The organism is Streptomyces caniscabiei (genome assembly GCF_014930365.1).
Taxonomy (GTDB): domain Bacteria; phylum Actinomycetota; class Actinomycetes; order Streptomycetales; family Streptomycetaceae; genus Streptomyces; species Streptomyces caniscabiei.
The window spans coordinates 114,193-229,535 of the sequence record NZ_JABXWI010000015.1; the positions used below are offsets into that span (position 1 = coordinate 114,193).

Consider the following 115,343-nt stretch of genomic DNA (forward strand, 5'->3'; position numbering starts at 1 on the left):
GTACGGCCAGCCGCAGCAGGCCGGCCCGTACGCGCAGCCCGGCCCGTACAACCCGGCGTCGCAGGCCGGTTACGGCTACCCGCAGTCGCAGTACGCGGGCGCGCCCACACCCCCTCCGGTCGGCGGCGGTGGCGGCGGGTCGAAGAACCCGTTCAAGGGCAGGCCCGCGATGGTCGTCGGCGCCGCCGTGGCCGCGCTGCTGGTGGTCGGCGGTGCCGTGTTCGCCGTGACGACCCTCGGGGACGACGGCGAGAAGAAGCCCATCGCCAAGGAGAGCACCGGCCCGTCCGAGGACGACAAGCCGTCCGACGCGCCCTCCGCGCCCGTCAACCCGGGTGACGGCAGCGGCGACGGCGGAGAGGACCTCGACATCTCCGACCTCAACGCCGACCGCAAGGACGGCGAGGCGAAGGTCCTCTGGTACAAGAGCGCGCCCGACGCCCCCGGTTCCGGTGCGTCCGCCCCCGGCCTGTGGGTCACGGACAAGGTCGCCGTGAAGCCGGCGTACAAGCAGCTGTTCGCGTACAACGTGGAGGGCGGCGACCCGGCGTGGGACCCGATCGAGTTCCCCGGCAAGATCTGCGCGGTCACCCCGGAGGCGACCGCCGACGACCGGGCCGTGATCGCGTACCAGAAGAGCACCTCGAAGAACGCCGAGTGCGACCAGCTCCAGCAGATCGACCTGAACACCGGCGACAAGGGCTGGTCGGCCGAGCTGGAGAAGGGCGACCTGTTCGACAGCGCCCACAGCGTCTCCCTGGCCGTCGCCGGTGACACGCTGATGGTGGGCCGCTCGCAGTCCGGGACGGCGTACGACATCAACAGCGGCAAGAAGCTGTTCGACAAGAAGACCTACGGCCAGTCCTGCTACCCGTCCGGGTTCGCGGGCGGTGCGCGGCTGGTCGTCGTCTCCTCCTGCGCGGTGACCACCGACAAGGAGCACGACGAGGTCCAGGAGCTGGACGCGAAGACCGGCAAGGCCAAGTGGACGCGGAAGATCCCCAAGGGCTGGAAGGTCGAGAACGCGTACTCCGTGGACCCGCTCGTCCTCTACCTCACCAACGAGGAAGAGAACACCTGGAACATCTCCACCTTCAAGGCCGACGGATCGACCCGTTCGCAGGTCGACTCCGACGCGTCGTTCGCGCCCGAGTGCGACGGCGGGATCCTCACCGGGAATCTCGCCGGCTGCACAGGCGTCGCGAGCGACGCGAACACGCTCTACCTGCCGACCGAGGACAAGGACGGCACGAACCAGATCGTGGCGCTGAACCTCGCCACCGGCAAGGAGAAGTGGCGCGTCAAGTCGCCCTCCGCCGACGCGACGACGGAGCCGGTGCGGACCGAGGGCGGCAAGCTGATCGCGTACGTGGAGCCGTCGTCCGACGCGGGCGGCCGGATCGTGTCGTTCCCGACCACGGGCGGCAGCCCCGCGGCCACCGAGCTGCTGCGGATGCCGGCGAGCGCCGCGGAGATCGAGAGCTCCTTCTACTCGAGGGCCATCGACTACGTGGACGGACGCTTCTACATCTCCTCGACCCTGCTGAACGGTGCCGACGACGCGAAGGAGAAGCTGATGCTGGCCTACGGCAAGTGACAGCCCCGCTCGTCCTCCACCCGACCACCGACATCCGCTCCGAGGTATCCACGTCATGACGCAGCCGCCGCCCCCGCCGAACCAGCCGCCGGGCCCGCCCCCGAACCAGCCGCCCACGCCGTCGCTGTCCAAGGACCAGCCCCCGGCGCAGGGCCAGCCGCCCGCCCAGCCCCCGGCCCAGCCGCCCGCCCCCGGGCAGCAGCCCCCGCAGAGCCCGCCGCCGCAGGGTGGTTTCGGCGCGCCCACGCCCCCGCCGGCCGGCGGCTTCGGTGCCCCGACGCCCCCGCCGCAGGGCCCGCCCGCGCAGGCCCCGGGCTACGGCTACCCGCAGACGCCCCCGCCGGCGCAGCCCGGCTACGGCTACCCGGGCCAGCCCGGCCATCCCGGTCAGCCGGGTGCCTACGGCCACCCGCAGCCCGGCCCGTACGGCCAGCCGCAGCAGCCCGGCCCCTACGGGCAGCAGCCGTACGGCTACCAGCCGCAGACCATGCCGATGCAGCCGCAGGTGGGCCACCCGGGCGGTCCCGGCGGTCCCGGAGGCAAGAAGAAGGTGAACACCGCGGCGATCATCATCACCGCGGCGGTCGCGGCCATCGCGCTGATCGTCGGCGGCGGCGTCTACATCGCCACCTCCAGCGGCGACGACGACAACGGCAAGAAGGACACCGCCAGTTCGGAGGGCACCTCCGGCGGCAAGGACGACACCAAGGGCGACGACGACGGCGGCTCCTCCTCGACCGGCGGTTCGTCGTCCGGTGGCGTGGAGATCCCGACCACGGCGCAGGAGAAGGCCCCGGCCAGCCCCAGCGCGAAGATCCTCTTCCAGGTGCCCGCGCACGAGGTCAAGGAAAAGCTCCAGATCGACAGCGTCAAGGGCTCCTGGCTGACGAAGACCACGTACGCCAAGTCCGCGCTCAACAAGATCGTCGGCTACGAGCCGGACAGCGGGAAGACCAAGTGGACGCTGGATCTGGCCGGCCAGACCTGCGCGGGCTCCCGTGAGATCACCACCGAGGGCATCGCCGTCGTGGTGACCGAGTCGGCCAAGCGCAAGAACAACGACGACCGCCAGCCCTGCACCGAGGTCACCGCGTTCAACGTCGAGACCGGCAAGGAGGTGTGGACCAAGAGCGCCGACCTCAGCGGCAGCAAGGTGCCGTTCGGCGAGGTCACCATCTCCGGTACGACGGTCGCCGCGGCCGGCGGCTACTCCGGCGGCGCCGCGTTCGACGTCAACTCCGGCAAGGTGCTGTGGTCGCCGAAGGCCGGCGCGTGCACCGACGAGGGCTACGCGGGCGGCGCCCAGCTGATCGCGGTCCGCAAGTGCGGCGACTACGGCAGCGAGACCTTCGAGATCCAGCTGCTCGACCCCAAGTCGGGCAGCGTGAAGTGGACGTACAAGGTCCCCTCCGGCATCCAGCGCGCCAAGGTCATCTCCACCAACCCGGTCGTCTTCGGTGTGGTGACGGGCAGCGACGTCCCGCTGACCGGCACGACCGACATCTTCTCCCTCGACGAGAAGGGCAAGCTGCGCGCCAAGATCTCCATCCCGGACGACAAGTACGACTACGAGTGCCCCGTCCGCGGTGTCTGGGCCTGCCGGGGCATCTACGTCGGCAACGACAAGGTGTACATGCCGACCAAGAGCCACGACGGCACCGGCTCCTACAGCTCCACCAACGAGGTCGTCTCCTTCTCGCTGGCCACGGGGAAGTCCACCGGTGACCGCGCGGACGCGGGCGACGACCACGAGCTGTTCCCGATCCGGATGGATGGGCCGAACATCATCGCCTACAAGGACGGCCCGTACGACAAGGGCGCCCAGATCGTCTCCATCGACGGCAAGACGCTGAAGCAGACCAAGCTGCTTGAGACCCCGGCCTCCGAGTCGGTGCTCCGCGCGATCAGCGCCATGACGCCGACGATGAGCGAGATGCTCTACACCGACGGACGCTGGTTCATCGGCTCGGAACTCGTCAGCAAGCCGTACTCGGACGACGAGAAGGAGTACACGGCGCTCGGCTTCGGGGCGAAGTAACCCCACGCGCCCCCTCGGCCTCGTTCCACGGCCCCGCCCCAGCTCAGGGGCGGGGCTGTGGACGTATCCCTCATCACGCTCGAATCGGAGGGAATTTCGGTAATCCGGGGCACTTCTCTCCCGTAGGGGGAGCGCAACGTCGAACAAGCGTGTAGCTTCCGGGGGCATGAAGAGCGGGCGTCGACGGGTGAGTCGACGGGAAGTCGGGGGGCTTCTGTCCGCGAGGTCCGGTGGGCAGCCATAGTGGGCAACCATCTGGGGGACTGTGGGGGACTGGGGGGTGGGGTGGCTCGATGGGAGTGCGGCTCATGGTGGTCGACGACCACCGACTGCTGGCCGAGGCGTTGGCCTCGGCCTTGAAGCTGCGGGGACACCGGGTGCTGGCGGCGGCGGCGCCCGCCGCGGGCGCGGCGGAGCTGGTGATCTCCAGGGCACCGGAGGTGTGCCTGATCGGCACGGCGGCACCGGCCGAGCCGGGGATCTTCGACCCGGTGGTGAAGATCAAGCGCGAACGCCCGCAGGTGGCGGTACTGGTCCTCGGACCGGTGCCCAACCCGCGCGGCATCGCGGCGGCGTTCGCAGCCGGGGCGTCCGGCTACGTCCGCCACGACGAACGCATCGAAGGCGTCGAACGCGCCATCATGAAGGCCCGGGCGGGTGAGGCGGCGGTGGCGCCGCAACTCCTCCAGAGCGCCTTCGGTGAACTCCTCAACCCGGCGGCCCAGCCGGACGACGAGGGCCAGCGCCTGCTCCAGATGCTGACCCCGCGCGAGGTCGAGGTCCTGGTCCGCGTCGCGGACGGCGAGGACACCCGCCTCATCGCGGCGGGCATGGGCATCGCCCCGTCGACGGCCCGAACCCACGTCCAACGGGTCCTGATGAAGCTGGGCGTCGGCTCCCGCCTGGAGGCGGCGGCGCTCGCGGCCCGCACGGGCTTGCTGGACCGGGCGGGGCCGGTGCGGCCGGGTCCGCCGGGGGCTGACGTGTAGGGCCGCTGCGCGGCCGGGTGGCTATGCCCGAGGCCGCGCGCACAGGGCGTGGTCGACCAGGTCCGTGAGGGCCCCGATCTGCCGTACGGCGGTCCGCTCGTCGCCCGGCCGGCTGTGCACGGCGACGGTGACGGAGGTACGGCCGTCCCGTGTCGTCCCCGGCCACGCCAGAAACCCGAAGCCGCTGCCGCTGTGGCCCCAGTAGCCACCGCCGCAGCTGAGCGGCGTCCAGCCGATGCCCAGCCCGTAACGGGAGCCCGGCACCTCACCGGGGGTGTCGGGCACGGCGACGGTACGCAGCATCTCGGCGAGCTGGGCGGGGGCGAGGAGGCTGCCGCCGAGCAGCGCGGAGAAGAAGCGGTTGGTGTCGGCGGCGGTGCTGATCATCGACCCGTCGGCGTCCCCGTCGAAGGGGAGATAGGCGAGGGTGGTGTCGGTCATGGGGGCGTCGTCACCCGGCTCGAACTGCTGGTAGTTACGGGCGTGGGGCCGGGGCAGACGGGGATCGTCGCCCGGCGCGAACGTCCGCGTGAGCCGCAACGGCCGCAGAATCCGCTCCCGCACCTCGTGATCCCACCCCCTCCCCGTCACCGCCTCGATCACCATCCCGGCGAGGATGTAATTGGTGTTGGAGTACTCCCAGCGGGCGCCCGGCTCGAAGACGGGCGGGTGCGTCATGGCGAACGCGACGCGCTGCGCGGAGGTGTACGTGGTGGACCGGTGCTTCAGATACCCGGCGGCGCTCAGCTCCGGGACGACGTCGCCGATATAGTCCGGCAGCCCACTGGTGTGCTGGAGGAGCTGCCGCACGCTGATCCGCCTTCCGTCGTTCCCGCTCCCCTCCACCACCCCCGGCAGCCACCGCTCCACCCGGTCCTCCAGCGACAGCCGCCCCTCACCGACGAGTTGGAGGAGGACGGTGGCGACGTAGGCCTTGGTGGTGCTGCCGATCCGGATGTTCTCACCGTGCGGCACCGGCACACCGGTCCGGAGATCGCCGACCCCACTACGCACGGCCCGCGCCCCGAGAGGCTCGTCGACCCGCACGGAGACACCGGTGACTCCGGTGTCCCGCAGGGCGTCGGCGTCCCGCTGGAGGGAGTCGGCTTCGGCTTGGGCGCGGGCCGGTGAGAGGGGAGCGAGGAGTGCGAGAGCGAGGGCGACGACGGTGGTCGAGGCGGTGCGACGGCTGTGGGGGGTACGCATGGAGCCACCGTAGAAATCCCCGCCCCCACCAGCCATGCGGCACGCCCCCGTATGCCGCCGGGGGCTTTCCTCAGCTCGTCGTACGAACCCCGCGGGCCTTTATGTGGTGCACGAGCCCGGCGAGGGGGGTGGGGGTGGTGCGGAGGTGGGTGGCGGGGGTGGTGGATTCCCGGAGGCGTATGCCGGCGGCTGCGCAGAGTTCGATGCAGGTATCGCCTTCGCCGCCACCGGAGTACGTGGACTTCTGCCAGCGCGGGGTGTACTCCATCAGGCGCCTCACAACTCCTTCGCCAGGCTCCGCACAACAGCCGCATGGTCAGCCGTGCTGCCACGTCCCCTTGCATTCGCCTTGGTGGGGCCGAGCTGCTCGTAGGAGCTTCAATACCCACGGGTCGTTACGTCGGTGATCTTCACAGACACCTTCGTGCTCGCCGAGGCAGTGCTGATCGAAGTCGGCCTGTAGCTGAGACTCGTCTGATCCGATAGCTCCGCCGTCTCGATGACCGGCCCGGACTCGTCACCGCGGATCTCGTAGGTGATCTCGTACACCGCGTCCGGGTCGAGATCCTCGATACCGGTGTAGGTCAGCTTCGGCTCGACCGTCACGTTGCAGCCCGCCGACCCGAAGCAGTGCCGTGTGGTGGTGCGCAGCTTGATCATGAAGCTGTCGGCGTCGACCTCCGCGTACGTCGGCTCAGGGTCCGGCTTCTGAACCGCCGTGGCCACTGAGTCGTCCTCCGCCGGGGCGCTCGACGCCGCGGTGGTGACGGCCGACGGGCCGGCAGTGTCGCGGGTCTGCACGACGACGACGCCGGTGGTGATGATCGTGGCGATGATGGCGGCTGCCGCCCCGATGATGATCGCGTTGGTGCGGTTCTTCTTGGGCTGCGGTGTCGGGGGCGGGAGCGGCGGCGGGAAGCCGGGCGCGGGTGGTGGCGTGCTGTTGCTCATGGTCCCCCCAGGACGTGCGCGGTTAGTCACATCATCATGCGATGAGCTCCGCTGTGTGGCGTATTGGCCGTGTTGTGACACTCGGGTGTGATGCCTGGCAGCTGGCTGCCGCAAGGGGCGGGCGCTGATGCCTGCCCCTCAGCGCAGAGCCTCGATGGCTCTCAGGATCAGAGCTCGTGCTTCGGCTCCGCCAACTCCACCGCTACCAGCGAGGCGTCGTAAGCCTGATGGGCTCCTGGCAGGCGGAAACGGTTCGTCGGTGGTGCACTGATAGCAGGAGTCGTTTCGGAGGCGGCCATGTCCGGTGCAAATCGCTGGGGGGCTTCTGGAAGACAGAACCGGCCATCCTTTGGGGCTGGCACTTCTAGGGGCGGCTCGCGGAACAAAGGGCCGTGGTGGTTATGGCTGATCGTCGGTCTCATGGTGCTGATCACCATCGTGACCGCGACAGGGCAGTCTGAAGACAGCCCGAGTCCCGCGCCGACTGTCACGGTCACCGAGACGGAAACCTCAGAACCCGTACCGGGTGTAGTGACCGAAACGGTGACCGAGGAACCCGTAGACGAGCCGCTGGACAGCGAGGAAGGCACGGCTACGCAACCAGAGGCGGTGCAGCCGTCGGAGGACGTCTACTACGAGAACTGCGACGCGGCACGCGCCGCTGGGGCTGCACCTGTGTACGCCGGGGAGCCGGGGTACGGGCCCCACCTCGACCGTGACGGCGACGGAGTGGCGTGCGAGCCGTAGCGTCCAGGCACGGAAATTGACCGAAGGATCTTGTTGTTCACGGGCGACGCGGGGTGAACCTGCCGGAGGTTGTCGCGCGGACGAGTTGTGCGATGGGCGCAGGGCTGCTGGCGAGGACGGTGGCTGGCGTCTCGGATTCGCGGAGCTGGAGAGCGGGAGCGTCGGCGGCTGCCGCGAGTTCGATGCACGCGTTGCCCTAGGCGCCACCGGAGTAGGTCGACTTCTGCCAGCGCCGGGCTCCGCCTGGCGGTGGGGTCAGCCTGCCGCCGGTTATGGCGTGGAGGAGGTGGGCGAGGGGAGCGCGGGTAGTGGCTATGACGGTGGTGGGGGTGTCGGATTCGCGGAGGTGTATGTCGTCGGGGGTGGCGGAGAGTTCGACGCAGTCGTTGCCATCGCCGAAGCCTGAGAACGACGACTTCTGCCAGTTGTCGTGGGTCGTCATGGGCTGCCTCACAGTTCCTTCATCAACCTGTGGATGAAGTCACGCGAACGCTCGGGTTCCAGTGCTACGGCTTCTACTTTACGGAAAAGCGTTCGAAGCGCGCCGAGTTGGGCTTCGGCGTCGATGAATGCGGTGCCGTGGGGGGTGTCACGCAAGGCCGTGTCCAGCTTGGGAACCGGTCCGCCCGCGTAGGTCATGCCGCTCGTTGCCCCGGCGAAACCGTCGAGGTCGAAAGGGATGACGCGAACGGTGATGTGATCCGCTTCGGAGTGCTCCAGGACGCTGGTGAGCTGAGTGCGTGCGGCAGCCCGGTCTCCGACCCTGATGCGCAGCGCCGACTCGTGGATCACCGCCGTGTACGGAACGGGGTCGGGCCCTTCGATGGCGACCTTGCGGTCCATCCGGTGCCGTACGCGCAACTCAAGTTCTGCGTAGGGCAGTTCCGGAACCCGGTACGAGAAGATCGCGCGCGAGTACTCCTCGGTCTGGAGAAGGCCGGGGATGTGGAGGAACTCGACGTTGTGCCGGTAGGTGGCGTGGTGCTCCAACTCGGCGAGGTCCAGGAACGCTGTGGCCAGTAGCCCCCGGTATTTTTCCCACCAGCCCTGTGTCCTCTCGGTCGCCAACGCCACCAGCGCGTCGATCAACTCGTGGTTCGTGCAGGCGTAGTGGGCTGCCAGACGGCGTAGGCGATCCTCGCTCACGCCCGCGATGCCGGACTCGATCTGGCTGATCTGGGCGGAGCTGGTTCCCAGCAGCGCGGCTGCCTGGGTGGCCTTCAAGCCTGCCGCGTCACGCATTCTGCGCAACTCGGTACCCAGTCGCACTTGTCGTGCGGTGGGGTTTCGCCTCGTCGCCATGTCCAGCTCCGTGGTTCAACTTGTCGTTCTGGGCGCCCCGTTCGGGGGCAAGGCTACGCGAACGGCTTGCTTGGTCATAAATTTTAGGCATACCGTCAGTCACGCACCGCACACGCTGCGATGTCGCCGGGATCCCGGAAGCGCACCTCTCCGTCATGCCGTGATGGCTGAGGCAATGCCACCGCCCGCCCCGAACCCCCCATCCCTGGAGCTGGCCGATGCCCGAGAACGCGCCTGTACCCGACCCCTGGGAGTACGTCCTCCACATCCCCCACGACCCCCGAGCCGTGACCGTCTCCCGCCGTACCCTCCGCCTGATCCTGACCGCCCACGGCCTGGCCGCCCTCCTCGACCCCGCCGAACTCCTCGCCACGGAACTGATCGCGAACGCCGTACTGCACACCAAGGGCCCGGCGGCCCTGCGCGTCCGCTGGTCGAACGGCACGCTCTGGATCGGAGCCTGGGACGCCGACCCCGAACCCCCGGAACCCCCAGACCACTTGGCGAAGCCCGACACGGAGACCGGCCGGGGCCTCGCCCTCGTCCGCGCCTGCACGGACATCTGGGGCTGGCAGCCGTCCTCCCGCTTCGGTCATCGCGGCAAATACGTGTGGTGCGAACTGCTGACCGCGTAGCTCGTTGAGCATCCCGACAGAAAGGAGATCCGATGGTCAGCTCGCCGCACGAGGCGCTGCACCGTATCTTCCAGAAGGACCCCTCGCTGCTCACCCGCACCCTGCAACGTGTGTTGCACGTGCCCTTCCCCGAGCCGCGCGAGTTCGCCGCCATGAACGTCGACCTCACGGAGATCGAACCGGTCGAGCGGCGCGTGGACACGCTGTTACGGGCGGAGACCGACGAGGGGACGTATCTCCTGGTCGTCGAGTCCCAAGGAAAGAAGGACGAGGCCAAGCGCCGCAGCTGGCCGTACTACCTCAGCTACCTGTACGCGAAGTACCACTGCGACCCGGTGCTGATCGTGATCACTCAGAGCCGTGCCACGGCCCGCTGGGCGGCGCAGCCCATCCATCTCGGAGTGCGTGGACGTCCCTCTCTGACGGTACGGCCGCTCGTGCTGGGCCCGGACAACGTACCGGTCATCGCGGACGAGCGGGCGGCCGAGCGGGACGTATCTCTCGCGGTGCTCTCGGCGATGACGCATGGCAAGGGACCCAAGGCCGCCGCCATACTGGAATCCCTGGTGGCCGCCCTGCATACCATCGACACGGAGAGCGCCGCGGTCTTCGTGCAGTTCGTCGACTCGTGCCTGAAGGACCCCGAGGCACGGCAGATCTGGAGGGACCTCATGACGGATACGCAGTACTTCTGGCGACACCCGCTCGCCGAGCAGACGCGTGAGGAAGGCAGGGAGGAAGGCCGCCTCCAGGCTCAGATCGAGATGATCTTCAAGACCCTCGAATGGCGCGGCATCCCGGTGCCGGACCAGGTCCGCGAACGAGTCACCGACTGTCCTGACCGGGCCCAGCTCATGATCTGGGCGGAACGAGCCCTTCGGGTGGTCGCCGCCGAGGATCTGTTCCGCTGATCGGGTAGTGCGTACCGGGGCCGAGCGCCTGTGTGGGGCAGCGGCCCCTGGTACCCGCCCCGCACGGTCGGACAGCGGCAAGGCTGAACGGACTGATGATGCCGGTCAACTACTTCTTCAAGAACCCGGTCGCGGTGAAGCTGCGAGAGGAAGGGCGGGTGGAGGAACGGATCGCGGAGCGGATCGCGAGCGTCCTGCGCACCCTGGACCGCCGGCACATCGACGTACCCGACGAGGTCCGCCGACGGGTACGCGCCTGCACCGACCCTGACATCCTCCAGATCTGGGTGGACCGGGCCTACGACGTCACCGACGCGGCCGAGCTGTTCGAGGACTGACCAGGGCGTCCCACCAAGAGCGCGGTGGGACGTCAGACCCGTTCCAAGGGGCGGTGCGGCCCGTTCGGGAGTTCCGCCTTGATCGGGTCGCCCGGCCGCACCGCGCCGCTCTCCCTCACGATGCTCATGATTCCGGCCTTGAGCACGAGCTTCCCGGCCGTGTCGCGGCCGACCACCCGCTTCAGCAACCCGGCCTGGAAGTTGTCGATCTGCAAGCAGGGATTGCGCAGGCCGGTCACCTCCAGGACCGCCTCGTCCCCGATGCGCAGCAGCGTGCCCACCGAGAGCCCGAGCAGATCGATGCCGGTGGTGGTGATGTTCTCGCCGAGATCCCCGGGTGTCACCGTGAACCCCTCCGCATCGACCTCGGCGAAGAGTTCTTCATGGATCAAGTGGACCTGGCGCAGGTTCGGTTGTGTGGGATCCTGCGCCACCCGTGAACGGTGCTTGACCGTCACACCGGCATGCACATCACCCTCCACCCCGAGCCCCGCGAGCAGCGTGATGCTGTCCCGGTTCGGCTTGGTGAACGAGTACTCGCCGTTGCTGCTGACCGCCGTCACTGTTCCGTACACCCTCGGATCCCCCTCCTCGGTGACCGTCACCAGCCACGACCCTAGCCGCGGTCGGGCAGGGCGCGAGGGCCGGAGTGCCCCCGGCCCTCGCGCCCGGCGTCATCCGGAGTCCCGCTCATCCTCCAACCGCTCCCCCTCCGAGGTGGGGACCGCGAGATTCTCCACTGCGCAGCTCACTTCAGTTGGCATCTGGTGATCTTTGTTTGATTGTGATGGTGACGAACGTCGGAACTTGTGCTTTGATGTGTTTGGTTCTGTTTGATGGGTGGGATGGGGAGTCCGGCGTGAAGAAGACCTCGACCCGGCTGGCCGACGGTCGTGAGCTGATCTACTACGACCTGCGCGACGACACCGTGCGCGACGCGGTGGACAGGCGGCCCCTGGAGCGCACCGTCACCACTTCGGAGGTACGCCGGGACCCGCTGCTCGGCGACTCCGTGGCGATCGCCTCGCACCGGCAGGGCCGCATCTACCACCCCCCGGCGAACGAATGCCCGCTCTGCCCCTCCGAGGGCGACCGGCTCAGCGAGATCCCGGACTCGTCGTACGACGCCGTGGTGTTCGAGAACCGTTTCCCGTCGCTGGCCGGTGACTCGGGCCGCTGCGAGGTCGTCTGCTTCACCTCGGACCACAACGCCTCGTTCGCCGACCTGACCGACGAACAGGCCCGCCTCGTCCTGGACGCGTGGACCGACCGCACGGCGGAGCTGTCGAACCTCCCCTCCGTCGAGCAGGTGTTCTGCTTCGAGAACCGCGGCGCCGAGATAGGCGTGACGCTGGGCCACCCCCACGGGCAGATCTACGGGTACCCCTTCACCACGCCCCGCACCGCGCTGATGCTGCGCTCCCTCGCGGCCCACAAGGACGCCACCGGCGGCGAGAACCTCTTCGACGCCGTCCTGCAGAGCGAGCTCGCGGGCGAGCGGATGGTCCTGGAGACCGAGCACTGGGCCGCCTTCGTGCCCTACGCGGCGCACTGGCCGTACGAGGTGCACCTCTACCCGAAGCGCCGGGTCCCCGACCTGCTCGCGCTCGACGAGGACGCCCGCACAGAATTCCCCCAGGTCTATCTGGAACTCTTGAGGCGCTTCGACCGGATCTTCGGTGAGGGCGAGCCCCCGACGCCGTACATCGCGGCCTGGCACCAGGCCCCGTTCGGCACGCTGGAGGAGTTCGAGGGTGTCCAGCGCGAGGACTTCGGGCTGCATCTGGAGCTTTTCACCATTCGCCGCACCACCGGCAAGCTGAAGTTTCTCGCGGGTTCCGAATCCGGCATGAACGTGTTCATCAACGACGTGCCGCCGGAGCGCGCGGCCGAGCGACTGCGAGAGGTAGCGAGTTCATGAGCGGTAAGTACCTGGTCACCGGTGGCGCGGGGTATGTCGGCAGCGTGGTCGCCCAGCACCTGCTGGAGGCGGGCCACGAGGTCGTCGTCCTCGACAACCTCTCGACCGGCTTCCGCGAGGGCGTCCCGGCCGGCGCCACCTTCATCGAGGGCGACATCCGCGACGCCGGCAAGTGGCTCGACGACTCCTTCGACGCCGTCCTGCACTTCGCCGCGTTCTCGCAGGTCGGCGAGTCCGTCGTGAAGCCCGAGAAGTACTGGGACAACAACGTCGGCGGCACCATGGCGCTGCTCGCCGCGATGCGCGAGGCGAACGTCCGCAAGCTGGTGTTCTCCTCCACGGCCGCCACCTACGGCGAGCCGGAGACCACCCCCATCGTGGAGTCCGCGCCGACGAGGCCGACCAGCCCGTACGGCGCCTCCAAGCTGGCCGTCGACCACATGATCACCGGCGAGGCCGCCGCCCACGGTCTGGGCGCCGTCTCGCTGCGCTACTTCAACGTGGCCGGGGCGTACGGCTCCTGCGGTGAGCGCCACGACCCCGAGTCGCACCTCATCCCGCTGGTGCTCCAGGTCGCGCAGGGCAGGCGGGACGCGATCTCCGTCTTCGGTGAGGACTACCCGACCCCCGACGGCACCTGCGTCCGCGACTACATCCACGTCGCCGACCTCGCCGACGCCCACCTGCTGGCGCTGGACGCCGCGCAGCCGGGCGAGCACCTCATCTGCAACCTGGGCAACGGCAACGGCTTCTCGGTGCGCGAGGTGATCGAGACCGTCCGCCGGGTCACCGGCCACCCGATCCCCGAGGTCGTCGCCCCGCGCCGGGCCGGAGACCCCGCCACCCTGGTCGCCTCCGCCGCCACGGCCCGCGAGCGGCTCGGCTGGAACCCGTCGCGCGCGGACCTCGCGGAGATCGTGGCGGACGCGTGGCGCTTCACCCAGGAGCGGGCGCAGTAGGACGCAGCGGCGCGCGCGGTAGCGCGTCGTAGGGCGCGGAAGGTCCCAGGGGCGCGGGTTCGCGCCCGTTCGCGCCCAGTAGTGTGCCGGCTCGGCCAGTTCGTCGGCCGAGCCGGTTCGTCGGTCGAGTACGGAAAGGTCAGGGCAGGGGATGAGCGAGGCTGTCGTCGTCGCCGAGCGGTTCGAGGAGCTCTACGGGGCGGCGCCGGAGGGAGTGTGGGCCGCGCCGGGCCGGGTGAACCTCATCGGCGAGCACACCGACTACAACGACGGCTTCGTCATGCCCTTCGCCCTCCCGCACACCACCGTCGCGGCGGTCTCCCGCCGCACGGACGGCGTTCTGCGCCTGCACTCCGACGACGTCGAGGGCGGTGTGGTCGAGCTGTCGCTCGACGCGCTGACCCCGGAGGCCGACCGCGCCTGGACGGCGTACCCGTCGGGCGTCCTCTGGGCCCTGCGCGAGGCGGGCCACACGGCGGTGACCGGCGCGGACGTCCATCTGACCTCCGCGGTCCCGACGGGCGCCGGCCTCTCCTCCTCGGCGGCCCTGGAAGTGGTCGTGGCCCTCGCCCTCAACGACCTCTACGACCTGGGCCTCAAGGGCTGGCAGCTGGCCCGCCTGTGCCAGCGCGCGGAGAACGTCTACGTCGGCGCCCCGACCGGGATCATGGACCAGACGGCCTCCGCGTGCTGCGAGACCGGCCACGCCCTGTTCCTCGACACCCGGGACCTGTCCCAGCGGCAGATCCCCTTCGACCTGGCCGCCGAGGGCATGCAGCTGCTGGTCGTCGACACCCAGGTCAAGCACTCCCACAGCGAGGGCGAGTACGGCAAGCGCCGGGCCGGCTGCGAGAAGGGCGCGGCCCTGCTCGGCGTCGACGCCCTGCGCGACGTCGCCTACGACGAGCTGGACGCGGCCCTCGGCCGCCTCGGCGACGACGAGGAGGTGTGTCGTCTGGTCCGCCACGTGGTCACCGAGGACCAGCGCGTCGAGCGGGTGGTCTCCCTCCTGGAGTCGGGCGAGACCCGCGCGATCGGTCCCGTCCTGGTCGAGGGCCACGCCTCGCTCCGCGACGACTTCCGTATCTCCTGCCCCGAGCTGGACCTCGTCGTCGACACCGCCCTCGCCGCCGGGGCCCTCGGCGCCCGGATGACCGGCGGCGGCTTCGGCGGCTCCGCGATCGTCCTCGTCGACGCGACCGACGCGGACGCGGTCACCAAGGCGGTGGAGGAGGCCTTCGCCGACGCCGCCTTCACGGCCCCGCGCGTCTTCGTCGCGGTCCCGTCGGCCGGAGCGCGACGGGTCGTCTGAGCTCAGCCGAGCCGTTTGGTCAGGGTGTACTCGGTGATCCCCGGCGGATAGTCGGGGATCACGCACACCACCTCGTAGCCCAGGCGCTTGTAGAACTCCGGCGCCTGGAAGTCCCAGGTCTCCAGACGACAGGAGCGGGCGCCGCGTTCGTCGGCCGCCAACCGCTCGGCCCGGGAGAGGATGCGCGAGCCGAGGCCCTGCCCCCGATGGCGCTCGTCGACCCAGAGACAGGTGACGTGGAGCCAGGTCGCCCAGGTGTGCCCGACGAGACCGCCCGCTAGATCACCGGCCTGGTCCATGATCCATACGTGCAGCGGGACTTCGCGATCGCCAGGCGTGCCCCGCAGCTCACGCAGGACCGGCGAAGTGGCCGTATTGGTGGCGCGCAGCCGGGAAAGCAGCAATTGGCGCCGTTCCCTGTCGACTTCTGTCTCCATACGAAACATGCGGCACACGATAAACGCGCTGGACAACCAGTTCTGCAAATGAGCTTCCGCTCCTGGCCCCCGGCCTTACTCTGATGAACAGCGCCGGTGGGGGCCGGTGCTGATCAGGGGGCGAGACAGTCGGGTACGACGCCCGGAGTGGGGGTAGCGGTTCAGCACGGCGGCGGCCGTGCGGCTGCGACGCCCCGTCCCAGGTGTAAACCGGGGCACGCTCCGGGCGTCGTGCTCGCGCCGGTCGTCCCCCGACCAGTGGGGGTTTCAGTGGTTCGCATCCGAGTCCTGGTCGTCGACGACCACCGCATCTTCGCCGAGTCGCTCGCGGCGGCACTGGCCGCCGAGCCCGATGTCGACGTGTCCGCGGCCGGCAGCGGCCCCGCCGCGCTGCGCTGTCTGGACCGCGCGGCGGCGGAGGGCCGTAAGTTCGACGTGCTTCTGGTCGACGCCGACCTGGGGGGTCATGCCCAGGTCCCCGGCGCGCGGCCGACCGCCGTACCCGTGCCGGACGGCAGCGAGGACGGGCTCGTGGACGGGATATCGCTCGTCGCGGGTGTGCGTTCGGGACAGCCGAGCGTACGGATCGTCGTCCTCGCCGAGAAGGACGATCCGCGCAGGGCCGCGCTGGCCCTCCAGGCGGGCGCGTCCGGCTGGGTCGCCAAGGACTGCTCGCTCTCCCGGCTGCTCACCGTCATCCGGGGCGTCCTGCGCGAGGAGACGCATCTGCCGCCCGCGCTGCTCACCGGCGTCCTGCGCGAGCTGACAGCCGCCCGCAAGCACCGCACGGAGAGTGAGCGGCTCGTCGAGTCCCTCACCCCGCGTGAGCGCGAAGTGCTCCGGTGCATGGTCGCGGGGCTGGGGCGCAAGGCCGTCGCCGAGCGCCTGTTCCTCTCTCCGCACACCGTCCGCACGCATATGCAGAACGTCCTCGGAAAGCTGGGTGTCCACTCCACCCTCGCCGCCGTGGCCCTCGCCCGCCGGGCGGGTGTGGGGCCCGTCGACCTGGGCCGGCCCCTAGCCGGGGATGTTGTCGAACGGGGCGGTCAACTGGCGTAGCAGGCCCGCCAGTTCGCCCCGCTGGGCGCGGGACAGCTCGGCCAGGATCGCGCGTTCCTGGTCGAGGAGTCCGGCGAGCGCCTGGTCCGCCCGGTCCCGGCCCTCGTCCGTGAGCCGGACGAGCACGCCCCGGCGGTCACTGGGGTCGGGCAACCGCTCGACCAGCCCCTTCTTCGTGAGCCGGTCGATCCGGTTGGTCATCGTGCCCGAGGTCACCAGCGTCTGCGTCAGCAGCTGACCGGGCGAGAGCTGGTAGGGGTTGCCGGCCCGGCGCAGCGCCGTCAGCACGTCGAACTCCCACGGCTCCAACTGGTGCTCGGCGAACGCAAGCCGGCGCGCGCGATCCAGGTGCCGGGCCAGTCTGCTCACCCGGCTGAGTACTTCCAGCGGCTCCACGTCGAGGTCGGGGCGCTCCCGGCGCCACGCTGCGACCAGCCGATCGACCTCGTCCTCCATGGCGATCAGTGTAGTGGTTGTGTCGATGTGAAGTCTCTTGAGATCGAGATGATTAGGACCAAGTCTCTTGACATCGAGATATCGCCGTCCGAGAGTGGGAGTGCCCTGCGACGACGAGGAGGACGTCCCCCATGACTCCCACCGGCCCCACCGGACACACCTGGGACCCCCAGCAGTACCTGCGGCACGCCGGCCACCGCGCCCGTGCCTTCGTGGACCTGCTCGCCCACGTCCCCGACCCGCCCGCCGCGCACACCCGCGTCGCCGACCTCGGCTGCGGCCCCGGCAACGTCACCCGCCTCCTCGCCGACCGTTGGCCCACCGCGCGCGTCACCGGGTACGACAACTCGCCCGAGATGCTCGACCGGGCCCGGACCGACCACGAGGGGCCCACCCCGGGCGGCGGCCGCATCGACTTCGCCGCGGCGGACGTCCGTACGTGGGCGCCCCCGGAGCCGTACGACCTGATCGTCAGCAACGCCACGTTCCAGTGGGTGCCGGGACATGTCGACCGCTTCGCCGCCTGGGTCGACGCCCTGGCACCCGGCGGCACCTTCGCCTTCCAGGTCCCCGGGAACTTCGACTCGCCCAGCCACCGCCTGATGCGCGAACTGGCGCACTCCGCCCGCTGGAAGGACCGCCTCGGCGACACCCTCCGCCACGACGACGCGGTCCACACGCCCGTCGGCTACCACGCGGCCCTCGCCGACCTGGGCTGCGAGGTCGACGCGTGGGAGACGACGTACGTCCACCTCCTCCAGGGCGAGGACCCGGTGCTCGACTGGGTCAAGGGAACGGGGCTGCGTCCGGTCCTCGGCGAACTGGGGCCGGACGCCGCCCCCTTCGTCGCCGAGTACCGCGCCGCCCTCCGCGAGGCGTATCCGCCCACCGCGCACGGCACGCCGTTCCCGTTCCGCCGCATCTTCGTCGTCGCGCACAAGCCGGAGACCGCCCGGTGATCACCGCCGTCGACCACGTCCTGCTCGCCGCCCCGCCCGGGACGGAGGACCGGCTGCGGGCGTACTACGTCGGTGTCCTCGGCATGGCGGAGATCCAGAAGCCTCCCGCACTCACCGTCCGGGGAGGCTGCTGGTTCGCGGCGGGGGCGGTGCTGCTGCACCTGGGGACGGAGGCGGATTTCCGGCCGCCGAGGAAGGCCCACCCCGGCCTGCGCGTGCGGGACATCGACGCGTTCGCCGCCCGGCTGGCCGGGCGCGGGGCCCTTGTGACGTGGGACGACGACCTGCCGGGACATCGGCGGTTCTACTCCGAGGATCCGGTGGGGAACCGGTTGGAGTTCCTGGAGCCGGTCTGAGGGCCCCCGGGGCGTACTGCTGACGCGTCGGCGGCGGGGGCGGGCGGTCTCCATGGCCTGATGTTGTGCAGAATATTGACTGCGGATAGATAGACGCCTACCTTCACGGTGTTCCTCCCTCGTCCCCCCTCAGCTCCAGGGAGAGCCGTATGGCACCGTCGTCCCCCCTCCCCAATCTCGCCGAGCAGGCCGAACAGGCCCGGAGGACCAGGCAGTTGCGTCGTGTGGCGCTGTCCGGGCTGCTCGGTACCGCCGTCGAGTTCTACGACTTCCTCGTCTACGGCACGGTCGCCGCACTGGTGTTCGGCGAGTTGTTCTTCCCCGGCGCGGATCCGGCGGTCGGCACGATCGCCGCGTTCGGTACGTTCGCCGCCGGGTACCTCGCCCGCCCGCTGGGCGGAATCGTGTTCGGGCACTTCGGCGACCGGCTGGGCCGCAAGTCGATGCTGCTGCTGACCATGGGACTGATGGGCGGCGCCAGCTTCCTCATCGGCCTGCTGCCCACCTACGACACCATCGGCGTGTGGGCGCCCGTACTGCTGATCACCCTGCGGGTGGTGCAGGGCATCGCCATCGGCGGTGAGTGGGGCGGCGCCACACTGATGGTCGTCGAACACGCCGGCGAGCGGCGGCGCGGCCTGTGGTCCAGCTTCACGCAGATGGGAGCGCCGCTGGGCTCCCTGCTCTCCTCCCTGGTCGTCACGATGGTCGTGGCGATGCCGCGTGAGCAGTTCGCGGCGTGGGGATGGCGGGTGCCGTTCCTGCTGAGCGTGGTGCTGCTGGGCGTGGGCCTGTTCGTGCGGCTGAAGGTCGTGGAGAGCCCCCTGTTCACCCGCGTCAGCAAGGACCGCGCGCAGGCCCGGCTGCCGCTGCTGGAGGTGGTGCGCAGGCCGCGCGCGCTGGTGCTGGCGGCGTGCGTGGGCATCGGCGCGTTCACCGCGCAGTCGCTGCTGACCAGCTATCTGATCGCGTACGCCACGGGGATCGGGTACCCCCGGCCGCAGGTGCTGACCGCGCTGACGGTCTCCGCGGCGGTGGCGCTGGTGGTGCTGCCGTGCGCGTCGGCGCTCTCCGACCGCGTCGGGCGCCGCCCGGTGGTCCTGGCCGGTGCCGTCGCCTCCGCCGTCCTGGCCTTCCCCGTGCTGGCGCTGGTGGACTCCCGCTCGCCGGGGCTGCTGATCCTCGCGGTCGTGCTGGGCCACGGCATCGCCCAGTCGGTGATGTACGGGCCGCTGGGGGCGCTGCTGACCGAGATGTTCGGCACGCGGGTCCGCTACACCGGGGCCTCGCTGGGCTACCAGCTCGCCACGCTGATCGGGGCCGGGTTCTCCCCGATGATCGCGGGGAGCCTGGTCGCCGCGAACGGGGGGTCCGGTACGCCGGTCTCGCTGCTGATCTGCGCGGGCGCGGTGATCACTGCCGTGACCGTGTGGTTCGTACGGGAGACCCATCAGGATTCGCTGGGCGAGGCGCTTGTCCCCGAGGGGGCCGAGGGGGCCGCGAAGGAAGAGGTGGCGTCCTAGGGCCCTCCGGTGGGGGCCCGCCGGGTGGGGGGTGGGGGCTGCGGGGTGGTGTCCCGGCCGCGGGTCGGTGGGGCTTCTCGCGCAGTTCCCCGCGCCCCTGACGGGGCGCGGCCCCGCCCGTACTCTTGCGCTGTGGAGGACGAGATCCTGGGTGTCGAGGTGGTCGGCGTGCCGCAGTCGCGGCCGCAGTCGCTGGTGCTCTCCTTCTTCGGGAATCACGTGCTGGACCGGGGCGAGCGCGGCCTCGGGGTGTACTCGGGGAGCATCATCGACGTGCTCGGGCGGGTCGGCACGGGCGAGCAGGCCGTGCGGTCGACGCTCACGCGCATGGTCAACCGGGGGCTGCTGCGCCGCCAGCGCGAGGGCCGGCGCATGTTCTTCGGCCTCACCCCGCACGCGGAGGACATCCTGCGCGACGGCGGCCAGCGCATCTGGCGCGACGGCGCCGTGAACGAGGACTGGGACGGCACTTGGACCCTCCTCGGCTTCTCCCTCCCCGAGTCCTGGCAGCGCCAGCGGCACGACCTGCGTTCCCGGCTCACCTGGTCCGGTTTCGGCGCCCTCTACAGCGGGCTGTGGATCGCCCCGGGGCGGGTGGACGTCCGGGAGATCGTCTCGGAGCTCGGGCTGGACGCGCACGTGAAGGTGTTCCACGCCCGGGCCGACGCGTTCACCGACGTCGGCCTGATGATCCGCGAGAGCTGGGACCTGGAGACCCTCGCCGCGCGCTACGTCGCCTTCGACAAGCGGTGGACCACCGCCGAGGTCGCCGAGGCCGACCCGATCGCCACCCGGCTGCGTCTGGTCGCCGAGTGGCTGCGCATCATCCGTACCGACCCGCGCCTGCCCGTGCAGCACCTGCCGGCCGACTGGCCCGCGCGGCAGGCCCAGGACACGTTCCGGCGTTTCGCCGAGCAGACGGCGGGACCGGCCGGACGGATGGCCGCGGACGTACTGGAAACGATCCCGCTGCGGCCCGCCGCAGACGAAATTCCGTAGCTGAAACGGATTTTTGTATTCCGCACCCACCCGCCACTCCCCGGTCCTTCCGGGCCTTCGGCGGTGCTTCTGATGCAGGTGTGGCCGATATTGTTCTTTGTCTTTCCTTTGTTAAGGATATATTCTCGGTTCACTTTTTGATGTCTCCCGCCGGCAGTTCGGGGAAGCGGGAGTTCGTGCTGTGACCAGGGGGGATCTGGGCCAGTGAGCACTTGCTGAGCCACTCGGCGCGCTTGACGGGGTTTGTGACGCGCGCCACATAGGCTTTTTGTCGTCCGGTCGGGATTTCTGCCTGCGTATCTCCGCGCGGATTCCCCAGTCGGCCGATTTCCGCTGCGCCGAATCATTCATTTCTTGAGTGTCGACCACATATCGCGTATATAGCCGCGCCCGCGCGCACCCCATGCCTGACCGCCAAGGGGTGCGGGTGCGATGCCGCCCGCCCGCGGGCGGGTCACCAGGGGGAAAAACATATGAAGATCGCTTTCCTGATCAACAACGCCTTCGGTATCGGAGGCACCATCCGATCGACCGCCAACCTGTCCGCCGCGTTCGCCGACCGGCACGACGTGGAGGTCGTCAGCGTCCACCGCTCCCGCGACGAACCGGCGCTCCCGTTCGACCCGCGCGTGCGTCTGACCTCGCTGATCGACCTGCGCGAGGACAGTCCCGGATTCGAGGGCGACCACCCGCTGACCCAGCGGCCCGGCACGATGTTCCCGTACACCGGGGCCACCGGGAACCTGCCCTACACCGGGCTCCAGGACGAACGCATCGGCGGCTTCCTCGCCGACACCGAGGCCGACGTCGTCATCGCCACCCGCCCCGACCTCAACGGCTACCTCGCCCGCGACGGCCGGCGCCGCTATCTGCGGGTCGGTCAGGAGCACCTCAGCCTCGACCAGTACCGGGAACCGCTGCGGAGCAACCAGAACCGGGCGATCGGCGGACTCGACGCCTACGTCACCGTCTCCGAGGCCGACGCCGCCCAGTACCGCGCCGCCCTGCCCGGCGTCACCACCACCATCGTCTGCGTGCCCAACGGGGTCCAGGCCCCCGCCGTCGAACGCTCCACCCTCGACTCCCGGGTCATCGTCGCCGCCGGCCGGCTCATCCCCATCAAGCGGTACGACCGACTGGTGAACGCCTTCGCCAAGGTCGCCGCCGACCACCCCGGCTGGACCCTGCGCATCTACGGGCGCGGCCCGCAGAAGGAGAACCTGCGCCAGCAGATCGACCGGCTCGGGCTGCACGACCGGGTGTTCCTCATGGGGGCGGTCTCCCCGATCGAGACCGAATGGGCCAAGGGCGCCGTCGCCGCGGTCTCCTCCGACATGGAGTCCTTCGGCATGACCATCGTCGAGGCCATGCACTGCGGCGTCCCGGTCGTCGCCACGGACTGCCCGCACGGCCCCGGCGAGATCATCACCCACGGCGAGGACGGCATCCTCGTCCCGCTCGACGGCGACGTCGACGCCTACGCCGACGCGCTGAACCGTGTCGTCGGCGACGATGCCCTGCGCGCCCGGCTCGGCAAACAAGCCCTCACCAAGGCCGAGACCTACGCCCCCGCCGTCATCGCGCAGCGCTACGAGAGCCTCTTCGAGGAGCTGACCAGGTCCCGGCGCCGGGGCTGGGACGGCGCCGCCCGCCTGAAGCGGCTCGCCGCGCGTGTCGTCCGGCCCCGCCCCACAAAGATCGCCACCCCCGCCGCCGAGGCCGACGGGAGCGCTCCCACGGCGACCGCGCACGCCCGCGCCACCGGCGACGGCGGCCTCACCGTCCTCCTCGACCCGGCCGAGCTGCCCTCCGGGGACCTCGACTTCGTCGCCCGGCTGCGCCGCGATCCCGGCAAGCGGCAGGTCAGGGTGCCGGTGCTGCCGAGCGGCGGCGCGTCGGGCGGCGTGCTGCGGGCGACCCTGAGCCCCGGCGAACACACCCTCGCCGAGGGCCGCTGGGACTGCTACGTCGCGCCGCGCGGCACGAACAAGCGGGTGCGGTTGCGCGCACGGCTGGTGGAGCAGGCCGCGCTGGTCGGACGGGCGCCGCGGGAGGACGAACGGGGCGTCGGGGCGTGGATCCCGTACCCGACCGTCGACGGGTTCCTCGCCCTGCGTACGTGGCTGCGGCCCGCGCACGCGGAGATCGACGCCGTCGAGGTGGGGGAGGGGGCGGTGACCGTGACCGGCACGGTCCTCGGGGGCGCCGGGTCCGTCGTCACCGGGGCCGTCGAGGGTGCCGTGGTGCGGGTGGTGTCCCGGGCCGACAGCGCGTACGACTTCACCGTGGCCGCGTGGGCCGTGGGGGAGCGGGGGTTCCGGTTCACCGTGCCGTACGGCGAGCTCATGGCTCGGCGGAGTGTCGAGCACGATCTGTGGGATCTGCGGCTGGGGGAGGTGCCGGTGGGCCGGATCGGGGGTGACGTGGTGGAGCGGCGGAAGACCGATCTGGTGCCTGGGCAGGAGTTCGAGCACGGGGAGCGGGGGTGGACGCGGGTGCGGCCGTATTTCACCGTGAACAACGAGCTGGCGCTCAGCGCGAAGGATGTGGGCGAGGGCGCCCAGTAGCTCGGGGGTGCCTGTTTCGTGGGCGGGTGCGGGTGAGTGGGGGTTGCTCGCGCAGTTCCCCGCGCCCCTGAAAGACGAAAAGCACGGGGCGCAGCCCCTGCTTTTCAGGGGCGCGGGGAACTGCGCGAGAAGCTCCACCGGGCCGCACCCGGCGACGACGGGCACCCCCCACGCACCCCCCGGCTCAAAACTTCCGGTGGCCGATCAGGCGCGGCTTCTGGTTGAGCCCGTCCAGACCGTGCCACGCCAGGTTCACCAGATGCGCCGCCACCTCCGCCTTCTTCGGCCGGCGCACATCCAGCCACCACTGACCGGTCAGGGCGACCATGCCCACCAGCGCCTGCGCGTACAGCGGCGCGAGCTTCGGGTCGAAGCCGCGGCTCTTGAACTCGCGGCCGAGAATGTCCTCCACCTGCGTGGCGATGTCGGAGATGAGGGACGCGAAGGAACCCGTCGACTGCGGGATCGGGGAGTCGCGGACCAGGATGCGGAAGCCGTCCGTGTACTCCTCGATGAAGTCCAGGAGCGCGAACGCGGCCTGTTCGAGCAGTTCGCGCGGGTGCCCGGCCGTCAGCGAGCTGGTCACCATGTCCAGCAGCCGGCTCATCTCGCGGTCCACGACCACCGCGTACAGCCCCTCCTTGCCGCCGAAGTGCTCGTACACCACCGGCTTGGACACTCCGGCCTTCGCCGCGATCTCCTCCACCGACGTGGCCTCGAAGCCCTTCGCGGCGAAGAGGGCCCGCCCGACCTCCAGCAACTGCGCACGCCGCTCGGCGCCCGTCATCCGGGTGCGGCGAACACGCCGCGGCTTGTCATTGCTCGGGGTGCTGCTGGAGTCGGTCGCCACGGCGTCAATCATGCCGCCTCGGCGGGCGCCTTCCGGTGCCCGGAGCCGTCCTCACCCGTCTTGCGCCTGGAATCGATACGCGAGCGTGACGGCCAGCGGACGTCGTACGCCCAGCCGAACACCTCGAACCACCGGATCAGCCGAGCGGAGGAGTCCAGCTGGCCGCGCTCCACTCCGTGCCGGGCCGAGGTGGGGTCGGCGTGGTGGAGGTTGTGCCACGACTCGCCGCAGGAGAGGACCGCCAGCCACCACACGTTGCCCGAGCGGTCGCGGGACTTGAAGGGGCGCTTGCCGACGGCGTGGCAGATCGAGTTGATCGACCAGGTCACGTGGTGCAGCAGGGCCACCCGGACGAGGGAGCCCCAGAAGAACGCGGTGAACGCGCCCCACCAGGACATCGTCACCAGACCGCCGATCAGCGGCGGAAGGGCGAGGGAGAGCATCGTCCAGTAGATGAACTGGCGGGAGATCGCGCGGAGCGCCGGGTCCTTGACCAGGTCCGGGGCGTACTTCTCCTGCGAGGTCTGCTCCTCGTCGAACATCCAGCCGATGTGGGCCCACCACAGGCCCTTCATCAGCGCGGGGACCGACTCGCCGTAGCGCCACGGCGAGTGGGGGTCGCCCTCGGCGTCGGAGAACTTGTGGTGTTTGCGGTGGTCGGCCACCCAGCGCACCAGCGGACCCTCGACCGCCATCGAACCGGCGATCGCCAGGGCGATCTTCAGCGGCCGCTTGGCCTTGAACGAACCGTGCGTGAAGTGCCGGTGGAAACCGATCGTGATGCCGTGACAGCCCAGGTAGTAGAAGAACACCAGCAGGCCGAGATCCAGCCAGCTCACGCCCCAGCCCCAGGCCAGCGGCACCGCCGCGAGGACCGCGAGGAACGGGACGGTGATGAAGAGGAGCAGGGTGATCTGCTCGATCGAACGCTTCTGCTCGCCGCCCAGCGTGGCCGACGGGGCGGAGGAGTCGGTCGCTGCGGAGTCGGGATGGCCGGTCGCATTCGGTGCGTCTTCGATCACATCGGACCTTGAGCTCATGGGGCGTCCCCTGGGGGGTCGAGGGTGGAGAGAGGGGGGGGGAGGTGCCTACGGCGACAGCGTGCGGGGGTTACCTGTCGGCACTCCCTACGGTTCCGTAACCTACGGCATCGTAAGTATGGCAGCGCGGTGCCGGGCGGCAAGGGTCCCCCTGTTCAGCGCGTCCAGGTGTAGCGGGCGGGCACGGTGGACAGGTGGCACTCAGTGCCGCAAAAGTGGCACCTGTCGCGGGGGGCGCCCAGGTGGACGCCTATCCTGGACTCGTTCGGACAGCGCGGTCCGCTCTGAATCCTGCCCGGCCGCCGGGCCACACACCGCGGCCCAGACCGCCGGGCCCCCACCCGGGTTCCCCTCAGCCGAGCTTCAACACTGCAAGGAGCCGCACCTGTGAGCAGTGCCGACGACCAGACCACCACGGTCAGCAGCGAGCTGCGCGCCGACATCCGGCGCCTGGGTGACCTACTGGGCGAGACCCTCGTACGACAGGAGGGCCCCGAACTCCTGGAGCTGGTCGAGCGTGTCCGCAGCCTGACCCGCGAGGACGGTGAAGCCGCCGCCGACCTGCTGCGCGGCACCGAGCTGGAGACCGCGGCCAAGCTGGTCCGCGCCTTCTCCACCTACTTCCACCTGGCCAACGTCACCGAACAGGTGCACCGCGGCCGCGAGCTGAGGGCACGCCGTGCCGCCGAGGGCGGACTCCTCGCCCGTACGGCCGATCGCCTGAAGGACGCCGACCCCGAACACCTGCGCGAGACGGTCGCGAACCTCAACGTCCGCCCCGTCTTCACCGCCCACCCCACCGAGGCCGCGCGCCGCTCGGTCCTCAACAAGCTCCGGCGCATTGCCGCCCTGCTGGAGACCCCGGTCATCGAGTCCGACCGCCGCCGTTACGACATCCGGCTGGCCGAGAACATCGACCTGGTGTGGCAGACGGACGAACTCCGCGTCGTCCGCCCCGAGCCCGCGGACGAGGCCCGCAACGCCATCTACTACCTCGACGAGCTGCACGCGAACGCCGTCGGCGACGTCCTGGAGGACCTCACCGCCGAGCTGGAGCGCGTCGGCGTGACGATCCCCGACGCCACCCGCCCCCTCACCTTCGGCACCTGGATCGGCGGCGACCGCGACGGCAACCCCAACGTCACCCCCCAGGTGACCTGGGACGTCCTCATCCTCCAGCACGAGCACGGCATCAACGACGCCCTCGAACTCATCGACGAACTGCGCGGCTTCCTCTCCAACTCCATCCGCTACACGGGTGCCACGGAGGAACTGCTCACCTCGCTCCAGGCCGACCTCGAAGCACTGCCCGAGATCAGCCCCCGCTACAAGCGCCTCAACGCCGAGGAGCCCTACCGGCTCAAGGCCACCTGCATCCGGCAGAAGCTGGAGAACACCAAGCAGCGCCTCGCCAAGGGCACCCCCCACGAGGACGGCCGCGACTACCTCGGCACCGCCGAACTGCTCCACGACCTCACCCTCATCCAGACCTCCCTGCGCGAGCACCGCGGCGGCCTCTTCGCCGACGGCCGGATGAACCGCACCATCCGCACCCTCTCCGCCTTCGGCCTCCAGCTCGCCACCATGGACGTCCGCGAACACGCCGACGCCCACCACCACGCCCTCGGCCAGCTCTTCGACCGCCTCGGCGAGGAGTCCTGGCGGTACGAGGACATGCCCCGCGAGTACCGCCACAAGCTGCTCGCCCGCGAACTGCGCTCCCGGCGTCCGCTCGCCCCGACGCCGGCGCCGCTCGACGCCGACGGCGCCAAGACCCTCGGCGTGTTCGAGACCGTCAAGAAGGCGCTCGCCGTCTTCGGCCCCGAGGTCATCGAGTCGTACATCATCTCGATGTGCCAGGGCGCCGACGACGTCTTCGCCGCCACCGTCCTCGCCCGCGAGGCCGGCCTCATCGACCTCCACGCCGGCTGGGCCAAGATCGGCATCGTCCCGCTGCTGGAGACGACCGACGAACTCAAGGCCGCCGACACGATCCTGGAGGAGATGCTCGCCGACCCCTCCTACCGGCGGCTCGTCGCCCTGCGCGGCGACGTCCAGGAGGTCATGCTCGGCTACTCCGACTCCTCCAAGTTCGGCGGCATCACCACCTCGCAGTGGGAGATCCACCGGGCGCAGCGCCGTCTGCGCGACGTCGCCCACCGCTACGGCGTGCGCCTGCGCCTCTTCCACGGCCGCGGCGGCACCGTCGGCCGCGGCGGCGGTCCCTCGCACGACGCGATCCTCGCGCAGCCCTGGGGCACCCTGGAGGGCGAGATCAAGGTGACCGAGCAGGGCGAGGTCATCTCCGACAAGTACCTCGTCCCCTCCCTGGCCAGGGAGAACCTGGAACTGACGGTCGCCGCCACGCTCCAGGCCTCCGCCCTGCACACAGCGCCGCGCCAGTCCGAGGATGCCCTGGCCCGCTGGGACGCGGCCATGGACCTGGTCAGCGAGGCCGCCCACGCCGCCTACCGCAAGCTCGTCGAAGACCCCGACCTGCCGACGTACTTCCTCGCCTCCACACCGGTCGACCAGCTCGCCGACCTGCACCTCGGCTCGCGGCCCTCCCGCCGCCCCGGCTCGGGCGTCTCGCTCGACGGCCTGCGCGCCATCCCCTGGGTCTTCGGCTGGACCCAGTCACGGCAGATCGTGCCCGGCTGGTACGGCGTGGGCTCCGGCCTGAAGGCGCTGCGCGAAGCGGGCCTGGACACCGTGCTCGACGAGATGCACGAGCAGTGGCACTTCTTCCGCAACTTCCTCTCCAACGTCGAGATGACGCTGGCCAAGACGGACCTGCGGATCGCCCAGCACTACGTCGACACCCTCGTCCCCGACGAGCTCAAGCACGTCTTCGACACGATCCGCGCCGAACACGAGCTGACCGTCCGCGAGGTGCTCCGCGTCACCGGCGAGGGCCGGCTGCTCGACGCCAACCCCGTCCTGCAGCAGACCTTCTCCATCCGCGACGCCTATCTCGACCCGATCTCCTACCTCCAGGTCGCGCTGCTGAAGCGCCAGCGGGACGCTGCCGCTGCGGGGGAGGAGGCGGACCCGTTGCTGGCGCGGGCGTTGCTGCTCACGGTCAACGGGGTCGCGGCGGGTCTGCGCAACACGGGCTGACTTCGTGGGGTTCGATGGCGGCTGACGGCCCGGTGGGGGCTGGTCGCGCAGTTCCCCGCGCCCCTGAAAAACAGGGGCTGCGCCCCGTGCTTTTCAGGCCCGCAGGGCCTGGGCCTTCAGGGGCGCGGGGAACTGCGCGAGAAGCCCCACCGGCCGTCAGCCGAAAACCGGCTCACAGCGCCACCCACGCCGCCGTGATCAACGCGAACCCCAACCCGCCCAGCACCCACGCCGACCGCACCATCCGCAACCCCCCGGCCACGACCACCGCGGCGAGCAGCAGCGCGCCGCCCAACGGCACCCACGCGTGCAGCAGGCCCGCAGGGCCCGTCCGTACGACATCGCCGCTGCCCGGCTTCACCACCACGGTGTACGTCTCACCGGTCTCCACGGCCACCGACCGCTCGATGTCGACCCGGTCCCGGGCCCGCGACCCCGTCGACACCGGCTCGTAGGGACCCCAGCAGGTCTCGCCCTGACACCGGGACACCGTCATCGTGCCCTGCTCGCGCCCCTTGCTCAGCATCACGTGCTGGGCGCAGCTCCAGGACCCCCACACCCCGGCGATCAGGATCACCACCGCGATCGCACCCATCGCCGCCAGCCGCCCGTACCGCAGCGCGGCCGACGCGCCGGCGCCGCTCGGGCGCGCACGGCGCCGCGAACGGTGAGCGGGGGCTTTGCTGTCAGGCATGGCCGGGATCATTGGCCATGGCACTGCGGTCGGTCAACTCCCCCTGGCCGGCGCACGACAGCGGACCAAACGGAACATTCACGGGGAAAAGCTCAGGAGTTGTACGTCCCCTGTGCCCGCTCCAACCCCTCGATCACCAGACACTCCACCGCGTCCGCCGCCCGGTCCACGAAGTAGTCCAACTCCTTGCGCTCCGTGGAGGAAAAGTCCTTCAACACGAAGTCCGCGACCTGCATCCGGCCCGGCGGACGACCGATCCCGAACCGCACCCGGTGGTAGTCCGACCCCATCGCCTTGGTCATCGACTTCAATCCGTTGTGACCGTTGTCACCACCGCCGAGCTTCAGCCGCAACGTGCCGTAGTCGATGTCCAACTCGTCATGGATCGCCACGATGTTCGCCACCGGCACCTTGTAGAAGTCCCGCAGCGCGGTCACCGGCCCGCCCGACAGATTCATGTACGACATCGGCTTGGCCAGGATCACCCGACGGTTCCCCGGCCCCGGCGGCCCGATCCGCCCCTCGACGACCTGTGCCTGCGCCTTCCCGGCCCGCTTGAACCTCCCCCCGATCCGCTCGGCCAGCAGATCGGCCACCATGAACCCCACGTTGTGCCGGTTCGCCGCGTACTCGGGCCCGGGATTGCCGAGCCCGGCGATCAGCCAGGGGGCGCTCGGATCGGTCGTCACGTGCATGTCTCCTTGATACGCGGGCGGATGCTCGGATACGCGCCAGCCGCCGCCCCCCCGGGAGGGAAGCAGCGGCTGACGAACCGATGACGGAGCCGGGGCTCAGGCCTCCGCGGCCTCGTCGCCCTCGGCGGACTCCTCCGACGGCTCCTCCGCCTGAGCGGCCAGGACCTGGAGGACGACGGTGTCCTCCTCGACAGCCAGCTTGGTGCCCTTCGGCAACGGGATGTCCTTGGCGAGGATGGAGTCGCCGGCCGCCAGACCCTCGATGGAGACGGTGACGGACTCGGGGATGTGGGTGGCCTCGGCCTCGACCGGAAGCGCGTTCAGGACGTGCTCCAGCAGGAAGGCACCCGGGGCCAGGTCACCCTCGGTGTGGACGAAGATCTCGACGTTGACCTGCTCGCCGCGCTTGACGAGCTGAAGGTCGACGTGCTCCAGGAAGCCCTTGATCGGGTCGCGCTGCACGGACTTCGGGATCGCCAGCTCGTTGGACTTGCCGTCGATGTCCAGGGAGATCAGGACGTTCGGCGTACGCAGCGCGAGCAGCAGCTCGTGGCCCGGAAGCGTCAGGTGCAGCGGGTCGGAACCGTGACCGTAGAGAACACCGGGAACCTTGGAGTCACGGCGGATACGGCGGGCGGCACCCTTACCGAACTCGTTACGGGTCGACGCGGCGAGCTTCACCTCGGACATGATCACTCCTCGTAGAGAACTGGGGAAACGTGGTCACCCGGCCAAACCATCGGCCTGCTACGAAGAGCGCGTCGATAACGGACCGCCGTACCCACAGGTACGGCCTCCCTCGCCGAGCAACTGTGACAGCTTACGCAGCGGGAAGGCCGTACAAGAAATCGATCTAGACCAGGACTCCTACTGCTCGTCGAACAGGCTCGTCACCGAACCGTCCTCGAACACCTCACGCACCGCGCTCGCGATCGTCGGCGCGATCGACAGCACCGTGATCTTGTCCAGCTCCAGCTCGCTCGGCGTCGGCAGCGAGTTGGTGAACACGAACTCACTCACCTTCGAGTTCTTCAGCCGATCGGCGGCCGGGCCCGAGAGCACACCGTGCGTCGCCGTCACGATGACGTCCTCCGCACCGTGCGCGAACAGCGCGTCCGCGGCCGCACAGATGGTGCCACCGGTGTCGATCATGTCGTCCACCAGGACACACACCCGGCCCTCGACCTCACCCACGACCTCGTGGACGGTCACCTGGTTCGCCACGTCCTTGTCACGCCGCTTGTGCACGATGGCCAGCGGCGCACCCAGACGGTCGCACCAACGGTCCGCCACCCGCACGCGACCCGCGTCCGGCGAGACCACCGTCAGCTTGTTCCGGTCGACCTTCGCGCCCACGTAGTCCGCCAGCAGCGGCAGCGCGAACAGATGGTCGACGGGCCCGTCGAAGAAGCCCTGGATCTGGTCCGTGTGCAGATCCACGGCCAGGATCCGGTCCGCACCCGCCGTCTTCATCAGGTCCGCGATCAGACGCGCCGAGATCGGTTCACGACCACGGTGCTTCTTGTCCTGCCGCGCGTAACCGTAGAACGGCACGATGACGGTGATCGAGCGGGCCGACGCACGCTTCAGCGCGTCGATCATGATCAACTGCTCCATGACCCACTTGTTGATCGGAGCCGTGTGGCTCTGGATCAGGAAGCAGTCCGCACCTCGCGCCGACTCCTGGTAGCGGACATAGATCTCGCCGTTGGCGAAGTCGAAGGCCTTCGTCGGGACGACCCCGACACCCAGCTGCTGGGCGATCTCCTCGGCAAGCTCGGGGTGGGCGCGGCCGGAGAAGAACATCATCTTCTTCTCGCCGGTCGTCTTGATCCCGGTCACAGCACTGTCTCCTCAGAGGTTTCTCAGCCGGGCACGGAAAAGCCGCTCAGCTGGGGTGCGGGTGTGCACTTATCACGGTACGACGTCCTTGGCGCACCTGTTTCCGGTCAGCTTTCGCTCTCGCCCTCCCGGGACGCCGCCTCGGCAGCCTTCGCCGACGCGCTCCCCGGCCGCTTACGGGCCACCCAACCCTCGATATTCCTTTGCTGGCCACGGGCGACGGCCAGCGAACCGGGCGGCACATCCTTCGTGATCACGGACCCGGCGGCGGTGTACGCGCCGTCCCCGACCGTGACAGGCGCCACAAACATGTTGTCCGAGCCCGTCTTGCAGTGCGAGCCGACGGTCGTGTGGTGCTTGTTCTCACCGTCGTAGTTCACGAACACGCTCGCCGCACCGATGTTCGAGTACTCGCCGATCGTCGCGTCACCGACGTAGGAGAGGTGGGGCACCTTCGTCCCCTCGCCGATGGTCGCGTTCTTCGTCTCGACGTACGTACCGATCTTGGACTTCAGACCGAGGCGGGTGCCGGGACGCAGGTACGCGTACGGCCCCACGGTCGCCTGCGGCCCCACCTCGGCGCCGTCCGCCACGGTGTTGTCGACACGCGCGCCGGCCCCGACCGTGGTGTCCTTCAGCCGGCTGTTCGGGCCGACCTCCGCGCCCTCGGCGAGGTGCGTGGCCCCGAGGAGCTGGGTGCCCGGGTGGACGACGGCGTCCTGCTCGAACGTCACGGTGACGTCGACCCAGGTGGTGGCGGGGTCGATCACGGTCACCCCGGCGAGCATGGCCTCGGTGAGCAGCCGGTCGTTCAGGATGCGGCGGGCCTCGGAGAGCTGCACACGGTTGTTGATCCCGGCGATCTCCCGGTGGTCGCCCGCGACGGAGGCGCCGACCCGGTGGCCCGCCTCCCGCAGGATCCCGAGCACGTCCGTCAGGTACTCCTCGCCCTGGCTGTTGTCGGTCCGCACCTTCCCGAGGGCGTCCGCGAGCAGCTGGCCGTCGAACGCGAACACCCCGGAGTTGATCTCGCGGATCGCGCGCTGCGACTCGGTGGCGTCCTTGTGCTCCACGATGGCCGTCACGGCACCGGAGGCGCCGTCCCGCACGATGCGGCCGTAGCCGGTGGCGTCCGGGACCTCGGCGGTCAGCACGGTCACGGCGTTGCCGTCGGCGGAGTGGGTGGCGGCGAGGGCGCGGAGGGTGGCGCCGGTGAGCAGCGGGGTGTCGCCGCAGACGACGACCACGGTCCCGTCGACGACGCCGCCCAGCTCCTCCAGGCCCATCCGTACGGCGTGCCCCGTGCCGTTCTGCTCCGCCTGGACCGCCGTGCGGACGCCGGGGTCGACCTCGGCGAGGTGCGCGGTGACCTTCTCGCGGGCGTGCCCCACGACGACGACCAGGTTCTCGGGCTCCAACTCGCCCGCGGCGGCGAGGACGTGGCCCACCAGGGAGCGGCCACAGATGCTGTGCAGAACCTTGGGTGTGGCCGACTTCATACGGGTGCCCTCACCCGCTGCGAGTACGACGACGGCTGCCGGGCGGGTTGCGCTCACGGGGATGCCCTTCGGCTGTGGATGTGTGGGGTGTGGACATCCGCAGGATACCGGGGCGTCGCGAGGGGGAAATGTGAGCGGGTCCTGACCGGTCTCACTAGGTCAGGACCCGAACTGAGCTTGGCTCCCCCGCCAGGACTCGAACCCGGACATATGGCACCAAAAGCCACAGTGCTGCCAATTACACCACAGGGGATCAATCTCGCCTAAACCGGACATTCAGTCGGCTCGCCGAGTGGCTCTACACACTATGCCGTACCAAGACCCTTCGATGCGACGGTACGACTCTGCGCTCCGGCGAACCTCGGTCCCCGAGCGACCCCGTGCCGTCCGGGCGGAATGAGGGGTTCCGGGGTTGAACGGTGGGTGATTCGGCTGTTCGAGGGATACCGGGTGGTTTCGCTTCTGTTCGAATGTGCCGTGTGGTGTCGGGCGGTACGGGAAACTCGCCGGAAAAGCGGGGGCGCTCGAACGTAGGCTTGGGCGTATGACCACGACGGGGGAAGACCACACCGCGGCCGGGACGGGGGACGGGGCCGGACCGTGGTGGTGGGAGCGGTGGCGCGGTGCCGCCCTCGACGGCGGACTGGCGCTGGTGTCGGCCGTCGAGTGTTCGATCGAGGGCGTCGAGTTCGCCCGGAACGCCGCGCTGCCGGACGCCGTGGGGGTCGTCTTCGGGGCGCTCGCCGGGTCCGTGCTGCTGGTGCGGCGGATGTGGCCCGTCGCCGTCGTGCTGGTCTTCATCGCCGTCGCGCCCGCCCAGATGGGGTATCTCATGGGGCTCGTCGGGCTCTACACGCTCGCGGCGTCGGAGGCGCCGAGACGGATCATCGGGGCGCTGTCGGGGATGGCGTTCGCCGGTGTGTTCATCGTGTGGTTCGTGGAGGCGACCCGGAGCAATCTCCAGGGGGACGGGGCGGTCGGCGGCGGGGACGTGTTCGCCGTGTTCCTCGCGTCCACGATGGCGATCGGGCTGACCGCGCCACCGGTGCTGCTGGGGCTGTACGTCGGGGCGCGGCGGCGGTTGATGGAGAGTCTGCGGGAGCGGGCGGATTCGCTGGAGCGGGAGCTGCAACTGCTCGCGGAGCGGGCGGAGGAGCGGGCCGAGTGGGCTCGGGGGGAGGAGCGGACCCGGATCGCGCGGGAGATGCACGACGTGGTCGCGCACCGGGTGTCGTTGATGGTCGTGCACGCGGCCGCTCTTCAGGCCGTGGCCCGGAAGGATCCGGAGAAGGCCGTGCGGAACGCGGCGCTGGTGGGGGACATGGGGCGCCAGGCGTTGACCGAGTTGCGCGAGATGCTCGGGGTGTTGCGGTCGGGGGAGGGGTTCTCGTCGATGGCGTCGGCGCGGCCGGGGTCGGTGTCCGCGCCCGCGCCGGTGCCGTTGGCTGCGGTGGGGGCGGCGGCCGCGGCCGCGGCTTCGCGGGCCGAGGACGAGGCGGCGGAGGGGCCTTGTCTGGCCGAGCTTGAGGTGTTGGTGGGGCAGTCGGCGGCCGCGGGGATGATCGTCGAGCTGTCGGTGGAGGGGGAGGTGCGGGTGTACGCGGCCGAGGTGGAGCAGACGGCGTACCGGGTGGTGCAGGAGGCGTTGACCAACGTCCACAAGCATGCGGCGGGGGCGAAGACGCGGGTGCGGCTCGCGCATCGGGAGGCGGAGATCGCGATGCAGGTGGAGAACGGCCCTCCGCCGGAGCCGGGTGCGGCGGCGGCCGCGCGGTTGCCGAGCGGGGGGAACGGCTTGCTCGGGATGAAGGAGCGCGTGGCCGAGCTGGGCGGCGTCTTCGTGTCCGGCCCCACGGACGCCGGGGGTTTCCGGGTGTCGGCGGTGCTTCCGGCCACGCCGTAAGGGGCGTAGCCCCTTCAGGGGCGCGGGGAACCGCGCGACCAGCCCCGTACGACGGACGACCGTCCCCTCCGTGCGGCCCTACGGCGGAACGGCTCAGGACGCGACGCGGATGGCGGCCGACGGCCGACGGTCGAAACCCCCGCGGCCGAACCCCCACCCCGGCCGACCTTCACCGGCCGAACCCGACGGAGTGACCCGCTCAGCCCGCCGTCAGGCGCACCGGCGCCGAACCCGCGAGCAGCGTCGTGAGGGCGCTGTCGATGGTGGGGCCCAGGTACCAGTCCCCGGTGTGGTCGAGGGCGTACGTACGGCCCTCGGTGTCGATGGCGATGAGGGCCCGGGTGGCGATCTCGTGGCCGAGGGGGCAGACCTCGGTGTCGAGGGCGCGGCCGAGGTCGCCGAGGGTGCGGGCCATGTGGAGGCCGTGCAGCGGGTCGAGGTGCAGGTCGGCGGGGGCGAGCCGGCGGCCGGGGCCCTGGGCGGTGAGGCGCAGGCCCCCGAACTCGGCCCAGGCCTCGACGGCGGCCGGGAAGACCGCGTGGCGGTGTCCGGCGGGGGAGGTGTGCTCGCGCAGGGCGTCGGCCCAGATCTCGGCCTGCTTTATGTCCCAGCGGCCCGGCTGCCATCCGGCGGCGCGCAGGGCGGCGTCGACGGGAACGGAGAAGCGCGTGGTGGAGGTGCGGTCTGTGTGCATCTGCCCTTTGTTCGTCGGTGGTTCGTAGGTGGTTCTGTTCGTGGGGGCGTGGGCGGTTCGTGCGGCGTTTCGTGTCTTCTGACGCGTACTCGCGGTGCCCGGGTTCCTAGTTCTCCTGGGTCGGGTCCACGACGCGTACGCCGAAGTGGGCGCTGAGGGCGGCGCAGGAGCGGCAGGGCGTGGCGAACGCGCCGTGCAGGGGGTCGCCGTCCTCGCGGATGTGGCGGGTGGTGAGCTTGGCCTGCTTGAGGGCCTTGCGGGCCTCGCCGTTGGACATGGGTCTGCGGGCGGCGCGCCTGCTGCGGGCCGCGTCGGCGCCGGTGATGTGGCGGGAGATGAGGATGGCCTCGGCGCAGCGTCCGGTGAAGCGGTCGCGCCGGTCGGTGGCGAGGGAGTCGAGGAACTCCTGGACCAGCGGGTGCAGGGGCGGTGCCTGGTCGCCGCGGGCGGCGGTGCCGGTGAGGGTCTCGCCGCGTACGGAGAGGGCGGCGGCCACGGTCGGCAGGATGCCGTCGCGGCGGTGGAGGAGGGCGGGTGCGTGCGGCTGTTCCGCGGTGCTCCAGCCGATGCGAGGGTCGCCCGAAGGTCCCGCCTGCGTCGCGCTCATGGTCGTGTTCCCCTCCTGTTGCATCCCCCGCCAGGGGACACAGAGTGCCAAACGGCGTGGCCGGTGCGGAAGCTGGGGCGGCACGACACGCCCGTTCTTCGGCGTTGCGTGAGGGTGGTGTGACGGCTGGTCACGGAAGCGGAGGCCCGATGACCGGTGTCGCCGTACCGCATAGGCTGTCGACAACCGCGATCCGTTCGGTCTTGCGATCGAGGGCGGACAGAACAGGCCGTACCAGGGCTTTTTCTGCTGTCGGAGAGCAGTCGACACAGCAACAACGCAGCCAGAACAGGTCTCACAGAACGCCGCAGGGGGCTACCGCCATGACGACAGGTCGGCTCGGGCAGCAAGCCGCGCCGCCGAACGCGGCCTACGCCGGGCAGGTCGTGCAGTTTCCGGACCCGGTCCGGGCGGCGCGTCACCCGAGGGGTGTCCGTGTTGACGCGCACGGCTATCCGGACTTCTCGCCCTACGCGCGTGCCGCGGCGGAGATCGCCGATCCCCCGGAGGGGTTCGGGGTGGACGAGCTGCGGTTGACGGACTACGTGTCCGCGAACGCGGCGCTGGCGGCGTCCGGGCACGAGCTGTGGGACACGATCCCGCCGGTGGCGACGCCGCACGGCTGGACGTGGCACCACGCGCCGGGCGGCCGGCGGCTGGAGCTGGTGCCGGTCGAGGTGAAGGCGCTGCTGCGGCACCACGGTGGTATCGCGACGGCACGCGTGGACCAGCACAAGCGTGGCACGCGGCCGTTGCAGGAGACCCGGCCGGCGCACTTCGGGCTGCCGAAGTCGTCGGCGGTGGCGGTGACCGAGACGCAGGTGCAGGGGGTCGAGGAGGACCTCGGGTACCGGTTGCCGGGCGCGTACCGGTCGTTCCTGAAGGCGGCGGGCGGGTGCGCCCCCGTGGGGGCGGCGCTGGACGCGGAGCTGGGGCTGCTGGTCGACCAGCCGTTCTTCACGGTGCGCGACGAGGCCGCGGTGAACGACCTGGTGTACGTCAACAAGTGTCTGCGGGACCATCTCACCAAGGACTATCTCGCGGTGGCGTTCGCGCAGGGCGGGATCCTCGCGGTGAAGGTGAAGGGCGACCGGATCGGGTCGGTCTGGTTCTGCGCGTACGACGACGCCCGTGACGTCGATCCGTCGTGGCCGCCGGCCGAGCGGGTGGAGCGGTTGCTGCTCCCCGCCGGTGAGGACTTCGACGCGTTCCTGTCCCGGCTGGCGGGCAATCCGCCGGAACTGGAGACGGTGGCCAACCTGATGGTGGACGGTGGCTTCGCGCGTGCCGTGCCGGTCGCGGCGTCCTCGGCGTCCTCGGTGGGGGAGTGAGTTTTCGATGGTGACGTTCGCTCAGGCGCAGGAGCGCGCCGAGGAGTGGATCAACGGCGATCTGCCGGGCTATCAGCACCGTGAGGTGCGGGTGCGGGAGTTCGAGCTCGGGTTCGTGGTGTGGGCGGAGGACCGGGCGGACGGTCCGCGTTCCGACGGTGGCGCGCAGCGGCTGGTGATCGCCCGGGACAGCGGGGAGGCCACGTTGTGGCCGTCGCTGCCGGTGGGTGAGGTGATCCGTCGGTTCGAGGAGGAGTACGGCCGTACGGAGCCGGCTCCGGCCGCCGCGCCGGCGCCTCCGGCCCGGGTGGACCTGAACCAGACGTCGTTCCTGCTGACTCCGCCGGAGTGGTTGCAGGACGCGGCCGACCGGATGGGCATTCCGGACCACCGCACGGGTGCGGGGGCCGGCTCCGGTGCCGGTGCCGGTGCCGGTGCGTCCGACGGTGCCGGGTCCCGTCCGGCCGCTGCCGCTGCCGCTGCCGCTGCCGCTGCCGGTGGCGGTGGCGGTACGGGTGGTTCCGGTTCCCTGGGTGTCAACGGGGCCTCCGGGGGCGGCGGTTCGCTGCCCGAGACGATGGCGGGGCCGGTCGGGCAGTCGCCCTCGGCCGGCCGAGGGGTGCCCGACGCCCCGGCCGACGCCACGCCGTGGCCGGCCGCCGCCGCGGACGACGAGGTGCGGGACGCGGTGCCGCCGCCGCGGGACGCCGAACCGCACGACGCGGTGCCCGCCGGGGCGACCCCGTGGGCCGGGACGGACACCAACGCCGAGGCCGGGGACGATCGTTCGGTGCCGCTGCCGGACACGGTGTTCGCGCAGCAGCTGTCCGAGGTGAGCGACACCGACGACGCCCCGTCGCCCAGCGCGCTGCCGGAGGCCAAGACGGCGCTGATCTCCGGCGGCAGCCAGCTCCCGCGTACGGCCGTGGCGCCCGCACTGGGCGCTCCCGGCCCCGACTCGGGCGCACCGGGCGGCCCCGCGCAACCGCCGCAGCAGCAGCCTCCGTCCGGCCCGGGGACCCCGCCGCCGGGCGCTCAGTCGTACGGGTATCCGCAGGGCCCCGGTGGACCGCAGGGTCCCGGCACTCCGCCGCCCGGCGCGCCGCAGTCGTACGGCTACCCGCAGGGGCCCGGCGGTCCGCAGGGCCCGGGGACGCCGCCTCCGGGGGCTCCGCCGGCGCCGCACGCCGGTGACATCGCGGACGCCGCCACGAGCAAGGCCGCGCCGCCGCCGCGCCGGGGCGGTGGGGCCGGTACGCCGCCGCCTCCGGCTCCGCCCGGGACCCCGGGGATGCCGGGCGCCCGGCCGGGTGCCACCCCTCCGCCGCCGTCCGGTCCCGGCGCTCCGGGCACCCCGGCGGGCGGGTACGTGCCGACCCAACTGGTCTCCTCCCTCGGGCCGGACGGTCCGGGGGGCCCGGGTGCTCCTGGCGCCCCTGGTGCGCCGAATCCGCCGGGGGGTACGCCCGCCGGTGGTGTGCACCACGCGGCGACGATGCTGGCCGGGCCCGCCGTGGGCGGTCCGGGTGCGCCGCTGCCTCCGGGGCCTCCTGGCGCCCCGGGCCAGCCGGGCGGACCACATGCCCCTGGTGCCCCGGGTGCTCCCGGTGCGCCGAATCCGCCGGGGGGTACGCCCGCCGGTGGTGTGCACCACGCGGCGACGATGCTGGCCGGGCCCGCCGTGGGCGGCCCCGGTGCGCCCGGTGCTCCGGGTACGCCGCCCGGTGCCCCCGGTCCCGTGCACCACGCCGAGACGATGCTGGCCGGGCCGTCGCTCGGTGGCCCCGGTGCGCCCGGGGCCCCGCAGCCGCCCGGGCCGCCCGGGATGCCGCCGGGGGCTCCGCACGCGATGCCCGGTCAGCCGATGCCCGGTCAGCCGGGGCCGCCGATGGGGGCTCCGCCGGCGTACGGCTATCCGCAGCCGCCCGCCGGGCAGCCGACCGTGGGCCCCGGCTACCAGGCCGTGCTGCGCTTCCGGGCGCCGGACGGGTCCGAGCAGCAGGTGATCCGGCGTTCGGCGCCGGGGACGCCGCACCCGGAGTGGCAGATCTTCCACGAGCTGCGCGGGATGAACATCCCGCCGGAGGCCGTGCTGGAGCTGCACACCGAGTTGGAGTCGTGCGAGCTGCCGGGCGCGTACTGCGCGCGGATGATCCGTGAGCAGTGGCCGAACGCGCGCATCACCTCCATCGCCCCCTACGGCAAGGACCACGCGAGCCGGCAGCAGGGCATGGCCCAGCTCATCGCGCACCAGGGCGAGTTGCACCAGGTGGCGGACGGTCCCGCGCGGCCCGCGCCGGTGCGGGCGCCGTTGCCGCCGGTGCAGCCGGCGCCGCCGGTCCCGCCGGAGGTGATCGGGCAGGAGCTGGCGGCGGCGTTCGGGCCGGGGGTGTTCCGGTTCGACCAGCAGGCGGTGTCGCGGCAGGGCGTTCCGCCGATCGTGGCGCACACCCTGGTCGTCGCCGGACTGCCGGTGGACATGGGTCCCTTCTTCTGGGCGCAGGCCCAGCCGGGCCGTCCGGTGCCGACGCTGGCGGAGCTGGCGCAGGAACGCGGGGTGCAGCCGGCGGCCGACGCGGGCTCGTACCTGGTGATGGGCAGCGACTTCGGCAAGGCGCTCTGTGTGCAGTACGGCACGGCGAACATCGTGGCCGTGCCGGTGGAGGCGGGGCCGGGCGGTGCGCCCGTACCGCCGCAGTTCGTGAACACGGGGCTGCCCGAGTTCGCGCGCTGCCTGGCGCTGCTCGGCCGGATGTGGCGACTGCGCTTCGGCCTCAACCAGGAGCAGGCGGGCCGCTGGACCGTCGACTTCCAGGCGCAGCTCGCCGGGCTCGACCCGGCGGCGCTCGCCTCGCCGGAGAGCTGGTGGTCGGTGCTGCTGGAGCAGATGTGGGACGGGCTGCTGTGACCCGTCGCGGCTGACCTCCACGTCGGCCGCCCGCCGTACGCATGACGCGAGGGCCCGGCCCGGACACGCGAGTGATCCGGGCCGGGCCCTCGCGTGTGTCCGGGCCGGGGCCCGGCACGGGTGCGGGTGCGGGTGCGGGGCCCTGCGGGTGTCCGGCCGCTCGCTCCCGTGACCTCGCACGGAGTGTCGCGTTATGAACCCTTTGGTCCGATCCATCAAGATGTGGCGCGAAATCATCATTTCGTGTGCGTCCGGCGGAGAGGGCCCAGCATGAGCAGCGCACCGACGGCACCCCATGACTTCGAGTTCGACGTCGTACGGCGTGGCTACCGTCCCGAGGAGGTCGACGCCCACGCGGCGACCCTCTCCCGGGACCGGGACGCCGCCTGGGAGCGCGCCGCCCGGCTGACCGTGCTGGCCCGGGAGATGGGCGCGGATCTGGCCCTGCTGCGCGAGACGGTCGCCGGGCTCACCCCGCAGACGTACGAGGCGCTCGGCGGGCGCGCCCGGGAGCTGTTCGCGCTCGGCGTGGAGGAGGCCGAGGCGGTCCGCGAGGGCGGCCGCGAGGACGCCCGGCGGATCGTCGCGGACGCGGAGGAGGCCGGGCAGCGGCTGCGGGGGGCCGCGCAGGCGTACGCCGACAAGATGCGGGGCGAGGCCGAGGAGCGGGCCCGGCAGGTGGTGCTGGCGGCCCAGGCCGAGGCGGACGAACTGCGGATCGAGGCCCGGCGCGGGGTGAAGGAGGGGCGGGGCGAGGCGCTGGCCGTGCTGCGGGAGACACGGGAGCGGACGGAGGGGATGCTCGCGGAACTCCAGAAGGAGTACGACGAGCGGGTGGCCGGGATCGAGCGGGAGGTCGCCGAACGGGAGGCCGCGTTCGACGAGGGGCTGGCCGAACGGGTCGCTCGCGCGGAGGCGGCACTGCTGGATGCCGAGCGCGGCTTCGCCGAGGCGGAGGCCGATGCGGCCCGGATGCAGGAGGAGGCGGAGGAGCGGGCCGCCGAGGCGTTGGCGGAGGCTCAGCGGCGGGAGGAGTGGGTGGCCCGGGAGACCGAGCGGGTGCTGCGGGAGCACGGGGAGCGGTGGGACGACGTGCGGGCGCACATGGACTGCATCCGGGAGAGTTTGTCGGCGCTGACGGAGTAGGGAGGGGGGTGGGGGCGTCCGGGGCGCGTCGTCGGGTGCGGGTGGGTGGGGCTTCTCGCGCAGTTCCCCGCGCCCCTGAAAGGCGCCGGTGCGCAGGGGTTTCAGGGGGGCGGGAGACCCGCCCGCCCTTGAAAGCCCCGCGCCCGGCGGATTCAGCGCGACCGGAGACCCCCTCGCCCTGGAAAGCCCCCGGCCCCCTCGAAAGCCCGACCTCCCCTCGTCAGTCGCCCCTTCTTGTCGCGCCTGCCAGGATCCAGCCCTCCACCGCCTCGTACTGCCCGCGCTGTTCCTCTGCCTCGGCGCGGCCGGAGAGGGTCGTGCCGAGCCAGCCGAAGGCGAAGCCGAGGGGGATGGAGAGCAGGCCCGTGGTGGTGAAGGGGAACCAGTTGAAGTCGGCCCCGGGGAAGGCGGAGTGGGGGGAGCCGGAGACCAGGTTGGTGCCGGTCATGAGGACGAGGACGGAGAGGGTGCCGCCGACGAGGGTGTACATCAGGCCCCGCCGGGTGTAGCGGCGCCAGAAGAGGCCGTAGACCAGGGCGGGCGCGATGGCGGAGGCGCCCAGGCAGAAGGAGAGCGTGACCAGGGGCTGGAGGTTGCGGTGCTGGACCATCGTGGCGAGGACGATCGCCGTGACGCCGACCGCGCCCGCCGAGAGCCTGGCGATCGTCATCTCGCGGCGGGGCGTGAGCGGCTTGGTCGCGCGGGCCGCGAAGACGTCGTGGGCGAGGGAGTTGGCGCAGGCGAGGATCATGCCGGCCACGGAGGCGAGCAGCGTCAGGAAGACCGCCGTCGTCACCGTCGTGAGGAGCAGTGTCTCCGCCGTGGACACCTCCGTGCCGAACGCCGCCATCGAGCCCAGCAGATAGGCCGTGTTGCCCTGGGGGTCGACCGCCGCGATCACCTCACGGCCGATCAGGGCCGTCGCGCCGAAGCCGATCACCGAGATGATCACGACGAAGAGGGCCACGGAGGGGACCGCCCAGGACAGTGAGCGGCGGACCTGGCGGGCGCTGTTCGCGGTGTACATGCGCATGGTGACGTGCGGGAGGCAGGCGCCGCCGAGGACGACTGTCAACTGGGCGCTGATCATGTCGAGTTCGGGGTACGGGCCGCCGGAGAACTGCAGACCGGAGCTGAGGTAGCCGGTGCCGACGCCGCTCTTCTCCGCCGCCGCGCCGAGCAGCAGGCCGGGGTCCCAGTCGAACTTGTGCAGGATCAGCACGGCGACGAGCGCGCCCGAGCCCAGCAGCATCACGATCTTCAGGATCTGGATGAGGGCGGTGCCCTTCATGCCGCCGATCGCCGCGTAGCCGATCATCAGGGCGCCGACGATCACCACGACACCGGTCTTCAGGCTGGCGCTGGAGAAGCCGAGGATGAACGCCAACAGGTCGCCTGTACCGGCTAGTTGGACCAGCATCATCGGCATCAGCGCGGCGATCGTGACCACGCAGGCGACGATGCGTACGGAGCGGCCGGGCATCCGCCGGGCGAGCGCGTCGCCCATCGTGAACCGGCCCGCGTTGCGCAGGGGTTCGGCCAGCAGGAACATCAGCAGCATCAGGGACAGGGCGGTGCTCAGGGCGAGCACGACACCGTCGTAGCCGAAGAGGGCGATCACTCCGCCGGTGCCCAGCACGGTCGCCGCCGAGATGTAGTCGCCGGCGATGGCGAGGCCGTTGCGCATGGGGGAGAGCGAGCCGTAGCCGGTGTAGAACTCGTCGAGGTCGTCCCGGTCGGGGCCCGTCATCACGCACAGGAGGAGCGTGATGGTGGCGACCGCCGTGAAGCCGACGAGCGACATCGCCCGCGCCGACCCGCTGAACTCGGCGAGTCCGCCCGCGGCCGTGGTCGAGGGGGCGCCGGCGGTGAGGACGGCGGTGGTGCCGAGGTTCATCGGACGGTCCCCCGCCTCGCGTCGACCGCGGCCAGGTCGCGCATGCGGTCGGCCAGCGGGTCGACGCGCAGACGGGCGGTGTGCTCGTAGAGCCAGATGGCGAGGCAGGTCACCGGTACCTGGAGGAGGCCGAGCAGCAGGCCCGTGGAGAGTCCGCCGCTGACCTCGCCCGTCATGAACGAGGGGGCGAAGGCGGACAGCAGGAGGAACAGCACGAAGTAGCCGAGGGCGGTCAGTGTCGCCACCCGCCGCTGCCGGCGGTAGGCGCCGCGCAGCACCCGCAGGTCGCTGTGGTGACCGAGGGAGGGATGGCGGGGGGTGTCCGACGTCGGTTGTGGTTCCGGTTCCCGGGGGGCCCAGGGGTAGGTCTGGTACGAGGGGGACGAGGCATGCGGCGGGTACGGCGATCGGTGCGGGGGTGACGAGTACGGGTCGGTCATCCCTTGGTCTCCTTGCGCGGCTCGGGTCCGGGTGCGGACCGCAGGGAGGGGGGCGGGCGTGAACGCTACTCGTGGGTTCGGCGAAGCGCGAGGCTTTCCGCAAACTGATCGGTCGGTATGCGCTTACTTGGAGGATCTGCCGCTGACCTGGGGTGTTACCGGGATTAACTCAGGTTTTTTGAACGAGGGGCAGAGGGGAGTTGTGAGGCTGCTGTGTGCACTGCGTGAGATGTGCCTCACTGATCGCCGCTTGGTCAGCAAAACGACGCTGGTTAGGGACTTCTGGGAGGACGACGAGCTGCTGGCCGCCCCGGCCGAGGCACGCGCCTCCGAGCGGGCCGTCGCCTCCGGAAAGCCCGTCGCCGTCGACGAGTTGACCTCGTCGACCAGCAGGGTCGTCGCCCGTCCCGACGGGACCTTCACCGCAGAGACGGCGACCTCGCCCGAACGCGTCCGCAAGGACGGCAAGTGGACGGACATCGACACGACCCTCGTCGCCGCGCCGGACGGCGGCCTCGCGCCGCGCGCCGCCGAGGACATCCGCTTCTCCGGCGGCGGCACCGACGAACCGCTCGCCCGGATGGTGCCGGCGGGCAAGGAGTACGCGGTGTCGTCCCCGTGGGCGCTGCCGGAACCGGAGGTCGACGGCTCGTCGGCCGTGTACCGGTCGGTGCTCCCCGACGTGGACCTCGCGGTGCAGGCCCACCCCGACGGCTTCACGTACCACCTGGTCGTCCACAGCCGCGAGGCCGCCGCCGACCCGGCCCTGCGGAAGGTGACCAGGCTGGGACCTCCAGGGCGGTGCGAATCCGCTCAGCATCGTCCCCAAGAACGCCACTGTGGAGAAGTGGACGCAGATTCCGGGCGGCGCGGCGAAGGGTTCCAAATGGAAGTGGACGGATCCGGTGACGGGCAGGACGGTACGTCTGCGAGTGCACAGTTCGGACCCCAGCGCACCGGCCGGCAGCAACGCGGCCAAGGGCGACATCGTCCGTATCCAGATCGGAAATCAGTTCCAGGACATCACCGGTAAGCTCTACCACAAGAATGTCCACAAGCCGGCCAGCGAGAATTACAATGCCGCCGCCGCGAACGCGACCCATATTCCCTGACCCAGTCAGCACAAGCGGCCGTACTGATCGGAGAGAGCGCGATGGGTATCGGCAACCGAAGGCTGGCCGAGCTGATCAGGGAACTGGTCAGCGGCGACGGACAGCAGCGCGAGACCGGCAGTGACCGTGTCGAGGACTGGATGAATTCCTACTCCCCGAAGGAGGCAAGGGTCATCGCCGAGACACTGGCGCTCATGGCGTCCTTCGAGGAGTCACGCGAGTGCCTGGAGGCGCAGCTCCACGCGTTGTCCGAGTTGGACACCGCCGACCGGATAGGCGCCGCGGACCTGACTCCGCTCCGAGACATTCCCGGCACTCGCATTCATGTCGAGCACAGGGACTACCTGGAGGATCTCGCCCCCTATCTCGAAAGGGAGCGGAATAGCCAACGAGTCCGGGACAGCGGGCCGGACGTGAAAGGTGTGGGGCGGGTACGCGGATTGCGTGCCCGCCTCGCGCCGTGCTCAGCCCTTCAGCACCGGAAACCTCCGAGGCGCCACCACCAGCAGCACCAGCAGGGCCGTCGTCGCAGCGCAGGCCGCTCCCAGGTACACCGTGTGGACCGCGTCCGCGATCGCCGCGCGGATCGGCTCGGGGGCCGCGCCGGAGCCGAGGTCGTGGGTCACGGCGTCGAGGTTTCCCGAGCCGCCCAGCCGCGACGCCAGCACCCCGTTCGCGACCGCTCCGAACACCGCCGCGCCCAGCGTCTGGCCCGTCTGGCGGCAGAAGAGGATGGACGCCGTGGCGGTGCCCCGCTCCTCCCACTCCACCGACGCCTGCACACCGATGATCAGCGGCAGCTGGAACAGCCCCAGCGCGGCACCCAGCAACAGCATCAGCAGCGTCGGCTGCCAGGGCTCCCCGGGGTACGGGAGGAGAAAGGCGAACGCGAAGAGCACGAGCGCCGCACCCGTGATGCCGAGGATCGACGTGTTCCGGAAGCCGATGCGGCGGTAGACGTGCTGGCTGAGCGCCGCCGACAGCGGCCAGGTCAGCGTCCAGACGGAGACGAGGAACCCGGCGGCCACCGGCGCCAGCCCCAGCACCGACTGCGCGTACGTCGCCAGGAAGACCGTGGGCGCCACCATCAGCAGACCCAGCGCGCCGAGCGCCAGGTTCACCGCCACGATCGTGCGGCGGCGCCACACCCAGCCCGGAATGATCGGCTCGGCGGCCCGGCGTTCGATCAGCACCAGCACGCCGATCAGGGCGAGCCCCGTACCCAGCAGGGTGACCGACGGCCAGGACAGCCAGGGCCAGGCCACCCCGCCCTGCACCAGCGCCGTCAGCAGGGCTCCTCCGCAGACGAGGATCGTCCCGGCGCCCGCCCAGTCGATCCGGGGCCGGCCGCCCGTCGACTCCCTCGGCGGCTCGTGCAGATGACGGACCAGCAGCCACAACGCCACCGCGCCGAGCGGCAGGTTGATGAGGAAGATCCAGCGCCAGTCCGCGTACGCGGCGAGGACCCCGCCCACTCCGGGGCCCGCCACCGCCGACACCGCCCACACCGTGGACAGCCGGGACTGGATCCGGGGCCGTTCCTCGAGCGGGTACAGATCCGCCGCCAGCGTCTGCACCGTGCCCGCGAGGGCGCCGCCGCCCAGGCCCTGGACGACCCGGAAGGCGATCAGGGCGGCCATGTTCCAGGCCAGCGCGCACAGCAGCGAGCCCAACAGGAACAGGGCCGCGCCCACGACGAGGACCGGTTTGCGGCCGAAGGTGTCGGAGAGCCTGCCGTAGACAGGGAGGGTGACGGTGACGGCGAGCAGATAGCCGGAGAAGAGCCACGAGAAGACGGAGAAACCACCGAGGTCGGCGACGATCTGCGGTACGGCGATCGAGACGATCGTGGCGTCCAGCGCGGCCAGCCCCATGGCCAGCATCAGCGCGGCGGTGACGGCTCGTCGGCGCCCGGGCCCGGTGCTCCGCACGGAGTCTGGTGCGACGGCTCTCGCACCTTCTGCCGGACCACCCTCTGCCGGACCGCCCTCGGCTCGTCTGTCCTCCACCGGATGCCTTCCCCTTGCACCTATCCGCCGCCGACCACCATGCCATTGACCCTGACGCCACGGCAGGGTGCAGCCTGGTCGCACCGGAAGGAGGAGGTGAACCCCGAGGCCGTCTCCTCCCGGTGGGCGAGATCCCCTAGGGGTACCTCCGTACTACGGCCGGGGGCGGGTTCGTACCGCCGGAGGACGAGACGGCGGACCTCCCGTCCTTAACCTGGCTTTACGCCGCTGGGGGGCGGTGCACCGGAGCGGTGGGGGTGGGGTTTTCCCCAGCAGAAGACTGCGCTGGGCACCAGCGCGCCGGACCCCCTCCGGGGACCAGACTCATCGACGTACCGCACGGCGAGCCGCGTACCGCACGGCAAGCCGCTACGCACAGGGCGACCCAGCAGCATCCGCTGCCCGACTTAGGAGACATACCGTGACATCGGCTGTGACCATCACCAGGCACGGGGGTACTGGAGGGACTACGGCCGTTGCCGCGCGGGCGCGGCAGGTCGTCAAGGCGTACGGGTCCGGTGAGACCCGTGTCGTCGCCCTCGACCATGTGGACGTGGACATCGCGCGGGGCCAGTTCACCGCGATCATGGGCCCCTCGGGGTCCGGCAAGTCCACCCTCATGCACTGCCTCGCCGGACTCGACACCGTGACCTCGGGCCGGATCCACCTCGACGACACCGAGATCACCGGCCTCAAGGACAAGAAGCTCACGCAGCTGCGCCGGGACCGGATCGGGTTCATCTTCCAGGCGTTCAACCTGCTGCCCACGCTGAACGCGATAGAGAACATCACCCTCCCCATGGACATCGCGGGGCGCAAGCCGAACAAGGAGTGGCTGGGCCGGGTCGTCGACACCGTCGGTCTGAGCGACCGGCTCAAGCACCGGCCCACCCAGCTCTCCGGCGGCCAGCAGCAGCGTGTCGCCGTGGCCCGCGCCCTCGCCGCCCGGCCGGAGATCATCTTCGGTGACGAGCCGACGGGCAACCTGGACTCGCGGGCCGGGGCCGAGGTGCTGGGCTTCCTGCGTAGGTCGGTCGACGAGCTGGGCCAGACCATCGTGATGGTCACCCACGACCCGGTGGCCGCCTCGTACGCGGACCGGGTGCTGTACCTGGCCGACGGCCGCATCGTCGACGAGATGCTGAAGCCGACCGCCGAAGTCGTGCTGGACCGCATGAAGGACTTCGACGCGCGGGGGCGTACGTCATGAGTGTCATGAAGACCTCGATGCGCAACTTCTTCGCGCACAAGGGGCGGATGGCGCTCTCCGCCATCGCGGTCATGCTGTCGGTGGCGTTCGTGACGGGGACCCTGGTCTTCACCGACACGATGGGCACCACGTTCGACAAGCTGTTCGCGGCCACCTCCTCCGACGTCACGGTCAGCGCCAAGGGCGCCTCGGACAGCGGTGAGACGCAGTCCGACACCGGCAGGCCGCCGGTCATGCCCGCGTCGGTCGTGGACAAGGTGGGCGGCGCGGAGGGCGTGAAGTCGGCCGAGGGCACGGTCTTCTCGACCTCGGTCACGGTCGTCGACGCCGACAAGGACAACCTCTCGCCCACCAGCGGCGCCCCGACCATCGTCGGCAACTGGAACGCCAACGACGCCCGCACCATGAAGATCTCCTCCGGCAACGCGCCGCGCGGGCCCGACCAGATCATGGTCGACGCGGACACCGCCGACAAGCACGGCCTGAAGCTCGGCGACGAGATCGGCGTGATCAGCGCCGTCGGCACGCACGAGGCGAAGGTCTCCGGCATCGCCGACTTCCAGGTCACCAACCCGGGCGCCGCGATCTTCTACCTCGACACCGCCACCGCCCAGAAGGCCCTTGTCGGCGAGACCGACGTGTACACCAACGTCAACGTCACCGCCGCGAACGGCTTCACGGACGCGCAGGTGAAGAAGAACGTCGCCGCCGACCTGGGCGCCGGCTACAAGGTGCAGACCGCCAAGGAGGTCGCGGACGCCAACGCCAAGGACGTCGGCGAGTTCATGGGCGTGATGAAGTACGCCATGCTCGGCTTCGCCGGGATCGCCTTCCTCGTCGGCATCTTCCTGATCATCAACACCTTCTCGATGCTGGTCGCCCAGCGGACCCGCGAGATCGGCCTGATGCGGGCCATCGGCTCCAGCCGGGGCCAGGTCAACCGGTCGGTCCTCGTCGAGGCCCTGCTCCTCGGGGTGTTCGGCTCGATCCTCGGCGTGGCCGGCGGTGTCGGGCTCGCCATCGGCCTGATGAAGCTGATGAGCGCCACCGGTATGAACCTGTCCACCGACGACCTCACCGTCGCCTGGACCACCCCGGCGGTCGGCCTGCTCCTGGGCATCGTCGTCACCGTCCTTGCCGCGTACGTGCCGGCCCGACGCGCCGGCAAGGTCTCCCCGATGGCCGCCCTGCGCGACGCCGGAGCCCCGCTGGACGCCAAGGCCGGCCTCGTCCGGGCCGTGATCGGTCTGCTCCTGACCGGCGCCGGCGGCTACTGCCTGTACCTGGCCTCCGCCGCCGACAAGGCGAGCGAGGGCTCGATGTGGCTCGGCGGCGGGGTCGTCCTGTCCCTCATCGGCTTCGTCGTCATCGGCCCGTTGCTGGCCGGCGCGGTGGTGCGGGTGCTGGGCGCGGTCGTCCTGCGGGCCTTCGGACCCGTGGGCCGGATGGCCGAGCGCAACGCGCTGCGCAACCCCCGCCGTACGGGGGCCACCGGTGCCGCCCTGATGATCGGTCTCGCGCTGGTCGCCTGCCTCTCCGTCGTCGGCTCCTCCATGGTCGCCTCGGCCACGGACCAGCTCGACAAGACGGTCGGCACGGACTTCATCATCCAGTCCGACACCGGCCAGCTGATCACCCCGCAGGCCGTCGAGGCCGCGCGCTCCGCCGACGGCATCAAGAGCGTCACCGAGTACAAGTGGACCCAGGCCGACTTCACCACCCCCGACGGCAAGACGCTCAAGGAGACGGCCATCACCGCCGCCGACCCGAGCTACGCCACCGACCTCGCCACCGAGGTCGTCGCGGGCAAGCTGCCGGACGCCTACAAGCCCGACTCGATGTCCGTCCACGAGAAGTTCGCCGAGGACCACGACATCCGGCTCGGCTCGAAGATCGCCGTCGCCTTCAAGGACGGCCGCACGGCCGACCTGACCGTCCGCGCCATCACCAGCAGTGACGTCGTCATCGACGCCGGGGCGATGTACACCTCCATCGACACGATGGCGAAGTACGTCCCGGCCGACAGGATGCCGCTGGACCAGCTGCTCTTCGCCTCGGCGAAGGAGGGCCAGGACGCGGCCGCGTACAAGTCCCTCAAGGCCGCGCTGCACGACTACCCGCAGTACGAGGTCCGTGACCAGACGGACTACAAGGAGGCCCTGAAGGGCCAGATCGACCAGCTTCTGAACATGATCTACGGCCTGCTCGCCCTCGCGATCATCGTCGCCATCCTGGGAGTGGTGAACACGCTGGCCCTGTCGGTCGTCGAGCGGACCAGGGAGATCGGCCTCATGCGGGCCATCGGCCTCTCCCGCCGCCAGCTGCGCCGCATGATCCGCCTGGAGTCGGTCGTCATCGCCCTCTTCGGCGCGCTTCTCGGCCTGGGGCTGGGCATGGGCTGGGGCGCCACCGCGCAGCAGCTCCTCGCCCTGGAGGGCCTGAAGGTCCTCGACATCCCGTGGCCGACGATCATCGGGGTCTTCATCGGCTCGGCCTTCGTGGGCCTGTTCGCCGCGCTGGTCCCGGCGTTCCGGGCGGGCCGTATGAACGTCCTGAACGCGATCGCCACCGAGTAGCCGGCCACCGGCCGCCACCGACCACGGGGGACACGGGGGAACGGGGGAGAGCCCGGCGTCGGGAAGCGGAGGCTTCCGGGCGCCGGGCTCCACCCGTTCCCGGCTCCACCCGTTCTCAGGGCGACGCGGGCCCGTCGGCGGCGGGAGAGACGCGCTTCAGGAGCACGTATCCCTGGATGACACCCCGCAGGACGTATGTGTCGTGCGGATGCAGCTGCCGGGCGAAGGCGGGGACGTCCTTCACCCAGCGCGAGTTGTTGTTGAAGACGATGTAGTCGGGGGCGAGGCCCTTGGTCCGGCCGATCCAGAAGACCCGGCAGCGGGAGGTCAGCCGGGCGATGGGGCCGACGTTGGCCTCGACGGTTGCCCCGTCGGGGATCGTGGCGATGAGCCGGTCCACGGCCTTGACGTGGTCCGGCACCCGATAGGCGTCGGCCCTGGTCAGGTTGGACATCGGCAGCGCCGTCGTCAGCGCGAGCGAGGCCGCGAGGACGGCGGCGGGCAACTGGAGCGCGTACGAGCGCAGCCAGGGCCTGGGGCTGTGGCGGGCGGCCGGCAGCGCGTCGACGAGCGCGAGGGTGATGATCGGCATCAGGACGGCGCTGTAGTGCCAGGCCGTGCCCCAGTAGTTGTCGTCGGCGGAGACGAACCGCCAGCCCAGCGTGGGTAGCACGGCGAGCAGGATCGGGGAGCGCAGGGCGAGCAGTCCGCTCGTCGGGATCAGCAGCCAGAGGACGGTACGGATCTTGACGTCCAGGCCGTCGAGGGGGCCCGCGCCGCCGACCTTGGTGAGGTAGTCGGAGGCACCGGCGGTGTTGAAGGACGGGATGATCAGGGTGAAGGCGAGCAGCGTGGCGACCGCGCCGAACGAGGCGACCGCGACGGCGTACGGCACCACCCGGGACGCGCCGTGCCGCCGGGCCCGGAGCGCGACGACGGCCGCGACGACCGCCAGGGTCAGCCCCTGGTCCTCCTTGACCAGCACCAGCGGAAGGCCCCAGAGCAGCGCCGCCCGCCATCGGTGCCGGAGCAGCGCCTCCAGGGAGAACGCGATCAGCGGGACCGCGAAACAGATCTCGTGGAAGTCGAAGTCCACGGCGTTCTGCAGCCCCCACGACAGTCCGTACGCCACCCCGAGCGCGAGCCCCCGGGCCCGACCCAGCGCCCGGACCGCCGCCCGCGTCACCGGCACCGCCGACAGCGCGAACAGCGCGGCCTGGACGACGAGCAGCGTGATGGGGGTGGGGAACACCCGGTAGAGGGGCGCCAGCAGCATGGTGACCGGGCTGAAGTGATCCCCGAGCACGTTGTAGCCCGGTCCCTTCAGCTCGACGATCGGCGCCTGGAGGTGCGCGTACGCCCGTATCGCCTGCTCGTAGATGCCCAGGTCGTACGACCGGGTCCCCAGCCGCAGATACCGCCCCACGGACACCACCGCGTACGCCACGAACAGCCCGAGCGCGATCAGATACGGCTCCCGGCCCACGAGGGAGAACCGCCGGCCACGGGGCGGCGACGCAGCCGCCGCCGGAACAGGCGCCGGTGCGAGTGCCGGGGGCTGAGTGCTCGACGAGGGCATGGGGACTCACGTTCGGATGGAGACAGAGGATGCCCATAGAGACTAGGCGGACCCGAAAAAAGCAGGGGCGCAGCCCCGCTTTTTTCAGGGGCGCGGGGAACTGCGCGACCAGCCCCCACCGGGCGGACGTGTGGGGGTAGAAGGGGCGCAGCCCCTTCTGGACGGGACGGGTAGGGGCGGCGGGGGCGAGACCAAAACCCGCCCGCACCCCCCGCACCGCACGTCGTACCCTGGACACCCCCGGCCTTTCACACGAGTCCGGGCGTTCGTGTTGCCCCAGCAGCCCCGAGCCACCCGCACCCAACCGCGCCACCCACCCGCACCCACCAGCCCCCCACCTTGCCCACCCGGACGGGAAACGCCCCGAATGAGCCTCCACGGCCTGCTAGACGCCGTAGTCCAGGACGCCCCCCTCGCGGAAGCGATCAGGGCGGCGTCCGACGGCCACCGCACCCACATCGACCTGGTGGGCCCCCCGGCGGCCCGCCCCTTCGCCGTGGCGGCCCTCGCCCGCGACTCCGGCCGCCCCGTACTCGCCGTGACGGCGACGGGCCGCGAGGCCGAGGACCTGGCGGCGGCCCTGCGCTCCCTGCTGCCCCCGGACGGCGTCGTGGAGTACCCGGCCTGGGAGACCCTCCCGCACGAGCGCCTCAGCCCGCGCAGCGACACCGTCGGCCGCCGTCTGGCCGTCCTGCGCCGGCTGACGCACCCCCGTCCGGACGACCCCGAGACCGGCCCGGTGTCGGTGGTGGTCGCCCCGATCCGCTCGGTCCTCCAGCCGCAGGTCAAGGGCCTCGGCGACCTGGAGCCGGTCGCCCTGCGCACCGGCGAGACGGCCGATCTGAACCGTACGGTCGAGGCACTGGCGGCAGCCGCGTACTCCCGGGTCGAGCTGGTCGAGAAGCGCGGCGAGTTCGCCGTGCGCGGCGGCATCCTGGACGTCTTCCCGCCCACCGAGGAGCACCCCCTGCGGGTGGAGTTCTGGGGCGACGACGTCGAGGAGATCCGGTACTTCAAGGTCGCCGACCAGAGATCGCTGGAGGTGGCCGAGCACGGCCTGTGGGCCCCGCCCTGCCGTGAGCTCCTCCTCACCGACGACGTGCGCGCCCGCGCCCGCGACCTCGCCGAGCGCCACCCCGAGCTGGGCGAACTGCTGGGCAAGATCGCCGAGGGCATCGCCGTCGAGGGCATGGAGTCCCTCGCCCCGGTCCTCGTCGACGACATGGAGCTGCTGATCGACGTCCTGCCGAAGGGCGCGATGGCGATCGTGTGCGACCCGGAGCGGGTGCGCACGCGCGCGGCGGACCTGGTGGCCACCTCGCAGGAGTTCCTCCAGGCGTCCTGGGCGGCCACGGCCGGCGGCGGCGAGGCACCCATCGACGTCGGCGCGGCCTCCCTGTGGGCCATCGCGGACGTCCGCGACCGGGCCCGTGAGCTGGACATGATGTGGTGGTCGGTGTCGCCGTTCGCGGCCGACGAGGAGCTGGACGCGGACACGCTGAAGCTCGGCATGCACGCCCCGGAGACCTATCGCGGCGACACCGCGAAGGCGCTCGCCGACACCAAGGGCTGGCTGGCCGACGGCTGGCGCACGGTGTTCGTGACCGAGGCCCACGGCCCGGCGGCCCGCACGGTCGAGGTGCTCGGCGGCGAGGGCATCGCGGCCCGGCTGGAGGCCGAGCTGGCGGAGATCTCCCCGTCGGTCGTGCACGTGGCGTGCGGCTCGATCGACTACGGCTTCATCGACCCCGCCCTGAAGCTCGCGGTCCTCACCGAGACCGACCTGTCCGGCCAGAAGGCGGCCGGCAAGGACGGCGCCCGGATGCCCGCCCGCCGCCGCAAGACCATCGACCCGCTCACCCTGGAGGCGGGCGACTACATCGTCCACGAGCAACACGGCGTCGGCCGCTACATCGAGATGGTCCAGCGGACCGTGCAGGGCGCGACCCGCGAGTACCTCGTCGTCGAGTACGCCCCCGCCAAGCGCGGCCAGCCCGGCGACCGCCTCTACATCCCCACCGACCAGCTGGAGCAGATCACCAAGTACGTCGGCGGCGAGGCGCCCACACTGCACCGCCTCGGCGGCGCCGACTGGACGAAGACCAAGGCGCGCGCGAAGAAGGCGGTCAAGGAGATCGCCGCCGACCTCATCAAGCTGTACTCGGCCCGGATGGCGGCGCCCGGTCACGCGTTCGGCGCGGACACGCCCTGGCAGCGGGAGCTGGAGGACGCCTTCCCGTACGCCGAGACGCCCGACCAGCTGACGACGATCGCCGAGGTCAAGGAGGACATGGAGAAGACGGTCCCGATGGACCGCCTGATCTGCGGCGACGTCGGCTACGGCAAGACGGAGATCGCGGTGCGGGCCGCCTTCAAGGCCGTCCAGGACGGCAAGCAGGTGGCGGTGCTGGTGCCGACGACCCTGCTGGTGCAGCAGCACTTCGGCACGTTCAGCGAGCGGTACTCGCAGTTCCCGGTGAACGTGCGGGCCCTGTCCCGCTTCCAGACGGACACCGAGGCCAAGGGCACCCTGGAGGGCCTGCGCGAGGGCGGGGTCGACATCGTCATCGGCACCCACCGCCTGTTCTCCTCCGAGACCAAGTTCAAGGACCTGGGTCTGGTCATCGTCGACGAGGAGCAGCGCTTCGGCGTCGAGCACAAGGAGCAGCTGAAGAAGCTGCGCGCCAACGTGGACGTGCTGACGATGTCCGCGACCCCGATCCCGCGCACGCTGGAGATGGCGGTCACGGGCATCCGCGAGATGTCGACGATCACGACGCCCCCGGAGGAGCGGCACCCGGTCCTGACCTTCGTCGGCCCGTACGAGGAGAAGCAGATCGGCGCGGCGATCCGCCGTGAACTCCTGCGCGAGGGCCAGGTCTTCTACATCCACAACCGGGTGGAGTCCATCGACCGGGCGGCGGCCCGGCTGCGGGAGATCGTGCCCGAGGCGCGGATCGCGACCGCCCACGGCCAGATGTCGGAGCAGGCGCTGGAGCAGGTCGTCGTCGACTTCTGGGAGAAGAAGTTCGACGTCCTGGTCTCCACCACGATCGTGGAGTCGGGCATCGACATCTCCAACGCGAACACGCTGATCGTGGAGCGCGGCGACACCTTCGGCCTGTCGCAGCTGCACCAGCTCAGGGGCCGGGTGGGCCGGGGCCGGGAGCGGGGTTACGCCTACTTCCTGTACCCGCCCGAGAAGCCGCTGACGGAGACGGCCCACGAGCGTCTGGCGACCATCGCCCAGCACACGGAGATGGGCGCGGGCATGTACGTGGCGATGAAGGACCTGGAGATCCGGGGCGCGGGCAACCTCCTCGGCGGCGAACAGTCCGGGCACATCGCGGGCGTCGGCTTCGACCTGTACGTCCGCATGGTCGGCGAGGCCGTCGCGGACTACCGGCGCCAGCTGGAGACCGGGGGGATCGAGGAGGAGCCGCCGCTCGAGGTGAAGATCGAGCTGCCGGTCGACGCGCACGTCCCGCACGACTACGCGCCGGGCGAGCGGCTGCGGCTCCAGGCCTACCGGGCCATCGCCTCCGTGAACACCGAGGCCGACATCGCCTCGGTGCGCGAGGAACTCGTCGACCGCTACGGCAAGTTGCCCGAGCCGGTGGAGAACCTGCTGCTGGTGGCCGGGCTGCGGATGCTGGCGCGCGCCTGCGGCGTCGGTGAGATCGTCCTCCAGGGCACCAACATCCGCTTCGCGCCGGTGGAGTTGCGGGAGTCGCAGGAGCTGCGCCTGAAGCGGCTCTACCCGGGCACGGTCATCAAGCCGGCCGCGCACCAGGTGCTGGTGCCGCGCCCGAAGACCGCGAAGGTGGGCGGGAAGCCGCTGGTCGGACGGGAACTGCTGGGCTGGACCGGGGAGTTCCTGGCGTCGATCCTGGGGTCGTGAGGCGTTCGCCGGGCGCCGCCGGGCTCCGCCGTCGATCGCTGCGGAACGACCCGGTGTCCCGTACCGCGGCCCCGGCCGGAGAAGTCCGGTCGGGGCCGCGGGCTGGAACGTGAGGGTCGCGTGTGTGATCAGGCGCCGCGCTTGAACTGCTGGTTGGTGCCGCTGCCACAGCCCCACTGGATGAGCTTGGCGCCGTCGGCGGTGGACTTGTCCAGAACGTCGAGGCACTTGCCGCTGCGCCGTGAGACGAGGCGGAGCCAGCCGTCACCGGCGTCCTGGAGCTGCCACTGCTGGTTGCTGCCGGTGCCGCAGGTCCACTGGATGACCGGGTTGCCGTCGGCGGTGGAGTTGTTGGCCACGTCGAGGCACTTGCCGCTGTGCCGGGCGACGACCTGGACGTATCCGCTGCCCATGTCCTTGAACCACCATGCCTGGTTCATGCCGCCGTTGCAGGTGTACTGGGTGATCTGGGTGCCGTCGTCCTGGGACCGGCTGGGGACGTCGAGGCACTTGTTGCTGTGGCGGGCGGTGATCGTCTCCCAGGGGCCGCCGACGCCGTCGACCTTCCCGGCCGCGGTGTCGATGTCGATCTGCGCGAACCAGTCCATGGTCATCGTGGTGTCGGTGGGGAACTCCAGCGGCAGCCAGACGTACTTCGAGGCGTTGACGTTCTGGTTGAAGGAGTTGCCCCAACGGTCACCCATGTAGAGGTACTCGGTGCCCGTGCTGCCCTGGACGGGAAGGACGAACGTGGTCTGCGAGCCGTACGCGGTGGCGTCTCCGACGTTCTGCAGGGCGGTCCAGGTGCCGGTGATGCTGGAGGCGGTCGCGTACATCTGCTGGTTGGGTCGCCAGCCGGTGGCGCCGGAGGTGAGCAGGAAGTAGACGCCGTTGCGCTTGAACAGTGCGGGGGCCTCGCGCAGCTGGCCGGGCCAGAGCAGCTGCACACGGGTCTCGACGGTGAGGTAGTCGGGGCTGAGGCGGTAGATGTGCAGGTCGCGGTTCTCGCGCGCGGCCGAGATCATGTAGCCGGTGCCGTCGTCGTCCGTGTAGACGGTGATGTCGCGGGACATGTGGCCCAGCGGGCGGAAGCTGCCCTGCCAGGTGTAGTCGCCGTCGACGGTGTCGGAGACGGCGACGGCGGCGCGGGCCTGGGTGTAGTCGGTGGCCAGCTCCTTGTGCATCCACATGACGAACTTGCCGGTGGACGCGTTGTACATGACCTTGGGGCGCTCGATGTTGGCCGAGGCCAGCTCAGGGTCACTGGCCTGGGTCAGGACATGGCGCCGGAACTCCCAGGTCTTCAGATCGGTCGAGCGGTACGCGGACACGTACCGGAATGAGTTGTCCTCGTTGCGGTTCTCCCCGAACCAGTAGTAGTACGAGCCGACCTTGATGACGCCACCACCGTGCGCGTGCACGACGGCACCTGTGGTGTCCGTGAACTGGGTGGCGTTGGGGATGGTGACGGTGGCCGCGTGCGCGGTGCCCATCAGAAGGGTTTGCGGGAGGAGACCTATCAGCACGGCGAGCAGGAAGAGCCAGACACGACGCATCGGGGGTTTCCATTCACGACAGGACAGCACGAGAACAACCAAAAACTGGCTGAAACCAACGTGCAGCATGAGAATGCTTGCGGTAGATGCGTGTCAAGAGTGTGAACGTGTTGAATCGCGCGGATGTCATCCAAGCGCCGTGAAGTCCTGAATTGTCCTGCCTGCGCTGGCGAGATGGCTGACCTGGGGCTGTGCGGCAGGTCGAATGCCCAGTCGAATCCTCAGGGAGGACCGGTTCGCGGAATGTTTGAGCGAGTCGGTTTCTGTTCGAAATTTCGGCTCCCCAACGTCGCGTTTCGGCCTCGCCTCGGCGCCCTCTGCGGTGAGCGCGTGCCGACCGGCGGTCCGCGACGACCGCCGTCGGGTGTCCCGACGTACGCTGACCGACCTTCTCCTGACCGACCTTCTCCCGTGCCTGGGGGCTACGGTGTTGAGCAGGGGAGACGGGGAACCCACGCAGGACCGCGTGCGAGCACGAGCAGATGAGAGGGGTGTCGCGTGGTGCGTCTGAGGGGTGGGGTCGCCACCGTCGCTCTGGTGCTGGTCGCCGCGACCGGCTGTGAACTGGACAACGCGGGCGGTGCGGCCGGGCCGGTGGAGCGTCCCGGCGGTGGCGGTGCCGCGTACGCCGCGGCGGAGGCGCTGACCGTCAAGGGGCGGGCGCCCAAGAACGATTACGACCGCGGTGAGTTCGGCAGTCCCTGGGCCGACACCGACTCCAACAGCTGCGACACCCGCGACGACATACTCAAGCGCGACCTGGACGAGGTGAAGTTCCGGGCCGACGACTGCACGGTGGTCTCCGGTGTGCTCGACCCGGACCCGTACACCGGGGAGGACGTGCCGTACGTCCGGGGCCGTAGCAAGATCGACGTGGACCACGTCGTGGCCCTCTCCGACGCCTGGCAGAAGGGCGCCCAGCAGTGGGACGACAGCAAGCGCATCGCCCTGGCCAACGACCCGCTCAACCTGCTGGCGGTCGACTCCGGCACCAACCGCGGCAAGGGCGACGGTGACACGGCCACCTGGCTGCCGCCCAACAAGGCCTACCGCTGCACGTACGTGGCCGCCCAGGTCGCCGTGAAGACGAAGTACGGCCTGTGGGTCACCTCCGCCGAACAGGACGCCATGAAGCGCGTCCTGGGCACCTGCCCCGACCAGAAGCTGCCCACCGGCGGCAACCCGACGAAGGCGCCCTCCCGCTTCCACGCGGGCTGACGCCTCGTCGGTGCCGCCGCGCGGCGGCCGTGCGGGTCAGCTGAAGTCCTCGTCGAGGTCGATGACCTTGCCCTTGGGGGCCTCGGCCGGCACGGGCTTGTCGAAGTCGGTGAAGACGAGGTCGCCGGGCTCCTTCGCCGACTTGCTGACGACCCGCAGCAGGTACGGCTCGCCCTCGGTGGCGACGTACAGGGTGTAGCTGTCCTTGCCGTCCTTCTCCGCGAGGGTGATCGCGGGGGTGCCGTCGACCTCGGCGGTCTTGCCGCGTGTGGCGTCGGAGTCGACGTCCTCGAAGTCGGCGAGGACGGTGTCGAGGTCGCAGAAGCTCGCGATGTCCTTGGAGTCCGCGGACTTCGCGGACGTCTTGGTCCACTTGCCGGCGAGCATGTCGACGACCATGTCGGCCTCCTCCTTCGAGGAGTCCTTCGACTGGGCGCGCAGGAAGGCCTCGTCGTACTTCATGTAGAGGGTGTCGCCGGCCTTGATCAGCTCGGCCTGGCCCTCGCCCATGCTCATGGTGCCGGCGCAGTCGCCCTTCTTGTTCATCGCCATGTCCATCTGGACCGTCCCGCCGGCGGCCTCGTCCTGGATCTCGCCCTTCATCCGGAGCGATTCGGCGTCCGAGGTGGCCTTCACGGCCTTGTCGGCGATCTCACCGCCGGTCAGGCCCGGGAAGGGGCCGTCGGCCTTGTCCTCGCCGGGCAGGCAGCCGGTGAGCGAGAACGTGGCCGCGGCGGCGATGCAGAGAGCGGCGAGAGCGGTGCGACGCATGGGAGTTCCCCCCTGGGAATCGATGAGGTGCTGATCGGCGTGCGCCGGTACACAGCGCAGCCGACGTGTGGCCATCCGATTCGGGCGGCCCGTCGTTCGATGGGTCAATGACAGCAGACACTGTGAACCGAGTCAACACGGTTCATGGAATCTGGTGTGTTCACGGCGTGAAGGGGTAGATCTTGCGTGCGTCGGTATGCTCGACGTCACACCACCAGGTACGAGGGGAGCCGGGCGCGTGCAGGGGAACGGGACAGAGGTCACGGCCGCGGACATCGCGCGGCTCGCCGGGGTGGGTCGAGCCGCCGTCAGCAACTGGCGCCGTCGGCACGCCGACTTCCCCAAGCCGGTCGGCGGCACCGAGACCAGCCCGGCCTTCGCGCTCGGCGAGGTCGAGGCATGGCTGCGCGACCAGGGCAAACTCGCCGAGGTGCCCCTGAAGGAGCGCGTCTGGCAGCAGGTCGCCGGCCACCCGGAGGGCCCCGTCGCCGCCCTGGTCCACACGGGCTGCGCCCTGCTGCTCCTCCACCAACGGCCCCTGGCCTGGCTGGAGTTGAGCGCCGTCCCCGACGACGGCGAACTGGCCCGCAGGCTGTCCGGGGCGCTGGGGGAGGTCCTCGCCCCGCGCTTCGGCACGGCGAGCGAGCCTGCCGTGCCCGCGCCGCGGCCCGCCGAGCTCCGGCCGTCCGTCCCGCTGCTGCGCGGCGCCACCGAACTCGCGGCCGACCTCGGCGCACGGCAGACCTTCGAGTTCCTGCTCGCCCGGCACCTCGACGCCAACCCGCGCCAGTACACGCTCACTCCGGGTGAACTCGCCGAGCTGATGGCCGAACTCGCCGGGCCCGCCCGCTCGGTGCTCGACCCCGCCTGCGGCACCGGCGCCCTCCTGCGCGCCGCCGCCCGCCCCGACCAGGAGCTCTACGGCCAGGACAGCTCAGGCGAACTGGCCGCCCTCACCGCGCTCCGCCTCGCCCTGCGCACCGGTGGCACCGTCCGCACCGCCCCGGGCGACAGCCTCCGCGCGGACGCCTACGAACACCTCAGGGCCGAGGCCGTCCTGTGCCACCCGCCGTTCAACGAGCGGAACTGGGGCCACGACGAACTCGCCTACGACCCGCGCTGGGAGTACGGCTTCCCGGCCCGCACCGAGTCCGAACTCGCCTGGGTACAGCACGCGCTGGCCCGCCTGGAGGACGGCGGCACCGCCGTGCTGCTGATGCCGCCGGCCGCCGCGAGCCGCCGCTCGGGGCGCCGGATCCGCGCCGACCTGCTGCGCCGGGGAGCCCTGCGCGCCGTGATCGCCCTGCCGGTCGGCGCGGCACCCCCGTACAACATCCCGCTGCACCTGTGGGTGCTGCGCAGGCCCGGCAAGGCGGTCGTGCCGCCGCGGTTGCTGCTCGTCGACACCGGGCGGCTGGCGTCCGAGGGGCGCGGCGGGTTCGACTGGGCGGCGGTGCGCAGCGCCGTGCTCGACGCCTGGCGGCCCTTCGACCGCTCGGGCGAGACGGCCCAGCGGCCGGGGCTCAGCCGCGCGCTGCCGGTCATCGACCTGCTCGACGACGACGTGGACCTGGCCCCCGCCCGGCATCTGCCGCCCCCGGCCGCCGCCGGCGGCGCCGCGGAACTGACCGCCGTACGCGAACGCCTCGGCGAGACCCTCCGGCTGACCGCCGACCTCACACCCCCGCTCCCCGAGGAGGCCAAGCTCGCGCGCTGGCCGCTCACCACGGTCGGTGAACTCGCGCGCGGGGGAGCCCTGGTGCTGCGCACCGGCGGGAACGGCCCGCACGCGCGCGTGCTCACCGACCACGACGTCCTAGCCGGCACGGCACCCTCGGGCACACTGCCGGACACCGGCGGCGAGCCTCCCGTGCTCGTCGAACCCGGCGACGTCGTCGTCCCCGTCCTCGGTGGCGGCGGGATCGCACGGGTGGTCGACGAGGAGACCGCGGGCGCCGCCCTCGGCCGCAACCTGACCCTGCTGCGCCCCGACGCGACCGCCCTCGACCCCTGGTTCGTCGCCGGATTCCTGCGCTCCACCGCCAACAGCCGCCAGGCCAGCAGCTACGCCTCCACCGCGACCCGGCTCGACGTCCGCCGCCTCCAACTGCCCCGTCTGCCCCTGGAACAGCAGCGCCGCTACGGCGAACGGTTCCGCGCCCTGGCCGCCTTCGAGGACGCCCTGCGCCGGGCCGGCCGCCTCGGCGAACGCCTGGTGCGCGGCATGTACGACGGCCTCACGGACGGCACGGTCGCCCCGGACTGACCCGGCGGGCGGCGGCCCCGGCCCCGCCAACTCGCCCCGCGCTCCCCGCCCTCACGCCTACCGGACGGAACCGCTCCGCCCGGAGGCGGCGTGACCAGCACTGCGGTACTACAACGGTTGTCCACAACCCTGGACCTCATGTCGTGGTCGACCGATACCCTCGGGACGACATCGCACATCCGCTCTCACCAGGCCCTCAGGAGCAGCCATGCAAGGCCACGGCTACGCGCCGACACCGCCCCCCGGCCCCGATCAAGGGGGCCAGGTCACACTCCGTGTGATCTTCGTGGTGGTCGCGGTCATGAGCTGCGGTCTGCTCGCCTGGGCCTGCCTGCTGCGGCTCGCCTCGGTGACCCGCAGGCCCCGCGACTGGTGGCTGTTCGCCCTGGCGATCATCCACATCATCGTGACGCTCTACATCATCGGCACCGACCCGGGCAAGGACGAGTTCACCACCTGGCGCGGTGACGTCGGCATGGGGCTGCTCCTCGGCGGACTCGTGGCGATCGTCGCGTACTACCTGTACGCGGACATACGCCACTTCAGCCGCGCCCGGACGGCTCCGCCGTCGCCGTACGCCCAGACCACGCTGTACTCGGGGCAGACCGGGTACGGCACCCAGCCGTCCGGCTACACCCCCCAGCAGTCCGGGTACAGCTACCCGCCGGTCCAGGTCCCCCAGCCCTACACCCCCAGCGCCCCCACTCCGCCGGTCCCGCAGCCGCCCGTGCAGCAGCAGCCCCCGCCGCAGCACCAGCAGACCCCGGACCCCCAGCGCCCCGGCCCGGCCCGCATCGACCAGGTGCGCGCCGAGCTGGACGAGCTGAGTGACTATCTCCGCAACCACGAGGGAGACAGGTGACCCAGGGGCCTGGGGCCGGACGCCTGATCACCGGCCGCTACGAACTGTCCACGCTCATCGGGCAGGGCGGCATGGGCCAGGTGTGGACGGCCTACGACCAGCGCCTCGACCGGCGCGTGGCGGTCAAGCTGCTGCGCCCGGACAAGGTCGCGGGCCAGGAGGCCGACGAACTGCGCCGCCGCTTCGTGCGCGAGTGCCGCGTCACGGCCCAGGTCGACCACCCCGGCCTGGTGACCGTGCACGACGCGGGCAGCGAGGGCGAGGAGCTGTTCCTCGTCATGCAGTACGTCGACGGGGCCGACCTCGCCGACCACCTCGCCGAGCACGACCCGTACCCCTGGCAGTGGACCGTCTCGGTCGCCGCCCAGCTGTGCGCCGTGCTCTCCGCCGTGCACGCGGTGCCGATCATCCACCGCGACCTCAAGCCGCGGAACGTCATGGTCAAGCAGGACGGCACGGTCACCGTCCTCGACCTCGGTGTCGCCTCCGTCATGGACACCGACACCACTCGCCTCACCCACACCGGCTCACCCATCGGCAGCCCCGCCTACATGGCCCCCGAACAGGCCATGGGCGGCGCGGTCGGCCCGTACACCGACCTGTACGCCCTCGGTGTGCTGATGCACGAACTGCTCAGCGGGAACGTCCCGTTCACCGGTTCCACGGCCCTCGGCGTCCTCCACCGCCACCTCTACGAACCGCCGGTCCCGGTCCGCCGACTGCGCCCCGAGGTCCCCGAGAACCTGGAGGCCCTGGTCCTGCGGCTGCTCTCCAAGGACCCGCAGCACCGCCCCTCCTCCGCGCAGGAGACCTACGAACAGCTCCTCCCGCTGCTCCCCGCGCGCGGGATGCCCACCGGCTCCCCGCTCGACCCCACGCGCCCCTTCCTGCGCCCGCACGCCCCTTGGCCGGACCGCGCCCGCATCCCCGCGCCGCAGCCGTCCGCCGCCCCCGACCCCGCGCCCGCCGTCGACAAGCCCGACGTGGCCGGCGCCGTCGACGAGGTCAAGCGGCTCCTCGGCGAGGGCCGCATCACCCAGGCCGTCGACATCCTCGGCGCGATCCTCCCGGCCGCCGCCGCCCAGCACGGCGAGCACTCACCCGTCGTCCGCACCCTGCGCAAGCAGTACGCGGCCACCCTCATGGACGACGGCCAGTACCGCCGCGCCCTGCCCGAGCTGCGCCGCCTCGCCGACGAGCGCGCCGCCGAGGCGGGCCAGGCCGACACCCAGGCCCTGCGCTACCGCTACGACTCCGCCCAGTGCCTCGAACAGCTCGGCGAACCGGCCGCGGCCCTCGCCGAGTACCGCTCCCTGCTGCCGTACTACGAGAACCAGTACGTCGGCGGCGACCCCGAACTCTCCCTCGACGTCCGCCGCCGCATAGGCCACCTGCTCCTCGCCCTCGGCGACCGCGGCGCCGCCCACGAGACCCTGGGCCGTCTGCTGCTCGACGTGGAACGGCTGCGGGGACCGGGCCATCCCCTCGCGGGCGAGATCCGGCGCACGCTCCAGTGGCTGGGCCAGGTACGGGGCTGAGCCGGACGTGGCACGAGGTGGTGCCGGAAGTCGGCGTGAATCGTTGGTCGAATGGCTGGCCGAGAGCAGGGCCACTGCCTACCATCGATCACCGCAAGACTTTGTGCGCCCGCCCGTCGCCCGACCACCACCCCTCACTGAGGCGCTACGCGCCGCACCTGTCTTCACAATCTCCTCGGGAGGCTCACTTGCACCGCCGCCGTCGCACCGCGCTCCTCCTCTCCGCCGCGCTCACCGCCGCGGCCCCGCTCCTCACCGCCTGCGGGGGCGACGCCCATCCCGGCGCGGCGGCCGTCGTCGGCGACGACCGGATCACCGTCGCGCAGCTGGAGAACCGGGTGAACGAGGTGCGTGCCGCCCAGCGCGCCGCCAGCACGGACGAGCGCCAGTACGAGCAGGCCGTCGCCCAGAGCAGCGCCCTCACCCGCAACACCCTGAACGGCATGGTCCTGGAGAAGGTCCTGGACCAGGCCCTCGAGGACGCGGGCGTGAGCGTCACGCGCAAGGAGGTCCAGCAGTACCGCTCCGGCCTGGAGGCGGACGCCGGTGGCGCCGAGGCCCTGGAAACGGCCTATCTCCAGCGCTACAGCGTCGCCCCCGAGCAGCTGGAGGAGAGCCTCCGCAGCGATGTCGAGGTCCAGAAACTCGCCACCGCCCTCGGCGCCGACCTGAACAGCCAGGAAGGCGGCGCGATCTTCTGGAAGGCCCTCTCGGAGGCCTCCAGGAAACTGGACGTCGACCTCAACCCCCGCTACGGCAGCTGGGGCGTCGACAAGGCCTCCGGCCGAGTGGGCCTGCTGGAGGCCAAGACGCCGTGGCTGAAGGAGGTCACGGGGACGGGGGCGCAGCAGCCGGCGTGACGGGCGGACCGCCCGGCCTCTCCGCGGCCTGTGGACAACTTCGGGGGTCGTCGGTGACGTGGGTTACGTTCGTGGGGTGAACGCACACCGCCCCGGCGGCGACCCCGCCCCCACGGCCCCCGAGACGTCGTCCTCCGACCCCGGCCGGGTCGTCCTGCTCACCACCAGCCACCGCGTGGCGCCCGGTCTGCTGTCTTGGCCCGCATGGCAGGCACTGCGCGGGGCGGACCGTGTCGTGTGCGCGGACGAGGCGCACCCCCAGCTCCCGTATCTGCGCGAGGCGGGCGTCACGGTCGAGCGGGCGACCCCGACGGCCGAGGAGCTGGTCGACGCCTGCGCCGGCGACCGCACGGTGGTCGTGGTGGCCACGGCCGAGGGCGAGCCGGGCCTCACCGACGGCCTCGCCCGCCTCGCCGGCTCGGGCCGCGTCCGGATGCCGTCCCTGGAGCTGCTCCCGGCGTCGTACGACCTCCCGGGTGCCCGCCTCCTCGACCTCGTGCAGGTCATGGACCGCATCCGCGCCGAATGCCCCTGGTCCTCCCAGCAGACCCACAAGGGGCTCGCCAAGTACGGCATCGAGGAGGCGTACGAACTCGTCGAGGCCATCGAGGAGGGCGACCGCGACGAACTTCGCGAGGAACTGGGCGACGTCCTCCTCCAGGTCGTCTTCCACGCCCGCATCGCCGAGGACGACCCCGACAGTCCCTTCTCCATCGACGACGTCGCCGCCGGCATCATCACCAAGCTCATCCACCGCCACCCCCATGTCTTCGGCGACGCCACGGCGACCACCCCGGAGGAGGTCAAGGCGCACTGGCTGCGGACGAAGGCCGTGGAGAAACGCCGGGAGTCAGTGACCGACGGAGTCCCCCTGGGCCAGCCCGGCCTCGCCCTGGCGGCCAAACTCTCCTCCCGCGTCCGCACGGCCGGCCTGCCCGTCCCGATACCCCAGGGCCACGGCATCGGCTACGAACTCCTCACCCTCGCGGCCCGAGCCGAAGCGGAGGGCACGGACCCGGAGGCGGCCCTGAGAGCGGCGGCCCGCACCTACCGCGACGCGATCCGCTCCGCGGAGGGCCTGGACGAGCGCTGACATGACCCGGCGCCACGGGACTCCCGACCTGGTGTGGGACGAGGTGAAGGAGAGCTTCGACCCCGAACTGATGGGCGCCCTACCGGACCTGCACGTCCCGGACACCTCGACGGACCACTGGCAGGCGCTTCTCGACCTCGTCGAGGAGAGGGGCTGGAAGCACGAGTACATCGAAGGGACGACACCCCTGGCCGTCCCGAGCGCCGCACACGTACTCGCACGACCACATGACGCCGAGTGCCCGCAGCTGAGGGTCTGGCCGACGGAAAACATGCTGGCGATCTTCCGGTTCCTCTCCGACGAGGAGATCGACTTCGACATCGACCTGCGGGAGGTCCAGGGCCAGGACCGACTCGACGCGTTCTGCGGCTTCCTGCACACTCTCGGCCATCGCCTCGCCAGGCCGGTCCTGATGTGCCCGGAAGGTGCGGACGACCACCCGGTCCTCGGCTACGATCCCGCGCTCGACCGCGTGCGCGTGCTGGGTGACTGAGTAACCGTCGTGGACCCCGGGCACCCCGGTGCGCAGAAGGCCCTGGCCGAGACGGCGGTCGACGGGGGGCCCGCTACCGTCGACGGGTGACCGACCACCCCTCGTCCCTCAGCAGCCCCGCGCCCTCCCTCTTCACCTGGGAGTTCGCCACCGATCCGTACCCGGCGTACGCCTGGCTCCGGGAGCACGCCCCGGTGCACCGGACCCGGCTGCCCAGTGGTGTGGAGGCCTGGCTGGTCACCCGCTACGCCGACGCCAAGCAGGCCCTCGCCGACGCGCGCCTGTCGAAGAACCCCGCGCATCATGACGAGCCCGCCCACGCCAAGGGGAAGACCGGTATCCCCGGTGAGCGCAAGGCCGAGCTGATGACCCATCTGCTCAACATCGATCCGCCGGACCACACACGGCTGCGCCGGCTGGTGTCGAAGGCCTTCACGCCCCGCAGGGTCGCCGAGTTCACCCCCCGGGTCCAGGAGTTGACCGATCAGCTCATCGACCGCTTCGCGGAGACCGGCGAAGCCGATCTCATCCACGACTTCGCCTTCCCCCTGCCCATCTACGCGATCTGCGACCTCCTCGGCGTCCCCCGCGAGGACCAGGACGACTTCCGGGACTGGGCGGGCATGATGATCCGTCACGGCGGCGGCCCGAGGGGCGGCGTCGCGCGCTCGGTGAAGAAGATGCGCGGCTACCTCGCCGACCTCATCCACCGCAAGCGCGAAGGCCTCACCGAGCACCCCGCCCCCGGCGAGGACCTCATCTCCGGCCTCATCCGCGCCTCCGACCACGGCGAGCACCTCACCGAGAACGAGGCCGCGGCCATGGCCTTCATCCTGCTCTTCGCCGGCTTCGAGACCACCGTCAACCTCATCGGGAACGGCACGTACGCCCTGCTCACCCATCCCGACCAGCGCACCCGCCTCCAGACTTCCCTCGCCGCCGGGGAGACCACACTGCTGGAGACCGGCGTCGAGGAACTCCTGCGCTACGACGGCCCCGTCGAGCTGGCCACCTGGCGCTTCGCGACCCGCCCCCTCACCATCGGCGGACAGGACATCGCCCAGGGCGACCCCGTCCTCGTCGTCCTCGCCGCCGCCGACCGCGACCCGGCCCGCTTCGAGGCCCCCGACACCCTCGACCTCTCCCGCCGCGACAACCAGCACCTCGGCTACGGCCACGGCATCCACTACTGCCTCGGCGCCCCCCTCGCCCGTCTCGAGGGCCAGACCGCGCTGGCCACCCTCCTCACCCGCCTCCCCGACCTCCGACTCGCGGTGGATCCAGCCGATCTGAGGTGGCGAGGAGGGCTCATCATGCGCGGATTGCGCACGCTTCCGGTGCAATTCACCCCGCAGGGGCGGTCCGAGGGCATTTCGTGACCCGGTTCATGAGCGGTACGTAGTAGTACCCAGGCAGCCCGTAGCACTACCCCATTCCGCGACGGAAAGTGACACTCCCTCAAGTCCGTGATCTTCACGTGATCTGTGCTGCATTAACTTGTGACAACTGATCGACTCCCGCTACGTTCACACGTCAGTGCGAAGGGGTCACCCCACACCCTTCGCGCCGGCCACTGCTGTCGCGTGAAAGGCAACCGCATGCTCTCCGGGAACGGTCGACACCGTCGCCCCCGTCAGGCTCCCGCTCTCCTCGTCGCCGCCGGAGTGACCGGCTCGGCCATCGCGATCCCCCTGCTCGGCGCCACCGGCGCGAGCGCGGCCAGCGGAACCACCTGGGACCAGGTGGCGGAGTGCGAGAGCGGTGGCTTCTGGAGCGCGGACACCGGGAACGGACGCTACGGCGGCCTCCAGCTCACCCAGGCGAACTGGGAGAAGTACGGCGGCCTCGAGTACGCCACGAGCGCCGACCAGGCCAGCCGCTCGCAGCAGATAGCCGTCGCCGAGAAGGTCCTCGCAGACCAGGGCGTCGGCGTCTGGGCCACCTGCGGCCTGCTCCACAACCTCGGCGGCGACTCCGGTTCCGCCGACGTGGACACGGGCGTCGCGGACGACTCGACGAAGGCGGGCGGTTCCTCCAGTGAGTCCGGTTCTTCTGATTCATCCGATAGGTCCGGTTCTTCGGACTCCTCTGATTCCTCCGACTCTTCGGGTTCGTCCGATTCCTCCGGATCCACCTCCGCCGAGGGGGTCGACGGGGCCGACTCGGCCAAGTCCGCCGACTCGACCCCCGATGCCGTCGAGGGGTCCGCCAAGGCCAAGGCCAAGGCCGACGCCGACTCGGACGACTCCACGGACTCCAAGGGTGCGAATGTGGACAAGTCGTCACAGAGTGACGACTCTTCGGGTGGCGAGAGCGAAGCCGGCACCGGTCGCCACCGTGGCGCCGGTGCCGACGAGGGCACCGCCGGCGCGAAGGCCGGCACGGACGCGGCCGACGGCTCCCGCACCGCCGATCCCACCCCCTCGGGCCGTCACGCCTCCCGCGGTGGCGACGCGGCCCGGGAGGCCGTGGACGGCGCCTACACCGTCCGCGCGGGCGACAGCCTGACGCGGATCGCGAACTCGCTCGACCTGAACGGCGGGTGGCGCGGGCTGTACGCCGAGAACGAGAGCACCGTGGGGGCCGACCCGGACCTCATCCTTCCCGGTCAGACCCTGGAAGTCGGTGCCGAAACGGGCGAAAAGTAGCGACAGTTCGGGTCACCGTTCGCCCCTGAATGCCCGTTTTGATCTAGGTGGGAGATGAATCACAGACCCCCTGATCGTCTTTGAAATCCGGGCAATCACGTGTTTACGGTCGTGACCGCTCGCCACAGCGGGCCCCTGCGGTCGGTACGCCGAATCCTGCCAACGGCCGCAAGGAACAGTCGTCGCGTCAAGCGCCGTAGGCAGGAGCGGGGGACCCAAGGTAAGTGCCGGGTCCGGTGGTTGCGGCCCTTCGAGGGCGTACGTCCGGAACCGGCTCGGGGTGAAGCCGCGCCACGTGAGCCGAGAGGCGAGCGGGCGCGGCCGGGCAACTCAACCGGCCCGAACCCGACAGCTCACCTCGCAGGCGTCGGTGAGGGGATCTCTCCATGCTGTTTTCCAGCAAGGGCAAGCACCGCCGTCCGTCCAAGGCCGCTCGCGCCATCGCCGTCGCCGGTGTCACCGGCGCCGCCGCCGTCGCCGCCCCGCTGATGGCCGCCGGCAGCGCCTCCGCCGCCACCGCCTCCGAGTGGGACGCCGTCGCCCAGTGCGAGTCCGGCGGCAACTGGTCCATCAACACCGGCAACGGCTACTACGGCGGTCTGCAGTTCTCGGCCTCCACCTGGGCCGCCTACGGCGGTACGCAGTACGCCTCCACCGCCAACCAGGCGAGCAAGGCCCAGCAGATCGCGGTCGCCGAGAAGGTCCTCGCGGGCCAGGGCAAGGGTGCCTGGCCGGTCTGCGGCAAGGGCCTGTCCGGCGCTTCGTACGACGGCGCCGCCGCCTCCTCCTCGAACTCCGGCTCCTCGCAGCAGGGCACCCAGGAGAGCACCAAGAAGAGCACCGAGGACACCCGCGCCTCCCGCTCCTCCGAGCGTGCCACCGTCGAGACCCCGACCGGCAAGAAGGTCAAGAAGGGCGACGGCGAGTACAAGGTCGTCACCGGCGACACCCTCAGCGCCATCGCCGCGAAGAAGAACGTCAAGGGTGGCTGGGAGAAGCTCTTCGAGCTGAACAAGGACATCATCGACGACGCCGACTTCATCTACCCGGGCCAGCAGCTCCACCTGAGCTGACCCGCGGCGAAGGCGACGGCCGCCACACGTCTGCCGTCCCCACGGCCGCCCCCACGGCCGGGCAGGCGGGGCGGGTTCGGCTGGGCCGAGAGATCGGGCCGCTTCCCAGCTGAACCACAGCCCGCTCACATCCGTGTCCTCCATAGTGAAGACCTCGTGAGGGCCGTCCCCCCGTCCCCCACGGGCTCCCCGCCCCGGTGCGCATTCCCCCGTACGCACCGGGGCGGGGTTTTTCATGCCCGCTCCTTCTTTCTGTTCACTTTCTGGCCCACCCCCCTTTGTTCCGGCCTGGAACAATGGGTACGGTCTGTGTGTCCACGGGACGGTCGGTCGGCTGCCGACGAGCCCGAGGCGGTTAGGCTCTAGTCGCAAGGCCCGCGGGCCCCGCACTTCCGCGTCACATCCCATGAAGGAGATGCTCGTGCCGTCCATCGACGTCGTCGTAGCCCGGGAAATCCTCGACTCACGAGGCAACCCCACCGTCGAGGTCGAGGTCGGCCTCGACGACGGCAGCACGGGTCGTGCCGCCGTTCCCTCCGGCGCCTCCACCGGTGCCTTCGAAGCCATCGAGCTCCGTGACGGGGACCCCAACCGCTACCTCGGCAAGGGCGTCGAGAAGGCCGTCCTCGCCGTGATCGAGCAGATCGGCCCGGAGCTCGTCGGCTACGACGCCACCGAGCAGCGCCTGATCGACCAGGCGATGTTCGACCTGGACGCCACCGACAACAAGGGCTCCCTCGGCGCCAACGCCATCCTCGGCGTCTCCCTCGCCGTCGCCCACGCCGCCTCCGAGGCCAGCGACCTGCCGCTCTTCCGCTACCTCGGCGGCCCGAACGCGCACCTGCTGCCCGTCCCGATGATGAACATCCTGAACGGCGGCTCGCACGCCGACTCCAACGTGGACATCCAGGAGTTCATGATCGCCCCCATCGGCGCGGAGTCCTTCTCCGAGGCCCTGCGCTGGGGCGCCGAGGTCTACCACACCCTCAAGAAGGTGCTGAAGACCAAGGGCCTGTCCACCGGCCTCGGCGACGAGGGCGGCTTCGCCCCGAACCTGGAGTCCAACCGCGCCGCCCTGGACCTCATCCTGGAGGCCATCAAGGAGGCGGGCTACACCCCCGGCGAGCAGATCGCCCTCGCCCTCGACGTCGCCGCCTCAGAGTTCTACAAGGACGGCGTCTACACCTTCGAGGGCAAGGAGCGCTCCGCCGCCGAGATGACGGAGTACTACGCCGACCTCGTCGCGTCGTACCCGCTCGTCTCCATCGAGGACCCGCTGTTCGAGGACGACTGGGCCGGCTGGAACACCATCACCGCGCAGCTGGGCGACAAGGTCCAGATCGTCGGCGACGACCTCTTCGTCACCAACCCCGAGCGTCTCGCCCGCGGCATCGAGGAGGGCTCGGCCAACGCCCTGCTCGTCAAGGTCAACCAGATCGGTTCGCTGACCGAGACCCTGGACGCCGTCGAGCTGGCCCAGCGCAACGGCTTCAAGTGCATGATGTCCCACCGCTCCGGCGAGACCGAGGACGTCACCATCGCCGACCTCGCCGTCGCCGTGAACTGCGGTCAGATCAAGACCGGCGCCCCGGCCCGCTCGGACCGCGTCGCCAAGTACAACCAGCTGCTGCGCATCGAGGAGATCCTCGACGACGCCGCGGTCTACGCCGGCCGCAGCGCCTTCCCGCGCTTCAAGGGCTGACCCGTACAGGGTCAAGGCCTAGCCAGTCGTACGTACGTCCCCGTACCGGTCCCGTACCGTGTGCGGGGACGTACGTGCGTCGCGCACAGGAGAAGACAGAAGGGGAAGCGGGACATGGCCGTGAAGGACCGGGACCGGGACCGTTTCTCCACCGCGACGCGGCTGAAGGTGCTCGGTGAGCAGACGGCCGCCCGGGTCTACCGCTCCCAGACCAAGCGCCAGGCCCGCCGCTCCCGGCTGACCGGCCGGGCCGCGCTGCTCGCCCTCGTCCTCTGCTCGCTGATCGTGGCGCTCGCCTATCCCATAAGGCAGTACGTCTCCCAGCGCGCCGAGATCGCCGACACACAGCGGCAGCGCGAGGAGGCGCGCGAGCGGGTCGAGGAGTTGCGCGACCTCAAGGCGCGCTGGCAGGACGACGCGTATGCCGAGCAGCGCATCCGGGAGCGGCTGCACTATGTGATGCCGGGCGAGACCGGTTACACGATGATCGACCCGGACGCGGCGAAGCAGTCCCGTACGACCCAGGGGGCGGCCGACCGTCCCTGGTACACCAATGTCTGGGACGGGGTCGACAAGGCCGACGCCGCCGACAGCTGAACGGCCACCTTCGTGACCGTCAACCGATGAGCCACACCGAGGACTTGAGTAGCAGGTTATGCAGACCCCTCCGCCGCCCACCCCGCGCACCGAGCCGACCGACGCCGACGTCGAGGCCTTCCAGCAGCAGCTCGGACGTCCGCCGCGCGGCCTGCGCGCCATCGCGCACCGCTGCCCCTGCGGACAGCCGGACGTCGTCGAGACGGCGCCGCGCCTGCCGGACGGGACGCCCTTCCCCACGACGTACTACCTGACGTGCCCGCGCGCGGCCTCCGCGATCGGCACGCTGGAGGCGAACGGCGTGATGAAGGAGATGACGGAGCGGCTGGCGACGGACCCCGAGCTGGCCGCCGCCTACCGGGCGGCGCACGAGGACTACATCGCCCGCCGCGACGAGATCGAGGTCCTGGAGGGCTTCCCCAGCGCGGGCGGCATGCCGGACCGCGTGAAGTGCCTGCACGTCCTCGTCGGCCACTCGCTGGCCGCCGGTCCCGGCGTCAACCCGCTGGGCGACGAGGCGATCGCGATGCTCCCCGAGTGGTGGGCCAAGGGCCCGTGCGTCACGCTCCCCGAGGGGGACGCCCAGTGACCCGGGTCGCCGCCGTCGACTGCGGTACGAACTCCATCCGGCTCCTCGTCGCCGACGCCGACCCGGCCACCGGTGAACTCGTCGAGCTGGACCGGCGGATGATCATCGTGCGGCTGGGCCAGGGCGTCGACCGCACGGGCCGGCTGGCCCCCGAGGCGCTGGAGCGGACCTTCGCGGCCTGCCGCGAGTACGCGGCCGTCATCAAGGAACTGGGCGCCGAGCGCATCCGTTTCGTCGCCACCTCCGCCTCCCGGGACGCCGAGAACCGGGACGAGTTCGTGCGCGGGGTGTTCGACATCCTCGGCGTCGAGCCCGAGGTGATCTCCGGCGACCGGGAGGCCGAGTTCTCCTTCACCGGCGCGACCAGGGAACTGAGCGGGCGCACCGACCTCACCCGGCCGTACCTGGTCGTGGACATCGGCGGCGGCTCCACCGAGTTCGTCGTCGGTGACGACCAGGTGCGCGGCGCCCGCTCGGTGGACATCGGCTGCGTACGGCTGACCGAGCGGCACCTCGTCCGCGACGGGGCGGTCGTCGACCCGCCCGCGCCGGAGCAGATCGCGGCGATCCGCGCGGACATCGAGGCGGCCCTCGACCTCGCCGAGCGCGATGTGCCGCTGCGCGAGGCGCACACCCTGGTCGGGCTGGCCGGTTCGGTCACGACGCTGTCCGCGATCGCCCAGGAGCTGCCCGCGTACGACTCGGCGGCCATCCACCACTCCCGGATCCCGTACGACCGGGTCCGGGAGATCACCGAGTGGCTGCTGCGCTCCACGCACGCGGAACGGGAGGCCGTCCCGTCGATGCATCCCGGCCGGGTGGACGTGATCGCGGCGGGCGCCCTCGTCCTCCTGTCGATCATGGAACGGATCGACGCGACGGAGGTCGTGGTGAGCGAACACGACATCCTGGACGGCATCGCCTGGTCCGTGGCGTAGCTCGTGGGTGGCCGCCGGGGTCCTCCCGGCGGTCGGCGGGCGTCTGTGAGGGAGTGTTTACTACTCGCCGGTAGCCTCGCTTGAGCTGTTCGGATAACGTATGAGCGCGTCCGAGGGGTGCTTCCGCGCCCCTCGTCGACCCGGCGCCCGGAAACTTCGTGAACTTCTTCACAAGAGAATCGCCCCTGTTGAGCGATGTTTTGAGGCTCCGCAGAGCGTTCCGGGGTTCCCAGGGGTCAACAGGGCGTCCCCGGCGGGGTTCCGCGGGGGTCTCGTCCGTGTGAAACCGAAGGGTGGTCCAGGGCCCTCAACAGACCGGAACGGCAGTTCACGCGGCCTTGACAACGGTCAAACCTCCCGGCCGGTCCCCTGGTGGGCCGTGCCCCCGGCCAAGGGGGTCGCGCAGTGTAGCAGAGGGGGTGGGGAAGCTTGTGAAGGGGCGCACGAGCGACCCCCGTATGGCGGGTACATACTCGATGGCATGAGCACCACGGAGCGTCCCAGGATCCTCGTAGTAGGCGGTGGGTACGTAGGCCTGTACGCAGCTCGGCGCATCCTCAAGAAGATGCGCTACGGCGAGGCGACCGTCACGGTCGTCGACCCCCGGTCGTACATGACCTACCAGCCCTTCCTCCCCGAAGCCGCCGCCGGCAGCATCTCCCCCCGGCACGTCGTCGTCCCGCTGCGACGCGTGCTGCCGAAGGCGGAGGTCCTCACCGGTCGGGTCACCACCATCGACCAGGACCGCAAGGTCGCCACGATCGCCCCGCTGGTCGGCGAGGCGTACGAGCTGCCCTTCGACTACCTGGTGATCGCGCTCGGCGCGGTCTCCCGCACCTTCCCGATCCCCGGCCTCGCCGAACAGGGCATCGGCATGAAGGGCATCGAGGAGGCCATCGGCCTGCGCAACCACGTCCTCGAACAGCTCGACAAGGCCGACTCCACGACCGACGAGGACGTCCGCCGCAAGGCGTTGACCTTCGTCTTCGTGGGCGGTGGCTTCGCCGGCGCGGAGACCATCGGCGAGGTCGAGGACATGGCCCGCGACGCCGCGAAGTACTACAAGAACGTGTCCCGTGAGGACATGCGCTTCGTGCTCGTCGACGCCGCCGACAAGATCCTCCCCGAGGTCGGCCCGAAGCTCGGCCTCTACGGCAAGGAGCACCTGGAGGGCCGTGGGGTCGAGGTCTACCTCAACACCTCCATGGACTCCTGCGTCGACGGCCACGTCGTGCTGAAGAACGGCCTGGAGGTCGACTCCAACACGATCGTCTGGACCGCCGGCGTCAAGCCGAACCCGGTCCTCTCGCGCTACGGCCTCCCGCTCGGCCCGCGTGGCCACGTGGACGCGTCGCCGACCCTCCAGGTCACCGGCACCGACTACATCTGGGCCGCCGGCGACAACGCCCAGGTCCCGGACGTCGCCGCCCGCAAGGCCGGCATCGAGAACGCCTGGTGCCCGCCGAACGCGCAGCACGCGCTGCGTCAGGCCAAGGTCCTCGGCGACAACGTGGTCTCCGGCATGCGGGGCTTCCCGCAGAAGGAGTACGCGCACTCCAACAAGGGCGCGGTGGCGGGTCTCGGCCTCCACAAGGGCGTCGCGATGATCGTCATGGGCAAGATGAAGATCAAGCTGCGCGGTCGCCTCGCGTGGTACATGCACCGTGGCTACCACGGTCTCGCGATGCCGACCTGGAACCGCAAGATCCGGGTCTTCGCGGACTGGACGCTCGCGATGTTCCTCAAGCGCGAGGTCGTCTCCCTCGGCGCCATCGAGACTCCCCGCGAGGAGTTCTACGAGGCGGCGAAGCCGGCGCCGGTCGCTGCCGCTCCGGCCAAGACCGAGGAGAAGGCCAAGGCCTCCTGACCTCCTGAGCCATCCGAAGGGCCTCCCGCCATCCGTGGTGCGGGGGGCCCTTCGGCGTGCGCGGGAGAACTCGGGGGTGCGGGTTCGTCGGCGGGTGCGGGCGCGTGGGGGCTGGTCGCGCAGTTCCCCGCGCCCCTGAAAAGCAGGGGCTGCGCCCCGTGCTTTTCAGGCCCGTCGCCGGTCGCCCTTCAGGGCCACGGGGGCCTGGTCTTTCAGGGGCGCGGGGAACTGCGCGAGAAGCCCCCACGCACCCGCACCCGAAGAACACACCTCCCCACGGGAATACGGCACAGCCCCGCAGGTGATTACCGTGGCGTTGGACATTCCGGGATCTGTTGTCACGGAGGTGTGCGCCATGCAGGACGCCGCGTCGCGGCTGAAGACCCTGTTCGAGCAACTGTCGGGGGCCCCGCTCCCGGTCCGGCTGCGGGCCTGGGACGGGTCGACGGCCGGACCGCCGGAGGCACCCGCCCTGGTGGTACGCAACCGCAGGGCCCTGCGCCGACTGCTGTGGAAGCCGGGCGAACTGGGCCTCGCCCGCGCCTGGGTCGCCGGTGACCTCGGCGTCGAGGGCGACCTGTACGCCGTACTGGACCTGGTGGCCGACCAGGTGTGGGAGCGGGACGAGGACGCCCGAAGCCTCGCCGACACCCTGCGCGACCCCCGGGCCCGGGCGGCCGTCAAGGGCCTGCTGAAGCTGGCCGGCCCCGCCGTCCTCGTCCCGCCCGAACCGCCGCGCGAGGAGGTCCGCACCCGCCACCGGCACACCAGACGCACCGACAGACGGGCCGTCAGCCACCACTACGACGTCGGCAACGACTTCTACGAGGCCGTCCTCGGCCCGTCGATGGTGTACTCCTGCGCCTATTGGTCCGCCGCCGACGGCAGCACCACCCTCGAAGCCGCCCAGCACGACAAGCTCGACCTCATCTGCCGCAAACTCGGCCTGACCCCGGGGCAGCGGCTCCTCGACGTCGGCTGCGGCTGGGGCTCCATGGCCGTGCACGCGGCCCGCGAGTACGGCGTCCACGTCGTCGGCGTCACCCTCTCCCAGGAACAGGCCGTCCACGCCCGCAAACGCGTCGCGGAGGAGGGCCTCACCGACCGCGTCGAGATCCGCGTCCAGGACTACCGCGACGTCACCGACGGGCCCTACGACGCGATCTCCTCCGTCGGCATGGCCGAACACGTCGGAGCGGACCGGTACCTGGCGTACGCCGAGGACCTGTACCGGCTGCTCGCCCCCGGCGGCCGGCTGCTCAACCACCAGATCTCCCGGCGCCCACAGCGCGACGAGAGCACGTACTCCCTCGACGGCTTCATCGACGCGTACGTCTTCCCGGACGGCGAACTCGCCCCGATCGGCACCACCGTCACCCAGCTCGAACGCGCCGGGTTCGAGGTCCGCGACGTGGAGTCCCTGCGCGAGCACTACGCCCTCACCCTGCGCGCCTGGGTCACCAACCTCGAAGCCCGCTGGGCGCACGCGGTCGCCCTGGTCGGCCCCGGCCGCGCCCGCGTCTGGCGCCTCTACATGGCCGCCTCCGCCCTCGGCTTCGAACGCAACCGCCTCGGCGTCAACCAGGTACTGGCCGTACGGCCCCCGGAAGGGGGTGCGTCGGGCCTCCCGCTGAGGGCCCGGACCTGGGGCGCCTGAACGCACGGACGGGGGCGCGTACGGCCATGTACGTGCCCCCGTCCGTATGTCTGCCTCGGCTACTCCGACTTGATCGCCGCGAGCATGTTCAGCTTCGCCGCGCGGCGGGCCGGCCACAGCGCGGCCAGGATGCCGACGGTGGCGGCGAGCAGGAGGAAGACGGCCATCCGGGCCCAGGGGACGACCAGTTCGTACGTCGGCATCCGGCTGGCGACGAGCTCACCGGCGGCCCAGCCGAAGAAGACGCCCAGGCCGATGCCGAGGACACCGCCGAAGAGGGAGATGACCAGGGACTCCAGACGGACCATCCGCTTGATGCCCTGCCGGTCAAGACCGATCGCGCGGAGCATGCCGATCTCCTGCGAACGCTCGAACACCGACATGGCCAGGGTGTTGATGACGCCGAGGACGGCGACGATCACGGCCATGGCCAGCAGGCCGTAGAGCATGTTCAGCATCAGCGTGAACATCTTCGCGATGTCGTCGGAGAGGTCCTGTCCGCTCTGGACCTTGATCGCCGGGTTCTCGCCGAGGGCCTTCTCCAGCCGGTCCTTGGTGGCGTCCGAGGCGCCGGACGAGGTCTTCACCATGATCATCATGTCGGCCGGGTCGACGTCGGCGGGCAGCCGCGCGTCGAGCGTCCTGTTGTCCAGGAGGATGCCCCGGATCAGCTCGTTGCTCTCGTAGACCCCGGCGACCGTCAGCTTCTGCTTTTGGCCCCCCTCGAACCCGGCGGTGAGCTCCGAACCGGCCTTCCAGCCGCGCCGCTCGGCGGTCTCCGCGTCCACCACGACCTGGCCGCCGCCGACCTTGAACGTCCCGTTGTCGAGGGGCAGGTCGGTGAGCTTGCCGATGGCCGCGCCGTTGACGCCCGTGAGGTACTCGGTCTCGCCCCCGATCCGGGACTCGGCGTTGCGCAGCGGCGAGACGGCGGTGACGCCCTCGGCGGCGGAGAGCTGCTTCTCCACGTCGGGGGAGAGGAAGTTGCCGTTGGCCATCGAGACGACGTAGTCCGCCTTGATCGCGTCGGCGGCCATCTTGCCGATGGACTTCTGGAGGCTGCCCGCCATCACCGTCATGCCGGTGATCAGCGTCAGTCCGATCATCAGCGCCGACGCGGTCGCGGCGGTGCGGCGCGGATTGCGCACGGAGTTCTGCCGGGCGAGCTTGCCGGAGATCCCGAAGACCCGCATGAGGGGGGCGGCGGCCGCGATCAGCGGGCGGGACAGCAGCGGGGTGAGGACGAAGACACCGATGATCAGCACCACCGCGCCGATGCCCATGGGCGCCTGCCCGTCCGAGCCCTCCAGCGTGGTGGCGTACAGCACGGTGGCCACGCCCGCGCCGGCGAACAGCGCGCCGATCGTGTTCCGTACGACGAGCGACTTGGTCGTCGCCTTCGCGTGCACGCTGCTCATCGCCGCGACCGGCGGGATCTTCGCCGCGCGGCGGCCCGGCAGCCAGGCGGCCAGCATCGTGATCAGTACGCCGACGAGCAGGGCGGTGGCGACCGTGCCGGGGGAGACCACCAGCGGGCCGGCGGGGACGGTCTCGCCGAGCGTGCCGATCAGGGCCCGCATCCCGGCGCCGATGCCGACACCGGCGGCGAGACCGGTGACGGCGGCGACCGCGCCCACCACGAACGCCTCGATCAGCACGGACCGCGTCACCTGGCGGCGGGAGGCGCCGACCGCGCGCAGCAGAGCCAGCTCCTTGGTGCGCTGGGCGACCAGCATCGTGAAGGTGTTGGCGATGATGAACGTGCCCACGAACAGGGCGATCCCGGCGAAGACCAGCAGCGCGTTCTTCAGGCCGCTCATCTCGGCGGCGATCTGCGTGGCCTGGTCGTCCGCGAGCTGCTGACCGGTGGTGGTGTACGCGGAGTCCTTCGGCAGGACCTCGTCGACGGCCTTCTGCAACTGGGCCTGGCTGGTGCCCGGCGCCGCCGTCACGTTGATCGTGTCGTACTCGCCCTTCATGTGGAACAGCGTCTGCGCGGTCGCCGTGTCGAACAGGGTGAGGCTGCCGCCGGCGGCGACATTGCCGTCGTCCGTCGTGAAGATCCCGCTGACGGTGGGGGTGAGGACCGGGCCGTCGACCGACAGCCGGACGGTGTCGCCCACCTCGTACCCGGACCGCTTCGCGGTCTCCGAGTCGATCGCGACCTCGTCCGCGCCCTCGGGCGCGCGGCCGCCGTCCTGGATGGGGTACCGGGGGTCGTCCGTCCCCCAGTAGTTCCCGCCCTGCGACTGGAAGCCGCCGCCGATCAGCTTGCCGTCCTTGCCGGCGAGGGCGGTGAACCCGCTCACCACGCCGATCGCCGACTCGGCGCCGGGCGCCCGCTCGACCTTCTTCAGCACCTCCGGGGTGAGCTTCGGCTGCTCGGCGACGGTGTCGCCCTCGTCCGGCTGGTATCCCGACCGGATCGCGACGTCCACGTGGTCGAAGCCCTTGGCCGAGCTCTTCTGGAGCGCGTCCGAGATGGTGTTCGTGAAGACCAGCGTGCCCGACACGAAGGCGACGCCGAGCATCACCGCGAGCACGGTCATGAGAAGCCTGGCCTTGTGCGAGAGCACGTTGCGCAGGGCGGTACGGAACATGAAGGGGTCCCTGTTTCGGGGTGGGGGCGGAGGGGGCGGGAGGCGCCGGAGTGGAGCGGGCCGGAGTGCGCGTCGGGGCAGAGGGCGCGGAGGGGCGGGGCGGTGAACTCCCTTTAGCTCGTGCGCCCCTTGGTGTCGAACCTCTTCATCCGGTCCAGCACCAGGTCCGCCGTCGGCTCGTGCATCTCGTCCACGATGCGTCCGTCGGCGAGGAAGATGACCCGGTCCGCGTAGGCCGCGGCCACGGGGTCGTGCGTCACCATCACCACGGTCTGCCCCAACTCCCGTACGGAGTTGCGCAGGAAGCCCAGCACCTCGGCGCCCGAACGGGAGTCCAGGTTTCCGGTGGGCTCGTCGCCGAAGATGATGTCCGGCCGGGAGGCGAGCGCCCGCGCCACGGCGACGCGCTGCTGCTGGCCACCGGAGAGCTGGGCGGGCCGGTGGCTCAGCCGGTCGGCGAGGCCCACCATGCGGATCACGGTGTCCAGCCACTGCTTGTCCGGCTTGCGGCCCGCGATGTCCATCGGGAGGGTGATGTTCTCCAGCGCGGTCAGGGTCGGCAGCAGGTTGAACGCCTGGAAGATGAAGCCGATCTTGTCCCGGCGGAGCTTGGTGAGCTGCTTGTCCTTCAGCGAGCCCAGTTCGGTGTCGCCGATGCGGACGGAGCCGGCCGAGAAGGTGTCCAGGCCGGCCACGCAGTGCATCAGCGTGGACTTGCCGGACCCCGAGGGGCCCATGATCGCGGTGAACTGGGCCTGCCGGAAGTCGACGGTGACCTGGTCCAGCGCGACCACCCGGGTCTCGCCCTGTCCGTAGACCTTCGACAGTTCCGTGGCGCGGGCGGCCACAGCGGTGGACCGGTCGGCGAGGGGAGTGGTGGTCACGGGTGGGAACTCCTGTCGGGGCGACGGCGTTTGGGGTGTTCGCGAACGACCGAGGGGTCCCGCGGGACTGCCGTGGGCATGCCGGGGTCGTACGTCTGTCGTTCTGTGGATGGCTCCATGGTCTCGGCGCAGGGGCGCCGTGTAGTCAGCCGCTGTTCCGGTTCCGGGGGCAGACTTCTGACGGACCGGCGGAGGGCCCGTCATACCTGGGGATGACGGTGGGATCCGACCGGAGTGTGGGGCGCGCGATCGACACGAGTCAGCGCGTCATCGCGCGCGATCGGTGGGGGACCGCTCGTTCGGGCGGTGAAATTCCGTCATTCCGCACGCGGCCGGTCGTGCCGCCCGTAAGGCTATTGGCAAGTGCGGATGGCGTGTTCCGTGGGCTGATGCACCCTCAGACGTCAATAAAATAAGACAACATCGGTCCGCTCTTCGACTGTTCGGAGGAAGCGTCCCGATAGGCTCGGGACCTCAGCGCGGAGCCCATGGCCTGCCCGGATGGTGGAATGCAGACACGGCGAGCTTAAACCTCGCTGCCCCTCGCGGGCGTACCGGTTCAAGTCCGGTTCCGGGCACCTCCGACCAAACCAGCACATACCTCCCCACACTCCCACATCCCCCCACCCTCGGGGTGCGCCTCGCGCACCCCGGCCACACGCACAGGGAGAAGCTTCTTCACCCTCCTGCCGGCCGTCCTGCTCGGTCCGGGGATCGGTGCTCACCTACTGCTCCCGGACGCGGCTGAAGGGGACCACGCGTGAGGCCGGGGTGATCTCCGGGAGATCGCGGGTGGGTACCGGGTTGGTCATGGGTTGAGGGGGGTGGGGCGGGGAATCAGGGAGACGCGTAGCGTGTTCGATGTCAGGGCAGGGGAAAGATCCTCCCCAAGCACTAGGGTCAATCCTTTGCCTACCTATTACTCTTGAGCCAAGGCCACGCAGGGTGGCCATGGAGGAGTGAAATGAGGAGCAGCAACCCGGTCTTCTCGCGACGGGGGTTCAGCCGCGACAACGGCTACGCGGGCTTCAACACCGCGCCGCAGGCCGGGGGAGCAGCTGTCGGCACGCAGGGCAACCCGTACGCCCAGCAGGGCGGCAACCCGTACGCGACCAACCCGTACGCCCAGCAGGGCGTGCAGCCCGGCACCCCGCCGCAGGCTCCGGCCCGCACGGGCGCCATGACCATGGACGACGTCGTCATGCGCTCGGCCATGACGCTCGGTACGGTCGTCGTCGGCGCGGTCCTCGCCTGGGCCCTCCTGCCGGTGTCGTCCACGAGCTACGGCCTGGCCATCGGCGCCGCGCTGATCGCCTTCGTCCTGGCGATGGTGCAGTCCTTCAAGCGCAAGGCCTCGCCCGCGCTGATCCTGGCCTACGCCGCCTTCGAGGGCGTTTTCCTCGGCGTCCTCAGCGAGATGTTCAACTCGCAGTGGAGCGGCGCGCCCTTCCAGGCGGTGCTCGGCACCATGGCCGTCTCCGGAGCCACCCTCCTGGTCTACAAGGCGGGCTGGATCCGGGTCACCGCGCGGTACGCCCGCATCGGCATGACCATCGCGATCGCCTTCATCCTCGTCATGGCGGTCAACCTGCTGCTCGTCGTCTTCGGGCTCGCCCCCGACGGCGGACTGCGCAGCATGGGCCCGCTCGGCGCGATCGTCGGCATCCTCGCGATCCTGCTCGGCGCGTTCTTCCTGACCCTCGACTTCAAGCAGATCGAGGACGGCATCGCCTACGGTGCCCCGCGCGAGGAGGCCTGGCTGGCCGCGTTCGGCCTGACCATGACCCTCGTGTGGATCTACATCGAGATGCTCCGTCTGGTCGCCATCTTCAGCGGCGACGACTAGACCCGCCGGATCCGCCGGATCCGGCGGATCCCGCAGGACCACTGATGAAGGGCCCCCGAACCTCGCGGTTCGGGGGCCCTTCGTAGGTTCTCGGCGGCTTCACAGGAGCTTCCGCGCGGCCCTCCTCAGGTCGTACTCGTGAATGATCGCTTTGGCGTGGCCGTACGCGAGGTCGTACTCGTGCCGGAGCCAGCTGACCTTCTCCTCGAAATTGAAGAGAGCGGGGCCTTCATCGACTTTGCGGAGCCAGTCGGAGACTTCACGACCGGTGCAGTGTGGGATGCGGGCGAGCAGGTTGCGATGGGTCTCCTCGGAGAAGACTTGGGACATCGGCGCCTCCGGACGAAAGGGAATGTAAGCCGGTCCTTCAGGTCACGTTGCCTGAGTGGCGGCCTGTTGGCAACAGTCCGGTTGGGGCGCGTACTCTCGCGGCGTGCTTGATACGACGCCGTTGACCCGTGCCGTGGATCATTTCGCCGACCGGTTGCGGGCGGCCCCGCAGAGCCGGCTCCAGCGGAGCGCCGCCGCGGAGGCGCTGGGGCTGGCCAGGGAATTGGCACTGCGTGCCCAGCGGCTGGAGACGCCCGAGGGGCCGTTTCACGAGATGCCGGACGCGGGGATGTTCGCGGCGGCCGATCAGGTCACGGTCGCCGGGAACGATCTCGCGCTGGTGCTGGCGGACGAGGAGGCGCTGGTGGAGGCCGTGGCGCTGGTGGAGGAGGCTCAGCGGCGGGCCGGGGTGTGAGTTCCCCGCCCGCGGGGGTGTGCCGACGCCCAGGGGGAGGGGGCGCGCGTTCGACGGGCGGGTGCGGGCCCGGTGGGGCTTCTCGCGCAGTTCCCCGCGCCCCTTCAGGGCGCGGCTCGGCCTACAGGGACGCGATGACCCGGTCCGCCAGTATGTAGACCATGTCGTCGCCGCACTCGAAGGTGAGCGTGTAGGCACCCGAGATGCCCGAGCCGCCGAGAAGAACGGGGACGTCGCCGCTCTGGAGGGCGGTCGCGAGGCGCTCTGCGGTTTCGCGGTGGCCGGGGGTCATGCACAGGGTGGTGCCGTCGGCGAAGACGTAGACGTCGAGGGTGCCCAGGGGGCCCGGGCGGACGTCGGCCAGTTCCGTGCGGGACGCGGCGAGGTCCTCCAGGCAGGCGACCGTACGCTCGTGGTCGTTGGTGACAGGTGACTGCACCGGCACGAAATCGGGGTGCGAGGGGTGGCGGCGGCGGGCCGCGGCCAGCTCGGCGGAGTCCCCGGCGAACTCGTCGCTCTCCAGACCGGGCTCGATCACCGGCTCCAGGTGTTCCAGGCCCGCGAAGTCGGACTGCCGGGGCAGGAACAGGTCACTCTCGGGCAGCCCCAGCAGCGGCGGCGTGTCGGTCACGTCGCGGGACTCCTGGGCGGCCCAGAAGGCCCGGGCCTCGGCGAGCTCACGCTCCCGCTCCTCGGCCAGGGCCTCGGCGACGGCGGCGCGTATCTCCTCCGTGTCGGCTGCCGGACGGGCGGCCGGCACCAGGGCGCGCGGCCCGGCGGCCCGGCTCTCGGCCAGCTCGGTGCGCAAGGCAGCGACCTGTCGGCGCAGACCCACGAGGGTGCGCAGGACGGCGACGCCCACGGCGGCGGTGGCGGCCGTGGTGAGCAGCAAGGCGATCGGCATGGCGCTCACTGACGTACTCCCGGTTCAAAGTCGACCCCCGACTTCCTACATCAGCTTGAAGGGCGGACTAACCAGCTGTCAGTGCGTAACGTCACGAAACGGGCAGAAATCTTGCCCCGATGTTTGGTGGTGAAACGGCTCTGAGCTGCGTAAATCGCTCTCCGGGGGGAGATAGGTCACATCCTGGGGGAGATTGGATCACAAAACGGCCCGGAGTCCCACGGATTCCGGGACTCCGGGCCACAGCATCACGGTGCGCGTCCGTGCGGTCACGGCTCCGCGCGAGGGTGGTCGGTCAGCTGAGGCGCTCGATGACCATCGCCATGCCCTGGCCGCCGCCGACGCACATCGTCTCCAGGCCGAACTGCTTGTCGTGGAACTGGAGGGAGTTGATGAGCGTGCCGGTGATGCGGGCGCCGGTCATGCCGAAGGGGTGGCCGACGGCGATGGCGCCGCCGTTCACGTTCAGCTTGTCCAGCGGGATGCCGAGGTCGCGGTAGGAGGGGATCACCTGGGCGGCGAAGGCCTCGTTGATCTCGAACAGGTCGATGTCGTCGACGGTGAGGCCCGCGCGGGACAGGGCCTGCTTCGACGCCTCCACCGGGCCGTAGCCCATGATCTCGGGGGAGAGGCCGGAGACGCCGGTGGAGACGATCCGGGCGAGCGGGGTGAGCCCGAGGTCCCGTGCCTTGGTGTCGGACATGATCACCAGGGCGGCGGCGCCGTCGTTCAGCGGGCAGCAGTTGCCGGCCGTGACCAGGCCGTCCTCGCGGAAGACCGGCTTCAGGCCCTGCACGGCCTCCAGGGTGACGCCGGCGCGCGGGCCGTCGTCCTTGCTGACGACCGTGCCGTCGGGCAGCGTCACCGGGGTGATCTCGCGCTCCCAGAAGCCCTTGCCGATGGCCTCCTCGGCGAGGTTCTGCGAGCGGACGCCGAACTCGTCCATGTCCTGCCGGGTCACGCCCCACTGACGGGCCAGGTTCTCGGCGGTCTGCCCCATCGCGATGTACGGGTCGGGGAGCAGACCGTCCTCGCGCGGGTCGTGCCAGGAGGCGCCGACCGACTTGGAGACCGTCTCCGTGCGGGCCTCGGCCTCGGCGAAGAGCGGGTTACGGGCGGTGTGGATGTCGCTGGTGCCGCGCGCGCTGCTGCTGACGACCTCGACGCCGGCGGAGATGAAGACGTCGCCCTCGCCGGCCTTGATGGCGTGCAGGGCCATGCGGGAGGTCTGGAGCGAGGAGGAACAGTAACGGGTGACCGTGCAGCCCGGCAGGTGGTCCATGCCCAGCTGTACGGCCACGATCCGGCCCAGGTTGTGGCCCTGCTCGCCGCCGGGGAGGCCGCAGCCGAGCATCAGGTCGTCGATGTCCCTCGGGTCCAGCTCCGGGACCTTCGCGAGGGCGGCCGCGACGATGGTGGTGGTCAGGTCGTCGGGGCGCAGGTCCTTCAGCGAGCCCTTGAAAGCGCGGCCGATGGGGGAGCGGGCGGCTGAGACGATCACGGCTTCGGGCATCACGGCTCCATTGGCATGCGACGGAAAGCAGGGCTGTGGGGGAAGTTACCCGTACGTATGGTCCGGGTCACGGGCATGAGGGTGTGACTCCGACCGCACTTTTCTAAGCGCTTGCTTTTTGGGCGGGCGCCCAGTGACTCGGGGGTGGGGTCGCGTTGGCGGCCGCGGCCCGGTGGGGCTTCTCGCGCAGTTCCCCGCGCCCCTAAAAGACCAGGCCCCTGCGGGCCTGAAAAAGACCACGGCCGGGCGGGCCTGGAAAGACCACGGCTGGGCGGGCCTGAAAAGCACGGGGCGTAGCCCCTGCTTTTCAGGGGCGCGGGGAACTGCGCGAGCAACCACGAACCACCCGCACCCGCCCACGAGACAGTCACCCCCGAGCCACTAGGCGCCCGGCTGCGCCTCCGCGGCAGCGGTCGGCGCGGGGTCCGTCGCCGGTACCCTCCGCCGGCGCCGCCGCTTGAGCAGAGCCCACGGCCCCCGCGGCCCCGTCGGCATCGCCGCGGTCACCTCCGTACCCGCCTCCGACGCGGCCTCCGCGGCCGCGCGGGCCACCGGCAGGAAGCCCTCGCGGCGGCTGACGTCCGGCCGCTCCTCGTCCGCCGGCCACAGGCCCAGCGCCGCGCAGACCGTCGGCAGGAGGGCCATCGCCGCGGTCGCGTAGCCCTCGGCGGAGGGGTGGTAGTTGTCGGGGCCGAACAGCTCCCGGGGATTCTGTTCGAACTCGGGGCCGAGAAGGTCGCCCAGCGACACGGTGCGGCCGCCCTGCTCGACGGTGCCGATCGTCTGGGCGGCCGCCAGCTGCCGCGAGGCCCGGCGGGCGAGCCAGCGCAACGGCTGCTGCACGAGCTCGATCGTGCCGAGGTCGGGACAGGTGCCCACCACCACCTCGGCCCCGGCGGTCCGCAGCCGCCGTACGGCCGCGGAGAGGTGGCGGACCGAGCGGGTCGGCGGCATCCGGTGGGTCACGTCGTTCGCGCCGATCATGATCACGCAGACGTCGGGGACCTGGGCCGGGTCCTCCAGGACCACGGCCACCTGCCGGTCGAGGTCGTCCGACTGGGCACCCGGCAGCGCTACGTTGCGCAATAGCACCGGGCGCTCGGCGACCGCGGCGAGCCCCGAGGCGATCAGCGCGCCCGGGGTCTGCCGGGACCGGTGGACGCCCTGGCCGGCGGCGGTGGAGTCACCGAGCATGACGAGGCGGAGCGGGGGATCGTCAGGGGCGTCGTACGAACTGCCGTACGAGCCGTAGCCGTACGCGCGCCCGTACCGGCTGCCGTGCGTGTGGCCGTACACGCCCTCCGCGCTCGGCGGGTGCGGGCTGTGCCCGTTGCCCACGACGCGCTTGGCCATCCGCACCTCGGCCAGCACCACGCCCACGGCCGCCGCACCCAGCAGACCGATGCCGCCACCGCCGTACGCCGCGCCCGCCGCGATGCGGCGGGCCACCCTTGCTCTGGACATGCTCGTCATGCGTCGCCGCCACCTCCTCGTACCCGTACACCCACTCCTTGCCCCGTAGCGGCCCTCGGCCAATCCCGGCGGAAGGTGAACAGGGAGGAGAACAGTGAGGACGGGGCTTAGGCTGGCTGGACATTACGACCATCCCTTTTGCGGCTCCGGAGACAACGGTGCAAATCCACGACTCGATGATCAGCCTCGTCGGCAACACCCCGCTGCTGAGGCTCAACAGCGTGACCGAGGGCATCCAGGCGACCGTCCTGGCCAAGGTCGAGTACTTCAATCCCGGCGGTTCCGTGAAGGACCGCATCGCGCTGCGCATGATCGAGGCGGCGGAGAAGAGCGGGGAGCTCAAGCCCGGCGGCACGATCGTCGAGCCCACCAGCGGAAACACCGGTGTGGGGCTCGCCATCGTCGCCCAGCAGAAGGGCTACAAGTGCATCTTCGTGTGCCCCGACAAGGTGAGCACCGACAAGATCAACGTGCTCAGGGCGTACGGGGCCGAGGTCGTCGTCTGCCCCACGGCGGTCGACCCCGAGCACCCCGACTCGTACTACAACGTGTCCGACCGGCTGGTCCGCGAGACGCCCGGCGCCTGGAAGCCGGACCAGTACTCCAACCCCAACAATCCGCTCTCCCACTACCACTCGACCGGCCCTGAGCTGTGGGAGCAGACGGAGGGGCGGATCACCCACTTCGTGGCCGGTGTGGGCACCGGCGGCACCATCTCCGGCACCGGCCGGTACCTGAAGGACGCCAGTGACGGTCGCGTCCAGGTGATCGGCGCCGACCCCGAGGGGTCCGTCTACTCCGGCGGTTCCGGGCGGCCGTACCTGGTCGAGGGCGTCGGCGAGGACTTCTGGCCGACCGCTTACGACCGGACCGTCGCCGACGAGATCGTCGCCGTGTCCGACAAGGACTCCTTCCAGATGACCCGTCGGCTGGCCAAGGAGGAGGGCCTGCTGGTCGGCGGCTCCTGCGGCATGGCCGTCGTCGCCGCCCTGAGGGTCGCCGAGCGGCTCGGCCCGGACGACATCGTGGTCGTCCTGCTGCCCGACAGCGGGCGCGGCTACCTCAGCAAGATCTTCAACGACGAGTGGATGGCCGACTACGGCTTCCTGGAGGACGAGGGCCCGAGCGCGCGGGTCGGCGCCGTCCTCAGCCACAAGGAGCACGGGGCCATCCCGTCCCTCGTCCACATGCACCCGGACGAGACGGTCGGCCAGGCGATCGAGGTGCTGCGCGAGTACGGCGTCTCGCAGATGCCGATCGTGAAGCCGGGCGCCGGTCACCCGGACGTCATGGCCGCCGAGGTGGTCGGGTCCGTCGTCGAGCGCGAACTGCTGGACGCCCTCTTCGCCCAGCGCGCCTCGCTGGACGACCCGCTGGAGAAGCACATGTCCGCGCCGCTGCCGCAGGTCGGCTCCGGTGAGCCCGTCGGTGACCTGATGACCGTGCTCGGCTCGGCGGACGCGGCCATCGTGCTCGTCGAGGGCAAGCCGACCGGTGTGGTCAGCCGGCAGGACCTGCTCGCGTTCCTCGCCAAGGGCGGCGCCAAGTAGGAGTGGCCCGTGCGGTGCGACGGGAGGGGTGCCTGATTCGGGAGAAAAATCCCGGCAAGCGCCCTTCTTCGTCGAAAATCTGCCCGAGTCGGGGGTTTGACTTCGCAGAAGTGGTACGAGCGCGTCACGTCCGCGCAGCACTCGCTTAACACGGGTCCGGCACATTGGTGGGTGTCGGCAGGGCGGGAGCGGCTCCCCGCTCCGGCCGACGGCGAAACGGCGCCAAGGACCTCCGGAGCGGCTCCCGGACCTCCATGGACGCCAAGGACGCGCCAGCCCGGTTCCGACCCGGCCCGCGTCCCTCGCGGGGACCGCCGTCGTCCCGCCCCCCGTCACACGGGGGTGCGGCGGTCCCCGCGCATATCTCTCCGGGTCACTCTTCCCACTCCGACTCCCCTTTCGCGCCCCGGCGGCGGCCCAGAGTCGGGGAGTTGCGCAGTGCCCAGGCCACGTTCACGCCGACGATGCCCGCCCAGGTGACGAGCAGGCCGGAGAGTCCGGCCTCCCCGGCGCCGATGCCGGACAGGGGGATGGCCACGACGAGGGAGACCACGCCGAAGCCGTAGCGTTCGCCCCAGGTGTCGCTGGACCTGTCGGGGGAGCGGCTGCCTCGGGCCACCACCATCTGCTGCTCGGCGACCTGACGCCGGACCCGGCGGTCCACCACGGTGTCGATGCGCTGGTCCACCTTCTCCAGGAACGAGTCGACGAGCGCGGACTCGTAGTCCTCGCCCAGATCTCTGCGGGCGTTCAGGGTGGCGGCGAGTTCCTTCTTCAGCTCGGTGTCCCCGAGCTGTGTGTCACGGGCATCCATACCGGTCATGCCTCTCACGGTAGGGAGCCGGAAGCCGCCTGGCACTGGGGTTAGCCCCCCAGTCGGCGCACCGGCTCCCCCTGCCGTTTCCCGCCGGGAAGCCCTTGCCCGGCCTGCATAGGCTCATGCAGAGTTCTCGGTGACTGAATATGTGGTGTCCGTCGGGGCCGAGGAGGTGGTGTGGTCGATGTCCTCACCGATCATGGGCGCGCCGGACGCCCGTGCCGCCGCGCGGACTGTGGCGACTGCGGCGACCGCGACGGCTGCGACCACTGCGGCGACCGCGACGGCTGCGGCGACCGTGTCCGCCGGGCTTGTCGTACCCGCCGGGCTCGTCGTGCTCGACGGGCGGGCGCTCGGGGTCGCCGATGTCGTCCGGCTCGCCGACGGTGTCGTACGGCCGGTGGCCGACGGGGAGGCCGTGCGGCGGGTCGAGGAGTCCTGGGAGGCCGCCCGGCTGATCGCTGCGGCCGGACGGGTGTACGGCCGTTCCACCGGCGTCGGCGCCAACCGCTCCGAGGACGTGCCCACCGAGGCGGCCGCCGGGCACGGCCTGCGTCTGCTGCGCAGTCACGCCGGGGCCATCGGGGAGGAGCTGCCCGCCCGTCAGGTACGGGCCATGCTCGCCGTCCGCGCCAACCAGCTGCTCGCGGGCGGCGCGGGGCTCCGGCCGACCGTGGTCACCGCGCTCTGCGCGGCGCTGGAGAGCGGGGCGCACCCCGTGGTCAACGAGTTCGGCTCGGTGGGGACGGGCGACATCGCGGCGCTGGCCCAGGTGGGGCTCGCGCTGGCCGGGGAGCACCCCTGGCGGGTGCCGGGGGCGGGGTCCGGGTTCGCGGACGGACCCGGGGGCGGGTCAGGGGGCGGGTCCGGTCCCGGCAGCGGGGCGGGCTTCGGTGTTCCCGCGGCGCAGGCGCTCGACAACAACGACGCCCTCGCGCTGATCAGCAGCAACGCGCTCACCCTCGGACAGGCCGCGCTCGCGCTGCACGAGTTGCGGGGGCTGATCGCCGCCACACAGGTCGTCGCCGCGCTCTCGCTGCTCGCCGTGGACGGCTCGCACGAGGCGTACGCGGCGCCCGTGCACGGTGCGCGCGCCCACCGGGGGTCGCGCGAGGTGGCCCGGCGCATGCGGGAGCTGATCGGGGCGGCCGACCGGCCCACACCCCCGCTGGGGCGCATCCAGGACCCGTACGGCTTCCGGTGCCTGCCGCAGATCCACGGGCCCGCCCTGGACGCGGCGGACGCGCTGGAGGGCGTCCTGGAGATCGAGATCAACGCGGCGGCGGAGAACCCGCTGATCGTCCCGGAGGACATGGCCGCCTACCACCACGGCGGCTTCTACCAGGCCCAACTGGCCCTCGCCCTGGACCACTTCCGCCTCGCCACCACCCAGGTGGCCCGGCTGTCGACCTCCCGGCTCTCCTCGCTCAACGAGCCCGCGTACACCCGGCTGCGGCCCTTCCTCGCCGACCACGAGCCCGCCTCCTCGGGCGTGATGATCCTGGAGTACGCCGCCGGAGCCGCCCTCGGTGACCTGCGGGCCTTCTCCGCGCCCGCGTCGCTCGGCCACGCTGTACTCTCCCGGGGCGTCGAGGAACAGGCCAGCTTCGCCTCGCTCGCCGCCCGGCAGACGCTGCGGGCGTGCCGCGCGTACCGGCTCGTCGTCGGCTGCGAACTCGTCGCCGCGGTACGGGCGTTGCGCCAGCGGGACCTGCGGCCGGATCCGGAACTGCCCGTCGGGCGCGCACTGGAACTGGCCGAGGCCGTGCTCGACCCGGACCCGGCCGACCGGCCGCTGACCGAGGACGTGAGCGCGGCGGCCGTACTGCTCGATCGGTTCACCGAGATCTGGACGGACGTCCAGGCGGATCCACTGAGGGGGAGCGCGTCATGAGCGCGGACAACGGCCCGGGCGTGACGGACAGTCCCGCCGCGCGGCTGCAGACGCTCTTCGAGGGGCACCGGCTGACGCCCACCCAGCGGCGCATCGCCCACAGCATGGTGCGGCGGGCGGCCGACGTGCCGTTCCTGTCGAGCGTGGAGCTGGCGGAGCTGGCCGGGGTGAGCCAGCCGTCCGTGACACGGTTCGCGGTGGCGCTCGGCTTCGACGGCTACCCGGCGCTGCGCCGGCATCTGCGCGACGTCGGGCCCGCCGAGCCGGCCCCGGACACCACCGCCTACAACGAGTACCAGCAGGCCGTCGAGGCCGAGATCGAGAACCTGCGGCACCTGGCCGAGGTGCTCGCCGACCCCGCCCCGGTGGCGCGGGCCGGGCGGCTGCTGGCCGCGTCCCGGCCGCTGCCGGTGCTCGGACTGCGGGCCGCGGCCTCCCAGGCGTACGGGTTCGCCTACTTCGCCGCCAAGGTCCACCCCGACGTACGGCTGCTGCACGAGGGCGGCAGCATGCTCCACGACCGCATCGACGCGGCCGTGCGCGGGGGCGCGACCGCGCTGCTCTGCTTCGCGCTGCCGCGCCACCCCCGCGAGGTCGTCGAGGCCCTGGCGTACGCCAAGGAGGCGGGGCTCTTCGTCGTCACGGTCGCCGACTCCGCGTTCGCGCCCGTGGCCAAGGTCTCCGACCTGCTGCTGCCGGCCGCCGTCGGGACCGGGCTCGCCTTCGACACGGCGTGCGCCCCGATGCTGCTGGGCCGGGTGCTCCTGGAGGCCATGTGCGACGACCTGCCGGAGGCCCAGGCGCGGCTGGAGGAGTTCGACGCGAAGGCCGCGACCAGGGGACTGTTCGTCGAGTAGTCGTCGAGTTGTCGTCGAGTTGTCGTCGGGTAGCCCTCGTGGAGGGGCCCGGTGGCCGTGCCGGACGGGGAGAGTGCCGGGGCCGGTCCGCGGGGATCCGCGATTCTCAGGCGCGTTTCACGTTTTCTGGTTACCGTGCCCGCGACTGTCGTACGACCGGTGATGACGGAAGGCGGGGAGCGTGGCGCGCGGAGGGCAGGGGCTGGCTCGGGTGGCCGTCGTGGTGCGGGCCGGGGCGGCGCCGTCGTGGTGGCTGGGAGTCGTCGCGGCCGGGGTCGGTGTGGTGCCGTCGGGGCTGACCGGGCGGCGGATCGGGGTGCTGGCGGGGGCGGTGCTGTTCATCGTCGCGGCGGCCGTGGTGGCGTGGGCGGGGCGCGGCCGGTATCTCACGCCGGTGCGCGGAGCCGTGCGCGCCGGTAAGCACGATGTCCTCCAGGACCGTGCCGTGACCCTGCGCGCCTGGCGCCGGGGTCACCGCTGGTGGCTGCTGTTCGGCTTCGTGGCCGCCCTGGGCTCGTCCTTCGCGCTGCCCGCGGCGGGCGGGATGCTCCTCGCCGGCCTCGGCACCGGCCTCCGTCTGAAGGCGAGCTGGCTCGGCCGCCGCGAACTCGACGCCGGGCACCTCTTCTGGGTCCCCGTGGACCGGCTCTCCCGGCGGGCCGGCCGCCCCACGGGCAGGCGGGTGCCCGAGTACCGGCTCACGGGCATCGGAGCCGGCGACGCGGCGCCCGGAGGCGGACGGCGGGCGTAGCCCCGTCGCCCACCGGTTCCTCCGCCGGGTCGGAGTCAGCTGGTGTCAGGCCCTGTTCAGCGTGCGCTTGGCCAGTTCGTACGCCGGGAGCATCTCCTCGTGCTCCTGGGTGTCCAGGCTGCCGAGATGGACGACGACGGGCCCCTTCGGGGTGACCGCGACGAAGGCCCGCTCCTTCTTGGTCTCCTCCAGGGCCTCGCTGGTGTAGAGGTACGCGACCTCGGTGCCGGAGACGTCGGAGTCCGAGGTGAACGCGCTGTACTTGGCCTCGCTCGTGTTCCCCTCGGCCGCCACGAACTCCTTGAGCAGCGCCTCCGCGTCACCCTCCGCGGCGCCCTTCTCGCCGGTCCAGACCCGGATGAAGCCGATGTTCCCGGCCGGCTTGGCGTCGATCTCGCACGCGGCGGTGAACGGGCCCTGCCGCAGCAGCCCCTCGGCCAGCTCGGCCGCGAGCTCGTCCTCCTCGGAGCCGCCGTCGGCGGGCGAGCCGGACTCGACGGCCACCGCCTTCCACTTCTCGGCCGTGTCGAAGGTGACCGGGAGTTCGCAGGCGGAACCGGCCGCGCCGACACTGCCGCCGCTCTTCGCGGCGTCTACGGCGGAGTCCTCCCCGGACTCCTCCGCGGTGTCCTTCGCGTCGGCGGTCGCCGCCTCGGTGCTGCTCGCCGAGGGCTTCGTGTCTCCGTCCCCCGACGACTCCGAGCACCCCGTCAGGACCCCTGCCAGCAGCGCCAGTTGCGCCAGCACCGTCCCCCGTACCGCTCTTCCCACGGTCACCCTCCCCTGTGTCGTTCGACCCTTGCCGTCCGACCCTCGCCGTTCGACTTGTTGTTCGAGTCGGACACGGTAGCCGAGGCGCGCGCGGGCGGCGCTCCCCGGGTGGGGGGCGCCGCCGGAGCCGTCGTGTCAGGGTGGTCAGACCTCCAGCTCCGCCTCGATCCGCTTCAACTGGTGCCTGGCCATCGCCAGGTTGGCCCGTTTGGCGTCGAGCACCAGGTAGAGGAAGAGACCGTTGCCGCCGCGCCCGGTGATCAGGCGGATCAGGTGGTACGCGTCGGTCAGGGTGATCAGGATGTCCTCGATCTCGCCCTTGAGACCGAGGTGCTCCATGGTGCGCAGCTTGGCGCGGACGACGTCCGTGTTCCCGGCGGCGGCGACGGTGAGGTCGAACCCCTTGCTGCCGCCGATCGTGCCCAGTGCCATGCCGCTGGTGTAGTCGACGAGGGCGGCGCCGGTCGCGCCCTCGATGGACGCGAGGGCCTCTTTCAGCGCGGTCTCGGTGTTGGTCATGGTGTGCGGTGTCCTTTCAGCTCTCACTGGTGGTAGGTGCGTTGGGAGTGGTTCGGGGGGTGGGTCGTGGGGTGGTGGCGCGGGGGGTCCGGCGGGGCATGGTCGACCTGACCGTGGCCTTGGCCGGTGTCTGGGGCTCGGTCGCGGCAGGGGCGCCGTTCGCAGTGCCGTCCGCAGTGCCGTTCGGAGTGCCGTTCTGGGTCCCGTTCGTGGTCCTGGCCACCGAGCGGGCCGGGTTCCTGGCGGCCGCCCGGGCGCCCGCCGCGGCGCTGTCGTCGGGCCGGGGCAGGGCGTCCATCAGTTCGCCGATCCGGCCGCCCGCGCGGCGGCCCTCCAGGTGCAGCCGGCCCACGTTGACCCGGTCCTGGGCCAGCAGCGTCAGCACGGCGGAGGAACCCGCCGCGTACGTCGCCACATAGCCGTGGTCGCCGCGCAGCAGCAGTTCGCGGAGCTCGCCCCGGCCGGCGGCGTCCGTCATCCGCACGGCGACACCGAGCGCGGCCGCGGTGAGCGCCGCCAGGCCCTCGGGTTCCACACCGGGGGTGTCGTGGGCGAGGACCAGCCCGTCCACACTGGCCGCCAGCGCGCCGGTCAACTGAGGTACTCGGGCCCTCAACCGGTGCAGTTCGTCGAGGACTTCGGCCTCCGCGGCCATGAGCAGTCTCCTCTCGGCGGGACGCTCCCGCTGCCGCTCAAAGGGCCTCCAGCGCATCCCTGAGCCTTTGCAGTAGAGCCACGTCGGGGTCGGGGGTGGTGAGTGGCCAAGGTGGGGTGGGGTGTGCTGCCTCGACGCCGGCCGTCATCCCGGCGACGGGCCCGGCCGCGAGCCCGGCGGTGGACCCGACCGAGAGCCCGGCCGACGGCCCGGAGCCGGTGTCGGACGCGGTGAGGTGGTGCGGGTCGGCCGGTGCGAGGTGAGCCGGGTCGGCCTGTATGAAGGGCCCCGGGTCGGCCGCTGCGATGCGGCTGGGGTCGGCCGGTGCGAGGTGGTGCGCGGCGACCGGGGTGAGGTGGCTCGGGCCGGTTCGGTTCGGGCCGGGTGGAGAGGGGAGGCCCGGGTGGGTGGCGGGGGCGTGACCCCGTGGGGTGGCGGGGGCGTCGCCCGGCCGGGTCCCCACCGGCCCTGGGGGGACCGGTGGGGACGGAACCGAACCCGTGGGGACCGGTGGGGACGGGACCAGACCCGTGGGGGCCGATGGGGACGGGACCGGACTGCGCCGGGCCGTGGATATGAGGCCGGCCGCCGCCAGTCTTCGCACGTCGACCAGGGTGTGGAAGGCGGGGCGGCCCAGGGTCAGCGAGATCTCGGCGGCCGTACGGAGGCCGTTGACCTGGCCCAGTACGGCTCCCTGCCGGGCCGGGACCGGCGGTGCGTCCAGGCCGGCCGCCCTGACCAGCGGGGCCTCGTCCGTCGCCGGGTCGGGCCAGATGCGGTGCAGCAGGTCGCGGCGGCGCCGGGCCTCGCGCTCCACGGTGGCCACCGGCACCGGCCGGATCGGTCCCAGCCAGTGCGCGGCCCCGTAACGGAAGCTGGCCGGCGCGCTGCTCGGGCCGAGGACGAAGTACGCCGCGTCGAAGAGGGCCCCCGCGTGGCACAGCTCCAGCGCGCCCCGGGCGACCCGGCCGCTGTCGACCAGGAACCGCCCGACCCGCAGCCCGGCCCCGGCCGTGTCGACCGCCTCCCGCCAGCCGTCGGAGTCCAGGATGCCGCCGGTGGCGAGCAGTACGTCCAGGCCCGGGGAGCGAGGGCTCTCGGCGTGCACGACCTTCCCCTCGGACAGGTACAGCGACCCGCTCTCGCGCAGCAGGACGCCGGTGGCGCGCTCGGCGGCGAGCCGGGTCAGCATCGGCGAGACGGCCTGCCGGAAGTGCTCCCCGCGCACGGGCAGCGGGGGCGCCGGTGTGGTGATCACGCTCATGCCAGCACCAGCCGTCCCGCCATCTCGCCGAGCCGGATCCGGGCCAGCGCGAGGTTGCCGTCCGTACGCGTCAGCCACAGGTGCAGGAACACGCTGCTGTCGAACGTCGTCCGCACGAACCGCAGCACGTGGTACGTGTCCCGGTTGCTGACGATCAGGTCCTCGACCGGCAGATCCGCCCCGGACCAGTCGGAACCCTCCTCCGGCGCGAACGCCCGGTGCTCCGCCGCGAGCCGCGCCAGTTCCGCCGCCTCCGCCGCGGTCGTCTCGTGGTCACCGCCGGGTGCCTCCCCGACCGTGCCCAGCGCCAGTCCGCTGGTCCAGTCGACCACCGCGGCGCCCAGGGCACCGGGCAGCCTCATGGCCTCCACCAGACACTCGTCGATTCCGGGCACCGTGGCTCCCCTCCTGCCTGCGGTTCGGCTGAGTGACGCAGACGCTACGCAACGTGTGCGCGAGGGGTGAGGAATCTGGCATTTTCCAGCGGAACATGCGGACAGGCCACTAAGGTGGGCCGACTTGCCTGCTTTTCACCACTGTTGGGGTCGGGGAGGCACGTCAGCGCCCTGAGGTGGGCCTATGCGGCTGCCCTGCATGCCGGGCCCGGACGGGACGCCGACCGTTGACCATTCTGGGGGGCGCGAGGGGCGCGGGAAGGGGCGCGGCCATTCACCGTGGGGCGCCACCAAGCCCCTTGAGGGGCGCGGGGAACCGCGCGACCAGCCACGATCAAGCTGTAGCCGCCATACGACAGCCCCCCACGAACCGGAAGGCGACCGTCAGAGCCCCAACAACCCCGCCCGCTCAGCTCCCCCCGCCTCCGCCACGAGCTCCTCCACGGTCTGCGCGCGCCGCGCCACCGCGAACCGCATCCCCCCGTCCCCGGGCGCGTACCCGTAGATCCCCGGCCGGGGCAGGGAGTTGTACGCGTAGTGGTGCGCGAAGTAGTACGCGCCGGTGTCCAGCGCGGCCGCGTAGTCCCCGGGCTCGAACAGCGGCAGCGCGCGCCCCTCCGCCAGCAGGTCCCCGGCGAAGCAGGCGGGCCCCGCCACGTCCTGCGTCACCAACGGCCCCTCCTTCACCCGCCCCTTCGCGTCGTACGCGGCGATCCGCAGCGGCCAGGAGCCCGGCGCGTACACCGTCCGGGTCGCCACCTGCACCCCGGCGTGGGTGACGGCGATGGCCCGCCCGCCCGCGCTCTTGGTGTACTCCACCCGCGCCACGACCGTCCCGTGCTTCGCCAGCAGCGACCTGCCGAACTCGGTCACCAGCCCGTACCGCCCGTCGAACAGCCCCGGCACCGCCTCCGCCAGCAGCCGCGCGTACTGCTCGTACGTCGGTGTCGCCGCCTCCGACGCGAAGTTCACCGGCAGCCCCCCGCCGATGTCGATGGTGTCGATCTGCCGCCGCCCGATCCGCCGGTTGATCTCCTCCGCCAGCTCGTACGTCTCCGTGATCCCCCGCGTCATCAGCGACAGCGGGATGCCCTGCGACCCGGTGTGCGCGTGCAGCCGGCTCAGCCAGGGCCGGTCCAGATACGCCTGGACGACCCACTCCCGGGCGCCCTCGTCCCGGAGCGCCACCCCGAACTTCGAGGTGGCCGTCGCCGTGGACAGCGCGTCGATCGCGCCCCCGCCGACCTGCGGGTTCACCCGGATGCCGATGGGGGAGCGGGTGGCGGCCGACCGGACGAGCGCGTCGATGCGGGCCAGCTCCTGCGGATTGTCCGCGTTGACGGCGATGCCCAGCGCCAGCGCCTCCCGCAGCTCGGCCGCGGTCTTGGCGGGGGAGTCGAGCACGGTCAGCCTCGGCGGCACCCCGGCCGCCCGCGCCAGGGCCAGTTCCCCGGCGCTCGCCACCTCCGCGCCGATCCCCGCCCCGCGCAGCAGCCGCAGCACCGGCACGAGCGGTGTCGCCTTCACGGCGAACGCGTGCAGCACGGGCGTCCCCGGCGCCGTCACCGCGTCGAACGCCCTGCGCAGCGCCCCCGCCGATGCCCGGATCCCGGTCACGTCGAGCAGCGCGACGACCGGCTCGCCGGGCCCCAGCAGCCCCTGCTCCACCGCCGCCCGCACGGCCTCGTCGCGCCGCGCGGCCCGCTCGCCGTCGGTGTCGAACAGCCGCAGCGTGCGCTCGGCGTCCGCCTCGTCCTGCGGGGCGCCGGGCCGTTCCCCTTCGATCCCGTTCGTCACGTCTCCCATCTCTTCCCCCGTTGTCGTGTCGTCGTCCGAAGCCATACGGCCAGTGTGTCCAGCCAAACATCGACGGCGCGCCACCGCTGGCCCTACGGCTGTATTGACTAGCTCTATTCATCAAGTCAGGATGTGAATAGTTGCTGTAAAGCGAGGAGGCAGACCCGTGTCAGGACCCCGCCCCGTTCGAGCGTCGCGTGGTACGGAACTCAGCGCTCTGGGCTGGCAGCAGGAAGCCGCCCTGCGCATGCTCCAGAACAACCTCGACCCCGAGGTCGCCGAGCACCCCGACAAGCTCGTCGTCTACGGCGGCACGGGCAAGGCCGCCCGAGACTGGCGCTCCTTCGACGCCATGGTCCGCACCCTGCGGACCCTCAAGCAGGACGAGACGATGCTCGTCCAGTCCGGCCGCCCCGTCGGCGTCATGCAGACCCACGAGTGGGCCCCCCGCGTCCTCATCGCCAACTCCAACCTCGTCGGCGACTGGGCCAACTGGGAGGAGTTCCGCCGCCTGGAACGGCTCGGCCTGACCATGTACGGGCAGATGACGGCCGGTTCCTGGATCTACATCGGCACCCAGGGCATCCTCCAGGGCACCTACGAGACCTTCGCCGCCGTCGCCGCCAAGAAGTTCGGCGGCACCCTCGCCGGGACGATCACCCTCACCGCCGGTCTCGGCGGCATGGGCGGCGCCCAGCCCCTGGCCGTGACCATGAACGACGGCGTCGCGATCTGTATCGACGTCGACCCGCGCGCGATCGAGCGCCGCATCGAGCACCGCTACCTCGACGTCAGGGCCGACTCCCTCGACCACGCCCTCCAGCTGGCCGTCGAGGCCCGGGACGCCCGCCGCCCCCTCTCCATCGGCGTCCTCGGCAACGCCGCCGACCTCGTCCCCCAGCTCCTCGCCATGGGCGCCCCCGTCGACATCGTCACCGACCAGACCTCCGCCCACGACCCGCTGGCCTACCTCCCGGTGGGCGTCGACTTCGACGACATGACGTCGTACGCGGCGAAGGACCCGGCCGGCTTCACGACCCGCGCCCGCGAGTCCATGGCCCGGCACGTCGAGGCCATGGTCGGCTTCCTGGACGCCGGAGCGGAGGTCTTCGACTACGGCAACTCCATCCGGGGCGAGGCCCGACTCGCCGGATACGACCGGGCGTTCGCCTTCCCCGGCTTCGTCCCCGCCTACATCCGGCCGCTGTTCTGCGAGGGCAAGGGCCCCTTCCGGTGGGCGGCCCTCTCCGGCGACCCCGCCGACATCGCCAAGACCGACAGGGCGATCCTCGACCTGTTCCCCGAGAACGAGTCCCTGCACCGGTGGATCAAAATGGCCGGCGAGCGCGTCCACTTCCAGGGCCTCCCGGCCCGCATCTGCTGGCTGGGCTACGGCGAGCGGGACAGGGCGGGTGAGAGGTTCAACGACATGGTGGCCTCCGGCGAACTCGCCGCCCCCCTGGTCATCGGCCGCGACCACCTCGACTCCGGTTCCGTCGCCTCCCCCTACCGCGAGACCGAGGCCATGCTCGACGGCTCCGACGCGATCGCCGACTGGCCGCTGCTGAACGCCATGGTCAACGTCGCCTCCGGCGCCTCCTGGGTGTCGATCCACCACGGCGGCGGCGTCGGCATGGGCCGCTCCCTCCACGCCGGGCAGGTCACGGTCGCCGACGGCACGAGGCTGGGCGGCGAGAAGGTCCGCCGGGTCCTCACCAACGACCCCGGCATGGGCGTGATCCGCCACGTCGACGCCGGATACGACATCGCGGAGTCCGTCGCCGACGAGCGGGGCGTACGGGTACCGATGCGTGAAGGCGGCGACGCGTGACCCGGAGCCGCAGCGGACACGACGGCGACTCCCCGGTGCGGGCCGGGGATCCGGCGCCGTCCGCGACACCGGCCGGGCGGGCCGCCGCCCCCGGGACCGCGCGGCAGGCCGTCCGAGGCGCCTCCTTCCACGAGATGTGGCGGGACCTCGCGCCCATCGGGCGGCACGCCGACTCCGGCGGGTACCGCCGGTTCGCGTGGACCGGCGCCGACGCCGAGTGCCGGGCCTGGTTCGAGGAACAGGCACGCGACCGGCAACTGGCCTACGAGGTCGATCGCAACGGCAACCAGTGGGCCTGGCTGGGCGACCCCGCCGCCGGGGACGCCGTCGTCACGGGGTCCCATCTCGACTCCGTGCCCGACGGCGGTGCCTTCGACGGCCCCCTCGGCGTGGTGTCGTCCTTCGCCGCGCTCGACGAACTCCGCGCCCGGGGCGCCCGGTTCGACAAGCCCCTCGCCGTCGTCAACTTCGGCGACGAGGAGGGCGCCCGGTTCGGGCTGGCCTGCGTCGGGTCACGCCTGGCCGCCGGGCAGCTCACCGTCGAACAGGCCGGGCGGCTGACCGACGGCGACGGCGTCACGCTGTCGCGGGCGATGGAGGCCGCCGGACACGACCCCGAGCGCATCGGACCGGACCCGGAGCGGCTCGCACGGATCGGCGCGTTCGTCGAACTCCACGTCGAGCAGGGGCGGGCCCTGGACCTGTCCGGCGACGCCGTCGGCATCGCCAGCTCCATCTGGCCGCACGGACGGTGGCGGTTCGACTTCCGCGGCGAGGCCAACCACGCGGGCACGACCCGCCTCGTGGACCGCCGGGACCCCATGCTGTCGTACGCGGAGACCGTGCTCGCCGCCCGCCGGGAGGCACGGCTCGCCGGTGCCGTCGCCACCTTCGGCAAGATCGCCGTCGAGCCCAACGGCGTCAACGCCATCCCCTCCCTCGTGCGCGGCTGGCTCGACTCCCGCGCCGAGGACCAGACGACGCTGGACACGGTCGTCGGCGCCGTCGAGGAGGCCGCCCGGGACTTCGCCCAGGCGCACGGGATCGAACTGGACGTCGTCCGCGAGTCCTTCACCCCCGTCGTCGAGTTCGAACACGCCCTGCGGGACGAGATCGCCCGCATCCTGGGCCGCGACACCGCCGATCTGAAGGTGCCGGTGCTCGGGACCGGCGCCGGACACGACGCCGGGATCCTCTCCGGGACCGTCCCGACCGCCATGCTGTTCGTGCGCAACCCGACGGGCGTCTCGCACTCCCCGGCCGAGCACGCCGCCGAGGACGACTGCCTGGCCGGGGTGACCGCGCTCGCCGACGTACTGGAAGGGCTGGCCCGCAGGTGACGGAGACGACCTACTGGCTCGAACACGCCTGGCTCGGCACGCACGTCGAGCCGGGCGTGACCCTCACGGCGACCACCGGCGGCCCCGGCGGCCCCGGCGGCCGCATCACCGCCGTGCGCACCGGGACGCCCACCCCGCCCCCGGGCGCGGTCGTCCTGCGCGGGCTGACCCTGCCCGGCCTCGCCAACGCCCACAGCCACGCCTTCCACCGGGCCCTGCGCGGCACCGTCCAGGTCGGCTCGGGCACCTTCTGGACCTGGCGCGAGGTCATGTACCGGGTGGCGGACCGGCTGACCCCGGACACCTACCACGCCCTCGCGCGGGCCGTGTACGCGGAGATGGCGCTGGCCGGGATCACGGCCGTCGGCGAGTTCCACTATGTGCACCACACCCCCGGCGGCACCCCGTACGCCGACCCGAACGCCATGGGCGAGGCGCTCGTCCAGGCCGCCGCCGAGGCGGGCATCCGGATCACCCTCCTCGACACGGCCTACCTCTCCGCCGGCTTCGGCAAGGCGCCCGACCCCCACCAGCTCCGCTTCTCCGACGGCACGGCCGAGGCCTGGGCCGAACGCTGTTCAGTTCTCAAGGACCGGGATCACGCGCGGATCGGTGCTGCCGTGCACTCCGTACGGGCCGTCCCCGCCGGGCAGTTGGCGACGGTGGCGCGCTGGGCCGAGGAGCGGGGGGCCCCGCTGCATGTGCACCTGTCGGAGCAGACGGCGGAGAACGACGCCTGCCACGAGGCGCACGGGTGCACTCCCACGCAACTCCTCGCCGACCACGGTGTGCTGGGGCCGCGCACGACCGGCGTCCACAACACCCACCTCACCGACGAGGACATCGCCCTCATCGGCGCCAGCGGCACCGGCACCTGTATGTGCCCCACCACCGAACGGGACCTCGCGGACGGCATCGGACCCGCCGCCGCCCTGCAACGGGCGGGCTCCCCGCTCTCCCTCGGCTCCGACAGCCACGCCGTCGTCGACCTGCTCGAAGAGGCGCGCGCGATGGAGCTGAACGAGCGGCTGCGCACCCGCACGCGCGGCCACTGGACGGCGGCGGCCCTCCTGCGGGCGGCCTCCGCCGACGGTCACGCGGCGATCGGCTGGGACGACGCCGGCGCCCTGGAGACAGGCGCCCTCGCCGACTTCACGACGATCGCGCTCGACTCCGTCAGGACAGCGGGGCCGCTTCCACGGCTCGGTGCGGAGACGGCTGTATTCGCCGCGTCGGCAGCAGACGTGTCGCACACGGTGGTGGCAGGTCGGCACGTCGTACGGGACGGGGCGCACGCGCTCGTACCGGATGTGCCGAAAGCCCTCGCGGACGCCGTCGCAGCGCTGCGCGGATGACCCCCGCCGGCCCGCCCGCGCGACCGGCCCCCGAACCCCGGCCCGATTCCGAACCGACCGCCGACCAGGCAACCAAGGACGCCATGAGCAGCCCGACGACCGACAGCCCCGCCCACTCGGCGAGCACCGCCAGCACGCTCATCACCAACATCGCTGCCCTGGTCACCAACGACCCCTCCCTCGGCGACAGATCCCCCCTCGGACTGATCCAGGACGCGGCCGTCGTCATCGACGGTGAACGCATCGCGTGGACCGGTGATCAAAGCAAAGCACCCGCCACTGACAATCGGGTCGACGCCGGTGGGCGGGCGGTGATCCCGGGCTTCGTGGACTCCCACTCCCACCTCGTCTTCGCGGGCGACCGGACCGCCGAGTTCAACGCCCGCATGTCCGGCCGGGCCTACAGCGCGGGCGGCATCCGTACGACCGTCGCCGCCACGCGCGCCGCCACCGACGAGGAACTGGAGGCCAACCTCACCCGTTACCTCCGCGAGGCCCTCGGCCAGGGCACCACCACCTTCGAGACGAAGTCGGGCTACGGCCTGACCGTCGAGGACGAGGCACGGGCGCTGCGCATCGCCGCCCGGCACACCGACGAGGTCACCTACCTCGGCGCCCACATCGTCTCCCCGGACCACGCCGAGGACCCCGCCGCCTACGTCGCGCTCGTCACCGGCGAGATGCTCGACGCCTGCGCCCCGTACGCCCGTTGGATCGACGTCTTCTGCGAGAAGGGCGCCTTCGACGGCGACCAGGCCCGAGCGATCCTCACGGCCGGCAAGGCGAGGGGCCTGCACCCTCGCATCCACGCCAACCAGCTCTCCCACGGCCCCGGCGTCCAGCTCGCCGTGGAACTCGACGCGGCCAGCGCGGACCACTGCACCCACCTCACCGACGCCGACGTGGACGCACTGGCGAACAGCCGGACGGTCGCCACGCTGTTGCCCGGCGCCGAGTTCTCCACCCGCGCCGAGTGGCCGGACGCCCGCCGCCTCCTCGACGCGGGCGTCACCGTCGCCCTCTCCACGGACTGCAACCCCGGGTCGTCGTTCACCTCGTCCGTCCCGTTCTGCGTCGCGCTCGCCGTGCGGGACATGGGGATGACGCCGGACGAGGCCGTCTGGTCGGCCACAGCCGGGGGCGCTCGGGCGCTCCGCCGCGACGACATCGGCCGTCTCACGCCGGGCGCGTACGCCGACCTCGCGCTGCTGGACGCGCCCAGCCACGTCCACCTCGCCTACCGGCCGGGCGTCCCCCTGGTCACGGGCGTGTGGCGCAGGGGCGTACGCGTGCGCTGACCGCCGCCGGGCGCGGACCGGTGCCGGACAAGCGGCGGCGCCGGACAAATGGCGGCGCCGGGCGCCGCCCCGGCGTCAGTCGTGGACCGGCCCGGCGCCCGCGCGCCATCGCTGTCCGTCGCGTCCGGACGCCTCGGCGAAGGCGACGGAGCCGAGCGCGTCCGGGGTCACGGCGTACCCCGGCGCGACCGCCGGGCGGATCATCCCCCGGGAGTCGACGTCGAAGCGCAGGTTGTCACCGTTGTCCCCGTCGAGCGAGTCGCAGTCCCAGATGCCCACCCCGTCGTCGGTCGCCCCCCGGCTGTCCAGGCACAGGTCGGGATCGGCGAACGACTGGAGGGCGTCCCCGTGGGAGTCGACGCGCCAGCGCTGGGTGGCGCGCGAGGAGCAGGTGGCCGTGACGACGTCGGTGCCCTTCTCCAACTCGCCCCGGATGTCCAGGCACAGGCCCGACCCGACGTTCACCACCTGGGTGTAGGCCCCGTTCAGCGGAGGCCCGTACGGCAGCGACGGCTTCGGCGGACCCGGCGTCGACGGACTCGGGCTCTTCGGCGGCTCCTCCTTCCGCGGCGGTTTCGAGGGGCTCGCGGTCTCGGAGGGGGTCGGGGACGGCGTCGGGCTCGGCGGGACGGTCGGGGTCGCCGCACCCGAGGGAGGGGCGGCGGGCGTACCGCCGGAGCCCGCCTCGTCGTCGGACGACGACCCGACCGAGCCTGAGAACACCAGGAACGCCAACAGCGGCGCCAACGCCACGCCCAGCGCCACCGAGGTCAGCGCGAGCCGACGGGACGACGACCACTTGGCCCCCGACGTCGAGGCCTCGCCCTCCCCGCCGGCCGCGGCCCCGGCCCCGGCCCTGCGCGCCGACCGGGTCCGGCCCACCGACCGGACCCCGGCCTCGGCCGGTCCCGCCGCCCCGGCACCGACCCCCGCCGCGATCCCGAGCCCTGGCCCCTCACCACTCCGGTCACCGAAGCCGGGACCCTCCCATGGCTCCGCCCCGGCCGGCGCACGGGCCCGGTCATCGGCGCCGGACCCCGGCCACGCCTCCGCCCCGGCTCCCGTGTCGATGCGTGCGCCCGGGCCCGCGCCGGCGCCAGGCGCGGCCCACGCCTCCGCCCCGCCCGAGGAACCCCCCGGGCTCTCCGCGCCCGCGCCGCTCGCCGCGCGCTCCGCACCCCCGGCGTCGGAGCCGCTCCCCGCACCCTCGCCGCCGCCTCCAGGCCCGGATCCGAACCCGAACCCGGCCCCGAACGCGGCTCCGGATCCGGCCCCGAACCCGGAGCCCTCCCCCGCCCAGTCCTCAGAAGCAGAAGCAGAAGCAGCCGCTGCCGCAGCCGTACCGTCCCATGCCCCCGTGCCGCCCTCGGCCCGCAGGCCCGTCGCGCTCCGCGTGTACGCCGTGCCGCCCCACGGGAGGAGCCCCTCCGCGAGGGTCGCGCGCGGGCTGTCGCGCAGGGCGCGCAACTCCTCGTACGCGCCGGTGCAGTGCGGGCAGTGCTCCATGTGGGCCCGCAGATCGGTGCTGTGGCGAGGTGTGTCCGGCCGTACGGACTCCTCGATCAGCCGGCGGAAGTCCTGGCAGCGCGGGTCGTCGGAGGCGGCCAGGCGCACCCGCAGACAGGCCTGGCGCAGGGCGTGGAGCGCGGACTCCCGCTTGTAGGTCACGTCGTCGGGCGTGAGGCCGAGGAGCACGGCCGTACGGTCGTCGGGCTCGTCCTCCACGATGCCGTACCAGATGAGCCCCTGTGGCCGGGGCGGCAGCAGTTCGAACGCCGCGAGCAGGGGCGGGACGCGGCCGCCGGGGCCCGCCGTGTCCAGCACGACCCGCAGGGCGGGGGCGAGTCCGGTCGCGCCGCCGCCCGTGGCCCAGCCGCCGGCGACCCGCGCGGTCAGCAGGAGCAGCCGATGGCGCCAGGGGACGGTCGCCTCGACCCCGCGCGCCGTCTCCTTGGTGGCGACGGTGAACGCCTGCGTCGCCAGCTCCCGCGCCGCGGACTCGCTCGCGGCGCAGAGCCGGGCGTAGGCGAGGACCGACGGGTGGTGGCGCTCGCGCAGTTCGCGCAGGGCCGTGTACGCGGTCGGTGAGTCGGACCGTAACAGCGCGGTGAGCCGGGAGTCCGACGCGTTCGCGTGCCGGTGTTCGGACCCGTCGTCGGGGCGTGCGCTGGGCGCACCTGTGTCCCGGTGGTGGTCCTCATGGCCGTTGTCGCCGCCGGGGCGCTCGTCTCGAGCCCGAGCCATCCTCGTGCCTCCTCGCACCCCCGTGTCCGCCCGTCGGCTTCTGGCATACCGAACAGTCTGGCGCGTGACCATAGTGGCGGAAGGTGAACCAGGGGGAAGGGGTTTCTTGCGGTAAGGGGGTGAGGGGGAGTGAGACAGGGGTGGGCCGGGCGCAGTTCGGCCGGATACGTCGGGAGTGTCGCCACTCCCGTCGCACCCGGCCGACTCGAATTCTTCGCACGTCCGTCACCGACTCCGTCCCCAGGACCGTCGTCGGCCGTCACCGACTCCGCCACCAGGACCGGCGCCGGCGCACGCTCACTCCTCCAGGGTCAGGCCCTTGCGCAGGCGCACCAGCGTGCGGGACAGCAGACGGGAGACATGCATCTGGGAGATGCCCAGTTCGTCCCCGATCTCGGACTGCGTCATGCCGGCCACGAACCGCAGCGAAAGGATCTTCCGGTCGCGCGGCGGCAGTTCGGCGATCAGCGGCTTCAGGGACTCGACGTACTCGATGCCTTCGAGGCCGTGGTCCTCGTAGCCGATCCGGTCCGCCAGGGCGCCCTCGGAGTCGTCCTCCTCGGGCTGGGCGTCCAGCGACGAGGCGGTGTACGCGTTCGACGCCGCCATGCCTTCGACGACCTCGTCGTTCGTCAGCCCGAGGCGCTCCGCCAGCTCTCCCACCGTCGGAGCGCGATCGAGCTTCTGAGCGAGCTCGTCACCGGCCTTGGCCAGGTCGAGACGGAGCTCCTGGAGTCTGCGCGGCACGCGCACGGACCAGCTCGTGTCGCGGAAGAAACGCTTGATCTCGCCGACGATGGTCGGCATCGCGAACGTGGGGAACTCGACGCCCCTGCTCAGTTCGAAACGGTCGATCGCCTTGATGAGGCCGATGGTGCCGACCTGGATGATGTCCTCCATGGGTTCGCTGCGGGAGCGGAACCGGGAGGCGGCGAACTTCACCAGAGCCAGGTTGAGTTCGACCAGGGTGTTGCGGACGTACGAGTATTCGTACGTGCCTTCCTCAAGGGATTCGAGCCGCTCGAAGAGGGTCTTGGACAGGGCTCGCGCGTCCACCGGTCCCACCTCGTCGTACGGGGGGATCTCCGGGAGGTCGGCGAGTGCGTCGCCCGGATTGTGGGCGAGGTCGTCCTGCGTCTCTTCCGGGGCGGATGCCGACGTCGCCCTCTGGGTATGCGATTCGTCGAGCCGGGGTGACATGATGTCCTCCATCGTTCTCGGCATATGGCCGCCGATGCCAATACGTGCACTGCGGTGTGCGGCGCCTCCAAAGCCGGCCGTGTCGATTGGTGTCAGTACTAGCCCTACCCGGTTTCCCGAGGTCGTCGCAAGTGCCTCCTGTGGCGAAATGTCCCTTTGTGGGCGATTGTTCAGGTGTCGGGGAGTGTGGAGAAGGCGTAGTGTTCGAGGGCGAGTCAGCAGTCACGACGGTCGGGAGAGAGACGGCATGGACCGTGGGACGGTCGGCAGCGCACAGTCGGGCCGACTACGGGTCGAGGTGCGGGAAGAGGGCCTCAGTGCCGTCGTGACCCCGGCGGGTGAGCTCGATCACCACACCGCCGATCTGTTGCGTGAGCCACTCGAGAGCTGCCTGGACAAGGGGTTCACACGTCTGGTGGTGGACTGCTCACGCCTGGAGTTCTGCGACTCCACCGGGCTCAACGTCCTGCTGGGCGTGCGGCTCAGGGCGGAGTCGGCGGGCGGCGGCGTCCATCTGGCGGGAATGCTCCCGGCGGTGGCGCGGGTCTTCGAGATCACCGGGGCGGACGCGGTGTTCACCGTCCACGACACCCTCGAGGCCGCCTTGGGCGACTAGCGCCGCGGCCGGCCCGCCCGTGACCTCCGTCACGAGCCCGGTCGCCCGGCTCGGTCGGCGGCAGGTCGACGGAGGTGGGTCGGCGGGTCGATGGCGGCGGGCCGGTGGCGTCGGCCGGTCGCACGTCCTGGCGAGCCCCAGGTGTGGCACCCCGCCCTTCGGGTTATTCGCGTCACAGGTTCTGTGCCGAAAACATGGGTGTTCTGACGGTTCGCTCGGGCAGGAGACATCCTGAACGTGTGGGTGGTGACCCGGATACGACCGGGTCCCGGCCCGGCGGCCCGGCAGTACGGCGAGGCGTGACGGAATACGGATGGCGCAACGGATGACAGCAGAGAACGGCATGCACCGCGGGCCCTCGTCCCGCACCCTTGACAAGTCCTGAATCGTGAACTGGTGAATCGGTGAGGTGAAGCGCTGATGAGCACCACCCGGCCTTTCTCGCCGGGCGACCGCGGCCCGGAACCGGGTGCCGGCGGCGCTTCCGGGGTGCCGGGCGGAGACCCGCCCGAGGCTCCCGCCGCGAGCCGTCTCCCCCGTCGACTCGGCTTCGAGGGCGAGAGCGGGGTGGTGCCGCTGGCCCGTGACTTCACCCGCCAGGCGTTGTACGCGTGGGGGTGGCTGCCGGCCGCGACCGCGGACCAGCGGGCCGCGGCCGAGGATGTGCTGCTGGTGGTCTCCGAGCTGGTCACCAACGCCTGCCTGCACGCCGGGGGCCCGGCCGAGCTGCGCATCGGCTGCGACAACAAGGTGCTGCGCATCGAGGTGGCCGACCGGGGCACGGGCAGCCCGGCGCCACGTACTCCGCACCGAGCCGGACGGCCGGGCGGACACGGGATGTTCATCGTCCAGCGGCTCTGCCTGGACTGGGGGGTCGTACGGGCTCCCGGGGAGTCCGGAAAGACGGTGTGGGCCGAGCTGGGGGCGCCCGCGTAGCGGCCCCGCGCCGGGCGCGGGGGCACGAACCGGTGGGCCGAACTGCCCACCGCCGTCGCACCGTCCACCGCCTCGCGCGCCGCCGTCGCACCGTCCACCGCCGTCGCGCACCGTGCACCACCGTCGCACTGTTCGCCGCCCGTCGGTGCGCCGGGCGGGCGCCTTCACCCGACCCGCGCTTGCCGGTGGCTGTGGCTTCGCCCGCGCTCGTGGTGGCTTCCTCCCTGCCCGCCGTGGCGTCGCCCGCCCTCGCCGTGGCGTCGCCCGGCTCATCGACACACATCCGACACTTGCGCGTGTCTTCCTTCTCCAAGGGCCCCGGCGTACCTTGAGCCGCCGATCTGATGTTCCGTCAGAATGTGGGGTGCCGAGGTGTCGTACCGGACGTACCAGAAACGAACCGCCGTGCTCGCGTCCCTCGCGGCCCTGGCCGGCTCGGCGGTGCTGATGGCCGCCCCGGTGGCTCATGCCGAGGTCGTGGACGTCGAGTACAACTGCAAGACGCCGATCGGGGACAAGTCCGCGGTGTCGCCGATCGACATCAAGGGAGTCGAGAGCGGCGACGGCTACAAGATCACCATGTCGTGGCAGAAGGGTGTCTCGTCCAGCCCGGTCGAGCTGGGCAAGGGCGCGATGACGCCCAGCGCCACGATCGCACTGGGCGGGGCCGACAGCGGCACGCTCACGGTGACGGGGCCGGCCAACGAGGAGGCGCTCCCGGCCAACACCCCGATCAAGATCAACGACCTGAGCGGCACGTACACCCCGAAGAAGACCGGCAAGGTCGAGTTCACCGCGGGGGTCCTGACCATCAAGGCCCTCGGCACGGTGACCACCTGCACCCCGGGCAACGATCCCGCGCCGTCGCTGACTCTCGACGTCACCGCCGGGGGCGGCTCGGGCGGCGGGTCCGACACCGGTGGCTCGGGCGGGTCGAACGCGTCGGGCGGTACGGGAGGTTCGGGTGGCGAGCTGCCGCAGACCGGCCCCCTGGACTCGGCGGTCGCGCTCGGCACACTCGGCGGCACGGTGCTGCTCGCGGGCACGGCGGGGGTGCTGTGGGTGACGCGCAGGAACCAGGCGGTACGTCGCTGAACGGGAGCCGGACGTGATCAGTGGGCGGACCCCGGCGTCGTACACCACCAGGGTGCTCACCCTGGTGGTGCTCACCCTTGCCCTGGCGCTCCCGGCGCTCCCGGCGCCCCTCGCGAACGCGGCCACGCCGACCGTGAAGCTGTCGAAGTCGGAGGCGGGGACCGGTGGTTCGGTCACCGTGACCGGGAGCGGCTGGCGGCCTGAGGCGATCCTGATGGTGCTGATCTGCGGCCGGTCGACGCCGTCGGGCGGTGTGCCCGGGGGCACCGACTCCTGCGCCAACGCCGACGGACGGGCCGTGACCGCCGACGACAAGGGCGCGTTCCGCCGGGAGTTGCCGGTTGCGGAGCCCCCGGTGCCGTGCCCGTGCGTCGTGCACGTCTCCACCATCACCGGCCCGGAGGCCGAGGCCGACGTGGCGTTCCGGGTCGCCGGGCACTCCGTCGAGCCGCTGCCGCGGGAGGTGACCGGCGGGCGCCTGTCGCTCCTGACGGACAGTCGACTGACGGGCTCCAGCGGGCTGTTGACCTGGTTCGGGGCGCCACCCGCCCGTGAACTGGTCCTCACCGTGGGCAACGTCGGCACCTCCCCGGTGAAGGACCCGGTCTTCCAGGTCGGCACCTCCCACGGGGTGTTCGCGCCACGCTGGGAGGAGCAGCGGTGGCGTGGCACGGTCCCGCCGGGCGGCGAGGCCCGCGTCACCCTGCCCGTCGAACTCGCGGCCGGGGCCCACGGCGACTACACCGTCTCCCTCACCTACGGCGGCAAGGTCCTCGCCGAGCAGCCGTGGAGCGTGGGCCGCCCCTGGGGCGTCACCCTCTTCTGGCTGATGCTCTGCCTCGTCGTGCCCGCCGCGCTGTTCCGGATCGGCATGGCGGTGGTGGACCGCGTACGGCCCGGGCGCGAGGCTCCCGAGCGCGGAGGCCGGAGGCGACGCGTCGTGTCCCTCCCCGCCTGGCTCCCCCGGCCACCCCCGTCGACCGCGGCCCACGCCCATCCCCGCACCCCGTCCCCGCCCCGCACACCCTCGACCCTGCCGTGGTTCACACCGGACTTGGACTCGGACACGGATACGGAGGCGGACGCGGGCACATCAGCCGGAGGGGCGCGGTCACGCCGTACGGGCATGTGAAGCGCGCGAAAGGGCCGCCGCACCCGGAGTGCGGCGGCCCTTTCCCCTGGTCCGGCGGGCGTCGCCCCTCAGTTGACGTCGCCCGTGAGGGCCCTGACCTTCTTGCGGTACATGTGGATCGCGAAGCCGGCGAGGACGGCGAGGGTGGCCTCGACGGCGACCATGGCGGTGCCGCTGAGGTCGAAGCCGCCGACGGCCGGGTTGGAGAGCAGGCCGGTGATCGAGTCGCCCGCGGTGACCGCGAGGAACCACACGCCCATCATCTGGCTGGCGTACTTGGCCGGGGCCATCTTCGTCGTCACCGACAGCCCGACGGGGGAGAGGCACAGCTCACCGACGGTCTGGATGAAGTAGATGCCCACCAGCCACATCGGGCTGGCCAGGGTGCCGTCCGCCGCCATGCCCAGCGGGATCAGGAAGAAGAAGAACGAGACACCGATGAGCACCAGCGCCATCGCGAACTTCACGGCCGTACTGGGCTCCCTGCCCTGGCGGTTGAGCCACAGCCAGAGCCAGGCGAAGACCGGGGCCAGCGCCATGATGAACAGCGGGTTCAGCGACTGGTACCAGGACGTCGGGAACTCGAAGCCGAGCAGCGAGCCGGCCACCTTCTCGTCGTTCGAGCCGAACGCCTGGACCGTGGACGCGCCCTGGTCGTAGATCATCCAGAACACGGCGGCGGCGACGAAGAACCAGATGTAGCCGGTCATCTTCGACTGCTCGGCGGTGGTCAGCTCCTTGTCGCGCTTGATGCGCAGCAGCACACCCGCCGGGACGACCAGGCCGATGACCGTGAGCGGGATCATCGCCCAGTTCAGGGTGAAGTGGCCGCTGAGGCCGACGGCGCCGTAGAAGACGGCCGCGACGGCCAGCCAGAGCAGGCCCTTGCGCAGCCAGGCGGCGCGCTCCTCGGCGGCCAGCGGCTTCGGGACGATGTCGCTCGTCGGACTCAGGGTCCGGCTGCCGGCGAGGAAGACGGCGAGGCCGATGGCCATGCCGACCGCGGCCAGACCGAAGCCGAGGTGCCAGTTGACCTCCTGGCCGACGGTGCCGATGGCCAGCGGGGCGAAGAACGCACCCGCGTTGATGCCCATGTAGAAGATCGTGAAGCCGCCGTCGCGCCGCGGGTCCTCGGGGCCGTCGTACAGGTGGCCCACCATCGTGGAGATGTTGGCCTTCAACAGACCGGAACCGGCCGCGACCAGCACCAGGCCGGCGAAGAACGGTGCCTGACCGCCCGGCAGGGCGAGCACCAGGTGCCCGGACATGATCGTGACGGCCGCGATCGCCACCGTCTTGCGGGGGCCCCAGACACGGTCGCCGAGCCAGCCGCCGGGCATGGCGAGCAGATAGACCATCGCCGAGTAGACGGCGACGATCGTGGTGGTGGTGGCCAGGTCCATGGCCAGGCCGCCTCCCATGCTCCCCTTGCCGGCGTCGGGGCCGCCGGAGAGCAGGTAGACGGTGAGGAGAGCCTTCATGCCGTAGTAGGAGAATCGCTCCCACATCTCGGTCATGAAGAGAGTGGCCAGTCCGCGGGGGTGGCCGAAGAAGGTGCCCTCGCCGCCGGGGGTTGCCCGGCCGGCCGAGTCCTTCGTCAGGCTGGACGCCATGGTCGTTCCTTGCTGTTCGGGACGGCGCGCGTGGGGGCGCGCGCCCACAGGGTGTTCCGCACACAAAAGAGACCCTCGGCGCGGATATGTCGCCAAAGGTCCCCACGTGCAGCTACAGGCGTTCCGTCACCATACGCCAGGAGGAAGCAGGAAACGGAAGGGCTTGAGAGGCGGATCACAGGTAAGAAGGCGCTGGTGATCGCGCATTCCAAGGTGAATCAGGGGTTCATGGCGCATAGGCGCAGGATGTGACCCTGCGGGGCGCGGCGCGGCGACGCCCCGTTCACAGGGGCGGCGGGCGATTCCCACCGAACCCGGCCGTCATCTCCACACGGTGACGCGGATCTTCACCGGCGGCGGACGAAACGCCCACCGCAGTGGATCATGACCATGGGGAGTAAGAGAACCATGGGACAAAGGTGTGAATCACGCTTGCCGATCACCCTCCACCTGCGGTTCTCGGCGGACTACCATCAGCCCATGACCCGTGTACTGCTCGCCGAGGACGACGCGTCCATCTCGGAGCCGTTGGCTCGCGCACTGCGCCGGGAAGGGTACGAGGTGGAGGTCCGCGAGGACGGTCCCACCGCGCTGGACGCCGGAATGCAGGGTGGCGTCGACCTGGTCGTCCTGGACCTGGGGCTGCCCGGGATGGACGGCCTGGAGGTGGCCCGTCGGCTGCGCGCCGAGGGGCACACCGTGCCGATCCTCATCCTGACCGCGCGCGCCGACGAGGTGGACACCGTCGTCGGTCTCGACGCGGGCGCCGACGACTACGTCACCAAGCCCTTCCGGCTGGCCGAGCTGCTCGCCCGTGTCCGGGCCCTGCTGCGGCGCGGCTCCTCCGAGCCGGCGCAGCCGCCCGCCACCCACGGCGTGCGGATCGACGTCGAGTCCCACCGGGCGTGGATGGGGGACGAGGAACTCCAGCTCACGGCCAAGGAGTTCGACCTGCTGCGGGTGCTCGTGCGCGACGCCGGGCGGGTCGTCACCCGTGACCAGCTGATGCGCGAGGTCTGGGACACCACCTGGTGGTCGTCCACGAAGACCCTCGACATGCACATCTCCTGGCTGCGCAAGAAGCTCGGCGACGACGCGGCGAACCCGCGGTACATCGCGACGGTGCGCGGGGTCGGATTCCGGTTCGAGAAGAACTGAGACCCGCCGGGCCGAACCGGGCGCCCCACGGCTCGGGGGCGCGGGACGTGTGGTGGCCGCGGGTCCCTCGTGGCCGGTCGCGCCGCTTCCCGCGCCCCTCACGGGGCTTCGCCCCGTCGCCCGCCGGCACCCCGCCGGCGTCGGCGGGCGGCACCGACCCCCGCCCGGCGGCGGGTGCCGGGTGCCGCACAATCAGAGGTCCAGGAAAACCCGCCCCGCCCGGAGGGCAACCGTGCGTCGCCGTCTC

General features: G+C 71.4%; 95 protein-coding genes, 2 tRNA genes, 1 pseudogene and 1 riboswitch (2 of these 99 only partly in view). Of the genes and pseudogenes, 58 read left to right on the forward strand and 40 right to left on the reverse strand.

The genetic code is table 11. The annotated features are described in order from the left end of the window. From HW837_RS35450 to HW837_RS35460, 3 genes are all read left to right on the forward strand, one after another. A protein-coding gene (locus tag HW837_RS35450; RefSeq protein ID WP_193380317.1) for an outer membrane protein assembly factor BamB family protein crosses the window boundary here: on the forward strand, positions 1–1,597 show its 3' portion. 209 nt of this gene lie to the left of the window's left edge; the window shows 1,597 of its 1,806 coding nt (coding positions 210–1,806); its start codon lies beyond the left edge, outside the window; the stop codon is at positions 1,595–1,597. Between the two features lie 55 nt (positions 1,598–1,652). Next, positions 1,653–3,635 carry an outer membrane protein assembly factor BamB family protein gene (locus HW837_RS35455; protein ID WP_045556245.1) on the forward strand — a complete coding sequence of 661 codons (1,983 nt, stop codon included), beginning with the start codon at positions 1,653–1,655 and terminating at the stop codon, positions 3,633–3,635. A gap of 293 nt (positions 3,636–3,928) precedes the next feature. Further along, entirely contained in the window at positions 3,929–4,624 is a 696-nt protein-coding gene (locus HW837_RS35460) for a helix-turn-helix transcriptional regulator (protein ID WP_078853332.1), read from the forward strand. Between the two features lie 21 nt (positions 4,625–4,645). Here HW837_RS35460 and HW837_RS35465 read toward each other — a convergent pair whose 3' ends face one another. The 3 genes from HW837_RS35465 to HW837_RS35475 all read right to left on the reverse strand — a co-directional run bounded on the left by HW837_RS35465 (position 4,646) and on the right by HW837_RS35475 (position 6,781). Next, entirely contained in the window at positions 4,646–5,830 is a 1,185-nt protein-coding gene (locus tag HW837_RS35465) for a serine hydrolase domain-containing protein (protein ID WP_193380316.1), read from the reverse strand. Between the two features lie 70 nt (positions 5,831–5,900). Continuing rightward, on the reverse strand, positions 5,901–6,098 hold the full coding sequence (locus HW837_RS35470) for a DUF397 domain-containing protein (protein WP_193380315.1): 198 nt from the start codon (positions 6,096–6,098) through the stop codon (positions 5,901–5,903). A 110-nt stretch (positions 6,099–6,208) separates the two neighbouring features. Next, positions 6,209–6,781 (reverse strand): hypothetical protein, encoded by a 573-nt coding sequence (locus HW837_RS35475; RefSeq protein WP_045556248.1) that lies wholly within the window; start codon positions 6,779–6,781, stop codon positions 6,209–6,211. A gap of 420 nt (positions 6,782–7,201) precedes the next feature. Here HW837_RS35475 and HW837_RS35480 point away from each other — a divergent pair, with 420 nt between their 5' ends. After that, on the forward strand, positions 7,202–7,528 hold the full coding sequence (locus HW837_RS35480) for an excalibur calcium-binding domain-containing protein (protein WP_052682834.1): 327 nt from the start codon (positions 7,202–7,204) through the stop codon (positions 7,526–7,528). A 196-nt stretch (positions 7,529–7,724) separates the two neighbouring features. Here the strand turns inward: HW837_RS35480 and HW837_RS35490 are convergent, their stop codons facing one another. Beyond that, complete coding sequence (locus tag HW837_RS35490) at positions 7,725–7,970, reverse strand: DUF397 domain-containing protein (RefSeq protein ID WP_045556249.1); 246 nt, start codon at positions 7,968–7,970, stop codon at positions 7,725–7,727. An 8-nt stretch (positions 7,971–7,978) separates the two neighbouring features. Then, the gene (locus HW837_RS35495; protein ID WP_045556250.1) at positions 7,979–8,830 is read right to left on the reverse strand and encodes a helix-turn-helix domain-containing protein; all 852 of its coding nucleotides are present in this window, start codon (positions 8,828–8,830) and stop codon (positions 7,979–7,981) included. 218 nt (positions 8,831–9,048) lie between these two features. Here HW837_RS35495 and HW837_RS35500 point away from each other — a divergent pair, with 218 nt between their 5' ends. From HW837_RS35500 to HW837_RS35510, 3 genes are all read left to right on the forward strand, one after another. Next, entirely contained in the window at positions 9,049–9,465 is a 417-nt protein-coding gene (locus HW837_RS35500) for an ATP-binding protein (protein WP_045556251.1), read from the forward strand. 32 nt (positions 9,466–9,497) lie between these two features. After that, on the forward strand, positions 9,498–10,376 hold the full coding sequence (locus tag HW837_RS35505; RefSeq protein WP_045556252.1) for an RpnC/YadD family protein: 879 nt from the start codon (positions 9,498–9,500) through the stop codon (positions 10,374–10,376). A 95-nt stretch (positions 10,377–10,471) separates the two neighbouring features. Further along, positions 10,472–10,714: a hypothetical protein gene (locus HW837_RS35510; RefSeq protein WP_052682835.1), complete on the forward strand. Its 243-nt coding sequence runs from the start codon at positions 10,472–10,474 to the stop codon at positions 10,712–10,714. 32 nt (positions 10,715–10,746) lie between these two features. Here the strand turns inward: HW837_RS35510 and HW837_RS35515 are convergent, their stop codons facing one another. Next, complete coding sequence (locus HW837_RS35515) at positions 10,747–11,277, reverse strand: MOSC domain-containing protein (protein ID WP_313895629.1); 531 nt, start codon at positions 11,275–11,277, stop codon at positions 10,747–10,749. Positions 11,278–11,573: 296 nt separating this feature from the next. On the opposite strand from HW837_RS35515, the gene galT reads away from it, so the two are divergent. From galT to galK, 3 genes are all read left to right on the forward strand, one after another. Next, positions 11,574–12,635 (forward strand): galactose-1-phosphate uridylyltransferase, encoded by a 1,062-nt coding sequence (galT, locus tag HW837_RS35520; RefSeq protein ID WP_060884401.1) that lies wholly within the window; start codon positions 11,574–11,576, stop codon positions 12,633–12,635. Next, entirely contained in the window at positions 12,632–13,594 is a 963-nt protein-coding gene (galE, locus tag HW837_RS35525) for a UDP-glucose 4-epimerase GalE (RefSeq protein WP_193380314.1), read from the forward strand. Before galT ends, galE begins: the two co-directional genes overlap by 4 nt. Positions 13,595–13,745: 151 nt before the next feature. Then, on the forward strand, positions 13,746–14,906 hold the full coding sequence (gene galK / locus HW837_RS35530; protein ID WP_193380313.1) for a galactokinase: 1,161 nt from the start codon (positions 13,746–13,748) through the stop codon (positions 14,904–14,906). A 2-nt stretch (positions 14,907–14,908) separates the two neighbouring features. Here galK and HW837_RS35535 read toward each other — a convergent pair whose 3' ends face one another. Continuing rightward, a complete protein-coding gene (locus HW837_RS35535; protein WP_045556439.1) occupies positions 14,909–15,352 on the reverse strand; it encodes a GNAT family N-acetyltransferase in 444 nt (147 codons plus the stop codon). 261 nt (positions 15,353–15,613) lie between these two features. On the opposite strand from HW837_RS35535, the gene HW837_RS35540 reads away from it, so the two are divergent. Further along, positions 15,614–16,402 carry a LuxR C-terminal-related transcriptional regulator gene (locus tag HW837_RS35540; RefSeq protein ID WP_045556257.1) on the forward strand — a complete coding sequence of 263 codons (789 nt, stop codon included), beginning with the start codon at positions 15,614–15,616 and terminating at the stop codon, positions 16,400–16,402. Here the strand turns inward: HW837_RS35540 and tamR are convergent. After that, a complete protein-coding gene (tamR, locus tag HW837_RS35545; protein ID WP_045556258.1) occupies positions 16,361–16,858 on the reverse strand; it encodes a MarR family transcriptional regulator TamR in 498 nt (165 codons plus the stop codon). The genes HW837_RS35540 and tamR overlap by 42 nt on opposite strands. Before the next feature lie 131 nt (positions 16,859–16,989). On the opposite strand from tamR, the gene HW837_RS35550 reads away from it, so the two are divergent. From HW837_RS35550 to HW837_RS35570, 5 genes are all read left to right on the forward strand, one after another. Continuing rightward, the gene (locus tag HW837_RS35550; protein WP_193380312.1) at positions 16,990–17,817 is read left to right on the forward strand and encodes a trans-aconitate 2-methyltransferase; all 828 of its coding nucleotides are present in this window, start codon (positions 16,990–16,992) and stop codon (positions 17,815–17,817) included. After that, entirely contained in the window at positions 17,814–18,173 is a 360-nt protein-coding gene (locus HW837_RS35555) for a VOC family protein (protein ID WP_193380311.1), read from the forward strand. The genes HW837_RS35550 and HW837_RS35555 overlap by 4 nt, the downstream gene beginning before the upstream one ends. A 149-nt stretch (positions 18,174–18,322) precedes the next feature. Continuing rightward, a complete protein-coding gene (locus HW837_RS35560; protein ID WP_093791140.1) occupies positions 18,323–19,696 on the forward strand; it encodes an MFS transporter in 1,374 nt (457 codons plus the stop codon). A 132-nt stretch (positions 19,697–19,828) separates the two neighbouring features. After that, positions 19,829–20,695, forward strand: a complete 867-nt coding sequence (locus tag HW837_RS35565) for a PaaX family transcriptional regulator (protein ID WP_045556262.1) — start codon at positions 19,829–19,831, stop codon at positions 20,693–20,695. A gap of 473 nt (positions 20,696–21,168) precedes the next feature. After that, on the forward strand, positions 21,169–23,262 hold the full coding sequence (locus HW837_RS35570) for a glycosyltransferase family 4 protein (protein ID WP_193380310.1): 2,094 nt from the start codon (positions 21,169–21,171) through the stop codon (positions 23,260–23,262). A gap of 184 nt (positions 23,263–23,446) precedes the next feature. On the opposite strand, the gene HW837_RS35575 is transcribed toward HW837_RS35570, so the two are convergent. Together HW837_RS35575 and HW837_RS35580 are read right to left on the reverse strand one after the other, a co-directional pair. Next, positions 23,447–24,124: a TetR/AcrR family transcriptional regulator gene (locus tag HW837_RS35575; protein WP_045556264.1), complete on the reverse strand. Its 678-nt coding sequence runs from the start codon at positions 24,122–24,124 to the stop codon at positions 23,447–23,449. Then, positions 24,121–25,152 carry an acyl-CoA desaturase gene (locus HW837_RS35580; RefSeq protein ID WP_045556265.1) on the reverse strand — a complete coding sequence of 344 codons (1,032 nt, stop codon included), beginning with the start codon at positions 25,150–25,152 and terminating at the stop codon, positions 24,121–24,123. Before HW837_RS35580 ends, HW837_RS35575 begins: the two co-directional genes overlap by 4 nt. Before the next feature lie 387 nt (positions 25,153–25,539). Here HW837_RS35580 and ppc point away from each other — a divergent pair, with 387 nt between their 5' ends. Then, the gene (gene ppc / locus HW837_RS35585; protein WP_045556266.1) at positions 25,540–28,272 is read left to right on the forward strand and encodes a phosphoenolpyruvate carboxylase; all 2,733 of its coding nucleotides are present in this window, start codon (positions 25,540–25,542) and stop codon (positions 28,270–28,272) included. 172 nt (positions 28,273–28,444) lie between these two features. Here the strand turns inward: ppc and HW837_RS35590 are convergent, their stop codons facing one another. The 6 genes from HW837_RS35590 to HW837_RS35615 all read right to left on the reverse strand — a co-directional run bounded on the left by HW837_RS35590 (position 28,445) and on the right by HW837_RS35615 (position 33,255). Then, positions 28,445–28,978 (reverse strand): hypothetical protein, encoded by a 534-nt coding sequence (locus HW837_RS35590; protein WP_045556267.1) that lies wholly within the window; start codon positions 28,976–28,978, stop codon positions 28,445–28,447. Between the two features lie 80 nt (positions 28,979–29,058). Continuing rightward, the gene (gene pth / locus HW837_RS35595) at positions 29,059–29,661 is read right to left on the reverse strand and encodes an aminoacyl-tRNA hydrolase (RefSeq protein ID WP_045556268.1); all 603 of its coding nucleotides are present in this window, start codon (positions 29,659–29,661) and stop codon (positions 29,059–29,061) included. Between the two features lie 96 nt (positions 29,662–29,757). After that, positions 29,758–30,351 (reverse strand): 50S ribosomal protein L25/general stress protein Ctc, encoded by a 594-nt coding sequence (locus tag HW837_RS35600; RefSeq protein ID WP_193380309.1) that lies wholly within the window; start codon positions 30,349–30,351, stop codon positions 29,758–29,760. A gap of 177 nt (positions 30,352–30,528) precedes the next feature. Further along, positions 30,529–31,503, reverse strand: coding sequence for a ribose-phosphate diphosphokinase (locus HW837_RS35605; RefSeq protein ID WP_045556270.1), 975 nt, complete (start codon positions 31,501–31,503; stop codon positions 30,529–30,531). Positions 31,504–31,610: 107 nt separating this feature from the next. Continuing rightward, entirely contained in the window at positions 31,611–33,059 is a 1,449-nt protein-coding gene (glmU, locus tag HW837_RS35610; RefSeq protein ID WP_078853336.1) for a bifunctional UDP-N-acetylglucosamine diphosphorylase/glucosamine-1-phosphate N-acetyltransferase GlmU, read from the reverse strand. Positions 33,060–33,180: 121 nt separating this feature from the next. Beyond that, positions 33,181–33,255 (reverse strand) — tRNA-Gln (locus HW837_RS35615). Between the two features lie 291 nt (positions 33,256–33,546). On the opposite strand from HW837_RS35615, the gene HW837_RS35620 reads away from it, so the two are divergent. Then, a complete protein-coding gene (locus HW837_RS35620) occupies positions 33,547–34,905 on the forward strand; it encodes a sensor histidine kinase (protein ID WP_093791137.1) in 1,359 nt (452 codons plus the stop codon). 199 nt (positions 34,906–35,104) lie between these two features. On the opposite strand, the gene HW837_RS35625 is transcribed toward HW837_RS35620, so the two are convergent. Both HW837_RS35625 and HW837_RS35630 read right to left on the reverse strand, forming a co-directional pair. After that, positions 35,105–35,599: an SUKH-3 domain-containing protein gene (locus tag HW837_RS35625; protein ID WP_045556273.1), complete on the reverse strand. Its 495-nt coding sequence runs from the start codon at positions 35,597–35,599 to the stop codon at positions 35,105–35,107. A gap of 106 nt (positions 35,600–35,705) precedes the next feature. Next, entirely contained in the window at positions 35,706–36,206 is a 501-nt protein-coding gene (locus tag HW837_RS35630) for a YwqJ-related putative deaminase (protein ID WP_045556274.1), read from the reverse strand. A gap of 323 nt (positions 36,207–36,529) precedes the next feature. Between HW837_RS35630 and HW837_RS35635 the strand changes: the two genes are divergently transcribed. From HW837_RS35635 to HW837_RS35645, 3 genes are all read left to right on the forward strand, one after another. Further along, a complete protein-coding gene (locus tag HW837_RS35635; RefSeq protein ID WP_045556275.1) occupies positions 36,530–37,537 on the forward strand; it encodes an SMI1/KNR4 family protein in 1,008 nt (335 codons plus the stop codon). Positions 37,538–37,544: 7 nt separating this feature from the next. Then, on the forward strand, positions 37,545–40,445 hold the full coding sequence (locus tag HW837_RS35640; protein WP_193380308.1) for an SUKH-4 family immunity protein: 2,901 nt from the start codon (positions 37,545–37,547) through the stop codon (positions 40,443–40,445). Positions 40,446–40,715: 270 nt separating this feature from the next. Then, positions 40,716–41,591, forward strand: coding sequence for a coiled-coil domain-containing protein (locus HW837_RS35645; RefSeq protein WP_045556277.1), 876 nt, complete (start codon positions 40,716–40,718; stop codon positions 41,589–41,591). A gap of 220 nt (positions 41,592–41,811) precedes the next feature. Here HW837_RS35645 and HW837_RS35650 read toward each other — a convergent pair whose 3' ends face one another. Continuing rightward, complete coding sequence (locus HW837_RS35650; protein WP_177262094.1) at positions 41,812–43,395, reverse strand: sodium/solute symporter; 1,584 nt, start codon at positions 43,393–43,395, stop codon at positions 41,812–41,814. Between the two features lie 89 nt (positions 43,396–43,484). Next, positions 43,485–43,928 carry a DUF485 domain-containing protein gene (locus tag HW837_RS35655; RefSeq protein ID WP_045556279.1) on the reverse strand — a complete coding sequence of 148 codons (444 nt, stop codon included), beginning with the start codon at positions 43,926–43,928 and terminating at the stop codon, positions 43,485–43,487. Between the two features lie 839 nt (positions 43,929–44,767). On the opposite strand from HW837_RS35655, the gene HW837_RS35660 reads away from it, so the two are divergent. Continuing rightward, positions 44,768–45,040, forward strand: coding sequence for a polymorphic toxin type 30 domain-containing protein (locus HW837_RS35660; protein ID WP_234442453.1), 273 nt, complete (start codon positions 44,768–44,770; stop codon positions 45,038–45,040). A gap of 464 nt (positions 45,041–45,504) precedes the next feature. Here the strand turns inward: HW837_RS35660 and HW837_RS35665 are convergent, their stop codons facing one another. Next, positions 45,505–46,923, reverse strand: a complete 1,419-nt coding sequence (locus HW837_RS35665) for an MFS transporter (protein WP_045556282.1) — start codon at positions 46,921–46,923, stop codon at positions 45,505–45,507. A gap of 547 nt (positions 46,924–47,470) precedes the next feature. On the opposite strand from HW837_RS35665, the gene HW837_RS35670 reads away from it, so the two are divergent. Further along, complete coding sequence (locus tag HW837_RS35670) at positions 47,471–48,259, forward strand: ABC transporter ATP-binding protein (protein ID WP_193380307.1); 789 nt, start codon at positions 47,471–47,473, stop codon at positions 48,257–48,259. Beyond that, positions 48,256–50,835 (forward strand): ABC transporter permease, encoded by a 2,580-nt coding sequence (locus tag HW837_RS35675; RefSeq protein ID WP_193380306.1) that lies wholly within the window; start codon positions 48,256–48,258, stop codon positions 50,833–50,835. Before HW837_RS35670 ends, HW837_RS35675 begins: the two co-directional genes overlap by 4 nt. A 115-nt stretch (positions 50,836–50,950) precedes the next feature. On the opposite strand, the gene HW837_RS35680 is transcribed toward HW837_RS35675, so the two are convergent. Then, a complete protein-coding gene (locus HW837_RS35680) occupies positions 50,951–52,414 on the reverse strand; it encodes a DUF2079 domain-containing protein (RefSeq protein ID WP_045556285.1) in 1,464 nt (487 codons plus the stop codon). Between the two features lie 367 nt (positions 52,415–52,781). On the opposite strand from HW837_RS35680, the gene mfd reads away from it, so the two are divergent. After that, positions 52,782–56,315 (forward strand): transcription-repair coupling factor, encoded by a 3,534-nt coding sequence (gene mfd, locus HW837_RS35685; RefSeq protein WP_045556286.1) that lies wholly within the window; start codon positions 52,782–52,784, stop codon positions 56,313–56,315. A 128-nt stretch (positions 56,316–56,443) separates the two neighbouring features. Here the strand turns inward: mfd and HW837_RS35690 are convergent, their stop codons facing one another. After that, positions 56,444–57,871 (reverse strand): RICIN domain-containing protein, encoded by a 1,428-nt coding sequence (locus HW837_RS35690; RefSeq protein ID WP_093791791.1) that lies wholly within the window; start codon positions 57,869–57,871, stop codon positions 56,444–56,446. Positions 57,872–58,369: 498 nt separating this feature from the next. Here HW837_RS35690 and HW837_RS35695 point away from each other — a divergent pair, with 498 nt between their 5' ends. Continuing rightward, on the forward strand, positions 58,370–59,089 hold the full coding sequence (locus HW837_RS35695; RefSeq protein WP_045556288.1) for an HNH endonuclease family protein: 720 nt from the start codon (positions 58,370–58,372) through the stop codon (positions 59,087–59,089). Positions 59,090–59,125: 36 nt separating this feature from the next. On the opposite strand, the gene HW837_RS35700 is transcribed toward HW837_RS35695, so the two are convergent. Continuing rightward, a complete protein-coding gene (locus tag HW837_RS35700) occupies positions 59,126–59,860 on the reverse strand; it encodes a hypothetical protein (protein WP_045556289.1) in 735 nt (244 codons plus the stop codon). A gap of 238 nt (positions 59,861–60,098) precedes the next feature. Here HW837_RS35700 and HW837_RS35705 point away from each other — a divergent pair, with 238 nt between their 5' ends. From HW837_RS35705 to HW837_RS35775, 15 genes are all read left to right on the forward strand, one after another. Continuing rightward, positions 60,099–62,126, forward strand: a complete 2,028-nt coding sequence (locus HW837_RS35705) for an N-6 DNA methylase (RefSeq protein WP_193380305.1) — start codon at positions 60,099–60,101, stop codon at positions 62,124–62,126. Positions 62,127–62,334: 208 nt separating this feature from the next. After that, entirely contained in the window at positions 62,335–62,988 is a 654-nt protein-coding gene (locus HW837_RS35710) for a hypothetical protein (RefSeq protein WP_093791795.1), read from the forward strand. A gap of 44 nt (positions 62,989–63,032) precedes the next feature. Then, positions 63,033–64,526 carry a serine/threonine-protein kinase gene (locus HW837_RS35715; protein WP_256255205.1) on the forward strand — a complete coding sequence of 498 codons (1,494 nt, stop codon included), beginning with the start codon at positions 63,033–63,035 and terminating at the stop codon, positions 64,524–64,526. Positions 64,527–64,714: 188 nt separating this feature from the next. Next, complete coding sequence (locus tag HW837_RS35720; RefSeq protein WP_045556292.1) at positions 64,715–65,386, forward strand: SurA N-terminal domain-containing protein; 672 nt, start codon at positions 64,715–64,717, stop codon at positions 65,384–65,386. A gap of 76 nt (positions 65,387–65,462) precedes the next feature. Beyond that, the gene (locus tag HW837_RS35725; protein WP_045556293.1) at positions 65,463–66,479 is read left to right on the forward strand and encodes a nucleoside triphosphate pyrophosphohydrolase; all 1,017 of its coding nucleotides are present in this window, start codon (positions 65,463–65,465) and stop codon (positions 66,477–66,479) included. A 1-nt stretch (position 66,480) separates the two neighbouring features. Next, the gene (locus tag HW837_RS35730) at positions 66,481–66,972 is read left to right on the forward strand and encodes a hypothetical protein (protein WP_193380304.1); all 492 of its coding nucleotides are present in this window, start codon (positions 66,481–66,483) and stop codon (positions 66,970–66,972) included. Positions 66,973–67,058: 86 nt separating this feature from the next. Then, on the forward strand, positions 67,059–68,351 hold the full coding sequence (locus HW837_RS35735) for a cytochrome P450 family protein (RefSeq protein WP_193380303.1): 1,293 nt from the start codon (positions 67,059–67,061) through the stop codon (positions 68,349–68,351). A 219-nt stretch (positions 68,352–68,570) separates the two neighbouring features. Continuing rightward, a complete protein-coding gene (locus HW837_RS35740; RefSeq protein WP_193380412.1) occupies positions 68,571–69,620 on the forward strand; it encodes a LysM peptidoglycan-binding domain-containing protein in 1,050 nt (349 codons plus the stop codon). Between the two features lie 182 nt (positions 69,621–69,802). After that, positions 69,803–70,002: riboswitch (cyclic di-AMP (ydaO/yuaA leader) on the forward strand. Positions 70,003–70,006: 4 nt separating this feature from the next. Beyond that, positions 70,007–70,693 carry a LysM peptidoglycan-binding domain-containing protein gene (locus HW837_RS35745; protein WP_045556297.1) on the forward strand — a complete coding sequence of 229 codons (687 nt, stop codon included), beginning with the start codon at positions 70,007–70,009 and terminating at the stop codon, positions 70,691–70,693. 421 nt (positions 70,694–71,114) lie between these two features. After that, positions 71,115–72,395, forward strand: a complete 1,281-nt coding sequence (gene eno, locus HW837_RS35750) for a phosphopyruvate hydratase (protein WP_093791847.1) — start codon at positions 71,115–71,117, stop codon at positions 72,393–72,395. A 114-nt stretch (positions 72,396–72,509) separates the two neighbouring features. Continuing rightward, a complete protein-coding gene (locus HW837_RS35755) occupies positions 72,510–72,992 on the forward strand; it encodes an FtsB family cell division protein (RefSeq protein WP_086800420.1) in 483 nt (160 codons plus the stop codon). A gap of 58 nt (positions 72,993–73,050) precedes the next feature. Continuing rightward, positions 73,051–73,581 carry a DUF501 domain-containing protein gene (locus HW837_RS35760; RefSeq protein WP_060884429.1) on the forward strand — a complete coding sequence of 177 codons (531 nt, stop codon included), beginning with the start codon at positions 73,051–73,053 and terminating at the stop codon, positions 73,579–73,581. Next, positions 73,578–74,519, forward strand: a complete 942-nt coding sequence (locus HW837_RS35765; RefSeq protein ID WP_045556301.1) for a Ppx/GppA phosphatase family protein — start codon at positions 73,578–73,580, stop codon at positions 74,517–74,519. The genes HW837_RS35760 and HW837_RS35765 overlap by 4 nt, the downstream gene beginning before the upstream one ends. Before the next feature lie 481 nt (positions 74,520–75,000). Continuing rightward, positions 75,001–76,386, forward strand: coding sequence for an NAD(P)/FAD-dependent oxidoreductase (locus HW837_RS35770; RefSeq protein ID WP_045556302.1), 1,386 nt, complete (start codon positions 75,001–75,003; stop codon positions 76,384–76,386). Between the two features lie 355 nt (positions 76,387–76,741). Beyond that, positions 76,742–78,043, forward strand: a complete 1,302-nt coding sequence (locus HW837_RS35775) for a class I SAM-dependent methyltransferase (protein WP_045556303.1) — start codon at positions 76,742–76,744, stop codon at positions 78,041–78,043. A 59-nt stretch (positions 78,044–78,102) separates the two neighbouring features. Here HW837_RS35775 and HW837_RS35780 read toward each other — a convergent pair whose 3' ends face one another. Further along, positions 78,103–80,643, reverse strand: coding sequence for an ABC transporter permease (locus tag HW837_RS35780; RefSeq protein ID WP_093791805.1), 2,541 nt, complete (start codon positions 80,641–80,643; stop codon positions 78,103–78,105). 113 nt (positions 80,644–80,756) lie between these two features. Beyond that, complete coding sequence (locus HW837_RS35785) at positions 80,757–81,527, reverse strand: ABC transporter ATP-binding protein (protein WP_060884434.1); 771 nt, start codon at positions 81,525–81,527, stop codon at positions 80,757–80,759. A gap of 495 nt (positions 81,528–82,022) precedes the next feature. Here HW837_RS35785 and HW837_RS35790 point away from each other — a divergent pair. Beyond that, positions 82,023–82,105 (forward strand) — tRNA-Leu (locus HW837_RS35790). Positions 82,106–82,491: 386 nt separating this feature from the next. Beyond that, complete coding sequence (locus tag HW837_RS35795) at positions 82,492–83,373, forward strand: Bax inhibitor-1/YccA family protein (RefSeq protein WP_045556306.1); 882 nt, start codon at positions 82,492–82,494, stop codon at positions 83,371–83,373. 99 nt (positions 83,374–83,472) lie between these two features. Here the strand turns inward: HW837_RS35795 and HW837_RS35800 are convergent, their stop codons facing one another. After that, complete coding sequence (locus HW837_RS35800) at positions 83,473–83,703, reverse strand: DUF4287 domain-containing protein (RefSeq protein WP_045556307.1); 231 nt, start codon at positions 83,701–83,703, stop codon at positions 83,473–83,475. A 103-nt stretch (positions 83,704–83,806) separates the two neighbouring features. Between HW837_RS35800 and HW837_RS35805 the strand changes: the two genes are divergently transcribed. Next, positions 83,807–84,118: a hypothetical protein gene (locus tag HW837_RS35805; protein ID WP_177262089.1), complete on the forward strand. Its 312-nt coding sequence runs from the start codon at positions 83,807–83,809 to the stop codon at positions 84,116–84,118. 121 nt (positions 84,119–84,239) lie between these two features. Here HW837_RS35805 and HW837_RS35810 read toward each other — a convergent pair whose 3' ends face one another. The 3 genes from HW837_RS35810 to HW837_RS35820 all read right to left on the reverse strand — a co-directional run bounded on the left by HW837_RS35810 (position 84,240) and on the right by HW837_RS35820 (position 88,008). Beyond that, a complete protein-coding gene (locus HW837_RS35810) occupies positions 84,240–85,022 on the reverse strand; it encodes a hypothetical protein (protein ID WP_045556441.1) in 783 nt (260 codons plus the stop codon). A gap of 295 nt (positions 85,023–85,317) precedes the next feature. Continuing rightward, positions 85,318–86,535 carry an acetyl-CoA C-acetyltransferase gene (locus tag HW837_RS35815; protein ID WP_045556309.1) on the reverse strand — a complete coding sequence of 406 codons (1,218 nt, stop codon included), beginning with the start codon at positions 86,533–86,535 and terminating at the stop codon, positions 85,318–85,320. 381 nt (positions 86,536–86,916) lie between these two features. Then, positions 86,917–88,008: an SGNH/GDSL hydrolase family protein gene (locus HW837_RS35820; protein ID WP_177262090.1), complete on the reverse strand. Its 1,092-nt coding sequence runs from the start codon at positions 88,006–88,008 to the stop codon at positions 86,917–86,919. Positions 88,009–88,166: 158 nt separating this feature from the next. Between HW837_RS35820 and HW837_RS35825 the strand changes: the two genes are divergently transcribed. After that, on the forward strand, positions 88,167–89,558 hold the full coding sequence (locus HW837_RS35825; protein WP_045556311.1) for a cystathionine beta-synthase: 1,392 nt from the start codon (positions 88,167–88,169) through the stop codon (positions 89,556–89,558). A 373-nt stretch (positions 89,559–89,931) separates the two neighbouring features. Here HW837_RS35825 and HW837_RS35830 read toward each other — a convergent pair whose 3' ends face one another. After that, entirely contained in the window at positions 89,932–90,381 is a 450-nt protein-coding gene (locus HW837_RS35830) for a hypothetical protein (RefSeq protein WP_045556312.1), read from the reverse strand. A gap of 178 nt (positions 90,382–90,559) precedes the next feature. Between HW837_RS35830 and HW837_RS35835 the strand changes: the two genes are divergently transcribed. The 3 genes from HW837_RS35835 to HW837_RS35845 all read left to right on the forward strand — a co-directional run bounded on the left by HW837_RS35835 (position 90,560) and on the right by HW837_RS35845 (position 93,877). Next, positions 90,560–92,269 (forward strand): aromatic amino acid ammonia-lyase, encoded by a 1,710-nt coding sequence (locus HW837_RS35835; protein ID WP_237270511.1) that lies wholly within the window; start codon positions 90,560–90,562, stop codon positions 92,267–92,269. After that, positions 92,266–93,126 (forward strand): MurR/RpiR family transcriptional regulator, encoded by an 861-nt coding sequence (locus tag HW837_RS35840; protein WP_093791807.1) that lies wholly within the window; start codon positions 92,266–92,268, stop codon positions 93,124–93,126. Before HW837_RS35835 ends, HW837_RS35840 begins: the two co-directional genes overlap by 4 nt. 181 nt (positions 93,127–93,307) lie before the next feature. Next, complete coding sequence (locus HW837_RS35845; RefSeq protein ID WP_193380302.1) at positions 93,308–93,877, forward strand: hypothetical protein; 570 nt, start codon at positions 93,308–93,310, stop codon at positions 93,875–93,877. 45 nt (positions 93,878–93,922) lie between these two features. Here the strand turns inward: HW837_RS35845 and HW837_RS35850 are convergent, their stop codons facing one another. The 6 genes and pseudogenes from HW837_RS35850 to HW837_RS35875 all read right to left on the reverse strand — a co-directional run bounded on the left by HW837_RS35850 (position 93,923) and on the right by HW837_RS35875 (position 99,287). Continuing rightward, the gene (locus tag HW837_RS35850; RefSeq protein WP_193380301.1) at positions 93,923–94,648 is read right to left on the reverse strand and encodes a lipoprotein; all 726 of its coding nucleotides are present in this window, start codon (positions 94,646–94,648) and stop codon (positions 93,923–93,925) included. 144 nt (positions 94,649–94,792) lie between these two features. Beyond that, positions 94,793–95,167 (reverse strand): roadblock/LC7 domain-containing protein, encoded by a 375-nt coding sequence (locus HW837_RS35855; protein ID WP_045556315.1) that lies wholly within the window; start codon positions 95,165–95,167, stop codon positions 94,793–94,795. A 16-nt stretch (positions 95,168–95,183) separates the two neighbouring features. Next, positions 95,184–95,822, reverse strand: coding sequence for a roadblock/LC7 domain-containing protein (locus tag HW837_RS35860; protein ID WP_045556316.1), 639 nt, complete (start codon positions 95,820–95,822; stop codon positions 95,184–95,186). A gap of 505 nt (positions 95,823–96,327) precedes the next feature. Then, positions 96,328–97,014 (reverse strand): annotated as a pseudogene (locus HW837_RS49070) (hypothetical protein); the annotation flags it as partial. 68 nt (positions 97,015–97,082) lie between these two features. Next, a complete protein-coding gene (locus tag HW837_RS35870; RefSeq protein WP_045556318.1) occupies positions 97,083–97,481 on the reverse strand; it encodes a hypothetical protein in 399 nt (132 codons plus the stop codon). A 384-nt stretch (positions 97,482–97,865) separates the two neighbouring features. After that, complete coding sequence (locus HW837_RS35875; RefSeq protein WP_193380410.1) at positions 97,866–99,287, reverse strand: type III PLP-dependent enzyme domain-containing protein; 1,422 nt, start codon at positions 99,285–99,287, stop codon at positions 97,866–97,868. A gap of 157 nt (positions 99,288–99,444) precedes the next feature. On the opposite strand from HW837_RS35875, the gene hutU reads away from it, so the two are divergent. The 4 genes from hutU to hutI all read left to right on the forward strand — a co-directional run bounded on the left by hutU (position 99,445) and on the right by hutI (position 105,102). After that, positions 99,445–101,109 (forward strand): urocanate hydratase, encoded by a 1,665-nt coding sequence (gene hutU / locus HW837_RS35880; RefSeq protein WP_045556320.1) that lies wholly within the window; start codon positions 99,445–99,447, stop codon positions 101,107–101,109. 134 nt (positions 101,110–101,243) lie between these two features. Beyond that, a complete protein-coding gene (locus HW837_RS35885) occupies positions 101,244–102,449 on the forward strand; it encodes an allantoate amidohydrolase (RefSeq protein WP_193380409.1) in 1,206 nt (401 codons plus the stop codon). Continuing rightward, on the forward strand, positions 102,446–103,804 hold the full coding sequence (locus HW837_RS35890; protein WP_193382458.1) for a formimidoylglutamate deiminase: 1,359 nt from the start codon (positions 102,446–102,448) through the stop codon (positions 103,802–103,804). Before HW837_RS35885 ends, HW837_RS35890 begins: the two co-directional genes overlap by 4 nt. Next, positions 103,801–105,102, forward strand: a complete 1,302-nt coding sequence (gene hutI / locus HW837_RS35895; RefSeq protein WP_045556322.1) for an imidazolonepropionase — start codon at positions 103,801–103,803, stop codon at positions 105,100–105,102. The genes HW837_RS35890 and hutI overlap by 4 nt, the downstream gene beginning before the upstream one ends. 75 nt (positions 105,103–105,177) lie before the next feature. Here the strand turns inward: hutI and HW837_RS50480 are convergent, their stop codons facing one another. Then, positions 105,178–107,346, reverse strand: coding sequence for a ricin-type beta-trefoil lectin domain protein (locus HW837_RS50480; RefSeq protein ID WP_193380299.1), 2,169 nt, complete (start codon positions 107,344–107,346; stop codon positions 105,178–105,180). 297 nt (positions 107,347–107,643) lie between these two features. Beyond that, positions 107,644–108,546, reverse strand: a complete 903-nt coding sequence (locus tag HW837_RS35905; RefSeq protein WP_045556445.1) for an RNA polymerase sigma factor SigF — start codon at positions 108,544–108,546, stop codon at positions 107,644–107,646. A gap of 247 nt (positions 108,547–108,793) precedes the next feature. Between HW837_RS35905 and HW837_RS35910 the strand changes: the two genes are divergently transcribed. From HW837_RS35910 to HW837_RS35925, 4 genes are all read left to right on the forward strand, one after another. After that, positions 108,794–109,162, forward strand: coding sequence for an STAS domain-containing protein (locus HW837_RS35910; RefSeq protein WP_045556324.1), 369 nt, complete (start codon positions 108,794–108,796; stop codon positions 109,160–109,162). Positions 109,163–109,582: 420 nt separating this feature from the next. After that, a complete protein-coding gene (locus tag HW837_RS35915) occupies positions 109,583–110,098 on the forward strand; it encodes an ATP-binding protein (RefSeq protein WP_045556325.1) in 516 nt (171 codons plus the stop codon). Between the two features lie 357 nt (positions 110,099–110,455). Continuing rightward, complete coding sequence (locus HW837_RS35920; RefSeq protein ID WP_093791819.1) at positions 110,456–111,193, forward strand: LPXTG cell wall anchor domain-containing protein; 738 nt, start codon at positions 110,456–110,458, stop codon at positions 111,191–111,193. Between the two features lie 16 nt (positions 111,194–111,209). Then, complete coding sequence (locus HW837_RS35925) at positions 111,210–112,325, forward strand: hypothetical protein (RefSeq protein WP_390623604.1); 1,116 nt, start codon at positions 111,210–111,212, stop codon at positions 112,323–112,325. 68 nt (positions 112,326–112,393) lie between these two features. On the opposite strand, the gene HW837_RS35930 is transcribed toward HW837_RS35925, so the two are convergent. Next, on the reverse strand, positions 112,394–113,938 hold the full coding sequence (locus HW837_RS35930) for a peptide MFS transporter (protein WP_093791821.1): 1,545 nt from the start codon (positions 113,936–113,938) through the stop codon (positions 112,394–112,396). Positions 113,939–114,418: 480 nt separating this feature from the next. Between HW837_RS35930 and HW837_RS35935 the strand changes: the two genes are divergently transcribed. Together HW837_RS35935 and HW837_RS35940 are read left to right on the forward strand one after the other, a co-directional pair. Beyond that, entirely contained in the window at positions 114,419–115,096 is a 678-nt protein-coding gene (locus tag HW837_RS35935) for a response regulator transcription factor (protein WP_045556447.1), read from the forward strand. 232 nt (positions 115,097–115,328) lie between these two features. Beyond that, a protein-coding gene (locus tag HW837_RS35940; protein WP_045556328.1) for an ATP-binding protein crosses the window boundary here: on the forward strand, positions 115,329–115,343 show its beginning. 1,254 nt of this gene lie beyond the right edge of the window; 15 of the gene's 1,269 nt are visible here — the first part of the coding sequence; its start codon is at positions 115,329–115,331; its stop codon lies beyond the right edge, outside the window.

Excerpts from the sequence above, each read along its gene's own strand:
- HW837_RS35455 (WP_045556245.1), top strand. The coding sequence starts at position 1,653 with ATGACGCAGCCGCCGCCCCCGCCGAACCAGCCGCCGGGCCCGCCCCCG.
- HW837_RS35460 (WP_078853332.1), top strand. The coding sequence starts at position 3,929 with ATGGGAGTGCGGCTCATGGTGGTCGACGACCACCGACTGCTGGCCGAG.
- HW837_RS35465 (WP_193380316.1), bottom strand. The coding sequence starts at position 5,830 with ATGCGTACCCCCCACAGCCGTCGCACCGCCTCGACCACCGTCGTCGCC.
- HW837_RS35470 (WP_193380315.1), bottom strand. The coding sequence starts at position 6,098 with ATGGAGTACACCCCGCGCTGGCAGAAGTCCACGTACTCCGGTGGCGGC.
- HW837_RS35475 (WP_045556248.1), bottom strand. The coding sequence starts at position 6,781 with ATGAGCAACAGCACGCCACCACCCGCGCCCGGCTTCCCGCCGCCGCTC.
- HW837_RS35480 (WP_052682834.1), top strand. The coding sequence starts at position 7,202 with ATGGTGCTGATCACCATCGTGACCGCGACAGGGCAGTCTGAAGACAGC.
- HW837_RS35490 (WP_045556249.1), bottom strand. The coding sequence starts at position 7,970 with ATGACGACCCACGACAACTGGCAGAAGTCGTCGTTCTCAGGCTTCGGC.
- HW837_RS35495 (WP_045556250.1), bottom strand. The coding sequence starts at position 8,830 with ATGGCGACGAGGCGAAACCCCACCGCACGACAAGTGCGACTGGGTACC.
- HW837_RS35500 (WP_045556251.1), top strand. The coding sequence starts at position 9,049 with ATGCCCGAGAACGCGCCTGTACCCGACCCCTGGGAGTACGTCCTCCAC.
- HW837_RS35505 (WP_045556252.1), top strand. The coding sequence starts at position 9,498 with ATGGTCAGCTCGCCGCACGAGGCGCTGCACCGTATCTTCCAGAAGGAC.
- HW837_RS35510 (WP_052682835.1), top strand. The coding sequence starts at position 10,472 with ATGATGCCGGTCAACTACTTCTTCAAGAACCCGGTCGCGGTGAAGCTG.
- galE (WP_193380314.1), top strand. The coding sequence starts at position 12,632 with ATGAGCGGTAAGTACCTGGTCACCGGTGGCGCGGGGTATGTCGGCAGC.
- galK (WP_193380313.1), top strand. The coding sequence starts at position 13,746 with ATGAGCGAGGCTGTCGTCGTCGCCGAGCGGTTCGAGGAGCTCTACGGG.
- HW837_RS35535 (WP_045556439.1), bottom strand. The coding sequence starts at position 15,352 with ATGTTTCGTATGGAGACAGAAGTCGACAGGGAACGGCGCCAATTGCTG.
- tamR (WP_045556258.1), bottom strand. The coding sequence starts at position 16,858 with ATGGAGGACGAGGTCGATCGGCTGGTCGCAGCGTGGCGCCGGGAGCGC.
- HW837_RS35550 (WP_193380312.1), top strand. The coding sequence starts at position 16,990 with ATGACTCCCACCGGCCCCACCGGACACACCTGGGACCCCCAGCAGTAC.
- HW837_RS35560 (WP_093791140.1), top strand. The coding sequence starts at position 18,323 with ATGGCACCGTCGTCCCCCCTCCCCAATCTCGCCGAGCAGGCCGAACAG.
- HW837_RS35570 (WP_193380310.1), top strand. The coding sequence starts at position 21,169 with ATGAAGATCGCTTTCCTGATCAACAACGCCTTCGGTATCGGAGGCACC.
- HW837_RS35575 (WP_045556264.1), bottom strand. The coding sequence starts at position 24,124 with ATGATTGACGCCGTGGCGACCGACTCCAGCAGCACCCCGAGCAATGAC.
- HW837_RS35580 (WP_045556265.1), bottom strand. The coding sequence starts at position 25,152 with ATGAGCTCAAGGTCCGATGTGATCGAAGACGCACCGAATGCGACCGGC.
- HW837_RS35590 (WP_045556267.1), bottom strand. The coding sequence starts at position 28,978 with ATGATCCCGGCCATGCCTGACAGCAAAGCCCCCGCTCACCGTTCGCGG.
- pth (WP_045556268.1), bottom strand. The coding sequence starts at position 29,661 with ATGCACGTGACGACCGATCCGAGCGCCCCCTGGCTGATCGCCGGGCTC.
- HW837_RS35600 (WP_193380309.1), bottom strand. The coding sequence starts at position 30,351 with ATGTCCGAGGTGAAGCTCGCCGCGTCGACCCGTAACGAGTTCGGTAAG.
- HW837_RS35620 (WP_093791137.1), top strand. The coding sequence starts at position 33,547 with ATGACCACGACGGGGGAAGACCACACCGCGGCCGGGACGGGGGACGGG.
- HW837_RS35625 (WP_045556273.1), bottom strand. The coding sequence starts at position 35,599 with ATGCACACAGACCGCACCTCCACCACGCGCTTCTCCGTTCCCGTCGAC.
- HW837_RS35630 (WP_045556274.1), bottom strand. The coding sequence starts at position 36,206 with ATGAGCGCGACGCAGGCGGGACCTTCGGGCGACCCTCGCATCGGCTGG.
- HW837_RS35635 (WP_045556275.1), top strand. The coding sequence starts at position 36,530 with ATGACGACAGGTCGGCTCGGGCAGCAAGCCGCGCCGCCGAACGCGGCC.
- HW837_RS35640 (WP_193380308.1), top strand. The coding sequence starts at position 37,545 with ATGGTGACGTTCGCTCAGGCGCAGGAGCGCGCCGAGGAGTGGATCAAC.
- HW837_RS35645 (WP_045556277.1), top strand. The coding sequence starts at position 40,716 with ATGAGCAGCGCACCGACGGCACCCCATGACTTCGAGTTCGACGTCGTA.
- HW837_RS35650 (WP_177262094.1), bottom strand. The coding sequence starts at position 43,395 with ATGTCGCTCGTCGGCTTCACGGCGGTCGCCACCATCACGCTCCTCCTG.
- HW837_RS35655 (WP_045556279.1), bottom strand. The coding sequence starts at position 43,928 with ATGACCGACCCGTACTCGTCACCCCCGCACCGATCGCCGTACCCGCCG.
- HW837_RS35665 (WP_045556282.1), bottom strand. The coding sequence starts at position 46,923 with ATGCTGGCCATGGGGCTGGCCGCGCTGGACGCCACGATCGTCTCGATC.
- HW837_RS35675 (WP_193380306.1), top strand. The coding sequence starts at position 48,256 with ATGAGTGTCATGAAGACCTCGATGCGCAACTTCTTCGCGCACAAGGGG.
- HW837_RS35680 (WP_045556285.1), bottom strand. The coding sequence starts at position 52,414 with ATGCCCTCGTCGAGCACTCAGCCCCCGGCACTCGCACCGGCGCCTGTT.
- mfd (WP_045556286.1), top strand. The coding sequence starts at position 52,782 with ATGAGCCTCCACGGCCTGCTAGACGCCGTAGTCCAGGACGCCCCCCTC.
- HW837_RS35690 (WP_093791791.1), bottom strand. The coding sequence starts at position 57,871 with ATGCGTCGTGTCTGGCTCTTCCTGCTCGCCGTGCTGATAGGTCTCCTC.
- HW837_RS35700 (WP_045556289.1), bottom strand. The coding sequence starts at position 59,860 with ATGCGTCGCACCGCTCTCGCCGCTCTCTGCATCGCCGCCGCGGCCACG.
- HW837_RS35710 (WP_093791795.1), top strand. The coding sequence starts at position 62,335 with ATGCAAGGCCACGGCTACGCGCCGACACCGCCCCCCGGCCCCGATCAA.
- HW837_RS35730 (WP_193380304.1), top strand. The coding sequence starts at position 66,481 with ATGACCCGGCGCCACGGGACTCCCGACCTGGTGTGGGACGAGGTGAAG.
- HW837_RS35740 (WP_193380412.1), top strand. The coding sequence starts at position 68,571 with ATGCTCTCCGGGAACGGTCGACACCGTCGCCCCCGTCAGGCTCCCGCT.
- HW837_RS35745 (WP_045556297.1), top strand. The coding sequence starts at position 70,007 with ATGCTGTTTTCCAGCAAGGGCAAGCACCGCCGTCCGTCCAAGGCCGCT.
- HW837_RS35755 (WP_086800420.1), top strand. The coding sequence starts at position 72,510 with ATGGCCGTGAAGGACCGGGACCGGGACCGTTTCTCCACCGCGACGCGG.
- HW837_RS35760 (WP_060884429.1), top strand. The coding sequence starts at position 73,051 with ATGCAGACCCCTCCGCCGCCCACCCCGCGCACCGAGCCGACCGACGCC.
- HW837_RS35770 (WP_045556302.1), top strand. The coding sequence starts at position 75,001 with ATGAGCACCACGGAGCGTCCCAGGATCCTCGTAGTAGGCGGTGGGTAC.
- HW837_RS35775 (WP_045556303.1), top strand. The coding sequence starts at position 76,742 with ATGCAGGACGCCGCGTCGCGGCTGAAGACCCTGTTCGAGCAACTGTCG.
- HW837_RS35780 (WP_093791805.1), bottom strand. The coding sequence starts at position 80,643 with ATGTTCCGTACCGCCCTGCGCAACGTGCTCTCGCACAAGGCCAGGCTT.
- HW837_RS35795 (WP_045556306.1), top strand. The coding sequence starts at position 82,492 with ATGAGGAGCAGCAACCCGGTCTTCTCGCGACGGGGGTTCAGCCGCGAC.
- HW837_RS35800 (WP_045556307.1), bottom strand. The coding sequence starts at position 83,703 with ATGTCCCAAGTCTTCTCCGAGGAGACCCATCGCAACCTGCTCGCCCGC.
- HW837_RS35810 (WP_045556441.1), bottom strand. The coding sequence starts at position 85,022 with ATGCCGATCGCCTTGCTGCTCACCACGGCCGCCACCGCCGCCGTGGGC.
- HW837_RS35815 (WP_045556309.1), bottom strand. The coding sequence starts at position 86,535 with ATGCCCGAAGCCGTGATCGTCTCAGCCGCCCGCTCCCCCATCGGCCGC.
- HW837_RS35820 (WP_177262090.1), bottom strand. The coding sequence starts at position 88,008 with ATGACGAGCATGTCCAGAGCAAGGGTGGCCCGCCGCATCGCGGCGGGC.
- HW837_RS35830 (WP_045556312.1), bottom strand. The coding sequence starts at position 90,381 with ATGACCGGTATGGATGCCCGTGACACACAGCTCGGGGACACCGAGCTG.
- HW837_RS35835 (WP_237270511.1), top strand. The coding sequence starts at position 90,560 with ATGTCCTCACCGATCATGGGCGCGCCGGACGCCCGTGCCGCCGCGCGG.
- HW837_RS35840 (WP_093791807.1), top strand. The coding sequence starts at position 92,266 with ATGAGCGCGGACAACGGCCCGGGCGTGACGGACAGTCCCGCCGCGCGG.
- HW837_RS35855 (WP_045556315.1), bottom strand. The coding sequence starts at position 95,167 with ATGACCAACACCGAGACCGCGCTGAAAGAGGCCCTCGCGTCCATCGAG.
- HW837_RS35860 (WP_045556316.1), bottom strand. The coding sequence starts at position 95,822 with ATGGCCGCGGAGGCCGAAGTCCTCGACGAACTGCACCGGTTGAGGGCC.
- HW837_RS35875 (WP_193380410.1), bottom strand. The coding sequence starts at position 99,287 with ATGGGAGACGTGACGAACGGGATCGAAGGGGAACGGCCCGGCGCCCCG.
- HW837_RS35885 (WP_193380409.1), top strand. The coding sequence starts at position 101,244 with ATGTGGCGGGACCTCGCGCCCATCGGGCGGCACGCCGACTCCGGCGGG.
- hutI (WP_045556322.1), top strand. The coding sequence starts at position 103,801 with ATGACCCCCGCCGGCCCGCCCGCGCGACCGGCCCCCGAACCCCGGCCC.
- HW837_RS50480 (WP_193380299.1), bottom strand. The coding sequence starts at position 107,346 with ATGGCTCGGGCTCGAGACGAGCGCCCCGGCGGCGACAACGGCCATGAG.
- HW837_RS35905 (WP_045556445.1), bottom strand. The coding sequence starts at position 108,546 with ATGTCACCCCGGCTCGACGAATCGCATACCCAGAGGGCGACGTCGGCA.
- HW837_RS35910 (WP_045556324.1), top strand. The coding sequence starts at position 108,794 with ATGGACCGTGGGACGGTCGGCAGCGCACAGTCGGGCCGACTACGGGTC.
- HW837_RS35915 (WP_045556325.1), top strand. The coding sequence starts at position 109,583 with ATGAGCACCACCCGGCCTTTCTCGCCGGGCGACCGCGGCCCGGAACCG.
- HW837_RS35920 (WP_093791819.1), top strand. The coding sequence starts at position 110,456 with ATGTGGGGTGCCGAGGTGTCGTACCGGACGTACCAGAAACGAACCGCC.
- HW837_RS35930 (WP_093791821.1), bottom strand. The coding sequence starts at position 113,938 with ATGGCGTCCAGCCTGACGAAGGACTCGGCCGGCCGGGCAACCCCCGGC.
- HW837_RS35935 (WP_045556447.1), top strand. The coding sequence starts at position 114,419 with ATGACCCGTGTACTGCTCGCCGAGGACGACGCGTCCATCTCGGAGCCG.